Origin of the sequence: Streptomyces sp. NPDC058052, assembly GCF_042885515.1 — a bacterium.
GTDB lineage: Bacteria > Actinomycetota > Actinomycetes > Streptomycetales > Streptomycetaceae > Streptomyces.
This window is the reverse complement of the sequence record NZ_JBHVRX010000007.1, coordinates 184632-297185: the sequence shown is the minus strand read 5'-3', so window position 1 is coordinate 297185 and position 112554 is coordinate 184632. Positions and strand designations below refer to the sequence as shown.

Below are 112554 nucleotides of genomic sequence, written 5' to 3'. Positions count from 1 at the left end.
CGGGAGGAGCCCGTGCTCAGGGTCAGTACTGCGCCCTGAGGTGCTGCCAGAAGCCGTCGCGCAGCGCCCGGCGGAGGGCGCCGTGGCCGCGCAGGGAGCGGCTGAGCCGGGACTCGGCCTCGACGAGGAGGTCCTGGTCGACGGCGGCGGGCAGGTAGGGGTCGCCGGGCAGGAGTTCGGCGAGCCGGTCGCGGCCCCGTTCTCCCAGCCAGGTGGCGGCGATCTGGGCGCCGACGAAGCGGACCTCGTCGCGCGAGGGCGGCGGCTCGGCCTCGTTCTCGTACATCGTGACCGGCCGGCGCGTGACGTACGGCCGGCAGAAGTCGAGGTCGAAGGTGCGCTGGCTGTCGACCTCCCAGAGCAGGGCCTCGGCCTGGTTGGGGCCGTCGGCGGCCTCGATGCCCCAGAGGTGGACGCGGGCGCCGTAGCCCTGGGCGGCCTCGACGGCGGAGACCAGGTCCTCGTCGCCGCCGATGAGGGCGGCGTCGCTGATGGCGCGGTGGCGGGCGAGCGACTCCAGGTCGGTGCGGATGAGGGAGTCGACGCCCTTCTGCTGGTTGTTGGCGTTGAGGTTGCCGAGGCGGACCTTGACGTCGGGGAGCTCGGCGATGGTCTGCTGCTCGGGGGTGTGGATGCGGCGGCGGGCGCCGTCGTACCAGTACACGCGCAGCAGCCGGCTGTCGGCGAAGATCGTGCGCGCCGTGTCGATGAAGGCGTCGATCATGCCTTCGGCGTCGAGGTCGAAGTTGCGCCGGTCCTCGGTGCCCGCGACCAGCAACCCGGCCGAAGCATGGACGTAACCGGCGTCGACGAAGATGGCGTGGGTGGACGGAGTCTTGGCCACCTCGGCCAGCATCCGCCGCAGGAGCTCATTGGTGCGCTCCAGGCGGGCCTCCAGCGCGCCGAGGGCGCGCGCGGTGTCGTCGGCGGGTGGGGCGGGGTGCGTGGCGTCGTTCATCGGCCCTCATTGTCCGCCTCGGGCGGGCGGGCCGCCACACCCCCTACCCATCAGTAGTTAGCCATCCGAAAATTTTCTTTAGCGTAAGGAATGTTTCGGGTGGGGCGACCGTTAGACATCTATGTAACGCAGTTCTCCGCATGGAGGATCAACTCGGACGAAGGGAGAAGCCATGCGCTTCGAAATCCTGCGCCTGGACGACATCGACGGCACGCCCGTCGACTCGACCGTCGTGGACGCCGCCTCCGTCAACCGGATCGTGCAGCAGGCCGCCGCTGTCGGCCAGCGCATCTGGATCCGGCCCGCAGAGACCTCCGCCTCGTAACGGGGCAGGTCCACACCACGCACCGCGCCCCCGCGCGGACTCCGCTCGACGGAATCCGCACGGGGGCGCAGTGGTGTCCGGGGGAAGGCCCGGAACCTAGCTCCCCTGGACGACCTGGGTGACGCCGTTGATGATCTGCTGCACGGCGATCGCCGAGAGCATCATGCCCGCGAGCCGGGTCACGAGCACGACGCCGCCGTCCTTGATGACGCGGATGATCACCAGCGAGTAGCGCATGGTCAGCCAGAGCACGAGGTGCATGGCGGCGATGGCGGCCCAGACGGAGATCTGGGAGGAGACGGTGTCGGCGTGCTGCACGGCGAGGATCACCGAGACGATCGCGCCGGGCCCGGCGAGCAGCGGCATGCCGAGCGGGACGAGGGCGACGTTGACGTCCTTGGTCTGCTTCGGCTCGTCGGTCTTGCCGGTGAGCAGGTCGAGAGCGATGAGCAGCAGCAGCAGACCGCCCGCGATCATCAGGGCGGGGACGGAGACGTGCAGGTAGTCCAGGATCTGCTGGCCGAGGATGCCGAAGACGGTGATGACGCCGAAGGCCACGGCGACGGCCTGCCAGGCCATCCGGCGCTGGACCTTGGCGGGGCGGCCGGAGGTCAGCGCCAGGAAGATCGGCGTGATGCCCGGCGGGTCCATGATCACGAACAGGGTGAGGAAGAGCGAGCCGAAGACGGCGACGTCGAACACAGTGGGGTGCCTTGCGGGGTGAGGTCGAACGGTGGGGTGGGGGCCCGGACCGGAACGAGAGGTTCCGGTGCTGGGGCAGGAGTGCCCCGCCGCCGCGCGACGGATCGCGCGGGGCATCGGGGGCGGTACGGGGCGGGCGCGGCCGGACAGCACGGCGCCCCGCCGTCGCGCGACGGCGGGAGGGCGCCCGGCTCCGGAGGGCCGGAGGTGAGGGCCTAGGCTCCGCCGGCGCCCGGGACGGGGAAGGCGCCGGTGGCCCGGCGGGTGATCTCCCCGTAGATCTCCGGGTCGGTGGTGTACTCGCCGGGCCGGCAGGTCTTGCGGCTGCCGTGGTAGTCGCTGGAGCCGGTGACCAGCAGGCCCAGCTCCTTCGCGAGCCCGCGCAGCCGCGCGCGGGCCGGCTCGTCGTGGTCCATGTGGTCGACCTCGATGCCGTCGAGCCCGGCCGCGGCGAGGGCCGCTATCGCGGACTCGGGCACGACCTGGCCGCGCTTGACGGCGGCCGGGTGGGCGAAGACGGTGACGCCGCCGGCGGCCTTGACCAGCCGGACCGCCTCGACCGGGTCCAGCTCGTGCTTCTGCACGTGGGCACGGCCGCCGTCGGCGAGCCACTCGGCGGTGAAGGCCCCGGAGACGTCGGGGACGACGCCCAGCTCGACCAGGGCCTCGGCGACGTGCGGGCGGCCCACGGAGCCGTCGCCGGCGATCCGCGCGACCTGCTCCCAGGTGACGGGGACACCGAGCAGCCGGAGCTTGTCGACCATGGCCCGGGCGCGCGGCACCCGGTCGTCGCGGACCAGCTCGCGCTCGGCGAGCAGGGCGGGCTCCTCGGGGTCGAAGAGGTAGGCGAGCATGTGCAGGCCGATGCCGTCGAGGCGGCAGGAGAGCTCGGCGCCGGGGACGACGGTCAGCCCCTCGGGCGCGGCGGCGATCGCCTCGGCGTGCCCGCGGGTGGTGTCGTGGTCGGTGAGCGCGACGACGTCGAGCCCGGCCGCGGCGGCCTTGCGCACCAGCTCGGCGGGGGTGTCGGTGCCGTCGGAGGCCGTGGAGTGGGTGTGCAGGTCGATGCGCACGACGCGGTTCTCCAGGGGCTCGGCACGGACGAGTGACGCTTCAGCATAACGGGCGATCCACACACGGTTGTACGGAGCCGATGCCGGGGGCGCCCATTACGCACCCGATGGCGGCGGACGTGTCAGCCGAGCAGGCGCGGGGTGAGCGCCCCGCAGGGCAGCAGCTCGACCTCGGCGCCCGCGTCCCGGAGGTCGGTGAGGACGAGCTCGTCGTACATCAGCAGCCCGGACTGCTCGGGCCAGACGATCGCCCAGAGCCAGAGTCCACGGGCCTCCCCGGCGAAGACGGCCCGGTCGTGGGGGGCGTCGGTGACGTGCCAGAGCGGGGTGGGGCGGCCGGCGGCGAGGACCTTGGCCTGCGGCGGCTTGTCGATGGCCATGCCGGAGCCGGGGTCGGGGCCGTCGATGCCGGCGTACCGGGCGCCGAGGCCGACGCCCAGCTCCTCGGCGACGAGCAGCAGCTCGCCGATGCCGCCGAGCGGACCGGGACCGGAGCAGGCGACGGCGGTGGCGCGCCCGCCGCTGCGGTCGTCACCGGCGTAGGCGACCCCGGTGAAGAGCCAGCCGACGGGGAGCGGCCAGGGCATCCAGACAGGCACGTGGGACCGGTGCACCACGACACCGAGGGCTTCGACGCTCGGCGGGATCACGGGCTGCAGCGGGTACACGGCTCCGTGCACGTCACACTGCCACGAGTCGGCGAAGAGACCGGGCGCCCTGACGCGACCACCACACTTCGGACAACTGGGTTCGCCCCTCATAGGGCTCAACGGTCCTACCGCGCACGCCTCCCGTCAAGGACGGCCGCGCCCCGTCACCCGTCCGGCCCGCGCCCCGTCACCCGGACGCCCGGCCGCGGCGGCGGTCCCTCAGTCCAGGGCCACGGACCCCCGCAGCGGATCGCGCAGGTCCGTCCCCTTCGCGAGCCAGCGCTCCTCCAGGGCCTGCGCGCCGTGGACGCGCTTCCAGGCGGCCTCGTTCGGGGTCATCGGCAGCAGCGGCAGGAAGCGGACCGGGTCCATCGGCTCGTCCAGCTCCAGGTCCTCCACCAGCCCGCCGGACCCGGCGACCAGGACCGAGCTGAAGCCGGCCCCCGGCCAGAGCGGCCCGCCGATGTCCAGCGAGGCGCCGGGGGCCACGACGACCCCTTCCACCTGCGGGGTCGCGGCGAGCACCGCGAGCGGGCGCAGCACCTTGTCGGTGTCGGCGCGGCCGAGGCGGACGGTGAGGACCAGCTCGGCGCGCGGACCCTTCACCGGGTCGGCGAGGGCGGCGGTCGGGTCGGCCATCGGGGCGGCCGACATCCCGAGCGTGGCGTAGCGCACGAGGCCCGCCTCCGGGTCGACGAAGCGGAGCACCTCGATGCGGTCGGTGCCGAGGAACGTCACCGCGGCGCGCGCGTCCGGTTCGCCCAGGGCCGTACGGAGCCGGGCCTCGACCAGTGCAAGAACTTCTCCCATGTCGCGAGCATAGATCGCGTATGGAACGGGCAAAGTAAGGGATTGACCCTCGGTCGGCTGATAGTGTTGGCCACTGGTCGGGTTTCCCGACTGTGCGTCACACGTCGTCCCTCACGGGGGACCGGCCGGAGGAGGTGGGACTGCGATGGACCGAAGTCGATCGGGCAGTACCAGCCGCTCTTCCGCCGCACCGCACCCGAGCCCGGTGCGTTCCTGCCTGCGGTGATCCCGGGTCCCTGAACCGCGGACCCCCTTTCTCCGGCATCGCGTCCGACGGAAGAGCATCCCCTCTTTGCCTGTCCGTGTTGCGAACGCCGTCGCAGCGATCCGCCGGTGCCGCCCGCTTTGTGGACGAAGTCCTCTTCCCGTCCTCATTCCGGGTTGTGCCACGCTCGCCGACGGCCTGTCCGTGAAGGAGCACGCCCATGTCGATGATCCGTGACCTGCGCGCCGCCGTTCGGCCGAGCCTGCGTCAGAGCCTGCGCAAGACCCCGACCACGTACACGAACTACGACCCGACGCGCGACCACTCGGCCTCCAGCGCCATCGTCGACTGCGCCGTCTACCGCGACGGGCGGCGGATCGACGACCGCGCCTGCCTCACCCCGCGCGGCGCCATGTCGCAGGTGCGGGAATCCGGCGGCTTCGCGTGGATCGGCCTGCACGAGCCGACCGAGGCCGAATTCGCCGGTATCGCCGCCGAGTTCGGGCTCCACCCGCTCGCCGTCGAGGACGCCGTCCACGCCCACCAGCGACCCAAGCTGGAGCGGTACGACGACACCCTCTTCACCGTCTTCAAGACGATCCACTACGTCGAGCACGCCGAACTCACCGCCACCAGCGAGGTGGTGGAGACCGGCGAGGTGATGTGCTTCACCGGACCCGACTTCGTCATCACCGTCCGGCACGGCGGCCAGGGCTCGCTGCGCAATCTCCGCCACCGCCTCCAGGGCGAGCCGGAGCTCCTCGCCAAAGGCCCCTCCGCCGTCCTCCACGCCCTCGCCGACCACGTCGTCGACGGCTACATCGCGGTCGCCGACGCCGTCGAACTCGACATCGACCAGCTGGAGATCGACGTCTTCTCGCCGGCCGCGAAGGGCTCCACCCGCGGCACCGACACCGGCCGGATCTACCAGCTCAAGCGCGAGGTGCTGGAGTTCAAGCGGGCCGTCACCCCGCTGCTGCGCCCCATGCAGCTGCTGAGCGAGCGGCCCATGCGGCTGGTCGACCCCGACATCCAGAAGTACTTCCGGGACGTCGCCGACCATCTCGCCCGCGTCCAGGAGCAGGTCGTCGGCTTCGACGAACTGCTGAACTCGATCCTCCAGGCCAACCTGGCGCAGGCGACCGTCGCGCAGAACGAGGACATGCGCAAGATCACCTCGTGGGCGGCGATCGTCGCCGTCCCCACGGCGGTCTGCGGCGTCTACGGCATGAACTTCGACCACATGCCGGAGCTCCACTGGAAGTACGGCTACCCGATGGTGCTCGGCGGCATCGCCGTCATCTGCTTCGCCATCCACCGGACCCTGAAGCGGAACGGCTGGCTGTAGGGGCCTGCCGCTAGGCTTCGGGCCATGACAGAAGAGCTGTTCCTCGTCGAGGAGGCCACCAAGAAGTCCGGCCTCGTGTGGGTCCGGGGCACCGGGCCCGCCCGGGCGCTCTGGCACGTCTGGCACGACGGCGCCGCCCACGTGGTGGGCGACGGACCCGGCGAGCAGCCGCTGCCCGGCCTCGCCGACGGCGCCACCGCCGAGGTCACCGTCCGCAGCAAGGACAAGGGCGGCCGGATCGTCTCCTGGACGGCCGCCGTGCGCCAGCTCGTCCCCGGCACCGAGGAGTGGGACGCGGCCGTCGCCGAGCTGAAGGGCAAGCGGCTCAACGCGCCCGACGGCGAGGCCGTGCCCGGACGCTGGGCGCGCGAGTGCCGGGTGCTGCGGCTCGACCCGCGGGCCGCCACCACCGACCTGCCGGACGGCTCCCTCGCCGCCGTCCCCCTGCCGTCCCCGGCGACCACCCGCCGCCCGGTCCCGGCCGCCCTCCCGAAGCTCCTCTTCGGCAGGAAGCGCAAGCGCTAGGACGAGCCCGGCGGCATCCGGCGGACCCGCGTCAGGCGGGCAGTCCGCCGGGGCGGAGGCCGAAGGGGTTGTCGACGGCGTACCGCCACCGGCCGTCCGCGCCCCGCCGCGCCACGTCGGTGGCGGTGCCCTCGACCCGGACGGGCCGCCCGTCGCGGTCGGCGCCCTCGATGATCCAGTCCACCAGGAGCAGCGCCAGGTCGCCGGTGGCGTACACCTGCCGGGGCCGGACCGCGATCGGCACGCCCAGGGCCTGGAGCCGGGCGTTGGCCGCGTGGAGCGCGGCGCCGGAGAGCGCGGCGCCCTCCGGCCCGGCGGCCAGGACGGCGGTCTCCTCGTAGACCTCGGCGAGGGCCGCCGGGTCGCCGCTGTTGAAGCGCGCCGCGAAGACCGCGGGGACGTCCTCGGGCCGGGTCGCCAGTTCACAGGGGGTTGCGGGCATGGCGGACGGTCGTCCTTCCGTACGGGGAGAATCGGACGCCCGACACGTTAGGAGACGGCCTCGTGACTCACCGAACGGTTGGCCACCCGCCGGGGCTCCCGGACGGCGACCCCCGCGCCCGCGTCGACGCGCCCGCCCCCGACTGCCCGGTGGAGATCGCGCTGGCGGCCCTGCGCGGCCGCTGGACGACGCTGGTCGTGCGCGAACTGCTGGGCGGCGACCGCTCCTACAGCGAGCTGCGCGAGGCGCTGCCGAGGCTCTCGGAGAAGGTCCTGTCCGAGCGGCTGGCGCAGCTCGCCGGGGCGGGCGTGGTGACCCGGGAGCGGCGGGCCGGCTGGCCGGCGACGGTGCGGTACGGGCTCACGCCGCGCGGGCGGCGGCTCGGGCCGGTGCTCCAGGCCCTGTGGGACTGGGGCGCGGAGGAAGGCTGAGCGCCCGTTCAGGTCCGGGGCAGCTGGCGGCCGTAGTCGAGGGTCTCCTCGCGGCCCGGCTCGGTCAGCGGGAAGTCCTTGTCCCACTCCGAGAGCACCACCAGGCCCGCTCCCCCGCCCCGGGCGAACTGGAGCGGGTACGGGGAGCCCTCCAGGGCCACGTCGAGGGTGCCGCCCTCGCCGTCCGCGCCGCCCTTCACCTTCACCGTGCGGACGCCGCCGATCTGGTCCCGGTCGCCCTTGACGACGTCCCCGTGCAGCCCGATGAGGCCGCGCAGCAGCTGGTCCATGTCGGTGAAGCCGCGCAGCTGCTTGTACGAGGGGTCGTCGCGCGGCACCTTCACGTACATGTCGTCCAGCTTGTCCGCGGCCTCCGTGTCGGCCTCGGAGGGCTCGTCGTCGCCCTTCTCCTCGTGCGTCCAGAAGCCGGCGTCGGCCTTGAGGTAGAGCGCGTCGCCGACCCGCAGCAGCTCGAAGGTGCTGTTCTTCGTGGTGACCGAGCCGGCGCCGCCGTTCTGCTTCAGCCGCATGTTCAGCTTGAAGGTGCCGCCCTTGCTGACCAGGGTGCCGGAGAGCCGGACCGCCTTGGCCGTGTCCGCCGCCGTGCGGGCCTCGCGCTCGATCTCGGGCGCCGACAGCCTCCCGACCCCGTTCGTCCCCTCGTCCGGGTCGGCCCCGCAGGCCGTCAGACCCACCGTCAGCCCCGCGCACAGCACCAGCGGCACGGCCGCCCTGCGGAAGCGGGCGGAGGCCGCGGCGCGGGCGGGCGCCTGCGGTGCGGACGGGATACGCGATGACGGGGTGCGGACGGTCACCTGCGCTGCCTCTCGTTCTTCGGTGGGGGGAACGGCCCGTGGCCGTACAGACACGGCGGAAGGGGCCGCCGGGGTCGGCCGGTCGGGCCGGAGGGTGCCGGTGGGGGACGGCAGACCGCAGCGTACCCGGGCGCGCCCGGCGTCCCCGCAGGCAGCCGGACGGCGGCGCTGCCGGAGCGGGGTGGAACACCACGGGCTAGCCTGAACCATGCGAAGCCCGGCAAGGGCCCAGCAAAGGCCGCGAAGCCCCGCAGAGGCGGCGCGGCGACCCCGGATCGTGCGGCACCGAGGAGGCGCGAGGCATGGCGGCAGGCGCCCCCCGGATCTTCGTCTCCCACCTCGCCGGCGTGGCCGTCTTCGACCCGGTCGGCGACCAGGTGGGCCGGGTCAGCGACCTGGTCGCGATGCTCCGCGTCGGCCGCCGCCCGCCCCGCCTCCTCGGCATGGTCGTGGAGGTGCTCAGCCGGCGCCGGGTCTTCGTGCCGATGACCCGGATCACCGGCGTCGAGTCCGGCCAGGTCATCACCACCGGCGTGGTCAACATGCGCCGCTTCGAGCAGCGGCCGACCGAGCGGCTCGTCCTCGGCGAGCTCCTCGACCGGCGGGTGACCCTCGCCCAGACCGGCGAGGAGGTCACCGTCCTCGACGTCGCCATCCAGCAGCTGCCGGCCCGGCGCGACTGGGAGATCGACCGGGTCTTCGTCCGCCGCGGCAAGGGCGGGGCGCTGCGCCGCAAGGGGGAGACGCTGACCGTGGAGTGGTCGGCGGTCACCGGCTTCTCCCTGGAGGAGCACGGGCAGGGCGCCGAGAACCTGGTCGCCACCTTCGAGAAGCTCCGCCCCGCCGACCTCGCCAACGCGCTCCACCATCTCTCCCCCAAGCGGCGCGCCGAGGTCGCCGCCGCCCTCGACGACGACCGGCTCGCCGACGTCCTGGAGGAGCTTCCCGAGGACGACCAGGTGGAGATCCTCGGCAAGCTGAAGGAGGAGCGGGCCGCCGACGTCCTGGAGGCGATGGACCCGGACGACGCGGCCGACCTCCTCAACGAGCTGCCCGAGGACGAGAAGGAGCGGCTGCTCACCCTGATGCGGCCGGACGACGCCGCCGACGTGCGCCGGCTGATGTCGTACGAGGAGCGGACGGCGGGCGGTCTGATGACCACCGAGCCGATCGTGCTGCGCCCCGACGCCACCGTCGCCGACGCCCTGGCCCGGGTGCGCCAGCAGGACCTGTCGCCGGCGCTGGCGGCGCAGGTGTACGTGTGCCGGCCGCCGGACGAGACGCCGACCGGGAAGTACCTGGGCACGGTCCACTTCCAGCGGCTGCTGCGCGATCCGCCGTTCACCCTGGTCAGCTCGCTGGTCGACAGCGATCTGCCGCCGCTCGGCCCGGACACCCCGCTGCCGGCCGTGACCAGCTATTTCGCCGCGTACAACCTGGTGGCGGCGCCGGTGGTGGACGAGAGCGGTTCGCTGCTCGGCGCGGTCACCGTCGACGACGTGCTCGACCACCTGCTTCCGGACGACTGGCGGGAGACGGAGTTCCACGAGGAGGGGGTGCGCGGTGGCTGAGCGGTCGCAGGAACGGGAGCGGGACCGGGAGCGCGACCGGCCGCTCCCCCGCATCCGGCTGGACCAGCCCCGGATCCGCCGCTCCCGGCTGCTGCCGGAGTACGACCCCGAGGCGTTCGGCCGCATGTCGGAGCGGATCGCCCGGTTCCTCGGCACGGGCAGGTTCATCGTCTGGATGACGGTGATCATCATCGCCTGGGTGGTGTGGAACGTCTCCGCGCCGCAGAGCCTGCGCTTCGACACGTACCCCTTCATCTTCCTGACCCTGATGCTCTCCCTCCAGGCTTCGTACGCGGCGCCCCTGATCCTGCTCGCGCAGAACCGGCAGGACGACCGGGACCGGGTCAACCTGGAGCAGGACCGCAAGCAGAACGAGCGCTCGATCGCCGACACGGAGTACCTGACCAGGGAGATCGCGGCGCTGCGGATGGGTCTGGGCGAGGTCGCCACCCGGGACTGGATCCGCTCCGAACTCCAGGATCTGGTGAGGGAACTGGAGGAGCGCGGACAGGAACGCGATCTATTCCCGCCGGACGGCGAGCGGCGGAGTGACGTACCCGACCGTTGACGGCCCTTTCATAGCGACGTGGTCGTCGCCGTACCATCAGACCTATGGCTACGGAAGACGCGGTGCTCGAGGCACTGGCGACGGTGAACGACCCCGAGATCAATCGTCCGATCACTGAGCTCGGCATGGTCAAGTCGGTGGAGATCGGACCGGACGGCAAGGTCGCGGTGACGGTCTACCTGACGGTCTCCGGCTGCCCGATGCGCGACACCATCACGCAACGCGTCACCGAGGCCGTCTCCCGCGTCGAGGGCGTCACCGGCGTCGACGTGACGCTGGACGTGATGAGCGACGAGCAGCGCAAGGAGCTGGCGGCGGCGCTGCGCGGCACCACCGCCGAGCGCGAGGTGCCGTTCGCGAAGCCGGGCTCGCTGACCCGGGTGTACGCGGTCGCCTCCGGCAAGGGCGGCGTCGGCAAGTCCTCGGTGACGGTGAACCTGGCCGCGGCGATGGCCGCCGACGGTCTGAAGGTCGGCGTCGTCGACGCGGACATCTACGGCCACAGCGTGCCCCGCATGCTGGGCGCGGACGGGCGTCCGACCCAGGTCGAGAACATGATCATGCCGCCGTCGGCGAACGGTGTGAAGGTCATCTCGATCGGCATGTTCACCCCGGGCAACGCGCCGGTGGTGTGGCGCGGCCCGATGCTCCACCGCGCGCTCCAGCAGTTCCTGGCGGACGTGTACTGGGGCGACCTGGACGTCCTGCTCCTCGACCTGCCCCCGGGCACCGGCGACATCGCGATCTCCGTCGCGCAGCTGGTGCCGAACGCCGAGATCCTGGTCGTGACGACCCCCCAGCAGGCGGCGGCCGAGGTGGCCGAGCGGGCCGGTTCGATCGCGGTGCAGACCCACCAGAAGATCGTCGGCGTGGTCGAGAACATGGCGGGCCTGCCGTGCCCGCACTGCGACGAGATGGTCGACGTCTTCGGCACGGGCGGCGGCCAGCTGGTCGCGGACGGCCTGTCCCGCACCACGGGCACAACGGTCCCCGTCCTGGGCTCCATCCCGATCGACGTGCGGCTGCGCGAGGGCGGCGACGACGGCCGCCCGGTCGTGCTGTCGAACCCCGAGTCCCCGGCGGGCGCGGCGCTGCGCGCCATCGCCGGCAAGCTGGGCGGCCGCCAGCGCGGCCTCTCCGGCCTGAGCCTGGGCATCACCCCGCGCAACAAGTTCTGAGGTCCGGCCCGTACGGCGAAGGGCACCCCTGAGCGGGGTGCCCTTCGTCGTGTCCGGGTCCGGGCCGGCCAGGCAGTACGCCTGACCCAGGTCCGGGTCAGGCATACTGCCCGAGGTCCTTGATCTGCGCGAAGCCGAGCCCGTACGCGCTCATCCCGCGCCCGTACGCGCCGATGTGGGCGTCCCCGGCGGAGCCGGCCAGCACCCAGCCGAACTCGGACTCGCGGTAGTGGAAGGGCACGGGCACCCCGTCGACCGGCAGCGACAGCGAGGTCCACGGGGGGCCGTCGAGGTCGTCGGCGAGCTCGAAGGCCGTCTCGGTCTGCTGGTCGAGCCAGTGGTCCCGCAGCCCGTGGTCGAGGGAGGCGGGCCAGGTGTGGGCGAGCAGCCCGGAGCCGGCCAGCCAGGCGGCGGAGGAGACGGTGGTGGCGTCGAGGACGCCGGTGCCGTCGCCGGTGCGCCGTACGGGGTTCGCGGCGACCGTCACGACGACGGCGAACCGCTCCTTCTCCGCGCCGGCGGCCTCGGACTTTATCGACGGCTCGTCACCGTGGGCCACCGAGCCGTGCTGGACGGTGCCGTCCGCCGCCGTGCCGATCTGCATCAGCCGGCGGGGCCCGGTGAACGCCTCGTCGAGCCCGTACCAGGCGAAGGGTGCGCGCAGAAAGCCCTCGGCTTCCACCCGACTCGTCGTCTTCATCTCGGCCGCCTCCTCGTTCCGTCAACTCAAGGAGGATAGCGACCGGTCGGTGACCGCCCGTGTCAGGTCGCGTCGGAGTCGTACGGCGGCCGCTCGGGCTCGGCCGGCTTGTCCTGCTTCTTCAGCAGGTCGGGGGCGGAGCCGTTGACCGCCGCCGGGGCGGCCGCGGGGGCGCTCTCGCGGCCGTTCACGGCGTCGGCCACGTCGTTCATCTCCTTGCGGAGGTCGAACGTGGAGCGCAGATCCTTGAGCTCGCTGAGGTCCTCGTTGCCGTCCAGCTGCTTGCGGATGAAGGTCTTCGGGTTGAGGTCCTCGAACTCGAAGTCCTTGAAGTCCGGGCCGAGCTCGGTGCGGATGTCCTCCTTGGCGCTGTCGGAGAACTCCCTGATCTTCCGGATGAAGCGCGAGACGTCCTGGACGACCTTCGGCAGCTTGTCCGGCCCGAAAACGAGCACGGCGAGGACGATGAGCGTCACCAGCTCGAGTGCGCCTATGTCGCTGAACACCTAATAGCTCCTTCACGCCGGACCAGGGCGGCTCGGACCAAGGTACCCGCCCGGACTGCCGGACGGGTACCTTGCGATGTCCGCCACATGTACCTCAGGTGCCCTGTGCCGCGCCGAGCGTGACGGTCCTGGTCAGTTCCTTGCCGTCGCGGGTCAGGGTGAGGGCGAGTTCGTCGCCGGGGCGGTGGGCGCGGATCTTCACGATCAGCTCCTCGCCGTTGTGGACGCGCTGGCCGTCGACCTTGGTGATGACGTCGCCGGGGCGCAGGCCGGCCTTGGCGGCGGGGCCGTCGGGGGTGACGGAGGGCGTGCCGTCCTTGCCCTTGTCGCCGACGCGGGCGCCGTCGCCGTTGAACTGCATGTCGAGGCTGACGCCGATGACGGGGTGGGTGGCCTTGCCGGTGTTGATGAGCTCCTCGGCGACCCGCTTGCCCTGGTTGACCGGGATGGCGAAGCCGAGGCCGATGGAGCCGGCCTGGCCGCCGCTGCCGCCGTCCCCGTCGCCGGAGCCGCCGGCGGCGCGGATGGCGCTGTTGATGCCGATGACGCGGCCCCTGCCGTCGAGGAGGGGGCCGCCGGAGTTGCCCGGGTTGATGGGCGCGTCGGTCTGGAGGGCGTCGACGTAGGAGATGTCGCTGCCGTCGCCCTTCTCTCCGCCGGCGGTGATCGGGCGTTCCTTGGCGCTGATGATGCCGGAGGTGACCGTGTTGGAGAGGTCGAAGGGGGCGCCGATGGCGACGACGGGGTCGCCGACGCGGACGTCGTCGGAGTTGCCGAGCGGGAGCGGCTTGAGGCCGGTGACGCCGGTGACCTGGACGACGGCGAGGTCGTAGCCGGCGTCCTTGCCGATGAGCTTGGCGGAGGCGGTCTCGCCGCTGGAGAAGGTGACGGTGATGTCGCCGGAGGAGGCGGCGGCGTCGACGACGTGGTTGTTGGTGAGGATGTGGCCGCGGTTGTCGAGGACGAAGCCGGTGCCCGTGCCGGCGGAGCCGCCGCCGCTGACGTGCAGGGTGACGACGCCGGGCAGGGCGGCGGCCGCGATGCCGGCGACGCTCTCGGGGGCGCGGTCGGTGTTCCCGGCCTCGGCCTGCGGGAGCTCGACGGTGGTGAGGCCGCCGTTGCGCTCGACGTAGGCGCCGACGCCACCGCCGATGACACCGGTGAGCAGGGCGAAGGCGAGGGCGCCGGCGAGGGCGAGGCCACGCCGGGACTTCTTGCGGGCGGGCGGGGGCACGGCGGCGGCTCCGGCGCCCCAGGGGTCGTACTGGCCCCAGACGGGCGTCTGCGGCGGCACGGGCCCCTGCGGCGGCGGTACGGCCCCGTGCGGGGCCATGGCGGCCTGCGGGGGTACGGCGGGCTGCGGGGCCGGCACGGGCGCGGCGGGCCGCTGTACGGGCGGTGCGGGCGCCCAGGGACCGGGCTCGCCGTAGGGCGGCGTGCGGTACTCGTCGGGCTCGTGGAGCGGCTGCGGCGCGGCGGCGGCCGGGGCGGGCTCCGGAAGCTCCGGGGCGGCGGCCGGGACGGGAACCGGGTCGGGCTCCGGCGCCAGGGCGGGCTCCGGAAGCTCCGGCGCGGCGGCCGGGACGGGCTCCTTCGTCATGTCGACCTTCGGGGCGGCGGGCGCCTCCGCGGCCGGCTCCGGCGCGGCGGGCTCGCCCGGGTCAGGGGCCTGGAGGGGGAAGTCGTCCTCCTCCGCCGGGGGCGGCGTGGGTATCCGCGCCGCCTCCGGGGGCGTCGAAGGCCGGCTCCACCAGTTCGGCTTCCCGTCGTTCATGCTCTCCCCGCAACCGCTGACCCGTGAGCGTCCCAGTGCCGGACGCTCTGACCGAGGATTCAACCAGGTCGGGGGTCAGCGAGGGGAGCCCGGCGGGGTGCCGGGCGGGCTGGGGGCCGGGCTGGGCGCCGGCCCGAGGGCCAGCTGGAGCGCGGAGGCCGTCGGGCGGACGAAGGGCGAGAGGGCGAACAGGGACTGCGTCTGCGCGGCCCTGAGCCGTATCGCCGCGACCGGTCCGGCGCGGTCCACGTCCGCCGGGACGGCTCCCGAGGGGACGGTGCCGCCCGGGACCAGCGGGGCGCTGCCGATCGACTGGGCGCCGCCGGCGGAACGCTCGGAGCGGTCCGAACGGCCGGTCGCCGTGCCGACGGAGCCGGGTCCGGCGGAGGCGCCCGCGCGCAGCGGGGTGACCGCGCTGCCGGAGCCCTGGCCGCCGCGGGCGGTGGTGCTGACGGAGCTCTCGACGGGCAGGGTGCCGCCGAGGGCGATGGCCGCGAAGGAGACCGCGCCGGCGGCGGCGACGGCGAAGCGCCGGCCCCGTCCGGACGAGGTGACCGTGTGGACCCGGAAGCCGGTGCCGGTGTCGGGGGCGGCGGGCGGCGCCGTGGCGAAGCCGTCGCTCTTCACGCCGCCGGCTTCGAGGAGCTGCTCCAGCGGGGAGCGCCCGGGCTCCCCGGGACCGCCGGGAAGGCCCTGGAGGCGGGCGAGGAAGCCCTCGGAGGGCTGGGGGGCTCCGCTGGCCGCGAAGACGCTCTTCAGGGCGCGCTGCGCGTCGGCCTCGGCCTTGCAGCGGGCGCAGGTGGCGAGGTGGGCCAGGACCCGCTCGCGGGCGTCATGGCCGAGCTCGCCGTCGACGAGCGCGGCGAGCCGGTCCCCGAGGTGGTGCTCCGCGGGGCTCGGGGACGGAGGACGGGTGCCGCTCACGCTGTCCCGGCCTCCCATCCGACGGTGGCCAGGGCCCGCTCGGCGCGGGCCTCGGGCGACCGGTGCTTGAGCGCCTTGCGCAGGTGGGAGCGGCCGCGGTGGATGCGGCTGCGGACGGTGCCGAGCTTCACCCCGAGGGTCGCGGCGATCTCCTCGTACGACAGCCCCTCGATGTCGCAGAGGACGACGGCGGCGCGGAACTCGGGCGCCAGGGTGTCGAGGGCCTGCTGGACGTCGGCGTCGAAGTGGGTGTCGTTGAACACCTGCTGCGGGGAGGGCTCACGGCTGGGGAGCCGCTCGGCGGCGTCGTCGGCGAGCGCGTCGAAGCGGATGCGCTGCTTGCGGCGGACCATGTCGAGGAAGAGGTTGGTGGTGATGCGGTGCAGCCAGCCCTCGAAGGTGCCGGGGGTGTACGTCGACAGCGAGCGGAAGACGCGGACGAAGACCTCCTGGGTGAGGTCCTCGGCGTCGTGCTGGTTGCCGGTGAGGCGGTAGGCCAGGCGGTAGACGCGACCACTGTGCGTGCTGACGATCTCCTCCCAGGTGGGCGGAGTCCACGCCTGCGATTCCGCATCCGATGCGAAGGTCGCGGTGGTGGGTGCGGTGTCGGTGGTGTGGAGCTTGTCAGCGGTGTCGGTCACGGATTTCGGCTCACCCGCCGACCTGAGGAGGCGCCTGAACGCCCCTCTCCGATCCACAGGCGCAGCCGCACCTCCCCTATCGGCTCTGGTGGTGTCCAGTGGAGCCCCTACCATAGCCACCTCGCCCGTTAGCTCCGGATAAGAATCTTTACGCGCATTTGAATCGGGGTCGCCCGCCGGTCCGCGCGCGCGTCCTTCCCCTGGTGAACGCCCGGTCCCATCTGCGGGTTCCCGCTGACAGCGGATACAGTCACCGTTGCGCCAACTAAGGGGACAGGAGAGGGCCATTACCGCCAACCGGCAGACGAACTGGGCGTTCGCCGACGCCTTTGTCGCCGAGGACGAAGCGCTGCGCTGGGCCCGGGAGCGGGCCCGTGAGGCAGGGCTGCCCTCGGTGTCGCCGGGCACCGGTGCGGCGCTGCGTCTGCTGGCCGCGTCGGCGGACGCCAAGGCGGTGGCCGAGATCGGTACGGGCACGGGCGTGTCGGGCATCTACCTGCTGCTCGGGATGCGCCCGGACGGCACCCTGACCACGGTGGACGTGCAGCCGGAGCACCAGCAGTTCGCGAAGGCGGCGTTCCGGGCGGCGGGTTTCGCGGGCAACCGGGCGCGGTTCATCCCGGGGCGGGCGCTCGACGTGCTGCCGCGGCTCGCGGACGGCGGGTACGACCTCGTCTTCTGCGACGGCGACCGCGGGGAGTACCCGGACTATCTCGCTGAATCGTTGCGCCTGCTCCGACCTGGGGGTCTGGTCTGCTTCGAGGGCGTCTTCGCGGACGGCCGCACGGTCGACTCGGGCGCCCAGCCCGCCGAGGTGCAGCGGGTCCGCGAGCTGCTGCGCACGGTCCGGGAGAGCTCTCAGCTGCTCCCGACGCTGCTGCCGGTGGGCGACGGCCTGCTCTGCGCGGTCCGGCGCGGCTGACCCGCGGATCCGCCGGCCGCTCCCCCGCCGAACGCTCCCTCGCCCACTCGCCCGGACACACGGCTGCCCCGGACGGCGGGGCCGTACCGGGGCAGCGGTGAAGGAAAACGGGGAGGGTCAGCCGACGACCTTCTTCAGGGCATCACCGAGCGCCTCGGCCTCGTCCGGGGTCAGCTCGACCACGAGCCGACCGCCGCCTTCGAGCGGAACGCGCATGACGATGCCCCGCCCCTCCTTGGTCACCTCGAGCGGGCCGTCACCCGTCCGCGGCTTCATGGCCGCCATGCTCGTTCCCCTTCCTGAAACCAGCTCATCTCCAGCCGGGCAGCTCCGTACCGCGGAGCACGCGTCACCGGCTTCGAACACATTGCTTCCAGGTCATTATCCCGCATCGCAGGACCCGATGACCAACATCGATCGGCATCGCTTGCGCAACGCGCACCCGCAAAACCCCACATTTCGGCGTCGGGCCTGCGATACTTCGCCGCCGCGGGTCGCTCCGCGGGCCCCGATTCTTTGACGCAGCTCACATGGGCGGTACGGGTGATCTCCGTCATGCTGGGCGGATCAGCCGACGCACGAGACGAAGGGGTCCCGATGGCCGACACGGTCCTGTACGAAGTGAGCGACGGGCTCGCCACCATCACGCTCAACCGGCCGGAGGCCATGAACGCGCTGAACGTCGCCGCGAAGGTGGCGCTGCGGGACGCGGCCGAGGCGGCGGCCGCCGACCCGGCCGTCCGGGCGGTGCTGCTGACGGCGGCGGGCGACCGGGCGTTCTGCGTCGGGCAGGACCTGAAGGAGCACGTCGGGCTGCTCCTCCAGGACCAGGAGTCGGGCACGCGCGCGACGATGAACACGGTCCGGGACCACTACAACCCGATCGTCCGGGCGCTCGCCGGCATGAAGAAGCCCGTGATCGCCGCGGTCAACGGCGTCGCCGCCGGCGCCGGCTTCGGCTTCGCGCTCGCCGCGGACTACCGGATCGCCGCCGACACCGCCACGTTCAACACCTCGTTCGCGGGCGTGGCGCTCACCGCCGACTCGGGCATGTCGTGGACCCTGCCGCGGCTGATCGGCCCGAGCCGCGCCTCCGACCTGCTGCTCTTCCCGCGCTCGATCGGCGCCCAGGAGGCGTACGACCTGGGCATCGTGAACCGTCTCGTCCCGGCCGGCGAACTGGTCGCCGAGGCCGGGAAGCTGGCCCGCCGGCTCGCCGAGGGCCCCACGGTCGCCTACGCGGCCCTCAAGGCGTCCGTGGCGTACGGCGCCGACCACTCCCTCGACGAGGCGCTGGACAAGGAGGACGAGCTCCAGACCCTGGCCGGCGCCTCCGAGGACCACTCGATCGCGGTCCGCGCCTTCCTGGCGAAGGAGAAGCCGAAGTACCTCGGGAAGTAGCGCGGGACGGGGCGGTCGCCAGGTCCCGTCCGGGAAGGAGCGCCGCGCGCCGGGCGGGACCTTCCGGACGGGCCCTCAGCGGCCGCCCCGGGCCACGCACTCCTCCAGGTGGTCGTCGACCAGGCCGCACGCCTGCATCAGGGCGTAGGCCGTGGTCGGGCCGACGAAGCGGACGCCCCGCTTCTTCAGGGCCTTGGCCAGGGCCGTCGACTCGTCGGTGACGGCGGGGACGTCCGCGAGGGTGCGGGGGGCGGCGCGGCCGGGGCCGGGGGCGTGGGACCAGATCAGGGCGTCCAGCTCGCCGGGGGCCCAGCCGGCGAGCAGCTTCGCGTTGGCGAGCGTCGCGTCGATCTTGGCCCGGTTGCGGATGATGCCCTCGTCGGCGAGGAGCCGCTCGCGGTCGGCGTCACCGAAGCCGGCGACCGTCCCGATCCGGAAGTCCGCGAAGGCGCGGCGGAAGCCCTCCCGGCGGCGCAGGATCGTGAGCCAGGACAGGCCGGACTGGAACGCCTCCAGGCAGAGCCGTTCGAAGAGGGCGTCGTCGCCGTGGACCGGGCGGCCCCACTCCTCGTCGTGGTACGCGGTGTAGTCCTCGGTCGACAGGCCCCAGGGGCAGCGCGGCAGCCCGTCGGGGCCCGGGGCCGTACCGCCGCTCATCGCTCGTCGCCCTCCGCCGTCCCGCGGGCCGGCGCGCCCGCGAGGGCCGCCTCCAGCTCGGCGATCCGGGCGTCGCGCTCGGCGAGTTCCGCGGCGAGCCGGTCCAGGACGTCGTCGACGTCCTCCATCCGGTAGCCGCGGGCGGTGACCGGGAGACGCAGCGCCTCGACGTCCGAGCGGTCCACGGGGCGGCTCAGCGGCAGCGGGTCCACCAGCTGCTCGGGGGCCGCGTCGGGCAGCACCTCGCTGTCGCCGCCGCCGACCACGGCAAGGGTCACGGCCGCGACGACCACGACCATCGTGATGAGCAGAAACCAGAACACCAGCGCGCCTCTCCCGGAGTGGAAAACGTCCCGTGCCGATCGTGCCATGCGCCACCGGCGGTTAGGGTCACAGACGGCGCAGAGGACGCCGCCGAAGGGTCGCGAGGGAGGACATAAGGGATGCTGCGCTTGGGACGGCGTGAGTTCGGGCCGCACGAGCCGGTGATCATGGCGATCGTGAACCGGACCCCGGACTCCTTCTACGACCAGGGCGCGACCTTCCGCGACGAGCCGGCGCTCGCCCGCGTCGAGCGGGCGGTGGCGGAGGGCGCGGCGATCATCGACATCGGCGGGGTCAAGGCCGGCCCCGGCGAGGAGGTCACCGCCGAGGAGGAGGCCCGCCGCACGGTGGGCTTCGTCGCGGAGGTCCGGCGCCGCCACCCCGACGTGGTGATCAGCGTGGACACCTGGCGGGCGGACGTCGGCGAGGCGGTCTGCGAGGCCGGCGCGGACGTGCTCAACGACGCGTGGGGCGGGGTGGACCCGAAGCTCGCGGAGGTCGCCGCGAGGTACGGGGCGGGGCTGGTCTGCACCCACGCGGGCGGCGCCGAGCCGCGCACCCGGCCGCACCGCGTGGAGTACGACGACGTGATGGCCGACATCCTGCGGGTGACCGTGGGGCTGGCCGAGCGGGCCGTCTCGCTGGGCGTGCGGCGGGACGGGATCATGATCGACCCCGGTCACGACTTCGGGAAGAACACCCGGCACAGCCTGGAGGCGACCCGCCGCCTCGGCGAGATGGCCGACACCGGCTGGCCGGTGCTGGTGTCGCTCTCCAACAAGGACTTCGTCGGCGAGACCCTGGACCGGCCGGTGAAGGAACGCGTCCTCGGGACGCTGGCGACGACCGCCGTGTCGGCGTGGCTCGGCGCCCAGGTCTACCGGGTCCACGAGGTCGCCGAGACCCGGCAGGTGCTCGACATGGTGGCGTCGATCGCGGGCCACCGTGAGCCGGCGGTGGCCCGGCGCGGCCTGGCCTGACCCCTCCGCCGCCCCCGCCTTCCCGCCTGCCCCCGGCACCCCGCCTCCCCGCCTTCCCGCCTTCCCCCCCGCCTTCTCTCCGGAACGCCGCCCCCGGTCCCGTACGCCACGGGACCGGGGGCGGCTTTTCGTCGTGCCCCGCCGCGCCGTGCCAGGTCGGGCCGGGTCCGGGGCGGGGTGCCGGGGTGCCGGGGCGGGGCGGGGTGCCGGGGTGGTGGCGGGCGGGTGACGCGGCGGTGACGCGACGGGTTCTGTCACACCTCTTCCCGTGACCATGTGACGTGTGAAATTGTACGGTCGCTCCGGGAGCCCTTGACGGAGCGCTGTCAACCAATCCCCCACTGCGCCGGCCGTCGCACGGCCGCGCAAGGCCAGGAGGCCCAGGTGAAATCCGCCCGGATATCGGGACTGCCGTACCGCGTACGGCTTCTGACCGCCGCTCTGTCGTCCTGTCTCGCGCTCGGGGTGCTCGCCCCGGCCGGCCAGGCGGCCGCCGCACCCGCCCCCACGCCCGCCCCCGTCTCCGCGCCGTCCGCCGCGCCCGCCGCGCCGCAGGCCGCGAGCGACCCCGCCCCCGAGGACCAGGAGGCCGACCGCGCCGCCGGGCGGGTGCCGGCCGCCGGGCGGCCCCCGGTCCTCGCCGCCCAGGACCCGGCCGCCGCCGCGAAGCCCGCCGCCGCCTCCCGCTCCGCGGCCGCCGCCTGCAACGTCGCCGACTTCACCACCCGCACCGGCGGCGCCCTGGTCGAGCTGGTCAAGGCGTCCGACCCGAACTGCATCAACGACCTCTTCCTGCTCACCGGCGGCGACGCCCGCGGCGCCTTCCGCGAGGCGCAGATGGTGACCGTCGCCGACGCGCTGCGCGCGAACTCCGCCGCGTACCCCGGCGACAACAGCACCTCCACCTACCAGCTGGTGTACTTCCTCCGCGCCGGCTACTACGTCCAGTGGTACAACTCCTCGGACGTCGGCACCTACGGCCCCGCCCTCACCACCGCGATCCGGGGCGCCCTCGACGGCTTCTTCGGCAGCGCGCGCTCGCGGGACGTCACCACCGCCAACGCGGGCATCCTCGGCGAGTCGGTCACCCTGATCGACAGCGCCCAGGAGAACGTCCGGTACCTCCCGGTCGTCAAGCGGCTCCTGACCGACTACGACGCCGGCACGTACAACGCCGTCGCCGGCATGACCGCGGCCGTCAACAACGTCAACACCGTGCTCTTCCGCGGCCACCAGACCGACGGCTTCCTCGCCGCCGTCCAGGCCGACCCGAGCGTGCTCGACACCCTGGCCGCCTTCGCCGCCCGCAACAAGGCGCTCCTCGGCGGCACCCACGGCTACCTGCCGTACAACACCGCCCGTGAGCTCGGCCGCTTCCTCCAGCACCCGGCGCTGCGGACCAAGCTCCAGCCGCTGCTGCGCGGCCTCGCCGACCAGAGCGCCCCGAGCGGGAACACCGCCTACCTGTTCGCGGCGATCGCCGAGATGGTCGAGGCGTACGACGCCGGCCGCGCCGCCGACTACGGCACCCTCGACGCGGCGGCCCGGCTGCGCGCCGGCATCCTCGTCACCAGCCACGCGTGCAGCCCGTCCATCCGGGTGCTGGCCCAGCAGGTGACCCCGGCCAACCTGGCCGCCGCCTGCGACAGCCTGCTCAAGCAGGACGCGTTCTTCCACGCGGTGGCCCGCGACTCCGGCCCCGTCGCCGACGACCACAACACCACCATCGAGGTCGTCGTCTTCGACACGCGCTACGACTACCAGGTGTTCGCCGCCGCCATCTACGGCATCAACACCGACAACGGCGGCATGTACCTGGAGGGCGACCCGTCCGTCCCGGGCAACCTGCCCCGCTTCCTCGCCTACGAGGACACCCGCGTGCTGCCCGACTTCCAGGTGTGGAACCTGAACCACGAGTACACGCACTACCTCGACGGCCGCTTCAACATGTACGGCGGCTTCACCACCGGCGTCTCCACCCCCACCATCTGGTGGATCGAGGGCTTCGCCGAGTACGTCTCCTACTCCTACCGGAAGCTGCCCTACGACGCGGCGGCCGCGGCGGCCGGCCAGCACACCTACAGGCTGAGCACCCTCTTCGACACCACCTACGAGAACACGAACTCCGAGCGCACCTACCGCTGGGGCTACCTGGCCGTGCGGTACATGCTGGAGAAGCACCGCCCCGACGTGGACGCCGTGCTCGCGAAGTACCGGGCCGGCGACTGGAACGGCGCCCGCACCCTGCTGAAGACCACCATCGGCACCCGCTACGACGCCGACTTCGACGCCTGGCTCACGGCCTGCGCCGCCGGCGCCTGCGCCACCGTCCCGGACCCCGGCCCGGGCCCGTCCCTGCCCGAGTGCACCGACGCCGACGCCCGCAGGCTGGACCAGAACTGCGCCCGCAGCAACGTCTCCGCGACCACCGGCAACTACGGCTACCACTACCTGTACGTCCCGGCCGGCACCCCGCGGCTGACCATCACCACGACCGGCTCGAACGGCGACGCCGACCTGTACTACAACGCCCCCTCCTGGGCCACCACGAGCGCCTGGAGCGCCCGGTCCACGCAGGCCGGCAGCGCCGAGACCCTCACGGTGGACAACCCGCCCGCCGGGTACGTCTACATCAGCCTGCACGCCAAGCAGGGCTTCACCGGAGCGAGCGTCTCCGTCCGCTACTGACACCGGTGGCCGCCTCTCCCCCCAGGGGCGAGGCGGCCACCGCCGTGAACAGGACCTAGCGGCCGACCTCCTTGGTGACGAGCGCGACCGCCTCGTCCACGTCGTCCGTGACGTGGAAGAGGAGCAGGTCGCGCTCGGACGCCTTGCCGCCCGCGACGACCGTGTCCTTCAGCCAGTCGACGAGCCCCTTCCAGTACGCGCTGCCGAACAGCACGATCGGGAAGCGGGTCACCTTGCGCGTCTGCACCAGGGTCAGCGCCTCGAAGAGCTCGTCGAGGGTGCCGAGACCGCCGGGCAGGACGACGAAGCCCTGCGCGTACTTCACGAACATCGTCTTGCGGACGAAGAAGTACCGGAAGTTCACCCCGATGTCGACGTGCTGGTTGAGCCCCTGCTCGAAGGGGAGCTCGATGCCGAGGCCGACCGAGACGCCCTTCGCCTCACGGGCGCCCTTGTTGGCCGCCTCCATGGCGCCCGGACCGCCGCCCGTGATCACCGCGAAGCCCGCCTCGACGAGCGCCCGGCCGATCCGCACCCCCGCCTCGTACTCGGGCGAGTCCGGCTTCGTCCGGGCCGAGCCGAAGACGCTGATGGCGCTCGGCAGTTCGGCGAGCGCGCCGAACCCCTCGACGAACTCGGACTGGATCCGCATGACCCGCCAGGGGTCGGTGTGCACCCACTCCGAGTCGCCCTCGGTGTCGAGCAGCCGCTGGTCCGTGGTGCCCGGCTGGACCTGGTCCCTGCGCCTCAGCACCGGCCCCAGCCGCTGCTCCTCCGGCTTCGCCACTCCCTCGGGAATGCCCATGGCCTGCTCCCTCCGACGATCCACGATCTTTGCTGTCGGGTCAGCGTAGGACCAGAGAGGTGACGAAACGCGAAATTACGGGAGACGGGCGGTCAGCCAGTCGTGGAGCCGTGCCTCGCAGTGGTGGATCCGGTCCACGTGCACGTGCTCGTCCCGCTTGTGCGCGTAGATCGGGTCGCCGGGACCGTAGTTGACCGCGGGCACGCCCAGGGAGCTGAATCGGGACACGTCCGTCCAGCCGAACTTGGGCATCGCGGTGCCGCCGACGGCCTTCATGAACGCCTCGGCCGCCGGGTGGGAGAGGCCGGGCAGCGCGCCGGGGCTCTCGTCGTCGACGACGAACTCGGCGATGTCGCAGTCCGCGAAGACCTCGCGGACGTGCGCCAGCGCCTCGGCCGGGGAGCGGTCGGGGGCGTACCGGTAGTTGACCGTCACCGAGCAGGCGTCGGGGATCACGTTGGTGGCGACACCGCCCTGGACCGCGACCGCGTTGAGGCCCTCGTGGTACTCCAGGCCGTCGATGACCGGCTTGCGCGGCTCGTACGCGGCGAGGCGGGCCAGGATCGGCGCGGCGGTGTGGATGGCGTTGGACCCCATCCAGGAACGGGCGGAGTGGGCGCGCTCGCCGGCGGTGTGCAGGATGACCCGGAGGGTGCCCTGGCAGCCGCCCTCGACCTGCCCGTCGGAGGGCTCCAGGAGGACCGCGAAGTCTCCCTCCAGCCACTCCGGGTGGGCGGCGGCGATCTTCCCGAGGCCGTTGAGGTCGGCGGCGACCTCCTCGTTGTCGTAGAAGACGAAGGTGAGATCGCGGTTGGGCTCCGGGACGGTCGCGGCGATCCGCAGCTGGACGGCGACACCGGACTTCATGTCGGAGGTGCCGCAGCCCCACAGGACGCCGTCCTCGTCGAGCCGGGACGGCACGTTGTCGGCGATCGGCACGGTGTCGATGTGGCCGGCGAGGACGACCCGCTCGGCGCGGCCGAGGTTCGTCCGGGCGACGACGTTGTTGCCGTAGCGGTCGACGCTCAGGTGCGGCAGGGCGCGCAGGGCGCGCTCGATCGCGTCGGCGAGCGGCTTCTCGGTCCCGCTGACGGAGGCGAAATCGACGAGGGCGGCGGTGAGCGCGGCCCCGTCCCGGGTGAGGTCGAGCGGGGTCTCCTGAGCAGTCTCCTGCGGGGTGATGTCAGCCATATGCCGACCCTAACCCGGCCTCCAGTACGGTGGGCCCCGTGTCCGACTCCCCCCGCCCCGCCCGCCGCGGTCGTCTCGCCCGTTCGGCCGCCGCTCTCGCCGTCCTGTGCGGCCTCGCGTCGTACATCGCCGTCCACCAGGTGACCGGCAGCAAGGGCGCGCCCCGGTGCGCCGTGGGCAGCGGGGACAACCGGTACGAGTTCACCCCCGAGCAGGCGTCGAACGCGGCGACGATCGCGGCGGTCGGCACCTCGCGGGGGCTGCCCGAGCGGGCCGTCACCATCGCGCTCGCGACCGCGCTCCAGGAGTCGGCGCTGCGGAACATCGAGCACGGCGACCGGGACTCGCTCGGCCTCTTCCAGCAGCGGCCGTCCATGGGCTGGGGCACCCCGGAGCAGATCATGGACCCGGTGTACTCGGCCTCGAAGTTCTACGAGGGGCTGGAGAAGGTCCCCGGCTACTCGCGGATGCCGCTGACGGTCGCGGCGCAGAAGGTCCAGAAGAGCGGCTTCCCACAGGCGTACGCCAAGCACGAGCCGGACGCGACGCTGCTGTCCGCGGCGCTCACCGGGCGGTCCCCCGCGGCGCTCTCCTGCACCGCCGACCTCAAGGAGGGCCGGCCCGGGGACCCCGCCTTCGTCCGTACGGAGCTGGTCCGGGCCTTCGGCGAGTCCGCGGCGCCCACCTCCGTCTCCGGCGGGGCGAGCGCGGGGCGTTCCGCGGCGGAACCGGCCGTCCTCGTCGTCCCCGTCCCGGGCGGCACGGAGCGGCGCGGCTGGGAGCTGGCGCAGTGGGCGGTGGCGCGCGCGGAGTCCCTGCGGGTCGCGGAGGTCTCGTACGGCGGCAAGGTCTGGCGCGCGGACGACTCCGGCGGCGGCTGGGACACCGCCACGTCCCCCCGCACCCCCACCGTCCACCTCCGCCTCACCCGCTGACCCGCGGCCCCGGGAGGCGCGGCCCGCGGGGCGACCGTCCGCGACGGAACGGCGGCGCGGGCGCGTGGACTCGTGTGCGAGGGGTCGCTCGGGGCGGGGATCCGGAGGGACGCCGCGGGAGGGGTGGGGCGCAGGGGGCGCGGGAGGCGCGGGAGGCTTGGGGCGTCAAGGGAGAGACGGTTCAGCAGGGGGCGGGGCGGGGCCGCGTTCGTCCGCTTTCCTCCCCACCCGACAATACGACCCGTTGCCCAGCCTTTACCTTCGGCGCCCGCAACCTCCCCCGCCCCCGCCTCGGTTGTGCAGCCCGCAGACGCACACGTCCCCACCGTCTCTCCGCCGAAGGAGCACCATGTCCCTCCCCCTGACCCGTCGGATCGCCCGCGCAGCCCTGATCGTCGCGGCCGGCGCGGCCCCCGTGATCGGAGCGGCCGGCTCCGCCAGCGCCCTGGACCACGGCCTCGCGCCGGCCGGCGCGCTCGGCGGCCTGACCGCCCTCGACGCGGCCGACGCGGGCACGGCCGTCGACGGTGCCGCGCAGACCACCACCGGCGTCGCCGGCGCCGCCGGCGGCGAGGCCGTCGGCACGGCCGTCCCGGCGGCCGGCAAGGCGGTGGGCGCGGCGGGCAGGACGGCCACCCCCGCCGCCCAGAAGATCGCGGGCGACACCGCCGGCAGCGCGGGCCAGGCCGTGGGCCAGACCGCCGGCGCCGCCGCCGACAGCGCCGGCAACACCCCCGCGGGCGGCGCGCTGGGCGGCGCCCCGGCCGGCCAGATGCTGGGCGGCCTGCCCCTCGGCTGAGCCGCCGGCGGACACGCGGAAGGGCCCGGGCGCATGTGCGACCCGGGCCCTTCCGCGTACCGCCGCCAGGTCGTCAGCCGAGGCGCTTGACCGCCGCCGCGACGCGCTCGTCCGTCGCCGTGAAGGCCACCCGGACGAAGCGGGCGCCCGCCTCGCCGTAGAAGTCGCCCGGGGCGACCAGGACGCCCTTCTCGGCCAGGTGGGCGACCGTGTCCCAGCACGGCTCGTCGCGGGTCGCCCACAGGTAGAGGCTGGCCTCGGAGTGCTCGACGCGGAAGCCGTGGGCCTCCAGGGCGGCCTTCAGGGCGGCGCGCCGGGCCGCGTAGCGCTCGCGCTGCTCGGCGACGTGCGTGTCGTCGCCGAGGGCGGCGACGGTGGCGGCCTGGACGGGCGCCGCGGTCATCATGCCGCCGTGCTTGCGGATCTGGAGCAGCTCGCCGAGGACGGCCGCGTCGCCGGCGATGAACGCCGCCCGGTAGCCGGCCAGGTTGGAGCGCTTGGAGAGCGAGTGGACGGCGACGATCCCCTCGTACGAACCGCCGGAGACGTCCGGGTGCAGGACCGACACCGGGTCGGCCCCCCAGCCCAGTTCGAGGTAGCACTCGTCGGAGAAGACGAGGACCCCGTGCTCGCGGGCCCAGGCCACGATCCGGGTGAGCTCCTCCTGGGCGAGGACCTTGCCCGTCGGGTTGGACGGGGAGTTGAGCCAGAGCAGCTTCAGGCCGGCCGGGTCGAGCTCGGTGGGGTCGTCGTAGACGACGGGCTCCGCGCCGCAGAGCCGGGCGCCGACCTCGTACGTCGGGTAGGCGAGCCTCGGGTAGGCGACCTTGTCGCCGGGGCCGAGGCCCAGCTGGGTCGGCAGCCAGGCGACGAGCTCCTTGGAGCCGACGACCGGGAGCACGTTCTCGTGGGCGAACCCGGTCGCGCCGAGGCGCCGCTCGCACCAGCCGGTGAGCGCGTCCCGCAGCGCCGGCGTGCCCCAGACCGTGGGATAGCCCGGCGAGTCCGCCGCGGCCACCAATGCCTCCTGGATCAGCGCGGGGACCGGGTCGACCGGCGTGCCGACCGACAGGTCCACGATCCCGTCCGGGTGCGCCAGGGCCGTCTTCTTGTACGGCTCCAGCTTGTCCCACGGGAAGACGGGCAGGCGCGAAGAGACTGCGCTCACGGGTTGGCTCACTTCCTCAGTGCGTACGCGATACGCGTCGGTCCCGTACGGCGGCGGAGCCGTACGGGACCGAGAGCGGGTGCAACGAAAGATCAGCCGTTCTGCGGCGGCAGGGCGGCGATGAAGGGGTGGTCGCGCTCGATCTCGCCGAGCTTGGAGGCGCCACCGGGCGAACCCAGGTCGTCGAAGAACTCGACGTTCGCCTTGTAGTAGTCCTTCCACTCCTCCGGGGTGTCGTCCTCGTAGAAGATCGCCTCGACCGGGCAGACCGGCTCACAGGCTCCACAGTCGACGCACTCGTCCGGGTGGATGTAGAGAGATCGCTTGCCCTCGTAGATGCAGTCGACGGGGCACTCCTCGATGCAAGCCTTGTCCTTGACGTCGACACAAGGCTGCGCGATGACGTAGGTCACGCTGTCGTTCCTCCTCGGTAGGGCTGGTCTGCGCGGGAGCGCGGTGTCGTCGATGCCCGCACCTAGTATCTCCGTTCTTGGGGGCGATCCGAACAGGAGGGGCGGAGAAGCTGTGGAAATCACCGGCGGAGGGCGACTTGAGGTCCGTCTCACCAGCGCTGACGTGGGGAAACGTGTCTCCGTTCGGTACGTGACGGACTCCGCCGAGGCGGGTGGGCGGTTCACCGACGCGGTCGGGGTGCTCACATCCTGGGACGGCGGTGTGCTCACGATCACACGAAAGAGCGGCGAGACCGTCCGGATCGCGGAACTCCGCCTGGTCGCGGGCAAGATCGTGCCTCCCGCGCCGGCCCGCCGGCGGGGCCCCGCCGCCACCTTCGCCGAGCTCTCCCGGGCCTGCGCGCGCGCGTGGCGGCCGGTCGAGAGCGAGGCGCTCGGGGAGTGGACGCTCCGGGCCTCCGACGGCTTCACCCGGCGCGCCAACTCGGCGCTGCCCTCGGGCGATCCCGGACGGCCCGTCGCCGAGGCCCTGGACGCCGTCCGCGCCTGGTACGCGGACCGGAAGCTGCCCGCCTACGTGCAGACCGCGACCGGCGCCGAGGGCACCCAGGAGCTGCTCTGCGCCGAGCTGGAGCGGCTCGGCTGGCACCGCGAGGTCACCGCCGAACTCCGGATCGCCGCCCTCGCGCCGCTCGCCGACCGGGAGACCGGCCCCGCCGTCGTACGCCTCTCGCGGACGCTCGACGAGCCCTGGCTGCGCCGCTACCAGCGCTTCACCGGGGCGGGCCCGGCGGTGCGGCACGTGCTCGCCTCGGGCCCGAGTGTGTGGTTCGCGTCCGTGGCGGGCACGGGAGAGGTGCCGGCCGCCATCGGCCGCTGTGTCGTCGACGGGCGCTGGGCGGGCTTCATGGCCGTCGAGGTCGATCCGGCGCACCGGCGCCAGGGGCTGGCCACCGCGGTCATGGCCGCGCTCGCCCGGCAGGCCCTCGACGAGGGCGCTTCGGCGGCCTGGCTCCAGGTCGAGAGCGACAACGACGGCGCGCGGGCGCTGTACGAGGGGATGGGCTTCGCGGTGCACCACCACTACCACCACTACCGGCAGTCGGAGGCGTGAGCGCGGCGTGAGCGCGGAGGACCCCCTGGAGCCACAGGCCGACCGGCCTCCCGACCGGCGGCGGGAGTTCGCGGAGGAGGCCCGGGCCGAGCGGCCCGACCTCGCCCGGCTCTGCCTGCTGATCTGCGCCGTGGCCGACCCCACCGTGACCGAGCACGACCTGGTCGAGGCCGACGTCGAACTCGACCGGCTCGCCGGGCTCGTCCCGTACGGCACCCGCTTCACGGGCGCCTGGAAGGCGGAGCTGGCGGCGCTCCTCGGCGGCCGCGAGGGCTTCGAGGGCGTCCCCGCCGACTACCAGCGTCTGGAGTCCTCGCTCCTCCACGAGGTGCTGCGGAGGCGGCGCGGCCTGCCGATCCTGCTGTCCGTGGTGTGGATGGAGGTCGCCCGGCGGGCCGGTGCGCCCGTGTACGGGCTGGGGCTGCCGGGCCACTTCGTCGTCGGCTTCGGCGACCCGGCCGACCTCGACCTGGCCGACCCCTTCGCGGGCGGCCGTCCGATGACCGCCGAGGACGCCGAGCTGCTGGTGGCGAGCGCGACCGGCGAGGCCCTGGACCGCTCCATGCTGCGGCCGGCCGAACCGGGCGCCGTCGTGCTCCGGATCCTCGGCAACATCCGGGCCTGGGCGACCCCCCGGCCGGAGCACTCCGACGTGGCCCTGTGGGCGGTGGAGCTGGCGCTGCTGCTCCCCTCCCACCCGGCCCGCCTCCGCTACGAACGGGCGGAACTCCTCGTCCAGCGCGGCGACTTCCTCACCGGGGCGGCGGAGATGGAGGCGTACGCGCAGATCATGGACGCGGTCGACCCGGAATCCGCCGCCGCGATCCGCCACCGGGCGCAGGCGGCCCGGGCACGGCTCAACTGAACCGTTTCCTCCGGACCGCCGGCCCGTCAGGGCGCCTGGACCTGGGCCCTCCGCGCGCCGATCATCGCCATGAGGCGGGCGTGGGTGGCGGCGTCGGCGGCCGCGACGAGTCCGCGCGCGGGGCCCTCCCCCACGGGGACGCCGTCGATGCCGGTGACGACGCAGCCGGCCGCCCGGCAGAGGGCGATGCCGGCGGCGAAGTGGACGCTGCCGGAGAGGTCGCCGCCGTCCGTGACGTACGCGGCCCGCCTCCCGGCCGCGACCCAGGCGAGCGCGAGCGTCGTGGAGACCACGCGGGGGCGGAATCCGGCGACGAAGTCGGGGTGCGCGAGGAGGTCGACGGCGCGGAATCCGGGGGCGCCGGGGAACGGCGGGTCCAGGTTCACGTCGACGAGGCCGGTGGCGGCGGTGGGGGCGAGGGGCTTCCCGTCCGGTCCCCACGCACGCGTGCCGTCGGTGGTGAACACCTCGCCGTCCTCGCCGCCGAAGGGGTCCGCGACGGCCGCCGCCCCGCCGGGCAGGGCCACGTTGACGGCGACGAGCTTGTTCCCGACGGCGTAGTTGAGGGTGCCGCAGAGGGGGTCCACGAGCCACTGGCGGCGGGCGCCCGTCGCGCCCTGCCGGCCGCCCTCCTCGCCGAGGACGGCGTCGTCGGGCCGGGCGGCGCGCAGCACGCCGAGGACGGCCCGCTCGGCCTCCAGGTCGGCGGTGGTGGCGAAGTCGCCCGCCCCCTTGTCGATCCGGTCGAGTTCCCGGCCGTGGAGGCCGCGTACGACCTCGGCGCCGGCCCGGGCCGCCGTCGCGGCGACCTCGGCGTCGGTGAGCTCCTGGATGATCATGGGGCGAGGGTATGCGGGAAGCCCGGTGCGGGGCGGGTCCTCCCGGAGATCCGGTCGGTCACAGCGGGGTGGTCGCGTCGGGCACGAAGGGCGCGCCGTGTCCCGGGACGACGAGGTCCGCCGCGGCGAGCACCCGGAGCCGGGAGGCCCGCAGGCGCGCGCGGTCGGGGGCGACCGGGTCGTCGGCGGGGCCGGCCGCGTGCCACCACAGGTCGCCGGCGAAGGCGACGACGCCCTCGTCCGTCCCGGCCAGGAGGGTGATGTCCTCGGCGCTGTGCCCGGGGGTGCGGATCAGGCGCAGGGACGGGGTCAGCTCATGGCCCTCGGCGTCCCGGTTCGTCCACCCGTCGCCGGCGTACTCCACGCCGTGGTCGTGGACCCGGGCCCGGCGGAAGAGGCCGGCGTTGAGGGTGTTGTCGGGGTGGTGGTGGCTGAGCACGACGTCCGTGATGTCGTCGGGGCCGAGGCCGAGCGCGGCGAGCGGGTCCAGGATCGCGGCCACACCGGGCACCATGCCCGGGTCGAAGATCACGTGCCGGCCGCCGTCCGTGACGTACGAGACGGTGGCGGCGACGCCGGGGCCGGTGGAGCCCACGTAACCGGTGGTCAGGACGGTGAAGCGGGCGCTGCGGCCCAGCGGGGCGTCCGGGGTGACCGGCGTGACCGGCGCGGCTTCTGTGGTGACCGGCGCGGCTTCGGTGGCGGTGGTGGCCGGCGTGGCCGTGGCGTCCGTCGTGGCGGTGGTGTCCGTCGTCCTTGTCGTCATGCCGTCGATCCTTCCGGGCCCGCGCGGGGGCGACGAGTGGCACGGATGCCACTGATCGCGGGATTCGTGCCACCGCCCCTCCAGGCGCGGGGAACCGCGTGGCAGACTGCCCGCGTGCCCGCCTTCACGACCGTCGCCGCCTACGCGCCGCCCGGTGTCGGCATGCTCGCCGTCGGGGTCGTCGCGGAGGTGTTCGGGCCGCACGGCGAGGGGGTGCCGGGCTTCGACCTCGCCCTGTGCGCCGACCGGCCGGGCGCGGTCCGCTCGGACTGCGGGGTGCCGCTCTCCGTCCCGCACGGGCTCGACCGGCTCGCCTCGGCGGACCTGGTGATCGCCCTGCCGGGGGCGGGTTTCCGCACTCCGCCCGGGCCGGACGTGCTCGACGCCTTCCGGGCCGCCCACGCGCGGGGCGCGCTGGTCGCGGCGCACTGCGTCGGCGCGTTCGCGCTCGCCGCCGCCGGGCTGCTCGACGGGCGCCGGGCCACGACGCACTGGCGGTTCGCGGACCTCCTCGCCCGCCGCCACCCGGAGGTCACGGTCGACGCCGGCGCGCTGTACGTGGACGAGGGCCGGATCGCCACCGGCGCGGGCGCGGCGGCGGGCTTCGACCTCTGCCTCCACCTGCTGCGCCGGGAGCACGGCGCGGCCCTCGCCAACGCGGTCGCCCGGGACATGGTGCTGCCCTCGCACCGCGACGGGGGCCAGGCCCAGTACCTCGCCGCTCCCGCCCCCGGGGACGGCCGGGACGAGCACCTCGCCGAGGTCCTCGCCTGGGCGCGCGCGAACCTGCACGAGCCGCTGACCGTGACGGAGCTGGCCCGCAGGGCCATGATGAGCCGGCGCACCTTCGCCCGCCGCTTCACCGCGGCCACGGGCACCACCCCGCACGCCTGGCTGCGCGGCCTGCGGCTGAGCGGTGCGGAGGAGCTTCTGGAGACGACGGACCTGCCCGTCGAGGAGATCGCCCGCCGCGTCGGCTACGGCAGCGCGGCCGTGCTCCGGGAGCAGTTCGTGCGCCGCCGGGGGGTGCCGCCCCGGACCTACCGGCGGACGTTCACGACGTCGCCGTAGCGGGGGGGGGAAGAGGAGGGAGCGGGGCGACCGGATTCGAACCGGCGTCCTCCGAGATGCCATCGCGGCGCATTACCTCTGTGCTACGACCCCGCTCCCAGGCCGCCGAGTCTAGGCAGGGCGCGCCGAACGGGTCAAACGGGTTCCTCGGGACCGGTGATGACCTGCCGTCAGGGCGGGTTCAGCCGGCGACGAGCACGGCGGAGAGGGCGAGCGCGCCGGGGAGGGCCTGGGCGTAGAGGATGCGCCGGTTGGCGGTGGCGGCGCCGTAGAGGCCCGCGACGACGACGAACGACAGGAAGAAGACCTGCACCCGGAAGCCGGTGGGGTCGTCGGCGACGAGGCCCCAGACGAGACCCGCGGCGACGAAGCCGTTGTAGAGGCCCTGGTTGGCGGCCATGGCGGCGGTCTCGCGGGCGGTGCGGGCGTCGAATCCGGAGAAGCGGCGGCCGGTCTCCTTCTCCCACAGGAACATCTCCATCACGAGGATGTAGACGTGCAGGAGCGCGATGAGGGCGACGAGGATGTCGGCGGTCAGCGGCATGCGCCCATTGTGGGCGGGAGGGCGTCGCCGGGGCCGGTACGACGCGGGGGCACCCGCCGTCCCCCACCCCTCGCGCCCGAGCACCGCCCCCGCGTCGCGCCCGAGCACCGCCCCCGCCCCCGTCTCCTCGCTCCCGCGCGGTCGCCGGCCGGTTCCCGCCCCCCGAAGCGCGACACCCCCCGCCGGTCGGTGCCGGCGGGGGGTGTCGGGTCGGGCGGTGCGCCCGGCGGCGGGGGTCAGCCCTTGCCGGTGAGGTCGATCGTCGCGGTGCGCTCGGCCTTGCTCTTGCCGCGGAGGGCGTCGCGCATCACGAAGGCGACGTCGTCGGCGGAGACCTCGTGCTTCGAGCCGTCGCCCTTGGTGATCATGACGCCGTCGAAGGTGCCTTCGAGGAGGCGGGTGATCGCCTTCTTGTCGTACACCTCCACCAGGTGCCCGTCGACGGCCTTCATGGAGAGGATCTGCGGCAGCGAACGGGCCGGGCCGAAGTCGATCTCCTTGCCGCCGGCCCGGATGGTGATCCGGCCGGACATGGCGGGCCGGGCGAACTCCTTCATCGCCCGGTCCAGTTCGGCCTGGGTGACCGTGGGCTTGCGGACGCTGACCGGGAGCTCGACGACATTGCCCCGCCCGGTCTCGACCTGGGCGCGGAAGGCGTCCTTGACGGAGATCATCGAGCGCTGGACGTCGATGCCCTGACCGGGCTTGCCCTCGACGGCGGTGACCTTGTTCGGGGCGAAGAGGATCGTCGCCTCGGTCGCCGACGAGGAGGAGCCCGCGAGGTCCTGGAGGGCGACGGCGAGCTTCTCGTCGTCGACCGGGAAGACCGGCTTGGCGACGCGCTCGCCGCCGAAGAGGGAGCCGATCACCGAGACGGGGTTGTAGTCGCTGCCGGCCGCGTTGCGGACGGTCTCCTGGCTGTCCAGGGAGAGGCCGGCCTTGTCCGGGGCGAGCTGGACCTTCTTGCCGCCGACGGTGAGCTGGAGCGGGGCCGCGGCGCGCTTGCCGAGCGTCGTCTCCAGCTTGTCGACGGCCTCCTCCTTCGTCCCGCCGCCGATGTCCACGCCGAGCACCGTGGTGCCCTTGGGGACGTCGGAGTGGTTGAGGAGCAGTCCGGCGCCGTAGGCGACGCCGGCGACGGCCACGACCCCGACGGCGAGCAGGACCAGCTTGGAGCGGCCCTTCTTCGCCGGGGCGGGGGCGGGCTTCGGCGCGGGCCTGGGGGCCGGCGCGGGCTGCTGGGCCTCCTCCTGGCGGCCGGGCCGGGGCGCGGGCGCCGGGCGCCCGTCTCCGCCGGGGGCCGCGCCGGGCCGGCCGGCGGCCGGGGGCACCACGGGGATGCCGCTCGTCAGGGTGTCACCGGACACCTGGCCGCCGCCGGGACCGCCGGGGCCCGGACGCCCGGCGCCCGGCGTGGGCGCGGGCTGCTGCGGCGTCAGGATCGCGGTGTCGTCGGACATGCGCGGCGGGCCGCCGGCGCCGTACGGGCCGGGGCCGCCGGGCACCGGGCCGCCGGGCGCCGGAGGGCCGCCCATCGGGCCGCCGGCCGCGGGGGCACCCGGGCGGCGGGGCATGGCGGGACGGCGGGGCGCGCCGCCGCCGAGGTCGGCGATGCCGCTGGCCGGGCCCGTGGTCGGGCCGGTCGGCTGGCCGTCGTAGCGGGGCGTGCCGGCCGCCGGGGTGCCGTCGTACCGCGGCGTGCCGCCGGCCGGGGTCCCGTCGTACCGCGGCGTGCCGCCGGCCGGGGTCCCGTCGGGGGACGGCGTGCCGGGCTGGGGGCCGTCGTAGAGGGGGACGCCGGCGGCGGGGGTGCCGTCGTAGCCGGGAAGGGTGCCCGTGTCGTACAGCGGGTTGCTGACGGGGCGGCTGGAGGGCGCGCTGCCGACCGTGGGGACGCCGGCGGTCGCGGAGCCCGCGAAGCCGGTGCCGGAGGTCTGCGGGCCGCCGAGCGCCTTCGGCGCGGGGGCCGGCGCGGGCGTGGGCGCCGCCGCGGGGGCGCCCGCGGGGGCCGGGCCCGCGTTCTTGCGCGGCGCGAACCAGTCGCTGGTCTCCTTGGCCTTGGCGGCGTCGGGACCGGCCTGCGGCGGCTCCGGCGCGACCGGGGCGGGAGCCGGTTCCGGCTCGGGCTCCGGGGCCGGCGCGGGAGCGGGCCGCTCCGGCTCGGCCGCCGCGGCGACGTCGTCGGCGGAGGCGCCGGCGACGGGCTTGCGGACCACGACGGGCGGGATCGGCCGCGAACCCGGAATGTTGATGCGGATCCGGGTGGTCAGGGTGGTCTCGGTCTTCGGCTCCTCCGGCGGCGCCGCGGGCGCGGCGGAGGTCTCCTCCTGCGCGTCCTGCGTCGGATGGAGCGACGGATACTGGCGGGATCCGTACGGCTGGGTTCCCGACGGATAGGCGGCCCCGCCGCGCCCCTGGGCGCCGGAGGACGAACTGTCGGTCTCTCGACCAGTTTCACGACTCAAAGCAGGATCTCCCGGTTGGCTCCGCCGCCCGCTCTTGCTGATGCTCGTACTGTCCCGGGCGGTTCGGCGGCGCGCACCACCATACTGTCCGGCGCCGCCGGTTATCCGCTCGGTGCGCAGTCCGGCCGCTCACAGGTGGTCTACAGGATGGACTACGGGGTGCCCTGCGGCAGCCTGCTGACGGTGGCGCAGATCACAGCGGCTCCCATGCCGCCGAAGAGGAAGAGCAGCTCGCCGACGCCGCCGCCGAAGAGCCCGTCGCCCTCGGGACGGCCGAGACTGAGCACGATGACGGCGAGGAGCCAGCCGCCGCCGGCGGCGGCGAGTCCGACCTGGTTGCCGGTGGCCCGCATGCCGCCGTAGAAGAGGGCGGCGGTGGCGAGGAGGGCGAGGAGCAGGCCGAGGGGGAACCAGGCGGCCTGGACGAGGGCCCCGGCGATGCCGACGAGGGCACCGAGGAGGAGAAGTGCCAGGTAGGCGGCGTACCGGAGGGCGGGGGTGGTCATCGGGCCGCCACCTCCGCGGCGCCGTCGCCGGCGGGGAGCCCCGCGAAGAGGTCGGTCTCGCGCTCTCCGGCCGGGGCGCCGGAGGTGCCGCGGACGAGTTCGTAGTACTCGGTGGTGAAGAGCGGCTGGCCGAGGTCGTTGGAGAGGGCGAACCAGGGGCCGTCGACGGCGACCTGGGTGGCGTGGGCGGCCATGGCGGCGCTCTTGCGGGCCGCGTACGAGTCCCCGGCGGCGAGGTCGCCGCCGTCGATCTCGGCGGTGACGCGGTCCTCGGCGACGACGCCGGGGACGTCGTCGGGGGCGGCGTCCTTCGGGAAGGCGGAGCCCTCGGCGGCCAGGCGGGCGAAGCCGGCCTCGACGACGGAGCGGGGCACGCGGTTCCAGTAGATCTTGGCGATGGTGTGGGCCGGGCCCAGGTCGGCGCGGTGGCCGGGGTCCGCGGCGAGGTCCGCGGCGCGCATGGCGACCCGGTGGGCCTGGATGTGGTCGGGGTGGCCGTATCCGCCGTCGGGGTCGTAGGTGACGAGGACCTGGGGGCGGGTCTCGCGGATCACTCCGACGAGGGGGGCGGCGGCGGTGTCGACGTCCGTGTTCCAGAAGGCGTTCTCGCGCTCGTTCTGGGGGACGCCCATCATGCCGGAGTCGCGGAAGCGGCCCTCGCCGCCGAGGAAGCGGTGGTCGGTGACGCCGAGGGCGGCCATGGCGGCGGCGAGTTCGCCGACGCGGTGGGGGCCCAGCCGGTCCTCGCGGTCGGGGGCCAGATGGGCGAGCTCGGGCGGGATGACCTCGCCCTCCTCGCCCAGGGTGCAGGTGACCAGGGTGACAAGGGCGCCTTCGGCCGCGTACCGGGCCATGGTGGCGCCGTTGTTGATCGACTCGTCGTCGGGGTGCGCGTGCACGAGGAGCAGACGACGGGCGGGGAGATCGGTCATGGCCCCACCCTACGAGGCGGGGCCGCGGGCGGCCGCCCGGGTCAGAACTTGAGGCCGGCGATCATGCTCGCCACGTTGGTGGTGAGCGTGGTGATGGAGTCGGAGAGGGAGGAGCTGGCGAGGTAGAAGCCCAGGAGCGCGCAGACCACCGCATGACCGGCTTTGAGTCCGGATTTCCGGATCAGCAGGAAGACGACGATCGCCAGCAGCACCACCACGGAGATCGAGAGCGAGAGTGCCACGGCGGTTCACCTCCACCTTCGGTCGGGAATTCGAGCGGTTCGTGCGAGCGGTTCGTGCAAGTGGTGCGTGCGGGTGGTGCGGTCCCCGGGCATGTGCCCCGGGTCCCCCGCGTGTGCATACCCACGGAGGGCCACCCACCAAGCGCTACGGATCATAACTATCCGTACCCGCGCATTGATCGGCGTACAGGCGCGCGAGGGGGCGTACAGCGCTACTTTCAGCCGTATGACCTTGCCTCAGCAGTACTCGTCCGCCCCATCCGTGGGGCTCTCCTTCCCGCGTCTGCACGCCCGGACCCAGCGGTTCGGTCTGGGGGTGCCGCGCGGGTTCGCGGTCTCCCCGGACGGGCAGCGGGTCGCGTTCGTCCGCTCCGGTTCGGGCACGGACCGGGCGCACGCGCTGTGGGTGCTCGACCTGCCGGCGGGCGGCGGGGAGCCGGTGGAGCGGGTCGTCGCGGAGCCGTCGGCGCTGCTCGCCGGGGCCGAGGAGGAGCTGTCGGCGCAGGAGCGGGCGCGGCGGGAGCGGAGCCGCGAGGGATCGGCGGGGATCGTCGGGTACGCGGTGGACGCGGCGGTGGAGCTCGCGGCGTTCGCCCTGTCCGGACGGCTGTTCACGGCCGGGCTGCGGGCCGGGACGGCGCGGGAGCTGCCGGTGCCGGGGCCGGTGCTCGACCCGCGGCCCTCGCCGGACGGGCGGCGGGTGGCGTACGTGTCGGGGGGTGCGCTGCGGGTGGTCGGAGCGGACGGTTCCGGCGACACGGAACTGGCGGTTCCGGAGGACGCGCACACCACCTACGGATTGGCCGAATTCATCGCCTCGGAGGAGATGGGCCGGGACCGCGGATTCTGGTGGTCGCCGGCCTCGGACCGGCTCCTGGTGGCCCGGGCCGACGACCGGGAGGTGCGCCGCTGGTTCATCGCGGACCCGGCGCACCCGGAGCGCGAGCCGCAGCGGGTGGGGTACCCGGCGGCGGGCACGCCCAACGCGGAGGTGCGGCTCTTCCTGTACGGCCTCGACGGCTCCCGCACCGAAGTGGTGTGGGACCGGGAGCGGTTCCCCTACCTCGCGCGCGTGCACTGGTCCTCCGCGGGCGCCCCGCTGCTGCTGGTGCACGCGCGGGACCAGCGGAGCGGGCGGGTCCTCGCGGTGGACACGGCGGCGGGCACGACGGCGACCGTGCGGGAGGAGGAGGATCCGGCCTGGCTGGAGCTGCTGCCGGGGGTGCCGTGCTGGTCGGCGGACGGGCGGCTCGTACGGGTCGGCGACGAGGGCGGGGTGCGGGCGCTGGCCCTCGGCGAGGAGCGGCTGACGGACGCGTCGCTGCACGTGCGGGCGGTGCTCGACGTGGGCGCGGACGACGTGCTGGTGTCGGCGTCGGCGGGCGCGGCGGCGGCGGAGCCGGAGACCGGCGAGACGCATGTGTACCGGGTGTCGGAGCGGGGCGTGGAGCGGGTCTCCGAGGGCGTGGGCTGGCACGGGGCGGTGCGCTGCGGCGCGGTGACCGTGCTGGTGTCCTCGCGGCCGGACGCGCCGGGTCCGGTGGCGCGGGTGCTGCGCGACGGGAAGCGGGTGGCGGTGGTGGGCTCGTGCGCGGCCGAGCCGCCGCTGCGGGCCCGGCCGGTGTTCACCGAGGCGGGCGAGCGGCGGATCCCCTGCGCGGTGCTGCTGCCGTCCTGGTACGAGGAGGGGCACGGGCGGCTGCCGGTGCTGATGGATCCGTACGGCGGCCCGCACGGGCCCCGGGTGGTGGCCGCGCACAACGCGCACCTGACCTCGCAGTGGTTCGCCGAGCAGGGCTTCGCGGTGGTGGTGGCGGACGGCCGGGGGACGCCCTGGCGGTCGCCGGCCTGGGAGAAGGCGGTGCTGCGGGACCTCGCGGTGACGCTGGAGGACCAGGTGACGGCGGTGCGGGCGCTGGCGGAGCGCTTCCCTCTGGACCTGGACCGGGTGGCGGTGCGGGGCTGGTCGTTCGGCGGGTATCTGGCGGGGCTCGCCGTGCTGCGGCGCCCCGACGTCTTCCACGCGGCGGTGGTGGGGGCGCCGGTGACCGACTGGCGGCTGTACGACACCCACTACACCGAGCGGTACCTGGGCACCCCGGAGTCCGCTCCGGAGGTGTACGCGGCGCAGTCGCTGCTCACCGACGACGGTCTGTCGGCGCCGCGGGAGCCGGCCCGGCCGATGATGATCGTGCACGGTCTGGCGGACGACAACGTGGTGGTGGCGCACGCGCTGCGGCTGTCGTCGGCGCTGCTCGCGGCGGGCCGGCCGCACGAGGTGCTGCCGCTGTCGGGGGTGACGCACATGACCCCGCAGGAGCAGGTGGCCGAGAACCTGCTGCTGCTCCAGGTCGACTTCCTGAAGCGGTCGCTGGGCGGTTTCCCGGATCACCAGCCGGGCGGGCGCGGGTAGGGCGGCGGCGGGGTCGCCGCCGGGGGCCGGGGCGCGGGCGCGGCGTCGGGGGCGCCGCGCCCGGCGAGGAGGGCGAGGACGGCGGCGCCGGCCAGGGCCCCGCAGGCGGAGGCGGCGAGGGCGGGGAGGTCCGCGTCGGGCGCCACGACGTACCGGACGTCGTGGTCGAGGTGGAGGCGGACGGCCCGGGCGAGTTCGGCGAGACCGTTCGCGAGGAGGAAGCCGCCGGCGAGGAGGCCGAGGGGGCGGGTGTGCCGTGCGGCGGAGAAGGCGGAGACGGCGGCCGTCAGGTACAGGGCGACGAGGACGGCGGCGAGCCAGCCGGGCGGCACGCCGAGGGCGGCGCCGAGGACGGACCGGCCGCCGGTGAAGCGGTCGACGACGAGCCGGGGGTCGATCCGCGCGGCGTGGTGGACCTCCCGGCCGAGGAGCAGCAGTCCGCCGGCGGTGAGCAGGAGGCCGGCGGCGACGGCGGGTCCGGGGCGCGGGCGGGTGGGGGCCGGCTCGTCCGGGCCGCCGGCCGGGCGGCGGCCCGCGAGGGCGGTGACGAGGAGGCCGGCGGCGAGGGCGAGTTCGGTGAGGGCGGTGACGAGGGGGCCCGTGCCGTGGGTCCAGAGGCCGGGGAGGCGCAGGGCGAAGGTGACGGCTCCGGTGGAGGCGAGCGCGGCGGCGGCGTGCCGGGAGCGGAGGGCCGCGAGGGCGGTGCCGGCGGCGGCGAGGCAGAGGACCGGGTCGAGCAGGGTGGTGGCCGACCGGGCGCGGGAGAGCCGGAACACGTCGCCCGCCCAGTACCGGAACAGGTCCTCGGGCGAGCCGAGGGCGGCGAGGTCGCGCAGGATCCAGACGAAGGGGACGAGGGCGAGTCCGGCGGCGAGCGCCGCTCCGGTGAGACGTGCCGGTCGTGTCACAGTCACGCGGCCGATACTCACGGTCAGGGGCGGCCGAAACAAGCGGTTCCGGGGAACGGCCGGCGCGGAGGTGACGGAGTAACGGCCGGCGGAGGCCCTGGGGCCCCCGCCGGCCGACGGCACCCGCACGGCCGCACGTTCAGCAGGATCCGGTATCCGTATATCGGAGCCGATTCCCGCGCGTTGCCGAGGCGTTACAGCGTCTTCGGCCCTCCCGGCTCCTCCGGCGGCTCCTCGGTCCTCCCCTCGTCCCGCTCCTCCGCGTCCGCCTCGGACTCCGCCCGCGCCACCGCCGCTTCGTCGGCCTCCGCCACCGCCACCGCCTCGGCCTCCGCCGCCGCCTCGGACTCCGCCTCCAGGGCCGCCTCCACCGGGGCGGGGCCCTCCTCCAGCGGCACCGGGTGGGGCAGCGAGTCCTCCGGCGGGACGACCTGCTTCTCCTCCGCGAAGTGGCAGGCGGAGTCGTGCTTGGCGGGGCTGTCGGTGAGGCGGAAGACGGCCGGGACGGCGAGCAGCGGGACCTCCAGCTCGCACCGCTCCTGCGCCTTCCAGCAGCGCGTGCGGAAGCGGCAGCCGGAGGGCACGTTGGCCGGGGAGGGCACGTCGCCGGTGAGGATGATCCGCTCGCGGTGGGCGCGGGCCTCGGGGTCCGGCACGGGCACGGCGGAGAGCAGCGCCTGGGTGTAGGGGTGGGTGGGGTGGTCGTAGATCTGGGCGTCGGTGCCGATCTCCACGATCCGGCCGAGGTACATGACGCCGACCCGGTCCGAGATGTGCCGCACGATCGAGAGGTCGTGGGCGATGAAGACGTACGAGAGGGAGAACTCGGACTGGAGGCGGTCGAGCAGGTTGACGACCTGGGCCTGGACGGAGACGTCGAGGGCGGAGACCGGTTCGTCGGCGACGATGATCTCGGGCTGGAGCGCGAGGCCGCGGGCGATGCCGATGCGCTGGCGCTGACCGCCGGAGAACTGGTGGGGGTACCGGTTGATGTACTCCGGGTTCAGGCCGACGACGTCGAGGAGGTCCTGCACCTTGCGGCGGCGGTCGCCCTTGGGCGCGACCTCGGGGTGGATCTCGTACGGCTCGCCGATGATGTCGCCGACCGTCATGCGCGGGTTGAGCGAGGTGTACGGGTCCTGGAAGACCATCTGGATGTTCCGGCGGACCGCCTTGAGAGCGCGTGGGGACAGCCTGGTGAGGTCCTCGCCCTTGTACTTGATCGAGCCGGAGGTGGGCTTCTCCAGGTTGACCAGCATCTTCGCCACGGTCGACTTGCCGCAGCCGGACTCGCCGACGATGCCGAGGGTCTCGCCGGCGGCGAGGTCGAAGTCGACGCCGTCGACCGCCTTGACCGCGCCGACCTGCTTCTTGAAGAGGATGCCCTGGGTCAGGGGGTAGTGCTTGTGCAGGTCCCGGACCTCGAGAATCGCCTCAGCCATGGAGGCACTCCTTCCAGAAGTGGCAGGCGCTCGTGCGCGGGACGGGCGACTCGGTGACCTCGTACAGCGGGGGCACGTCGGTGCGGCAGACGTCCTGGGCCATCGGGCAGCGCGGGTTGAAGGAGCAGCCGGGCGGGATGGCGAGCAGGTTGGGCGGGAGGCCCTTGATCGCGTAGAGCTCCTGGCCCTTCTGGTCCAGGCGCGGGATCGAGTCGAGCAGGCCGCGGGTGTAGGGGTGGGCGGGCGCCTTGTAGATCTCGTGGACGGGGGCGTGCTCGACGATCCGGCCGGCGTACATGACGGCGATCTTGTCGGCGACGTCGGCGACGACGCCGAGGTCGTGGGTGATGAGGATCAGGCCCATGTTGTACTCGCGCTGGAGCTCGGCGAGCAGATCCATGACCTGGGCCTGGACGGTGACGTCGAGGGCGGTGGTGGGCTCGTCGGCGATGATCAGCTCGGGTTCGAGGGCGAGCGCCATGGCGATCATGATGCGCTGGCGCATGCCGCCGGAGAACTGGTGCGGGTACTGGCCGACGCGCTCCTTGGCGGCGGGGATGCGGACCCGGTCCATCAGCTCGACCGCCTGGGCGCGGGCGTCCTTCTTGCTCATCCCCTTGTGGACGACGAACATCTCGCCGAGCTGTTCGCCGACGCTGAGGACGGGGTTGAGGGAGGACAGGGCGTCCTGGAAGATCATCGCCATCTTGGCGCCGCGGACCTTCCTGCGCTCCTCCTCCTTGAGCGTGAGCAGGTCCTGCCCCTGGAAGAGGATCTCCCCCTGCGGGATCCTGCCCGGGGGCATGTCGAGGATGCCCATGACGGCCTGGGCGGTGACGGACTTGCCGGAGCCGGACTCGCCGAGGACGGCGAGGGTCTCGCCGGCGTCCACCGAGTAGTTGACGCCGTTGACCGCCTTCGCCACCCCCTCGCGGGTGTGGAACTCCACGTGCAGGTCGCGCACTTCGAGCAGCATGGGTCCCTACCTCAGCTTCGGGTCGAGGGCGTCGCGGACGGCGTCGCCGAGCATGATGAAGGCCAGCACGGTGATCGCCAGCGCGCCGGAGGGCCAGAGCAGCATGTGCGGGGCGTTGCGGACGTACGGCGAGGCCGAGGAGATGTCGATGCCCCAGGAGACGGTGGGCGGCTTCAGGCCGACGCCGAGGAAGGAGAGCGTCGCCTCCAGGGCGATGTAGGTGCCGAGCGCGATGGTGGCGACGACGATGACCGGCGCGACGGCGTTGGGCGTGATGTGCCGGAGCAGCATCCGGGAGTTGGAGGCGCCGAGCGCGCGGGCGGCCTGCACGTAGTCGTTCTGTTTCGCCGTGATCACCGAGCCGCGGGCGATGCGGGAGATCTGCGGCCAGCCGAGCAGCACCATGAAGCCGATGACGGGCCAGACGGTGTTGTTGCTGACGACGGAGAGGAGGACGAGGCCGCCGAGGATGACGGGGATGGCGAAGAAGATGTCGGTGACGCGGGAGAGGAGGCCGTCCCAGGCGCCGCCGAAGAAGCCGGCGAGGCCGCCGAGGACGGAGCCGAGGAGCGTCACGCCGAGGGTGGCGAAGAGGCCGACCTGGATGGAGGCCCTGGCGCCGTAGACGGTGCGGGTGTAGACGTCGCAGCCCTGTCCGTTGAAGCCGAAGGGGTGGCCCGGCTGGGAGCCCTCCTGCGCCTTGGAGAGGTCGCAGTCGAGGGGGTCGCCGGAGGCGATCAGGGACGGCCAGATGGCGATGACCACCAGGAAGAGGATGACCAGGCCCGAGATGATGAAGACCGGGTTGCGGCGCAGGTCGTGCCAGGCGTCGGACCAGAGGGAGCGGGGCTTCTTCTCGGGTCCCGTGCCCCGGGGGCCGCCCGGGGTCTTCTCCAGGCTCTCGCCCTCCTCCATGGCGAGGTCGGTCGCTCCCCCGGCACCGGTCGCGGCGATGGCGCGGCCCTCTTCGAACGGCTCGGTCGGCTCAGGCATAGCGAATCCTCGGGTCAAGGACGGCGTACAGGAGGTCCACCAGGAGGTTGGCCAGCAGGAAGATCAGGACGAGAATCGTCACGAAACCGACCACGGTCTGGGTGTTCTGCCGGACGATGCCCTGGTAGAGCTGGTAGCCCACCCCGTGGATGTTGAAGATCCGTTCGGTCACGATGGCGCCGCCCATGAGCGCTCCGATGTCGGCGCCGATGAAGGTGACCACCGGGATGAGGCTGTTGCGCAGCAGGTGGCGGCTGATGACCCGGCGGCGCGGGAGTCCCTTGGCGACGGCGGTGCGGACGTAGTCGGCGCGCTTGTTCTCGGCGATCGAGGTGCGGGTGAGCCGGGTGACGTAGGCGAGAGAGACCGAGGCGAGGACGAGGCCGGGGACGATCAGCTCGTCGAAGGTGGCCTCGGGCGAGACGGCCGGCTCGATCCAGCCCCACTTCACGCCGAGCAGCAGCTGGGCGAGGAGGGCGGTGACGAAGGTGGGGATGGAGAGGACGACCAGGGTCAGCAGCAGGACGCCGGTGTCGACGGGGCGGCCGCGCTTGAGGCCGGTGAGGACGCCGAGGCTGATGCCGATGACGATCTCGAAGAGGATGGCGACGATGGTGAGCCGGATGGTGACCGGGAAGGCGCTGGCCATCAGTTCGGTGACGGGCTGGCCGTTGAAGGCGGTGCCGAAGTCTCCGGTGAAGACGTTGCCCATGTAGGTCAGGTATTGCTGCCAGACGGGCTTGTCGAGGCCGAACTCCTTCCTCAGCTGGGCGGCGGTCGCCGGGTCGCAGGCGCGGTCGCCGCACAGTCCGGCGATGGGATCGCCCATCACGTTCACCATCAGGAAGATCAACAGCGTGGCGCCGAAGAAGACCGGGATCATCTGCAGCAGCCGCCGGATCACGTATCGACCCATGGGAGGCTCCGGGGGTTGGCTCCGGGAAAGAGCGGGGGAAGGCGTACGGCCCGGCGCGGGAGGTCCGCGGGCCGGGCCGTACGGCGCCGATCTGCTACGGCCTGCTAGGCGGTCACTTGACCGTGATCTGGTGGTAGACCGGGACGCTGAAGGGGTTCAGGGTGACGTTCTCGACCCGCTCGGAGTAGCCGGCGCTGCCGTTCTGGTACCAGAGCGGGATGGCGCCCATGTCGTCGCGGAGGACCTCCTCCGCCTGCTGGAAGAGGCCGACGGCCTTCGGGATGTCGGACTCGGCGTTGGCCTGGTCCACCAGCTTGTCGAACTCCTCGCTGCTGTACTTGCCGTCGTTGGAGGAGGCGTTGGTGTAGTACAGCGGCTGGAGGAAGTTCTGGATCAGCGGGTAGTCCATCTGCCAGCCGGCCCGGAACGGTCCGTCGAACTTCTGGGTGGTGACCTGGTTGCGGAAGTCGGCGAAGGTGCCGACGGGGTTGCCGACGCAGGCCGTGTTGTTGCCGAGCGCCCGGTTGATGGAGTTGCAGACGGCGTCCACCCACTCCTTGTGGGAGCCGGTGTCGGCGTTGTACGAGATCTTCATCGTGCCGCCGGGGATGCCGCCGCCCTCGGCGACGAGCTTCTTCGCCTCGGCGGCGTCGTACGTGCAGAAGTCGCCGCAGATGTCCTTGAAGCCGCCCTCCTCGCCCAGGACCGGGGAGGTCCAGTCGACGGCCGGGGTGCGGGTCTTCTGGAAGATCGTCTCGGTGATCTGGTTCCGGTCGATCGCCATCGACAGGCCCTGGCGGAGCTTCTCCTGGCCGGGCTTGTTCCACGCGGGGTCGTAGAACGGGAAGGAGAGGGTCTGGATGATGCCGGCCGGGGTGTTGATGTAGCGGTCGCCGAGGTCGGCGGAGACGTTCTTGAGCTGGGCGGCCGGGACGTCGTCGACGAGGTCGAGGTTGCCGGCGATCAGGTCGGTGTACGCGGTGTTGTTGTCCGTGTAGACCTTGAGGGTGATGCCGCCGTTCTGGGCCTTGTCGTCGCCGGGGTAGTCGTCCCAGCGCGTGAGCTGCATCTGGGAGCCCTTGGAGTACGAGTCGATGGTGTACGGGCCGTTGCCGACGGGCTTCGCCAGCCAGGCGTCGTGGTCGTCGAAGAACGACTGCGGGAGCGGGGCGTAGGCCGCGTAGCCGAGGGTGTCGGGAAAGGTCGAGAACTTCTGGGTGAGCTTGACCGTGAAGGTCTGCGGCCCGGTGACCTTGAGGCCGGACATGGTGTCGGCGGTGGCCTCGCCCTCCTCGGGGTGGACCTTGTCGTAGCCCTCGATGTAGCTGAAGAAGTAGGCGTTCTTCTGGTTGTTCTTCAGGCTGGCGCCGTAGTTCCAGGCGTCGACGAAGGACTCGGCGGTGACCTTCTCGCCGTTGGAGAAGGTCCAGCCGTCCTTGACGGTGACGGTGAAGTTGATCGAGTCCGTCGTCTCGATCTTCTCGGCGAGCATGTCCTTGGCCTCGCCGGTCTTCGGGTCGTACTCCTTGAGGCCGCGGAAGATCATCGACAGGACCTTGCCGCCCTGGACCTCGTTGGTGTTCGCCGGCTCCAGCGGGTTCTGGGGGTCTCCCCAGGAGGAGCTCACCACACCGTCGGCCCCTCCGCCGCCGCTGTCGTCACCGCCGCCGCAGGCGGTCGCCGCGAGGGCGACGGCGGTGGCCAGTGCGGCCCACTTGGCGTGCGTGGCTCCGCGCATGGAGTGCCTCCCGATTGTCCTAAGCGTGACTTAGGGCCCAATATCACCCGATATTGACGGTGGTGCACTTTTACGGCGTCCGAGGGAGTACGCGGGCGGACGGGCGCGGAGCGGGCGGGCGCGGGGGGTACGCGGGCGGGCGCGGGGACGCGGAAAGGGCCCCCCGCACCCGGCGGGGGTGCGAGGGGCCCTGGTCCTTCAGGCTGTCACGGTCGGTCAGCCCGCGTGGATGACGTCCCGCTCCTCGGCGAAGTGGCACGCCGACTCGTGGGCCGCGAGGGTGTCCTGGCCGCGGAAGCGCTCCGGGATCGCGAGCACCGGCTGCTCCGTGGAGCACTTCTCCTGGGCCTTCCAGCACCGGGTGCGGAAGCGGCAGCCCGACGGCGGGTTCGCCGGCGAGGGCACGTCGCCCGTCAGGATGATGCGGTCGCGGTGGGCACGGGCCTGCGGGTCCGGCACCGGCACGGCGGAGAGCAGCGCCTGGGTGTACGGGTGCGTGGGGTGGTCGTAGATCTCCGCGTCCGTACCGATCTCGGCGAGCTTGCCGAGGTACATGACGCCCACGCGGTCCGAGATGTGCCGGACGATCGACAGGTCGTGCGCGATGAAGATGTAGGACAGGTTGAACTCGTCCTGCAGCTTCTCCATCAGGTTGATCACCTGCGCCTGGACGGAGACGTCCAGGGCCGAGACGGGCTCGTCGCAGATGATGATCTCCGGGTTGAGCGCGAGGCCGCGGGCGATGCCGATGCGCTGGCGCTGACCGCCGGAGAACTGGTGGGGGTACCGGTTGATGTACTCCGGGTTCAGACCGACGACGTCGAGGAGCTCCTGCACCTTGCGGCGCCGGTCGCTCTTCGGGGCCACCTCGGGGTGGATGTCGAAGGTCTCCCCGATGATGTCGCCGACCGTCATGCGCGGGTTCAGCGAGGTGTACGGGTCCTGGAACACCATCTGGATGTTGCGGCGGACGGCCTTCAGCGCGCGGCCGGACAGCTTGGTGATGTCCTGGCCCTTGTAGAAGACCTCGCCCGCGGTGGCCCGCTCCAGGTTCATGAGGAGCTTGGCGACCGTGGACTTGCCACAGCCGGACTCGCCCACGATGCCGAGGGTCTCGCCCTGGTAGAGGTCGAAGGAGACCCCGTCCACGGCCTTGACCGCGCCGACCTGCTTCTTGAAGAGGACGCCCTGCGTCAGCGGGAAGTGCTTCTGCAGGTTGCGCACCTGGAGGATCGGCTCCCCCCGCTGGACGGGAACGTCCAGGGCGGCGGCCACGGCCTCGTCGTTCTTGCTGAGGTCAGCCATGGATCGTCTCCTTCCAGAAGTGGCAGGCGCTCTTGCGGCCCGGCAGATCGGCGCCGTCCTGCTCGGTGACCGGCGCCAGGGCCGGGATCTCCGTACGGCAGAGGTCGGTGGCCTTGGGGCAGCGCGGGTTGAAGGCGCAGCCCGTCGGGACCTTGAGCAGGTTGGGCGGGAGGCCCTTGATCGCGTAGAGCTCCTGGCCCTTCTGGTCCAGGCGCGGGATCGAGTCGAGCAGACCGCGGGTGTACGGGTGCGCCGGGCGGGCGTACAGCTCGTGCACGGGCGCCTGCTCGACGATCCGGCCGGCGTACATGACGGCGATCTTGTCCGCGACGTCGGCGACGACGCCGAGGTCGTGGGTGATCAGGATCAGGCCCATGTTGTACTCGCGCTGGAGCTCCGCGAGGAGGTCCATGACCTGGGCCTGGACCGTCACGTCGAGAGCCGTGGTCGGCTCGTCGGCGATGATCAGGTCGGGCTCCAGGGCGAGCGCCATGGCGATCATGATGCGCTGGCGCATACCGCCCGAGAACATGTGGGGGTAGTCGCCGACCCGCGCCTTGGCGGCGGGGATCTTGACCTTGTCCATCAGCTCGATGGCCCGGAGCTTGGCGTCCTTCTTGGACAGGCCCTGGTGGACGCGGAACATCTCGCCGAGCTGGTAGCCGACGGAGAGGACCGGGTTCAGCGAGGAGAGCGCGTCCTGGAAGATCATCGCGATCTTGCGGCCGCGGACCTTCCGGCGCTCCTCGTCGGACATCTTGAGCATGTCCTCGCCGCGGAACAGGATCTCGCCCTGCGGGATCTTGCCGGGCGGCATGTCGAGGATGCCCATGATGGCCTGGGCGGTGACGGACTTGCCGGAGCCGGACTCGCCGAGGACGGCGAGGGTCTCGCCGGCGTCCACCGAGTAGTTGACGCCGTTGACCGCCTTGGCCACACCGTCACGGGTGTGGAACTCGACGTGCAGGTTCTTGACTTCGAGCAGCGGTCCGTTGTGGGTGCCGCTCTCGCGCGGCGCCGGGACGGTCGCGTTCTTGTTGATGGTGCTCACGTTTTACGCCCTCCTCAGCGCAGCTTGGGGTCGAGGGCGTTGCGAACGGCTTCGCCGAGCATGATGAACGCCAGGACGGTGATGCTCAGCATGATCGACGGCCAGAGCAGCACATGCGGGGCAACGCGGATCTGGTCGACCGCGGTGGAGATGTCGACACCCCACGAGACGGTCGGGGAGGCGAGACCCAGGCCCAGGTAGGACAGGGTGGCCTCGGCCGAGATGTAGCCGCCGAGCGCGATGGTCGCGACGACGATCACCGGGGCCATGGCGTTCGGCAGGATGTGCCGGAACAGGATCCGGCTGGTGCCGGCGCCGAGCGCCTTCGCGGCGTGCACGTAGTCCGCCTGCTTGATGGTGATCACGGCACCGCGCATGACGCGGGCCATCTGGGTCCAGCCGAGGAAGGCCAGGGCGCCGACGACGACCCAGACCGTGCGCTCGGTGAAGGACTGCAGGACGACCATGGCACCGAGCAGGAACGGGATGCCGAAGAAGATGTCGGTGATCCGGGAGAGGACCGCGTCCCAGGCGCCGCCGAAGTAACCGGCGATCATGCCCATCAGGCCGCCGACGACCGTGACGATCGCGGTGACCGCGATGCCGACGATGACCGAGGCACGGGTGCCGTGGATCAGTCGGGCGTAGACGGAGCGTCCCTGGCCGTCGTAGCCGAACCAGCCCTCGGAACCGATCTTGCCGAGCTCCGGCTTGCCGAGGAAGTGGTTCACCAGGTCACCGCGGGTGGGCGAGGCGCTGGAGAAGAGGGTCGGCCAGGCGGAGATCAGCAGCAGGAAGGCGATCAGCACCATGGACACGAGGAAGTACGGGTTGCGGCGAAGGTCGGCCCAGGCGTCGCCCCAGAGGGAGCGGGCCTTGTCCGGCTTGTGCGTGCCCTTCGGTTCCGTCGCCGAGGGGGGTGCGACGGTGTCTTCGACGGCGGTGGCGGTCTTGGTCACGTCAGGCATACCGGATCCTCGGGTCCAGGACCGCGTACAGCAGGTCGATGAGCAGGCTGGTGACGAGGTAGACGATCACCAGGATGGTGACGAGCCCGACCAGGGTCGCGCCCTCTCGCCGCGTGATCGACTCGGCGATGAGACCGCCGACGCCCTTCACGTTGAAGATGCGCTCGGTGACGATCGCGCCGCCCATGAGGGCGCCGATGTCGGTGCCGAGGAAGGTGACGACCGGGATCATCGAGTTGCGCATGAGGTGGACGCCGATGACGCGGCGCTTCGGCAGGCCCTTGGCGACCGCGGTGCGCATGTAGTCGGCGCGCAGGTTCTCCGCCATCGAGGTCCGGGTGAGCCGGGCCACATAGGCGAGCGAGAGACCACCGAGCACAATGGCGGGAGCGATCATCTCGGACCACAACTGGTCGTTGCTGACGACCGGTTCGATCCAGCCCAGGTTGAAGGCGAAGACCATCTTGACGAGGAAGCCGAGCACGAAGACCGGGATCGAGATGATCAGCAGCGTGAAGATGAGGATGGCGTTGTCGGCCAGGCGGCCGGCGCGGAGACCGGCGATGATGCCGAGCCCGATGCCGAAGATCAGCTCGAACACGAAGGCCAGTGCGGCCAGCTGGAGCGTGACGGGGAACGCTTCGCCCAGCACTTCGGTGATCGGGCGATCGTTGCGGATCTGCGTCCCGAAGTCGAAGTGAAGGATGATGCCGGTCATGTAGTCCCAGTACTGCTTCCACAGTGGCTGGTCGAGACCGAGCTTGTGCCTGATCGCCTCGATGGTCGCAGGGCTCGCGCCCTTGTCGCCGAACAGTCCGGCCACGGGGTCGCCGGGCAGGCTGTAGACCATGAGGAAGATCAGCAGGGTTGTCCCGAAGAAGACCGGGATCATCTGGAGCAGTCGTCGTGCGACATAGCGCCCCATCATGCCTCCGTTGAGATGTGACGGCCGCAGCCGACGGGCCCTCCCGCGACATGGCTGCCCGGATTCGGACAGCGTGATGCCGTGGAAGGGCCCCCCAGCCGCTGCGTAAGGCACCGTGACGGGACTGACGATCCGTCAGTCCCGTGACGGCATGCGGACTACGCTCGGGTGATTACTTCTGCTTGACCTCGACGCCGGTCAGGATCGGGTCGCCGTCCTGGCCGTACGCCACACCGGAGACGTTCTCCGAGTAGCCCGCGTTGACCTTGTAGTACCAGAGCGGGATGGACGGCATGTAGTTCACCAGGTCCTTCTCGATCGCCTGGTACTCCTTGACGGACTCCTCAAGGGTCTTGGCGGAGTCGGCCTTGGCGATCTTGGCGTCCAGCTCCTTGTTGGAGAAGTCGCCCTGGTTGCCGCCCGCACCCGTGCGGAACAGGTCCGAGATGAAGTTGGCGTTCACCGGGTAGTCGAGCACCCAGCCGGAGCGGTACAGGGACTTGACCTGCTTCGTCTTACGAGCGTTCAGGTCGGCCTGGAAGTCCGGCTTGCTGTCGCCGACGCACTCGACGGAGGTCGCCTGGGTGATGGAGTTGCAGACCGCCTCCACCCACTCCTTGTGACCACCATCGGCGTTGAACTGGATGGAGATCTTGTTGTTCGGGACGCCGCCGCCGGCCTTGATGAGCTCCTTGGCCTTGGCGGGGTCGAACTTGGTGACCTCGACCGCGTCCGGCTGGTAGCCGAGCACGCCCTTGGCGACCCAGCCGGTGGCGGGCTCGCGGGTGCCGTTGAGCACCGTCTTGGTGATGGTGGCGCGGTCGATCGCCATCGACAGACCCTGGACGACGCGCGGGTCGATCGCCTTCGGCTTCTTCCACTGGTCGGCGTAGAAGGCGACGGCGATGGTCTGGATCGCGGAGTACGCCTGGTCGACGGCGCGGTCGCCGAGGTCCTGGCGGTACAGCGGAAGGTCCTTCGGCGCGATCTGACGCAGGACGTCGACGTTGCCGGCCTTCAGGTCCTCGTAGGCGGTCTCGAGGGTGGTGTAGTTCTTGAAGACCACACCGCCGTTCTTCGCCTTGTTCGGACCCTTGTAGTCGTCGTAGCGGACGACCTCGATCTTCTTCTTGTGGTCCCAGCTCTTGAACTTGTAGGGACCGTTGCCGACCGGCTTCTGGCCGCCGGCCTCGGGGTCCTTGAAGAAGGACTCCGGGAGCGGGGCGAAGACGATGTAGGCGAGCTTGTGGGCGAAGTACGGAACCGGCTTCGCGAGCTCGATGGTGAGGGTGCTCTCGTCGACGACCTTCAGGCCGTCGAGGGTCTTCGAGGTGGGCTTGGCGCCCTCGGCCTCGGGGTGGACCTTCTCGAAGCCCTTGATGTCGGCGAACCAGGAGGCGAGGCCCTGGGCGTTCTCGACGTTGGCGTTCCAGTTCCACGCGTCCACGAAGGACTTGGCGGTCACCGGGGTGCCGTCGTGGAAGGTCCAGCCCTTCTTGAGCTTGACGGTCCACAGCTTCGAGTCCGTCGTGGTGACCGACTCGGCGTTGATCATCTCGAGCGAGCCGTCGGCCTTGTAGTCGACGAGGGTCGAGAACAGGCCGGCCATGACGGCGGAGCCGTTGGACTCCATCGTGTCACCGGTGAGCAGCGGCTTCTCCGGCTCGCCCAGCTCGACGGAGAAGATGCCGTTCGGGTCGACCTTGCCCTTGGCGTCGCTGCCGCCCTCGCTCTTGCCCCCGCCACAGGCGGTCGCAGCCAGGGCGACGATGATCGCGCCCGTTACCCACTTGGCGCTCTTGGCACCGCGCATGGGTTTCCTCCTCATGAGTCCACTTGTCATCAAGAAGGGCACTTCGAGACCTGCCGACACCCCTGACGGCGCTGATCCCCCGGTACCCCGAGTGTGCTCGTGAGTCGGCACTCCCCACAGTGCGTGACCCATTGACCCGAGCTCAATGGAGCCAACTATTAAGTACGCCCGGGCTGTAAACCACACTTAAGTGGTCTCGTTTTGACAACATCACCAAGGCCCCGGATACCGAAATCCGGACAAACTGAGCACAGACAGACACCCCCGAAACGGACCGTTAACACACGTACCGGAGAGCGATGACCGGAATCCGGACACCTGGCCGGGGCAATGCGTTTGACGAAAAGGGCCTGGCCACTCGCACATTGTGCGAGTGGCCAGGCCCTTCATGTGAGATGCGGCTCAGCCGTTCTGCCGGCGGTCGCCGGCCCCTCGTCAGGCGTTCTTGGCGCGCGAGGCGGAGCGGCTGCGCTCCTTCTGGTCCAGGACGACCTTGCGGATGCGGACGGCCTCCGGGGTCACCTCGACGCACTCGTCGTCGCGGCAGAACTCCAGGGACTGCTCCAGGGAGAGCTTGCGCGGCGGGACGATCGCCTCGAACGAGTCGGCCGACGAGGACCGCATGTTCGTGAGCTTCTTCTCCTTGGTGATGTTCACGTCCATGTCGTCGGAGCGCGAGTTCTCGCCGACGATCATGCCCTCGTACACCTCGGTGCCGGGGTCGGTGAACAGGACGCCGCGCTCCTGGAGGTTGGTCATCGCGAAGGCGGTGACGGCACCCGCGCGGTCGGCGACCAGCGAACCGTTGTTACGGGTCTGGAGCTGGCCGAACCACGGCTCGTGGCCCTCGTGGATGGAGTGGGCGATGCCGGTGCCGCGGGTGTTGGTGAGGAACTCCGTGCGGAAGCCGATCAGGCCGCGGGACGGGACGACGAACTCCATGCGGACCCAGCCGGAGCCGTGGTTCGACATGTTGTCCATGCGGCCCTTGCGGACGCCCATGAGCTGGGTGACGGCGCCCATGTGCTCCTCGGGCACGTCGACCGTGAGGCGCTCGACGGGCTCGTGGACCTTGCCGTCGACCTCCTTGGTGACGACCTGCGGCTTGCCGATGGTGAGCTCGAAGCCCTCGCGGCGCATCTGCTCGACCAGGATGGCGAGCGCGAGCTCACCACGGCCCTGGACCTCCCAGGCGTCGGGACGCTCGGTCTCCAGGACGCGGAGCGAGACGTTGCCGATGAGCTCGCGGTCGAGGCGGTCCTTCACCTGGCGGGCGGTGACCTTGCGGTCCTTGACCGCGGACTTGGCCTCGGCGCCCTTGCCGCTGCCGCCGCGGCCGACGAGCGGCGAGGTGTTGGTGCCGATGGTCATGGAGATGGCCGGCTGGTCGACCGTGATCAGCGGCAGCGCGATCGGGTTCTCCGGGTCGGCCAGGGTCTCGCCGATCATGATGTCGGGGATACCGGCGACGGCGCAGATGTCACCGGGGCCGGCGACCTCGGCCGGCTTGCGGGTGAGGGCCTCGGTCATCATCAGCTCGGTGATGCGGACGTTGGAGATCGTGCCGTCCCGCTTGATCCACGCGACCGTCTGGCCCTTGCGCAGCTCGCCCTGCTCGACGCGGAGCAGCGCGATGCGGCCGAGGAAGTTGTCGGCGTCCAGGTTGGTGACGTGGGCCTGGAGGGGGGCCTCCTCGTCGTACGACGGGGCCGGGACGTGCTCCAGGATCGTGGAGAAGAAGGGCTCCAGGTTCTCGGAGTCCTGCGGGACCGTGCCGTCCTCCGGCTTGGTCAGCGAGGCGATGCCGTCACGGCCGCAGGCGTAGACGATCGGGAACTCGATCTGGTCCTCGTCGGCGTCCAGGTCGAGGAAGAGGTCGTAGGTCTCGTTGACGACCTCGTCGATCCGGGAGTCCGGGCGGTCCGTCTTGTTGATGCAGAGGATGACGGGCTTGCGCTGCTGGAGGGCCTTGCGCAGCACGAAGCGGGTCTGCGGGAGCGGACCCTCGGAGGCGTCCACCAGGAGGACGACGGCGTCGACCATCGACAGACCGCGCTCGACCTCGCCGCCGAAGTCGGCGTGGCCGGGGGTGTCGATGATGTTGATCGTGATCGGGGCCCCGCCGTCCTTGGGGTGGTACTTCACCGCCGTGTTCTTGGCGAGGATCGTGATGCCCTTCTCACGCTCCAGGTCGTTCGAGTCCATCATGCGGTCGTCGAGCTGCTGGTGGGCGGCGAAGGCACCGGCCTGCTTGAGCATGGCGTCGACGATGGTCGTCTTGCCGTGGTCGACGTGGGCGACGATGGCGACGTTACGGATGTCGTGGCGCGTGGGCATGGGTGGCTTGCGCTTCTCTCGGATCGTGGGAATCGGCGTCAGTTCCTCTTACGCCCGCCGGGCGGACGCGCCACGGCTATGTCCTATGGTACGGGGCTGCCGTGCAAGGGGCTTCCCCGGATCGATCCGAGAGGGTCTACTGGGACGTTTCAGGGTGGGTCACAGGGTGTGGGGAAAGTCATGCGGTCCGGGTCAAGGGGCCGACGCGATCCTGCCCGCCGGGGTCACCGGCGGGCAAGGAACTTGAGCTGCTTCTGAGGTTGTGACCTGTGATTTCAGCGGTTCGACGGGCTACCCTTGGTCGTTTCGCTCTTCTTGAAACCGATGTCCTGGTACTGGGGGGCGGCGAAGCCCCAGGCGCCGGCGTTCACCACGTTCTCCCGGGCGGCCACCAGCTGGGGGCGCTGGTAGAGCGGAATGGAACCGGCCGCGGCCCAGATCCGGGCGTCGGCCTGGCGGATCAGATCGCCCGCCTCCTCCTCGTCGAGGGTGCCGGCCGCCTGGTCGAAGAGCTGGTCGATCCGGTCCGTGCCGACCCGTGAGTAGTTCTGCTCGACCAGCAGGGAGCCGTCCGAGGCGGGCTCGGGCTTGGCGAAGATCGGCCGGGCGTCGGTCGCCGGGAAGGCGGACGCCGGCCAGGAGTAGAGGGCCAGGTCGTAGTCGCCCGAGGCGATGTGGTCCTTGAAGAAGCTCTCGTCGGAGACCTTGGTGACCTCGGTGCGGATCCCGACCGCGTCGAGCATCCGGACGATCTTGTCGCCGACCGCCCGGAGCGTCTCCGAGCCGGGACCCGAGGGCAGGACGAAGCGGAGGCTGAGGGCCTTGCCGTCCTTGCCGAGGGCCTGGGAGGCGGCGGGGACGGCGGCCGGGGCGGCCGGGGCTGCGCTGCCCAGGGGGGCGTAGGCGCCGGCGACGCCCTGGTCCGGCTTGGTGTTGCCGGGCCGGCCGGCGGACCGGGCGCCGGTGTCGAGGGCCTCGGCGCGGGCGAGGAGGGCGGCGCTCTCCCGGGCGGCGGCCGGGGCGGGGGCGAGCACCTGGGTGCCGCTCTCGGGGCCGCCGGGTCCGATCCCGGGGGCGGCGCGGAGCTCGCCGGGCTTGTCGTCGCCGACGATGTACAGGCCCTCGTCGGACGCCTTGTCCTCGGTGGCCCCGGCCTTCTTCGCGGGGTCGGCCTTCTTCTCGGCCGCCGCCTCCCCGGGCTTCTCCGTCCCGGCCTCGGAACCGGCCTTCTTCTTCTCGGCCTCGGAACCGGCCTCGGTGCCGGCCGGCTTCTTCTGGGCGCCGCCGGGGACCCAGCCGGCGTCGGCGAGGAGGGCGCGGGCCTCCTTGGTGTCCTGGTCGCCGAGGGCGTCGCTGCTGTCGGCGTAGGCGGCCTGGCCGGCCAGGGCGAGGTGGCTGCCGGGCGGTTCGGCCGGGAGCCCGAGCGGCTTGAGCACGGATTCGGCCAGTTCCCTGCGGTCGATGGCGCGGGCGACCGCGCGCCGGACCCGCTCGTCGGCGAGCGGCCCGGACTCGCCGTTGAGGGAGAGCTGGGTGTAGGCGGGCTCCAGGGACTTGCGGACGACGTATCCGGCGAGGGTGTCCTGGGCCCGGGCGTAGCGGTCGACGGCGGCCTTGTTCTCGGCGCGGGCGGCCGTGACCTCCGCGGCCACCTCCTCGTCCTCGCCGTGGGCGAGCGCCCAGGACCTGAGGGCCTTGCCGGGGGTGATCGAGGAGCCGGGGCCGTGCAGCCGGGCGGCCTGGGCGCCGCTGCGGCCGGCGCCGGCGTCCTTGAGGGCGAGGGCGATCCGCTCGGCGGTGGAGCGGTCGATCTCGGCCAGGTCGAGCTTCCCTCCGGCCAGGGCGGCCTCGCGTCCGGCCCGGGGGACGGCCCGCAGGACGAGGCTGTCGAGCTTGGCGGGCCGTCCCCACCAGCGGGGGTTGCGGGTGAGGGTGAGGTCGCCGGTCTTCCGGTCCGCCTTGCCGAGGAGGAACGGTCCCGCGGTGGCCTTGAGGGTGGTGCGCGCCCCGTCGTTGAAGGAGTTCGGGGAGCCCATCACCTGCTTCGGGTACAGCGGGGTGAAGAGCGACCGCCAGTCGGCGTAGGGCTTGGCGAAGGTGACCCGGACCTCCAGGTCGTTCTTGCCCTTCTCGATCTTCTCGATCCGCTCGTACCCGGCGTTCCTGGCCGTCCAGTAGGCGGTGTCGCGGCCGCTGAGGGCCCGCCACTGGGCGACGAAGTCGGCGGCGCCGATCTCGCGCCCGTCGCTCCACACGGCCTGCTGGTTGAGCTTGTAGAGGACGACCTGCCGGGGCTCGGTCTCGACGACCTCGGCGGTCTCCAGGTAGTCGGGGTTGAGCCGGGGACGGCCGCGCTCGTCCACGGTGTGCAGGGCGGGCAGGACGGCGCCCGCGACGCGGTGGGTGGTGGCGTCGGCGTCGGCCTGGAAGGCGTTGAAGGTGGACGGCAGGGCGTCCACCGCCCAGCGCAGGGTGCCGCCGTCGTCGACCATGGCGCGCGCGGTGGGCGCGTTGTCCTGGGCGGCGGCCGGGCCGGCGTCGGCCTCGTCGTCGGAACTGCATCCGGCGAGGACGGTGACGGCGAGGACCACGCTGGTGAGGGTGGCGACGGAGCGGAGTGTCCGGGAGCGGGGACTCCCGGACGGACCGGCCCATGTCCTCCCCCGGGGGGCGCCGACCTGGGACATGACTTTTACCCCTTCGTCCGGTTTCATGCCATTTGGAGATGATCAGACCTATTGCTCATCCCACTGAACGGCACCCCGCGGACCCGGCCCCGCCGACACGGCGACGGGACCGGCAAACCCACTCGTGCGGCCCAACAGACCCGCGCCGGAACGGTCTTGCGCGGCCCGGCCCGCCCAGGCCGGGGCGGGTCGGGCGGGCCGGGGCGCGGGCCGTCCGCGGAAGCTCCGGGCCGCGCCGCCGGGCGTCAGCCGGCGCGGGACCAGCCGGCGCGGTAGGCGGCCCAGTCGCCCGGCTCCTCCGCGAAGTCCACGTAGAGGGCGACGCCGAAGCGCTCGCGGCCCGGGTCGGTGCGCCCGAGGCCGAGGCGGACGCCCCGGACGCCGGCGGCGACGGTCTCGGCGTTCTCGTGGTGGCCCAGGTCGTCCTCGTGGAAGAAGGGCAGCCCCATGAGCAGGTCGGTGGAGGCCGGGGTGGCCTCCAGGGCGAGCGCGGTCTGCTGGGCGACGTAGCCGCCGTACAGGCTCTCCAGCGGCATCCAGGTGTCGTACGACATCACCGCGATCTGGTCGACCCGGCGGGCCACCTCGCCGAAGTACTCCTGCGACCACCACTTGCCGTTGTCCCCGAAGAGACCGAGCGCGGAGTGGGCGCCCGGCAGCGGGTCGATCTGGTGGGCGGCGACGGAGAGCAGCGCCTCGCGGGCCTTCGTCGTCCTCCCCAGGTCGTCGAGGAGCGTCAGGTAGTCGGCGTCGCCGGACTGGAGCGGCTCCAGGTCGAAGTGGACCCCGTCGAAGCCCGCGTCGAGGACCTGGCGGGCGGAGGCCGTGACCGCCGCGCGCGAGGCGGCGTCGGAGAGCCGCAGGCCCACCGGGCCGTCGTTGGCGAGCACGTCGCCGAGCCACGCCTGGACCCGTATCCCGGGCAGCGCCTCGTGGATGCCGTCCGTCAGCCACCGCGCGCGCGGGTGCCGGGCGGCGGGCAGCGTGCCGTCGTGTTCGAGCGGACCCGCGTGCACGTACAGGTCCTTGATCCCGGTGCCCTTCAGCCGCTCGGCGAGGGCCGTCAGGTCGGCGTCCTTCTTCCTGCCGTCCACCCAGGCGTGCCCGATCCAGTACGCGTCCCGGCCGCGCGTGCGGGCGTCGTCGCGGAGGTCGCCCGCGTAGCTGACGCGCAGGGCGAGCGCGCCGAAGAGCGGCGGCACCACGAGCAGCAGCACCAGCCCCAGGACCCACCAGCGCCCCTTGCGCCACACCCGCTTCAGCCGTCCGTCCACCCGTACCCCCGAGAGTCGCGGGTCCCCGCGCCCGCCGGAGACCACCGTAGAGATGTGCACCGACAGGGACGCCCGGCCGGTGCGGTCGGTTTCCGGCGGCTGTCCGTCCGGTCGCGGGCCCGCATGACCGTACATAACCTCCCTTTTGTGACCCGAACAGCCATCCGGACCCTGCTCGCGACACTGGTGGCGGCGTGGTGGCTGGTCGCGCCCGCCGCGGCCGGCGCCCGCGCCGACGACCCCGTCGTCCTCCCCTCCGACGGGCAGATCCTCGACCGGGTGGGCGCCCTGCGCGACCGGCGCCCCGAGGTCGTGGAGGCCCTCGACCGGCTCTACGACGACCGGCGCGTGCAGCTCTTCGTGGTCTACGTACGGGACTTCTCCGGCCGCTCCGGCCAGGACTGGGCGGACGCGACCGCCGAGCGCAACGGCCTCGGCACCGACGACGTGCTGCTCGCCGTCGCCACCCACGACCGGCGGTACGGCTACTCCGCCGCCCCCGACGCGCGTCTCACCCAGGACCAGCTCGACGACGTGGCCAGGACCGCGATCGAGCCGGCGCTCCGGCAGAACGACTGGGCGGGCGCGGCGATCGGCGCGGCCGACGGGTACGCCGCCGTCCTCGCCGGCCGGCCCGTCCCCGTCCCGTCGATCACCCCGGGCCCGGCCGACCCCGGTGGCTCCGGCGCCGCCTCCGGAACCGATCTGATCCTCCCGCTGGCACTCGCCGGCGGCGCCGGGGCGGTGGCGGTGTACGCGTACGCCCGCCGGCGCCGGCGGGCCACGACCCGCACCACGCCCGGCGGCGGCCAGGGCTGGGGCGGGCCCGCGCAGGCCCCGGGTCCGTCCCTGGAGGAGCTGGACGGCGAGGCGCGGCGGACACTGGTCGCCACCGACGACGCCGTCCGCACCAGCCAGGAGGAACTGGGCTTCGCCACCGCCCAGTTCGGCGAGGAGGCCACCCGCCCCTTCGAGGAGGCGGTGGCCTTCGCCGAGGAGCAGCTGACCGCCTCGTTCCGGCTGCGGCAGAAGCTCGACGACGCCTTCCCCGAGGACGACGCCGCCCGGCGTGCGATGCTCGACGAGATCCTGCGCCGCTGCGCCGAGGCCGACGCCCGGCTCGACGCGGAGACCGAGGACTTCGACCGGCTGCGGGCCCTGGAGCGGACCGCGCCCGCGGCGCTGGCCGCGGTGGAGACCGCCTTCCGCGAGCAGACCGGCCGGGTCTCCGGGGCGGAGGCGGCGCTGGCGGCGATGCGCGAGCGGTACCCCGGGTCGGCGGCCTCGCCGGTCGCCGGCGACGTCGAACAGGCCAAGGACCGGCTGGTCTTCGCCACCACCCACATCAACCAGGCCCGCCAGTCCGTCGACGACGGGGACACCGGCTCGGCGGCCGTGCACGTGCGGGCCGCCGAGGGCGCGGTGGACCAGGCGGCCCGGCTGATCGAGGCGGTGGACCGGCGGGCCCAGGAGCTGGCCGAGGCGGAGGGCCGGCTGCCGGGCGTGCTCACCGAGACCGACGCCGATCTGGCCGAGGCCCGCGGCCTCCTCGAAGGGGCCGCCGAGGGCGCCTCGACCGGGGAGCTGCGCGGCCGGATCGCCCGCGCGGAGGCGGTGGCGGCGGAGGTCCGCCGGGCCGTGGAGGCGGGGCGGTACGACCCCCTGGACGCGCTGCGCCGGATCGAGGAGGCGGACACGGCGCTCGACGCGGCGCTGGCGGGCGCCCAGGAGCGCGAGTCCGGCGACCGGCGCGCCCGGACGCTCCTCGACCAGGCGCTGCTGACGGCCCGTTCGGAGCTGGGGGCGGCCTCGGACTACGTCCAGACCCACCGGGGCGCGGTGGGCAGCGAGGCCAGGACCCGGCTGGCGGAGGCCCAGCGGCGGCTGGAGAAGGCGCGGGCGCTGGCCGCGGACGATCCGCAGGCGGCGCTCGCCGAGGCGCGGCGGGCCGACGCGCTCGCCCGGCGGGCGCAGGAGCTCGCGGAGCAGGACGTGCGCCACTACGGGAACCCGAACGGGCTGGGCGGCGCGACGGGCGTGGGCGGGAGCGGGGGCGGTGGCCTCGGCGGCGCGGTGCTCGGCGGCATCGTCCTCGGCGGGCTGTTCGGCGGGGGTCCCGGACGTGGCGGAGGCGGGCGCGGGGGCGGCTTCGGGGGCGGCTTCGGGGGCGGAGGTTTCGGCGGCGGGCCGGGCAGCTTCGGCGGCAGCGGCACGCGCGGCCGGCGGGGCGGCGGCGGCCGTTTCTGAGTTCCACGTCCACGACACCCTTCAAGGAGCAGTGCCATGAGCAAGCAGACCGTCCTCGGCCGGGTCACCCAGCTGGCGAAGGCGAACATCAACGCCCTCCTCGACCAGGCGGAGGATCCGCAGAAGATGCTGGACCAGCTGATCCGCGACTACTCGGGCAACATCGCGGAGGCCGAGGAGGCGGTGGCGGCGACCATCGGCCATCTGCGGCTGATGGAGCGGGACCACGCGGAGGACGTGGCGGCGGCGGCCGAGTGGGGCGGGAAGGCGCTGGCGGCCAGCCGGAAGGCGGACGAGCTGCGGACCGGCGGGCAGCCGGCGGAGGCGGACCGCTTCGACAACCTCGCCAAGGTCGCGCTGGGCCGCCAGCTCCAGTCGGAGAAGGAGGCGAGGACCGCCGAGCCGGCGATCGCCGCGCAGACCGGGGTGGTGGCCGAGCTGACCTCGGGCCTGGACCGGATGAGGGCGAAGCTGGTCGAGCTCCAGGCCAAGCGGGACGAACTGCTCGCCCGCTCCCGGTCGGCGCAGGCGCAGAACACGATGATGGACGCGGTGAAGAACATCGACGTGCTGGACCCGACGAGCGAGCTGAGCCGCTTCGAGGACAAGGTGCGCCGGGAGGAGGCGCGGGCGCTGGGCAAGCAGGAGCTGGCCGCGTCCTCGCTGGACGCCCAGTTCGAGCAGCTCGACGCGCTCGGGGACGAGGCGGAGATCGCGGCCCGGCTGGCCGCCCTCAAGGCGGCCTGAGGCGCCGCCCGGCCCCCGGACCCGCGCCCGGCCCGGCCCGGCCCGGCTAGAACATGCTGAGCAGCTGGTCCACGGTGGGTTCCGCCGTGGGCCCGCCGTCGGGCAGGGCCAGTTCGAACCAGACGGTCTTGCCGCGCGGGGTGCGGCGCGAGCCCCAGGACGCGGAGAGCAGCCCGACGAGCTGGAGGCCGCGGCCGCCCTCGTCGGTGTCCTTGGCGCGGCGGCGGCGCGGCTGGACCAGGCCCGCGTCCCAGACCTCGCAGACGAGGGTCCGGTCGCGGAGCAGCCGGAGCCGTATCTCGCCCTCGCCGTACCGCAGCGCGTTGGTGACGAGTTCGCTGACGAGGAGTTCGACGGTGTCGACGAGGGCCTCCAGGCCCCAGGCGGTGAGCTGGGTGCGGGCGAGCTCGCGGGCCCGGCCGACGGAGCGGGGCTCGCGGGGCAGCCGCCAGTCCCCCACCGCCTCGGCGGGCAGTCCCTGGATACGGGCCATCAGGAGGGCGATGTCGTCCTCGCCGTGACCGGTGTCGAGGGTGGTGAGGACCCGGTCGCAGACGTCCTCCAGGGGTCGGGCCCGGTCGGCGAGGGCCCGCTTGAAGGCGCTGAGCCCCTCGTCGAGGGGGTGGTCGCGGGACTCGACGAGTCCGTCGGTGTACAGGGCGAGGAGGGAGCCCTCGGGGAGTTCGACCTCGACCTCCTCGAAGGGTTCGCCGCCCACGCCGAGCGGCATCCCGGGGGGCACGTCGAGGAGCAGGGCGTCCTCGCCCGGTTCGACGAGGACCGGCGGGAGGTGGCCGGCGTTGGCGAAGGTGCAGCGCCGGGTCACCGGGTCGTAGACGGCGTAGACGCAGGTGGCGAGGTAGACCTCGGAGAGTTCGGGGCCGCGGCTCTTGTGCGCGCGGGACTGCTGGGCGCCGATGGGCGCGCCGAGGCCGCGGGCGATCTCGTCGAGGTGGGAGAGGACCTCGGCGGGTTCGAGGTCGAGCTGGGCGAGGGTGCGGACGGCGGTGCGCAGTTCGCCCATGGCGACGGCGGCGCGCAGCCCGCGGCCCATGACGTCGCCGATGACGAGGGCGGTGCGGTGGCCGGGGAGCTCGATGACGTCGAACCAGTCGCCGCCGACCTCGGTGGCGTCCGTGCCGGGGAGGTAGCGGCAGGCGATGTCGAGTCCGGCGGCCTCGGGGTCGCCGGGCGGCAGCAGGCTGCGCTGGAGGATGAGGGCCCGCTCGTGCTCGCGCCGGTAGAGGCGGGCGTTGTCGATGCAGACGGCGGCGCGGGCGGCGAGTTCCACGGCGAGGGCCCGGTCGCGGTCGCCGAAGGGCTCGCTGCCCTTGGTGCGGGAGAACTGGGCGAGGCCGACGACGGTGTCGTGGGCGACCATCGGGACGACCAGGGTGGAGTGGACGAGGTCGCCCTCGCCGCCGGGCACGGTCCGGACGCGGCCGGTGCGCAGCGCCCCGGCGCAGGGCGAGTTGAAGGGGTAGCGGTGGACGGCGCCGACCTCGATGGGGACGGGTCCGCCGTCGTCCCCGGCGGGTCCGTGGCCCTCGTCGGTCCGGTGGGGGGTGTCGGAGACGGCGCTGGCGAAGGCGACCCGGCGCAGTTCGGCGCTGCCCGCGCCGTAGCCGACGTCGTGGGAGCTGCCCCAGCGGCCGGGCGGGGCCTCGTCGCCGGTGAGGAGTCCCTGGTAGAGGTCGACGGAGGCGAGGTCGCAGAAGCCGGGGACGGCGACGTCGAGGAGTTCGCGGGCGGTGGCCTCCAGGTCGAGGGAGTTCCCTATGCGGGCTCCGGCCTCGTTGAGGAGGGCGAGGTTGCGGCGGGCGCTGGCGGCCTCGCGCGCCGCGTTCTCCCGGCGGGTGACGTCGATGCCGAGGCCGGCGACGCCGACCGGGCGGCCGGAGCCGCTGTGCACCCGGTAGAGGTTGATGGACCAGTGGCGGCGGATCCGGGTGCCGGGGGCGGCGCCGGTGATCCGCAGGTCGGTGACGGACTCGCCGGTCTCCAGGACGCGGCGGAGGGCGGCGGTCATCCGGTCGGCCTCGGGCTTGGCGAGGTAGTCGTGGACGTTCCGGCCGCGGTGGTCGTCGGCCTCGCCGCCGAAGACGGCGGCGAAGCGCTGGTTGGCGCGCTTGACGGTGAGGTCGGTGCCGAAGAGGAGGAAGCCGAAGGGTGATTGGCCGAAAATGGCCTGGGAAGCGGCGAGGTCGGTCTCGATCCGGCGCAGCGCGCGGACGTCCACCACGATGCACAGCGCGGACCGCTCGCCGGTGTCGGTCTCGCTCGGCATCACGTACATCTCGGCGATGCCGTACGGCCGGCCCGGCCCGGGCGCGCCGGCGGGGCCGGGGACGCCGGGGATACGGAAGGGGACGAGGCCGGTCCATTCGCGTCCGTCGAGGATCTCCTTGACCCGCTGGTGGCCACGATCGCGCAGCTCGGCGGGCATGAACGCCTCGACGGGGTCCTTGCCGCGGGCCTCCTGGGCGGGCACTCCGAAGAGCTCCTCCGCCCTGCGGCTCCACTGGTCGACGCGTCCGTCGGGCCCGAGGGAGAAGGAGGCGACCCGGATGTAGTCGTAGATCGAACCGGGCGGGCTGCTCTGCCACACGACGCCGCCCGTCGTCTCTGATATCTCGCTCACGCGACCGTCCCCTCCAGCTCACCGCACCGGACCGGCCATGCCCGCAGTATTCAGCACGGCGGGCACCGGCGGCACGACGTCCACGATCACAGGGTGGTCTCGGTCGGCTCGTGACCCGCTCCGGTGATCGTCGTCCCTCTCTCTTTACTCACCCGGGAGAGCCAGCTCGAACCATACGGTTTTCCCGGTGCTGCCCTGCCGGGTCCCCCAGCGGCGTGCGGAACAGGCCACGAGACCGAGCCCGCGGCCCCCCTCGTCGTCGGGTCCCGCGGGCCGCTCGGTGGGCGGATCCGGAAGCGGATCGGAGACCTCCACGAGGAGCGCGGAGCGCCGGGGAGGGTCGGTGGCGGCGCCCTCGGCCCGCAGGATCCGCACGCCGATGGGCCCGGAGGCGTACCGGAGCGAGTTGGTGACCAGCTCGCTGACCAGCAGGACGGCCACGTCCCCCACGGCCGCGTCGACCTCCCAGGAGCGGAGCGTCTCGCGGACGGCGTGGCGGGCGGTGCGCACGGCGTCGGCCTCCGCCGGGAAGTTCCACTCGGCGCGGACGCCGTCGGTGTCGATCACACGCGATCACTTCCCCAACCGTGGTGCAGCAGGAAGAGGATCACCCTCTCCCGAGGGACCAATGGGGACATACCCGGAATTCGGTACGAAATATCCCTCTGGGAGCGGCTGCGGGCGCACGGTGGCACGAACGGCGTAGGCACCGGGCCGCGCGCCCGGATCAGGGGCGCGCGCCGGGGAGTCTGAGCGCCGCCTCCGCCACCGCGGGGCGGTCCTGGTCGAGCCAGTCCACGGTGTCGAGTTCGTGGCGCGCGAGCCACCGGAGCTCGTCGTGGTCCTCCAGCGGCCGGGGGTCGCCGGCGAGGAGGCGGGCGGTCCACACCCAAAGGACGTAACCGGGCTTGAGGGGCCATTCGCCGGGGATCCGCTCGCCGGGCTCGGCCTCGACGCCGAGTTCCTCGCGCAGTTCGCGGACGAGGGCGTCCTCCGGGCGCTCGCCGGGCTCGACCTTGCCGCCGGGCAGTTCCCAGCGGCCGGCGAGGTCGGCGGGGGCGCTGCGGCGGGCGGCGAGCAGCCGGCCGCGGTCGAGCAGGGCGGCCGCGACGACGACCACGGCACCGGTCCCGTGCTCGGGTCCGGTGCCGTGGTGCGGGGTGCTGTCGGTCATGCCCGCGAGCGTAGCCGGGGCGTCAGGGGGTGGGCGCGACGCGCTCGACCCAGTAGATCTGCTTGTGGCCGCGGGAGTCGAGCGAGTCCGCGATCTTCTGGGCTTCGTCCTGGGTGGCGTACCGCCCCACCCGGTAGCGGTTGCCGTTGTCGTCCTGCCGTATGACGAGCCACGGTTGGACGGCGCCGCTGTCGGTCATCAGGCTTCTCCCTCCGCCGGGCCAGGCGTCACCAAGGATCGCCGGGAAACCTCGATCCGCATATGCCTGAGCTTACGCCTGACCTTCACACAGCGGATACGGGTTTTCACCAAGAGGCACGGATCGGCCGGGAACCGATGGAAGGAGGCCGAAGGTCACATGCCGGGCGCCGCCCCGGGGACGGTGGGCACCGGCATGAGGACGGGCCCGGCGGAGAGGGCGGGTTCCTTGCGGCAGGCGTCGCCGCAGTCGGCGTCGAGCGAGCAGCACAGGGAGCAGACGGGGCCGGAGCGGACCGGGCAGTCGGCGATGTCGGGCAGCTCGTACGCCGTCTCGCACTCGGCGCAGGTGTGGGTGGCCCGCTCGTCGGCGACGTCGGCCCCGGGGCCGTTCACCGTGTTCGGGCGGGCCAGGTAGTAACGGCCCCGGGTGGCCCAGGCGATCAGCGGGCAGAGGACCAGGGCGAGGCCGGCGGCGATGAAGGTGGAGAACGCCTCCGCGTAGCGCCCGAAGAGGCCGAAGAAGGCGAGGATCGAGACGACGGAGGCGACGACCATGGCGCCGAAGCCGGCCGGGTTCACCGCGTACAGGTAGGCCCGCTTGAACTCGATGTACGGCGGGGACCAGCCGGCCCGCTTGTTGATGACGAGGTCGGCGGCGACGGCGGTGATCCAGGCGATGCCGACGTTGGAGTAGAAGCCGAGGAGCTTGCCCAGCGCCGCGAACATGTTCATCTCCATCAGCGTCAGCGCGATGACGAGGTTGAGGAAGATGTACCAAACGCGGCCGGGGTGGCGGTGGGTCACGCGGGAGAAGAAGTTCGACCAGGACAGCGAGCCGCTGTAGGCGTTGGTGACGTTGATCTTGATCTGGGAGACGATCACGAAGAGCGCCGCGGCGGGCAGCGCGAGACCGCCGAGCCAGGGCTTCAACGCCTCGATCTGCGGGGCGATCGGCTCCAGCGCGTGGGTCTTCCCCACCGCCTCCAGGGCGACGAAGGCGAGGAAGGCGCCGCCGAGCTGCTTGGCCGCGCCGATGATCACCCAGCCGGGTCCGGCGGCGAGCACGGCGAGGTTCCAGCGGCGCCGGTTCGCCACGGTCTTCTCCGGCATGAAGCGCAGGTAGTCGGCCTGTTCGCCGATCTGGGCGATGAGGGAGAGCGCCACGCCGGTGCCGAGCCCGAAGCCGATCCAGGAGAAGCCGGAGCCGGCGCCCTCGGTGCCCCCGAAGGAGGCGAAGGCGCCCCAGGCGTCCGGGGCCTCGAAGGCGAGGACGACGAAGGGCAGCACCATGCCCACGATCCAGACCGGCTGCGTCCACGCCTGCACCTTGGCGAGCGCGCCCATCCCGCGGAAGACGATCGGGATGACGATCAGGGTGGTGACGAGGTAGCCGATCTCCAGCGGCAGCCCGACGGCCTGGTGCATGGCCTGGGCCATGATCGACCCTTCGAGCGCGAAGAAGATGAAGGTGAAGGAGGCGTAGATGAGCGAGGTGAGGGTGGAGCCGAAGTAGCCGAAGCCCGCGCCCCGGGTGACGAGGTCCATGTCGAGGCCGAAGCGCGCGCAGGCCCGGGCGATGGGGATGCCGGTGAGGAAGATGACCGCGGCGGCGGTGAGGATCGAGGCGAGACCGCTGGTGAAGCCGTAGGCGAAGACGATCGAGGCGCCGATGGCGAAGTCGGCGAGGTAGGCGATGCCGCCGAGCGCGGTGCCGGCGACGGTCCCGGGCGACCAGCGCCGGAAGGAGTGCGGGGCGTAGCGGAGCGAGTAGTCCTCGCGGCTCTCGTCGGCGGCGAGCTTCGCGTAGCTGCGGCGGGGGCCGGAGGGCGGGGGCGGCGCGCCCGCCTCCGCCGGGACCGCCGGCTCCGGTTCCGAGGTGGGCGTGGTGACGGTCTCCGTCATGGAGGGCTCCTGTCGTCCGGCCGGGTCGCGGGTACGGAGCAGGAAGCTAGGAGCCGCTCGTGACGACCCCTCACCGCCCGGCGTTGCCGGGCGGTAACACCGTCCGACGTGCCGTTAACTCCCGGTCACGAGCCCCGGACGCCCGTCCCCGGTCCGCGGACGGCCGGGAGCACCGGCAGGACCTACCGGACGGGAAGGTGGTACGAGAGGCGGTAGCGGTCGGCGGGGACGACGACGTCGGCCGTCTCGACGGCGAGGCCCGAGGCGTAGAAGGTGCGCTCGACGACCATCACCACGTGGCCGGGCACGCCGCCGAGGACGAGCAGCTCCTCGGCGAGGCCGGGGCGGGCGCCGACCTCCTCCACCACGTTGTCCACGACGACGTCGATCGCGGCCATCCGCTCGACCACGCCGCAGCCGCCGAGCGGTCCCTCCTCGGGGAGCATGACGGGGGTGCGGCCGGTGACGGCGAGCGGCTCCCAGGAGGTGACGACCATCATGGCCTCGCCGCCGTCCCGGTAGACGTACCGCGTGCGCATGACCCGGTCCCCGGGCTCGATGCCCAGCCGGGCCGCGGTCTCCCGGCCCGCCTCCTCCTGCTCGCTCCTCGCGTCCCAGGTGCCGCGCGCGCCGTCGGCGGCCTGCTCCTGCCGGAAGGGGGTGGCTCCGGAGGCGGGGCGGTAGCCGGAGCGGGCGACGCGGCGGGGCACCGGCCGTGCCCGCACGTACGTCCCCGAGCCGGAGCGGCCCTCGACGAGCCCCTCGGCCATGAGCACCTTGCGGGCCTCCAGCGCGACGGTGTCCGACACCCCGTACTCCTCGCGGATGCGTGCCTGCGAGGGGAGGCGGGTATGCGGGGGGAGCGAGCCGTTCGCGATCTTCTCCCGCAGATCGCTCGCCACGCGCAGATAGGCGGGCTGCTCACCGAACGTCACTGGACACTCCCCTCAGGTTGACGGACAGCTACAGCCTGACAACCGAATGTGGCCATCCGCAAGCATGGGCCAGAGTTTCACTCGATGTGATGAAGAACGAAGGGACCCGAGTCCGTCCCGCACGACCCCTTGACCCGCATTGGTCTGGACCAATAGCTTCCTGCTGCGCACCGCCTCACGGCGCCCCGAGCACTCCCCTCGCACGCTCCATCCCGCCTCGCACAGGAACGAGCCCATGCGTCCCAGAGTCCTGACCAAGCTGACCCTCGGCACGGCCGCGGCCGCCGCCCTCGGCCTCCTCGCCACCCTGGCCCCCGCCGCCGACGCCCACCCCCGCCCCACACCCCGGCCGCCCGCCGCCGAGCACTCCCTCAAGCGCGTCGGCTACTTCACCCAATGGGGCATCTACGGGCGGAACTTCCAGGTCAAGGACCTGGACACGAGCGGCTCCGCGGCCAAGCTCAGCCACATCAACTACGCCTTCGGCATCGTCGACAAGGCCGGCAAGTGCGTCATCGGCCCCGTCCCCGGCTCCGACCCCTGGGCCGACTACGTGCGCCCGGTGGACGCGGCCACCTCGGTGGACGGCACGGCCGACACCGCCGAGCAGCCGCTCGCCGGCAACTTCAACCAGCTGCGCGAGCTGAAGGCGAAGCACCCGAACCTCAAGGTCATGATCTCGCTGGGCGGCTGGAGCGGATCGGCGTACTTCTCCGACGCCGTGCGCACCCCGGCCTCCCGCAAGGCCCTGGTCTCCTCCTGCATCGACCTCTACGTCAAGGGCAACCTGCCCCAGGACGGCGCCCGGGGCGGCGCCGGAGCGGCGGCCGGCCTCTTCGACGGCATCGACCTCGACTGGGAGTGGCCCGGCTCCGAGGGCAACCCCGGCAACATCATCCGACCCGAGGACAAGGTCAACTTCACCGCCCTCGTACGGGAGTTCCGCACCCAGCTGGACGCCTACGGGCGCTCGCTCCCGAAGCGGAAGCACTACGAGCTCAGCGCGTACGTGCCCACCGCCCCCGCCAAGATCGACGCCGGCTTCGAAGTCGCCAAGATCATGCGGGACTTCGACTTCGTGAACCTCCAGGGCTACGACTTCCACGTCTCCGGCGAGGCGACCGCCGGCCAGCAGTCCGCGCTCTTCGCGAAGAACGACTGGAGCGTCGAGGGGACCGTGAAGTCCTGGCTGCGGCGCGGCGCCCCGGCGCACAAGCTGGTGGTCGGCATGCCGTTCTACGGCCAGGGCTGGACCGGCGTGACCGGCGGCGGCGACGGCCTCGGCCAGCCCGCCGCGGGCCCCGCCCCGGCGACCTGGGCGCCCGGATCCGAGGACTACAAGAACCTCAAGAAGCTGGCGGAGTCGGGGACGTACACGCTCCACCGGGGCCACCGGAACGGGCACGCCTGGCTCTTCGACGGCACCACCCTGTGGACCTACGACGACCCCACCGTGCTGCGCACCAAGGCGAACTGGGTCCGCACCCACGGGCTCGCCGGCGCGATGATCTGGTCGCTGGACGGCGACACCGCCGACGGCGAGCTGATCGGCGCCATCGACCGCGGCCTCACCCGCCGCTGAACCACCCCCGCTCCCCCGGGACCGCCCCTCGGCGGCTCCCGCGGGGCCGCGGGCCGGACCGCGGCGACCGCGGGTCCGGGGCACGGGACGGCGGCTGGTCACGGGCCGCCGTCCCCGCCCCGGAGCCGCCTCCCGGCACCGGCACCGGTCCGCCCACGACGGGGCCGGGTCTCTCGCGCGGAGACCCGGCCCCGTCCGCGTGCGCCAGGCCCCCCGCGCACGCGCACGCGTGCACCCGGGCCCGTCCGCGTGCGCCAGGCCGCCCGCGCACGCGCGCGTGGCGGGCGCCGATCAGGCGGAGCCGTGGTCGCCCGGGGCCGCCGGGGGCGTGTCCGTCAGGCCCAGGGCCTCGCGGACCTCGGCGCTGCCGTTCTCCGGCAGCAGCTCCCAGGCGCGGTCGTACTGCTCCCAGAACGTGTCCGCGTCCTTCGCCCGGGCCAGCTTCTCCCACTGCTTCGAGGCCGAGTCCAGGCTCGCCAGGTAGGCACCCATGGGGGCCCGCACGGGCTGCGCCCAGGTCCGGGCCTTCAGCCCGGCGCGCGCCAGGTCGATCGCCCCGCGCACGTCGGCGGCCCAGGCGCGGTTCGTCTCGATCTCGTCCTCGGGGCCGGTCTCCGGCTCCTCGAAGACCGCGTCCTCGATCGGGTTCGTGTGGGTGAGGAAGGCGATCTGGTCGGAGGTGAGCGTGGTGCGGTCGGAGCGCAGGGAGCCCTTGGTCCGCTCCTCGCCGCCGAGGCCGCAGGCGATGCGGCGCTCGCCCTCGCGCCACGACTGGCGGTCGGGGAAGTAGTAGAGGCTCCACGCCTCCGCCCCCAGCGTCCAGGTGTCGAGGGCGTACGCGCTCGCCAGGGCGTCGCAGCGCTCCTCGCCGAGCTTCTCCAGCTCCTTCTCGCCGGGCCAGCGGTCGAAGCCGGTGACCTCGAAGCGGCCGGTGATCTCGCCGTCGTGGGGGACGGAGCAGTCGACGACCTTCACGCCGAGGGTGTACTCGCCCTGCTCGGCGTCGTCGAGGAAGCACTCCCCGGTGCGCAGGTCCATCGGCGAGCGGGCGGACGCGGCCTCCCGCACCCCCTCCCGGAACCCCTTGACGGCCTCCTGGAGCTGCCCGGTGAGCAGGCCGAGGACGACGAGCAGGGTGCTGAGCGAGGAGAGCGCGATGCCGGCGACCGCGAGCCCCTTGCCGCCCTGCTCCCGCTTCTTGATCTGCCGCAGCGCGAAGATCCCGAGGACGAGCCCGAGCGGCGGCAGGCAGCAGACGATGCCGCTGACCAGCGAGCCGATGGCGAGACCGTTGGTGGTCGCGGGCGGCCGCCCGTACGGCCCGTAGGGCCCGGGGAGACCCGCGTAGGGCATGCCCGGCGAGGTGTACGGGCCGGGGGCCGCGTACGGGCCGGTGGCGGGGTACGCGGCGGGAGCGGGCGGGCCGGCCGGCCCGGCGGGGGCGGCGGGCGTCACCGGCTCGGGCGGCTGGGACGGCGGGGTCGGCTCCACGGGCACGGGCTCCTGTTGGGGCGGGGCGAACAGACGATCGGGCGCGCGCATCGTACGTGGTCGGGGTGGAGGGGAGGCGACGCGGGGGCACGGCGAAGGGGCGGCCACCGGGTGGTGGCCGCCCCTCGGACGGTCAGGCGCGGGCTCGGGTCAGAACTGGAGCGCCCAGGAGTCGATCTTGCCGGTGTCGGCGTTGGCGTTGTCCGTCACGCGGAGCTTCCAGGTGCCGTTGGCGACCTCGGACGAGGCGTTCACGGTGTAGGTGGTGTTGATGTTGTCCGCGCTGCCGCCGGTGCCGAACGCCTTCAGCGTGTAGGCCGTGCCGTCGGGGGCGATCAGCTGGACCTGGAGGTCACCGATGTAGGTGTGGACGATGTTCACCGGGACCTGGAGGGCCGAGGGAGCGTTGCCGGCGACGCCGCTGACGGTGACCGGGGACTCGACGGTCGCGTTGTCGGCGATGGCGAAGTCGGCGGTGTTCTCGAACTTCGGCCCGGGCGGCGGGGTGGTGCCGCCGCCTCCGACGAAGAGGAGCTTGTTCGGGGAGCCGGTGCCGGGGCTGGTGACCACGTTCGGGGTCGCGGCCGTGGTGAGGGCCGTGGAGACCTGCGCCGGGGTCGCCGTCGGGTTGTCCGCGAGGTAGACGGCGGCGGCGCCGGCCACGTGCGGGGTGGCCATCGAGGTGCCGGAGATGGTGTTGGTGGCGGTGTCGTTGGTGTTCCAGGCCGACTTGATGGAGGAGCCCGGGGCGAAGATGTCCAGGACGGTGCCGTAGTTGGAGAAGCTGGAGCGGGCGTCGGTGCTGGTCGTGGAGCCGACCGTGATCGCCTCGGTGACGCGCGCCGGGGAGTAGTTGGAGGCGTTGGAGCTGTCGTTGCCGGCCGCGACCGCGTAGGTGATGCCGGCCGCGATGGAGTTGCGGACGGCCTGGTCGAGGACGGTGTCGACGCCGCCGCCGAGGCTCATGTTGGCGACGGCCGGCTTGACGGCGTTGCGCGTCACCCAGTCGATGCCGGCGACGACCTGGTCGGTGGTGCCGGAGCCGCTGTTGTCGAGGACGCGGACGCCGACGATCTTCGCCTTCTTGGCGACGCCGTGGGCCGTGCCCGCGACCGTGCCGGCGACGTGGGTGCCGTGGCCGTGCCCGTCCTGGGCGGTGTTGTCGTTGTCGATGGCGTCGTAGCCGTTGGAGGCGCGGCCGCCGAAGTCGCTGTGGCTGATGCGGACGCCGGTGTCGATGATGTACGCCGTGACGCCCTGGCCCGCGCTGTCCGGGTACGTGTAGCTCTGGTTCAGCGGCAGGGCCTTCTGGTCGATCCGGTCCAGGCCCCAGGACGGCGGGGAGGGCTGGGTGGCGTCGACGGTGAAGACGCGGTTCTGGACGACGGACTTCACGGCGGGGTCGGCGGCGAGCTTCTTCGCCTGCGCCTCGGAGAGCTCGATCGCGTAGCCGTTCACCGCGGAGGTGTACGTCCGCTTGATCGTGGCGCCGAACTTGCCGGGGATCGCCCGGCCCTTGGCGGTCTCGGCCTGGGCGGACTCGTCGAGGGTGACGATGTAGCTGCCCGGGATGGTGCCTTCGGCGCCGGCGTTCCCGATGACGCCCTCCGCGGCCGCCGGGGCGGCGGTGGCGGGAAGGGCGGAGAGGGTGCCGAGGGCGAGCGCCGTGACGGCTATGGCCGCGGCGGTGGAGATCCGGCGACGCGATGCGCGCATCACTGCCATGTGAGGTGTCCTCCTCGTGGGGGGGTGCTCCTGTGGGGGTGGAGCCCGAGTGACCGTCACTCACGACAGGGTCATGACAAGAATGCACGGGACCCGACACGGAACCCCGCGGCTTCCGGCCGCCCTGCCGTCGACCGAAAGATTGACCGATCCATAGGAATCACACAAGGGCATCCGCACGACGGCAACACCGGAGCCACAGAGCGGACATGATTGATCGTCAGCTTCTGGAGGCGCGCCCCGCCGCGCTCACCTGCGGGGTTCCGCACCGGGCGCACCGCCCACGACTCCCGCCCGGTGCCCGCGAATTCACAGCGACGAAACGCGCCGGCGGGCCCGTCCCCGATCCCCCGGGAGACGGACCCGCCGGCGCGGCGGCGGCACCGCGAGGTGCCGCGTCGGCTCAGAACTCGTCCGCGCCGTTGCGGAGTTCGGGCGTCCAGTACCCCGTCTTCGCGGCGGCCTCGTCGACCGCGACGCCACCCGCCGGAGCGGAGACCACGACACTGCCCTCGGCCGGACCGTCGGCCGCGAAGAGGTTCACGTTGAACTCCTTCACGACCTTGTTGTCCTCGTGGACGCCGCCGAGCGAGACCCGCACGTTGGCGTACGCCGGGGCGCCCGGGTCCAGGACCACCGGCGCCGCCGGCTTGCTCTTGGCGACGGGCGGCACGTCCTTCGCCGTCTGGATCTCGCCGAAGGCGATCAGCGGGTGGCCGAGGAGACGGCAGGCGCGGCCGGAGGTGTTGGTGGCGGTGAGCACGATGTGCTCGGTGGGCACCTCGTCGGCCTTCGCCGCGGTGATCTTCACGTCGCCGTAGGCGCAGACCGGCGCCTTGGCGTCGGCGACGGTGCCGCCCGTGCCCTTCGCCGCGGCCGGGGCGGCGGACGCGGTCGTGTCCCCGGACCCGCCGGTGGTGCCGGACCCGCCGGTGGTGCCGGTCGTGCCGGTCGTGCCGGTGGCGCTCTCCCCGGAGCCGGCCGTGGCCGAGGCGGCGGGAGCGGCGGACGTGGTCTGCGGCGCCGCCGGCTGCGTGGTCTTCGCGCTGCCGGCGTCCTGCGCGCCCGCGTCCCCTCCCCCGCAGGCCGTCAGCGAGAGCGAGGCCGCCGCGAGGGCGGCGACGAGAAGGGTGGTCCTGGTCGAGCGGTGAATCGTACGCATGCGGTGTTTCCCCCGTGAAGCGCGAAGCGGTCGGTCGTTGCCGAGTACAGACTCCGCCCCGGCACTGCCGTCCCGCTTGCGTATCGCTAACGCCCCGCCGCCAGCCGCGCGAGCCGCTCCGCCGCCCGCGCCGAACCCTCCGTGAATCCGGCCGCCTCGGCGTCGGCGGCGGCCCGTTCCAGCTGGTGGGCCGCCTCCTCGACCCGCCCGATGCCGGCCAGCGCCTCACCCCGCACGATCCGCAGCTGGGCCTGGACGACGACGGCGTCGGGGGCGACGAGTTCCCCCGCGCGAAGGACGTGCGCCAGGGCCTGCTCGTACTCCCCCGCGCCCAGGCAGTGCGCGGCCAGGTGCTGGAGGGTCAGCACCTGCGTGGACGGGTGCCCGATCCGGTCCGCGAGCGCGACCGCCTCCCCCATCAGCGCCCGGGCCCGGGCGCACTCCCCGGTGGCGTCGAGGACGGCGGCGTGGTTGACGACGGCGATGGCCTCGCTGATCGGGTCCCCGGCCAGCGCGGCGAGCCCCGGCGCCAGCTCCAGGTGGACGAGCGCCTCCGCGTGCCGCCCCTCCTCGTGCAGGATCCAGCCGAGCAGCGCCCGCGTCCGGGACTGCGCGTCGGGGTCCCCGGCCGCCTCCGCCGAGGCCAGGCCCGCCTCCAGGAGCGGGGTCCAGCCGTCCTGGAGCCGCATCAGCATCAGCGGCCAGGCCATCAGGGCGATCCGCCAGGCCCGGTCGTGCAGCCCGAGGGCGGCGGAGGCGGCCACCGCCCCCTCCAGGGCGGGGCGTTCGGCCGCGTACCAGTCGAGCGCGGCCTGACGCCCCTCGAACTCCGGGATGGCGGCGGGCCGGCGGGCGTCGGCGGGCAGCCCGTAGCAGGGCTGCGAGCCGGGCTCGGCCGCCGCGTCGGCCGCGAGCCCGGTGTACAGGTAGTGGTCGAGGAGCCGGCGCAGCCCCTCCGGGTCGGCCTGCGGGGCGAGCCCGCGGGCGTAGAGGCGTACGAGGTCGTGCGGGGTCCAGCGGCCCGGCACCGCCTCCGTCAGCAGGTGCGCGGCGGCGAGGCGCTCCAGGTCCGCCGTGGCCCGCGCCGGAGTGGTGCCGGTGAGCGCGGCGGCGGCGAAGTGGTCCAGGTCGGAGCCGGTGTGCAGGCCGAGCGCGCGGAAGGCGCGGGCGGCGGACTCCGGCAGCTGCTGCACGGTGAGCCGCAGCGCGGCGGAGACGCCGACGTCCTCCACGTCGAGGAGGGCCAGCCTGCCCTGCTCGTCGGCGAGTTCGCCGACCATCGCGCCCAGCGACCGCCCCGGCCGCTCGGCGAGCCGGGCGGCCGTCACCCGCAGCGCGAGCGGCAGCCCGTCGCAGAGCCCCGCGAGCCGGGCCGCCGCGTCGGGCTCGGCGGCGACGCGCGCCTCCCCGAGCACGGTCGCCAGGAGCTCCGTCGCGGCGTCCGGCGGCAGCTGGCCGAGCGGCACCGGGCGGGCCGCGTCGGAGGCGATCAGCCCGCCGAGCCGGTCCCGGCTGGTCACCACGGTCACGCACTCCTCGCCGCCCGGCAGCAGCGGCCTGACCTGCTCCGAGGAGCGGGCGTTGTCGAGGACGACGAGCATCCGGCGGCCGGCGGTCAGGCTGCGGAAGAGCGCCCCGCGCCCCACGGCGCTCTCCGGCACCCGCTGCTGCGGCACACCCAGCGCGAGCAGGAACTCCCGCAGCACGACCCCCGTCTCGGGCGCCGGGGTGTCGCTGAAACCGCGCAGGTCGGCGAAGAGCCGCCCGTCAGGGAAGCCGGCCCGGCGCCGGTGCGCCCAGTGCACGGCGAACGCCGTCTTGCCCACGCCGGCCGGACCGGTCACCAGACAGACGGGCCCCTCGCCCCCGCCGGCCGCGCGGTCGAGCAGCCCGGCCTCGGCCTCCCGCCCGGTGAACCCGCGCGGCGCGCGCGGCAGCAGCTCGGGGACGACGGCGGGCTCGGGCACCGGCGCCTCGGGCGCGTCCGGCACCGGAGCCGGCGCCGGTACCGGGGCGAGGACCGCCCCCTGGTCCCGCAGCAGCCCCGCGTACGTCTCGCTCAGCGCCCCGCCCGGGTCCACGCCCAGCTCCTCGGCGAGCAGCCGGCGGGTGCGGTGGTACCAGTCGAGCGCGTCCGACCGGCGCCCGGCCCGGGCCAGCGCCGTCATGAGCGCGGCGGCCAGCGACTCGCGCAGCGGATGCGCGACGGCCTCGGTCCGCAGCACGGCGGCGGCCCGCCCGTGCTCGCCCAGCTTCCCGTACGCCTCCGCCAGCGCCTCCACCGAGGAGAGCCGCAGCTCCTCCAGGGCCGTGGCGGCCGCCTCCAGCGGCCCGCTCGGCACGGTGCCGGTGAGCGCGGGCCCCTGCCAGTACGACAGCGCCTCGCGCAGCATCCGTACGCTGTCGGCGGCGTGCCGCTGGGTGCCCGCGAGGCCCACCAGCTCCTCGAACCGGTGCGCGTCGACCAGCGATTCCGGCATCCGCAGCAGGTACGCCGAACCCTGCGTGGTGAGCTCGACCCCGTACGCCTCCGCCCCGTGCACGGCGAGCAGCGCCCGCAGCCGCGAGACGTGCCCCTGGAGCACCGTCTTGGCGTGCGTCGGGGGCTCGTCCTCCCACAGCGCGTCCATCAGCCCCGTCACGTGCACGGCCGTGTTGGGGCGCAGCAGCAGCGCGGCCAGCAGACTGGTCCGCTTCGCCGGCCCCGTGGCGACGTCGCCGCCCTCCGTCACGACCGCGACGGACCCGAGCAGCCGGAACTCCACCCGTACCTCCGCGTCTCTCCCCCGCCGCTCCCCCGGCAGCAGAGAATACGCGGCGCTCCCACCCCCACCTGCACCGATCCCGCCGCGCGCCCCCGATTAGGCCGAAACCGACGCTCGGACACGAACCCGGAACGCCCGCACCACCCCCCAGGGCGGTACGGGCGCCGGGCGCGGACGCGGGTCAGACGTTGAAGCGGAACTCCACCACGTCGCCGTCCTGCATGACGTACTCCTTGCCCTCCATGCGGGCCTTGCCGGCGGCGCGGGCGTCGGCGACGGAGCCGGTCTCGACGAGGTCGGCGAAGGAGATGACCTCGGCCTTGATGAAGCCCTTCTGGAAGTCGGTGTGGATGACACCGGCCGCCTCGGGGGCCGTGGCGCCCTTCTTGATCGTCCAGGCGCGGGACTCCTTCGGGCCTGCCGTGAGGTAGGTCTGGAGGCCGAGGGTGTCGAAGCCGACGCGGGCGAGGATGGCGAGGCCGGGCTCCTCGGCGCCGACGGACTGGAGGAGCTCCATGGCGTCCTCCTCGTCCAGTTCGGTGAGGTCCTGCTCCAGCTTGGCGTTGAGGAAGATCGCCTCGGCCGGGGCGACGAGGGCGCTCTGCTCGGCCTTGAAGGCGTCGTCGGTGAGCTCGTCCTCGTCGACGTTGAAGACGTAGAGGAAGGGCTTGGTGGTGAGGAGGTGGAGGTCGTGGAGGAGCTCCGCCTTCTCCGAGCCCTGGACGATGCCCTGGGAGAAGAGGGTGTCGCCCTTCTCCAGGATCGCCTGGGCGGCCTCGACGGCGGCGACCTTGGGCGCCGTGTCCTTCTTGATCCGCATCTCCTTCTGGAGGCGCGGGAGGACCTTCTCGATGGTCTGGAGGTCGGCGAGGATCAGCTCGGTGTTGATCGTCTCGATGTCGTCCTTCGGCGAGACCTTGCCGTCGACGTGGACGACGTTCTCGTCCTTGAAGGCACGGATGACCTGGCAGATCGCGTCGGACTCGCGGATGTTCGCCAGGAACTTGTTGCCCAGGCCCTCGCCCTCGCTCGCGCCGCGCACGATGCCGGCGATGTCGACGAAGTCGACGGTGGCCGGAAGGATGCGCTGCGAGCCGAAGATCTCGGCGAGCTTGGTCAGGCGGGCGTCGGGGACACCGACGACGCCGACGTTGGGCTCGATCGTGGCGAACGGGTAGTTGGCCGCCAGCACGTCGTTCTTGGTCAGGGCGTTGAACAGGGTCGACTTGCCGACATTCGGCAGACCGACGATTCCGATCGTGAGCGACACGGTGGCGACTTCCCTAGATACGGATGATGGGTCGATCCCCCAGTTTACGGGGGGCCCGGCGCGGCCCTCACCGGCCGTCGGCGGCGGCGGGCGGCGTCCTCCGGTCGAACTGCGGCCCGAGGTCACCCAAAGGGCGTGTCCCGGGCACGTCCCGCCGCCTCCCGACCTACGTTGGTGAGGTGGAGCAGCACAGGACAAGCCAGCCGCCAGGCCGCCGACGGCCGCAGACCCCTCTCACGCCGCCCGGCGCACTCGTCGAGGTGGAGGGGGGTGCGACCGGGGCGGCCACCGTCTACCGGGTCGGCACCCCGGCGGCCGCGCGGCGGCCCGCACCGGTCGTGCAGGCCCTGCGGCGGCTGCCCGCGCCCCGGCTGACCGGGCTCGGCGCGGGGCTGTTCGCCTCGGCCGCGATGCTCGTCGTCGGGTTCCTGGACCGGCTCGTCCTGGACGGTTCGCCGCTGGCGTTCGGGCTGCTGTTCCTGCCGGTGAGCGCGCTGACCGCGCTCTGGGTCCGGACCGCCGACCTGGTGACCGCGCCGATCGCCGTGCCGATCGCCTTCGCCGTCGGTGTCGTGCCGATCGCGGGCGGCACCGGGGGCTTCGGCGGCCAGGCCATGGCCGTGGTCACCGCCCTCGCCGTGCACGCCGGCTGGCTGTACGGAGGCACGCTGATCGCCGGGGTCATCGCGAGCGTGCGGAAGGCGCGGGACATGGGCCGGCGCCGCCGCCGCCCGCCGGCCGCCCCCTCGGGGGCGCCGCGCGGCCGGACCGGGGACGGTCCCGCGCGCCGCGACCGGCCCCCCGCGCGGAGCCGGCGGACCACCCCGTAGTCGCGGCCCCGTAGCCGTACGGGTCCCGGGGCCCCGTCCCGATCCGCCGGACGTTCCCCGGGCGTGCCCCCTCCGCAGTGCCCCCTACGAAGGGGGCGAGGTGCTCGCCTCGGCGCTCGCGGCCATCGCGGCGCCGACGATGCCCGCGTCGTTCCTCAGCTCCGCCGGGACGATCTCGGCGCGGATGCCGTCGAGGTAGGGCAGGAACTTGTCGGCCTTGCGGCTGACTCCCCCGCCGAGGATGAACAGCTCGGGCGAGAAGAGCATCTCGACGTGGGCGAGGTACTTGCGGAGGCGCTTGGTGGCCCAGTGCTCCCAGGTCAGCTCCTCGTCCTCGCGGGCCTTGGAGGAGGCGCGCTTCTCGGCGTCGTGGCCCTTGAGCTCCAGGTGGCCGAGCTCCGTGTTGGGGACCAGGCGGCCGCCGGTGAAGACGGCGGAGCCGATGCCGGTGCCGAGGGTCAGCAGGATCACCGTGCCGGTGCGGCCCCGGCCGGCGCCGAAGGTCATCTCGGCGACGCCGGCCGCGTCGGCGTCGTTGAGGACGGTGACCGGGAGCCCGCCGACGGCCTCGCCGATGAGGGCGCCGGCGTCGGTGCCGATCCAGGACGCGTCGACGTTGGCGGCGGTACGGACCGTGCTGCCGGTGACGACGCCGGGGAAGGTGACGCCAATGGGGCCGGTCCAGCCGAAGTGCGCCACGACCTCCGCGACGCGGCCCGCGACATCGCTCGGTGTCGCGGGCCGCGGGGTGAGGACCTTGTGCCGCTCCTCGGCGAGGGCGCCGCGCCCGAGGTCCACGGGGGCGCCCTTGATGCCCGAGCCGCCGATGTCCACTCCGAAGACGTTCATGGACTCACGTTACGGGCATCCGCCGGCGACTACTCCTTGACGAGCTCGGCGGCCTCGGCGCGCAGGTCGCGGCGGAGCTCCTTGGGGAGCGAGAAGGTGAGGGTCTCGTCGGCCGTCTTGACCAGCTCCACGTCGGCGTAGCCGCGCTGCGCCAGCCACTCCAGGACCTCCTGGACCAGCACGTCGGGGACGGAGGCGCCGGAGGAGAGGCCGACCGAGGTCACGCCCTCCAGCCACGCCTCGTCGATCTCGCTCGCGAAGTCGACCAGGTACGCGGCGGGGACGCCGGCCTGCTTGGCGACCTCGACCATGCGGATCGAGTTCGAGGAGTTCCTGGAGCCGACGACGATGACGAGCTCGGCCTGGCCGGCCAGCTCCTTGATCGCGATCTGGCGGTTCTGCGTGGCGTAGCAGATGTCGTCCGACGGCGGGGAGATCAGCTGCGGGAACTTGTCCTTGAGGGCGTCGACCGTCTCCATGGTCTCGTCGACCGAGAGGGTGGTCTGGGAGAGCCAGACGACCCGGGAGGGGTCGCGGACCTCGACCTTGGCGACGTCCTCGGGGCCGTCGACGAGCTGGATGTGGTCGGGGGCCTCGCCGGAGGTGCCGATGACCTCCTCATGGCCCTCGTGGCCGATGAGGAGGATGTCGAAGTCCTCCTTGGCGTAGCGGATGGCCTCCTTGTGGACCTTGGTGACCAGCGGGCAGGTCGCGTCGATCGTCGCGAGCCGGCCCTGGCGGGCCTCCTCGTGGACGGTCGGGGCGACGCCGTGCGCGGAGAACATCACGATGTTGCCCGGCGGGACCTCGGTGGCCTGGTCGACGAAGATCGCGCCCTTCCGCTCCAGCGTCTGGACCACGTACTTGTTGTGCACGATCTCGTGGCGGACGTAGACGGGGGCCCCGTACTGCTCCAGGGCCTTCTCCACGGCGATCACGGCACGGTCCACGCCCGCGCAGTAGCCGCGGGGAGCGGCGAGCAGGACACGCTTCGGGCGGTCGGTCGCGGGGGCGGACTCGGGCGTCGGCGCGGGCGTTGCAGTCATGCGCCCCATCGTAAGGCCGCGTCGGTCAGCGGTGGGAGCACGACCGTGGCCGAAACTGGCGCCATGGCTGAGAACGCGCAGGTGAACGGCGGGACGGCGGGGCAGCCGGACCATGAGGGGCTCCGCCGGACTCTCGGATTCCGGGACCTCGTGGTGTACGGACTGCTGTTCATCGCCCCCATGGCCCCGGTCGGCGTCTTCGGCACCCTCGACGCGAAGTCCGGCGGCGCGGTCGCACTGGTGTACGTCGTGGCGACGGTGGCCATGGCGTTCACGGCCTTCAGCTACGCGCAGATGGTCCGGGTCGCCCCGCTGGCCGGGTCGGTCTTCGCGTACGCCCGCAAGGGGCTCGGCGAGGGGCCCGGCTTCATCGCCGGCTGGATGGCGATGCTCGACTACCTGCTCATCCCCGCCGTCGCCTATCTCTTCGCGGGGATCGCGATGGAGGCACTGGTGCCCGAGGTGCACCGGTGGGTGTGGACGGGGCTCGCGGTGGTGCTGACCACCCTGCTCAACCTGTGGGGGGTGCGGGCCGCGGCCCGGGTCGGCTTCGCGGTGCTGGCGATGGAGATCGTGGTGCTGCTGGTCTTCGTGGTGTCGGCGGTGGTGGTGCTGGCGCGGGACGGGGCGCGGCGCGACTGGTGGTCGCCGCTCACCGGCGACGGGACCTTCTCGCTCGCGGCGGTGATCGGCGCGGTGTCGGTGGCGGTCCTGTCGTACCTCGGCTTCGACGCGATCGCCACCTTCGCGGAGGAGGTCACCGGGGGCTCGGCGAAGGTGGCGCGGGCGCTGCTCTTCTGCCTGGTCCTGGCCGGTGTCCTCTTCATCGCCCAGACCTGGCTGGTGGCGCTGCTGGAGCCGGTCTCGTCGGCGGAGCTCGCGGCCGACCCCGGGAAGCAGGGGTCCGCCTTCTACGACGCGGTGGACAGCTCGGTCGGCGGGTGGCTGCACGACCTGGTCGCCGTGTCGAAGGCGATCGGCGCGGCCTTCGCGGCGCTGGCCGGGCAGGCGGCGGGCGGGCGGCTGCTCTTCGCGATGGGCCGTGAGGGCCGGCTGCCGCACGCGCTGGCGCGGACCGACTCGGGCGTGCCCCGGGTGGCGCTGCTGGTGTCGGCGACGGTGACGATGGCCGCGGCGGTGTGGGCGGCCCGCCGCGACGACGGCCTGGACCACCTGGTGTCGGTGGTGGACGTCGGCGCGCTGACGGCCTTCGTCCTGCTGCACGCGAGCGTGGTCGGCTGGTTCGTGGTGCAGCGGGCGGAGGGCGAGCCGCACTGGCTGCGGCACGTGGTCCTGCCGATGGTGGGCACGGCGATCCTGGTCGCGGTGATCGTGGAGGCGTCCCCGGCGGCCCAGCTGGTGGGCGTGATCTGGCTGGGCGTGGGCCTGGTCGTGCTGGCGGTGCAGGGGGCGGGGCGGGGTCCGGCCGGGCGCTGAGCCCCCGCCGGGGATCCCCCTCCGCGGGCGCCGCCGGAGGCGGGGGCAGAGGCGCCGGAGGCGGGGGCAGAGACGCCGGAGGCCGCGGCTTCCGCCATCCCGCGCGGCGCCGGCGTCGCCGGAGGGCACGGCTCCCCCCTCCCGCGCGGCGCCGGCGTCGTCCGGGACCGCGCGTTCCCCTCCCGCGCGGCGCTGACGTTGTCGGAGGGCGCGGTTACGCTCGGTGCATGGGTCTGACTACGTCCGCCGAAGCGCCGCTGCCCGTGGGTGAGGTCTCCCGGATGATCGGGGGATGGATCGACCGCCTGGGGGCGATCTGGGTCGAGGGGCAGATCACGCAGCTCTCGCGCCGCCCCGGCGCCGGGGTCGTCTTCCTGACGCTGCGGGATCCCTCGTACGACATCTCCATCGGGGTGACCTGCTACCGGCAGGTCTTCGACGCGGTGGCCGACGTCGTCTCGGAGGGCGCCCGGGTCGTCGTGCACGCCAAGCCGGAGTGGTACGCGCCGCGCGGGCAGCTGTCGCTGCGGGCGGTGGAGATCAAGCCGGTCGGGATCGGCGAGCTGCTGGCCCGGCTGGAGCAGCTGAAGCGGGGGCTGGCGGCCGAGGGGCTGTTCGCGCTCGACCGGAAGAAGCCGCTGCCGTTCCTGCCGGGGCTGATCGGCCTGGTCTGCGGCCGGGCGTCGGCGGCCGAGCGGGACGTCCTGGAGAACGCCCGGCGCCGATGGCCCGCCGTCCGCTTCGAGGTGCGGAACGTGCCGGTGCAGGGCGTGAAGGCCGTGCCGCAGGTGATCCAGGCGGTCCGGGAGCTCGACGCGCACGAGGACGTGGACGTGATCGTGGTGGCCCGGGGCGGCGGCAGCGTCGAGGACCTGCTGCCCTTCTCGGACGAGCAGCTGATCCGCGCGGTGGCCGCGTGCCGGACGCCGGTGGTGTCCGCGATCGGGCACGAGCCGGACTCCCCGCTGCTCGACCTCGTGGCGGACCTGCGGGCCTCCACGCCGACCGACGCGGCCAAGAAGGTCGTGCCGGACGTGGGCGAGGAGCTGGAGCGGGTGCGCGGGCTCCGCGACCGGGCGCTGCGGACGGTCCGGGGGCTGCTGGACCGGGAGGAGCGGGGTCTCGCGCACGCGCTGGCCCGGCCGGTGATGGAGCACCCGCGGCGGATGGTGGAGGTCCGGGAGGACGAGCTGGACGCGCTCCTGGCGCGCAGCCGGCGGGTCCTGGGGCATCTGCTGGACCGGGCGGACTCGGAGCTGGCGCACACCCGGGCGCGGGTGCGGGCGCTCTCCCCGGCGGCGACGCTGGAGCGCGGGTACGCGGTGCTCCAGCGGACGGACGGGGCGGTGGTCCGCGCGGCGGAGGAGGTCGCGGAGGGCGAGGAGCTGCGGGCCCGGGTGGCCGACGGCGAGTTCACGGTGCGCCGCACGTAGCCGGGTCGGGGGCGGGCACGGGCGCGGGCCGGGCGCGGGCCGGGCGCGGGCGCGGGATACACGAGGGTCGAGTTGAGTCACGGAGACGGAGAAGACATGGCAGGCGGTACGGAGACGGCGGCGGCGCTCGGCTACGAGGAGGCCCGCGACGAGCTGATCGAGGTCGTCCGGCGACTGGAGGCGGGCGGCACGACGCTGGAGGAGTCGCTGGCGCTCTGGGAGCGCGGCGAGGAGCTGGCGAAGGTCTGCCGGCACTGGCTGGAGGGGGCCCGCGCCCGGCTCGACGCCTCGCTGGCCGCCGAGCGGGCGGAGGAGGAGTCCGGGGCCGGGGACGAGTGACGGACGGCGCGCAGGAGTCCGGGCATGAGTGACGGAAGTCCGGGGCACGAGTGACAGGCGACGCAGGGGTCCGGGGACGAGCGACGGGAGTGCGGGGACGAGCGACGGGCGGCGGAGGGATCGGCCCCGGTGCGGGGGCCGGCGGGGCGGGGATCCGGTGCCGTTAGACTGGCGCGAGTGAAGCGGATCACTATCCGGATCGGATAGTTGAATTTTCACCAATCCTGGGCGTACTGTCGAGACATCGCCCGGGATTCCCCGCCGGGCGGTCCCCTTGCAGTCCGGAAGGTACGCAGCATGTCCCTCGTTCTCGACCCCGCCGCCCAGGACCTCCTCTTCCGCGAGGCCCGCACCGCCAACACGTTCACCGACGAGCCGGTGACCGACGAGCAGGTCCAGGCGATCTACGACCTGGTGAAGTACGGCCCCACCGCCTTCAACCAGACCCCGCTGCGCATCACCCTGGTCCGCTCCCCCGAGGCCCGCGAGCGCCTGGTCGCGCACATGTCCGAGGGCAACCAGGCCAAGACCGCCGCCGCCCCGCTGGTCGCGATCCTCTCGGCCGACAACGAGTTCCACGAGGAGCTCCCGGCCCTGCTCCCGCACTTCCCGCAGGCCAAGGACATGTTCTTCGCCGAGCGCCCGGTCCGCGAGGGCTCCGCGCTGCTGAACGCCGCCCTCCAGGCCGCGTACTTCATCGTGGGCGTCCGCGCCGCCGGCCTGGCCGCCGGCCCGATGACCGGCCTGGACTTCGCCGGCCTCCAGAAGGAGTTCCTGGACGCCGACCACACCCCGCTGATGGTCGTCAACATAGGCAAGCCGGGCGAGGACGCCTGGTTCCCGCGCTCCCCGCGCCTGTCCTACGACGACGTCATCACGACCGTCTGAGCCCGACCGGCCCATGAGAGAGCCCCCCGGCGCCCTGCGCCGGGGGGCTCTCTCATGCCCTGGGGGACCGGACGCCCCCAGGGGCATCAGACCTGCTTCGACCGGAGCGCGCCCGCCATCTCCGCGAGCGTCTCGAAGGACGCCGTACCGGTCACGACCGTGGTCGCCCCGCCGTCGGTCCGCACCAGCGCGTCGTACTTGGGACCCTCCCAGCGCTGCCACACCTGACCGGCCACCGTCTGCGTCTTCCCGGTGTTCTTCGCCTCGTGCGTGACCTTCGGCACGTACTTCTTCGCCTCGGCGGTCGACTGGTTCACCGAGACGTACTGGGTGTCCGGCGAGAGGAAGCCGAGCTGCCAGGCGTTCGCCTGCTCGCGCTTGTACGAGACCACCGTCGCCTTCCATCCGTCGCCGAGGCCCTCGGGGGCCATGACCGGATAGGGCGCCGCACGCTGGGCCGTGATCAGCTCGACCCGGTAGTCCTTGGCCTTCACCGGCTCCGCGTCCTCGTCGTGCGGGATGAAGAGATACATGACCCCCGCGGCGACCATGATCACCCCGAGGGACTGGAACATCCCGCGTACCGTCTGCCTGCCTCGCTTAGCTGCCACGCCCCATATGGTCGCATCACGGTCCCGCGCTCATACGTGGACCCCTCTGCTCAATTTGTCGACCTGGCGATAGAGTCGCAGCACCCTCCTTTTTCCGGCCGTCGTCGTACAGAAAGGTGCGCTCCGATGACCGAGCACCACCTCCCCCCCGAGCTTGAGGTCTCTCCCGAGGCCCCCGACCGCAACCTCGCCCTCGAACTGGTCCGGGTCACCGAGGCCGCCGCGATGGCCGCCGGCCGCTGGGTCGGCCGCGGCGACAAGATCGGCGCGGACGGCGCCGCGGTCAACGCGATGCGGACCCTCATCTCGACCGTCTCGATGAACGGCGTCGTCGTCATCGGCGAGGGCGAGAAGGACGAGGCGCCGATGCTCTTCAACGGCGAGCGGGTCGGCGACGGCACCGGCGCCGAGGTCGACATCGCCGTGGACCCGATCGACGGCACCACCCTGAACGCCAAGGGCATGCCGAACGCCATCGCCGTGCTCGCCGCCGCCGACCGCGGCTCCATGTTCGACCCGTCCGCGGTCTTCTACATGGACAAGCTGGTCACCGGCCCCGAGGCCGCCGACTTCGTCGACATCAACGCGCCCGTCTCGGTCAACATCCGCCGGGTCGCCAAGGCCAAGGGCATGCAGGCCGAGGACGTCACCGTGGTCATCCTCGACCGCCCCCGCCACGAGGGCATCGTCAAGGAGATCCGCGAGACCGGCGCCCGGATCAAGTTCATCTCCGACGGCGACGTGGCCGGCTCCATCATGGCCGCCCGCGAGGGCACCGGCGTCGACCTGCTCATGGGCATCGGCGGCACGCCCGAGGGCATCATCTCGGCCTGCGCCATCAAGTGCCTGGGCGGTGTGATCCAGGGCAAGCTGTGGCCGAAGGACGACGCCGAGCGGCAGAAGGCCCTCGACGCCGGCCACGACCTGGACCGGGTCCTCACCACGACCGACCTCGTCCGCGGCGACAACGTGTTCTTCGTCGCCACCGGCATCACCGACGGCGAGCTGCTGCGCGGGGTGCGCTACCGCTCCGAGACGGCGACCACCCAGTCCCTGGTCATGCGCTCGAAGTCCGGCACGATCCGCCAGATCGACTCCACGCACCGGCTCTCGAAGCTGCGCGCGTACAGCGAGATCGACTTCGACCGGGCGAACTGACACCGGTCCGACGACGGCAGCGAGAAGGGGCGCCCCCTGTGCGGTGGGGGCGCCCCTTCCCGTACGGAACGGGTGCGGCCCGTCAGCCGGCCTGGGCGATCCGCTCCGAGGCGGCCGCCTTGCGCAGCTCCACGTCGCGGCGCCGGCGCCGGGCCAGGACCACGCGGCGCTCGGCCGCGGTGAGTCCGCCCCACACGCCGTACGGCTCCGGCTGGAGCAGCGCGTGCTCCCGGCAGTCGACCATCACCGGGCAGCGGGCGCAGACGCGCTTGGCCGCCTCCTCGCGGGCCAGCCGCGCGGCGGTCGGCTCCTTGGAGGGAGCGAAGAAGAGTCCGGCCTCGTCCCGGCGGCACACCGCCTCCGCGTGCCAGGGGCCGTCCGCGTCCTCCCGCGCGGGAGCACGCTGGGGCGGCACGGCGGCTACCGGGAAGGGCTGATGCGGCGGATGCAGCACGGTCTACTCCTGACGACGGCTTCGCGAGCGAGCAGCGATGCACCAGCCCTACCCGCTGTGCGCGCGCCTATGCACTGCGTGCGGCTCCCATCCGGAGTCCGGACCCCCGGCGGCGAATTCCGGTCACCTCCTGGCCGATACGCGTGGGGCGCTCAGTGGCCCAGGTGCTTGCGGATCTTGCTCTGGAGATCGACGACCCACTTGCCCCGCTTCGGTCTCGCCTCCACGTTCCCGCACACCGCGTAGCCGTTGACCACCACCAGCGGCGCCTGCGGGTCGACCCCCTCCAGGGTCGTGACCTCGAAGTTCCCGAGGATGCCGGTGCCGGAGCCGCGCAGGCTGATGTTCTCGGGGACGCGGATCTCCACGTTCCCGAAGATCGAGGTGGCGTTGATGGTGGTGAGCGGCTGGGCGAAGATCGCCTCGGTCAGGTCGATCTCGATGTTCCCGAAGATCGCGAAGGCGTTGGTGCGGCGGGCGACCCGCCAGCGGCCCTTGCGGGTGGTGCTGGAGAAGACCGCGAGCAGCTGGTCCGCGTTCCCCTCCGCGTCCTCCGGGCCGTACGCCGCCGGGGCCGGCTCCGGGCGGGGCGCGGACGGGCCCCGGTCCGCGGCCGGCAGGTCCCGCACGATCGGCTCCAGCTCGCCCACGGTCTTCGCCCGGTAGACCGCGTCGACCCGCTCCGTGTGCTCCTCCGTGTCCAGCCGTCCCTCCGCCAGCGCCTGCGCCAGGATGTCCGCGATCCGGTCCCGGTCGGCGTCCGAGGCCCGGAGCGCGCCCTGCGGGTCGGCGTAGGCCGGAGCGGCGGGGCGCGCGGGGGCGACGGGAGCGGTGGGGGGCGTGGGGAGTGTGGAGGCGGCGGGAGGTGCCGGCGCCTCGGGCGGCGCCGGTGCCTCGGGCGCAGCCGGCGCCTCGGGCGGGGTCGGGGCGGGCTGCTGCGCGGGGTCGGGCTGCTTTTCGAGGTCCACGTATCCACCCTGACACACGCGATAGATCGCGACCAGGGCTTCGGTCCCCCATCTCTCCCCTAGGGGACGCGGCCGGCCTGCGGCGGCGGGCCTCCCGGGGGTCGATGGCGGGTTGCGTCGCGGCGGGAACCCGCCGTTCCGCAACGCTCCACCGCGGCACCGCCTCCGCCAGGATGGCGGGCGGACCGGCGGGGGCGGGCGACGGGAGGGGTGACGGACGTGACGCGCATGACGGAAGTTCAGAACGGTTGCCGGCAGGGCCCCGACGCGTTCGAGGGGCTCGTCCTCCAGCGCCTCGACGAGATCCGGCGGGCCCTGCGGGTCGCCGAGACCGGTCCCCCGCCGCCGGGCGTCCCCGCCGGGTCGGACGTCGAGGTCGTCACCGGGGCGCGGGCGATCGCCGAGCGGTACCAGGCGCTGCAGCGCTCGGCCCGCCGCGAGATCCTGGCGCTCTCCGCCGGACCCGTCGTCGCGGTGCCCGCCGCGGCCAACTCCGGGCAGCGGGAGGCGATGCGGGCCGGCGTGCGGTACCGGGTGGTCTACGAGCGGGACGCGCTCGCCCTCACGGACTCCGACACCCCGCCGCTCCTCGAACACTGGGCGTCGCTGGGCGAGGAGATGCGGGTCGCCTTCGGACTGCCGCTGAAACTGGTGCTCGTGGACCGGGTGCGGGCCCTCGTCGTCCCCCTCGCGGACGCCACGGACGGCACGGGCGGCGGCGCAGTCGGCACGGGCGGCACTGACGGCACGGGCGGCGCGGGCGAGGGCGGCGAGCCGACCGCGACGGTGCTGCGGTCGCGGCCGCTGCTCGACGCGCTCGGCTGGATCTTCGACCGCGTCTGGGACAGCGCGCTGCCGGTGCCGGTGGCGCTCGCGGCGGCCGTCGACGGGCCCCTGACCACGGAGGACCGGCGGCTGCTCACCCTGCTCCTGAACGGCTACACGGACCAGGCGATCGGATCCCAGCTGGGCGTCTCGGAGCGCACCGTGCAGCGGCGGGTGCGCAGGCTGCTGGCCCTCGCCGGCGTCCGCAGCCGCCTCCAGCTCGGCTGGCACGCCGCCCGCCACCACTGGCTCTGACCGCGGGCGCGGGCCCCTCGGAGAGGCCGGGCGCGGGGGTGTCGGCTTTACGACACGGCGGTAAGCCGACAGCGGCGAGGGCCTGTTGGGCGACCGGGGGCGTGGCAACGTGTCCGGCGTTCGCACACCAGGACGCCGCCGGAAGGACATCCATGTCCCGTCGCAGATCCACCGCGATATCCACCGCCCTCGCACTGGCCGCCGCCTCCCTCGCCCTCACCGTGGGCCCCGCCGCGGCCGGCACCGACCCCGGGTCCGCGCCCGCGGTCGACAAGCTGGGCGCCCACGACCGCGCCCTGCTCGGTCAGTACGAGCGGCGGCACGCCACCGCCCGGAGCTCGGCCACCGCGCCCGGCTTCGCGACCCTGATCGTCGCCGTCGCCGACGGCCGTACCGCCGAGGCGGAGGCCGCCCTCGCCGGGCTGGGCGTCGGGACGATCCGTACCGACGAGTCCGTCGGCTACCTCAAGGCCAACGTCCCCTTCGACCTCGTCGAGCGGGTCGCCGCCCTCGACTCCGTCGCCGCCGTCGACCTCGACGAGCTGCTGGAGATCGAGGACACCCGCGTGGACGGCGGCGCGGCCGCCCCCGCCGGCAAGCCCGGCGGCACGCTGCCGGCCGCCCCGTCCGCCGCCACGCCGGACGCCAACCCGTACATGCCGACCCGCGAGACGGGGTCGACGGAGTTCAAGGAGGCCCACCCGGCCTTCGACGGGCGCGGGGTGACCATCGGCATCATGGACACCGGCGTCGACCCGACGCACCCGGCGCTCGCGCGGACGACGACCGGCGAGCACAAGCTGGTCGAGACGGTGACGGGCACGGACCCGAACAACTTCATCGACCTGCTCTTCGACTCCAGCTGGTTCCTGATGGGCAAGCAGCAGGAGGGTCCGGTCGTCGTCACCCCCGACGGCCAGGCGTGGACCGCCCCGGCCGGCCCCGGCCTGCGGGTGCAGAACCGCGCGGTGACGATGCCCGGCGGCAAGCAGCAGAAGCTGGGCGTCCTCTTCCGCGACGCCGACGGCGCGATCTGGGTCGACACGGACGGCGACTTCGACTTCACCGACGAGGAGGCGATGCGGCAGTTCGGCGTGGACCGCCAGATCGGCCGGCTCGGCACGGACGACCCGGCGACGCCGCTCAACGAGCGCGTGCCGTTCACCGTGCAGTCGAAGAAGATCAACGCCACCACCATGGGCGTGAACGTCAACGTCATCACCGAGGCGCACGGCACCCACGTCGCCGGCATCACCGCCGCGCACGGCATGTACGGCGGGGCCATGGACGGGCAGGCGCCCGGCGCCCGGCTGGTCTCGATGAAGGCGTGCCACTCCCTCGGCTGCTCCTCGGCCGCGCTCACCGACGGCATGATCGACCTGGCCACGAAGTACGGCGTCGACGTGATCAACATGTCGATCGGTTCGAGCCCCGAGTTCAACGACGGACAGAGCGCCCGCGCGCTCGTCTACAACCGCCTGATCGACAGCACCGGCGTCCAGCTCTTCATCTCGGGCGGCAACTCCGGCGCCGGGACGAACACGGTCGGCGACCCGACGGGCGGCGACAAGGTGGTCAGCGTCGGCGCGGCCGTCTCGGACGACACCTGGTGGGCGAACTACGGCTCGCAGGTGAAGGACGCCCGGGCGATGTTCCCGTTCTCCTCCCGCGGCCCGCGCGAGGACGGCGGCTTCAAGCCGGACATCACGGCGCCGGGCGCGGCGGTCTCCACCACCCCGGACTGGATCGCCCCCGCCTCCGTGGCCGAGACCGGCTACCAGCTGCCGCCCGGCTACTCGATGATGAACGGCACCTCGATGTCGTCCCCGCAGGCCGCCGGCGCCGGTGCCCTGCTGCTCTCCGCCGCGCGGCAGACCGGGGTCTCCGCCTCCCCCGCCGAGCTGCGGTCGGCGATCTACTCGACCGCCCGCTGGAACGGCAGGGCCGACGCGGTCGCCCAGGGCCGCGGCCAGTTCGACGTGCCGAAGGCGTGGTCCGTGCTCGGCAAGGGCAAGGCGGCCACCGCCGACGCCGTCACCGTCTCGGCGCCCGTCTGCACCCCGCTCTCCGACAAGCTCGTCACCCCGCACCGCGGCGGCGGCCTCTTCAACAGCTGCGCCCCGGGCGCGGGCGGCCAGGCCGTCGGCGAGGAGCGCACCTACGAGCTCACCGTGACCCGCACGGCCGGCGCGGCCGGGCCCGTCGCGTACGAGGTGGGGCTGAAGGGCGGCGGCGGGACCTTCTCCGTGCCGTCCTCCGTGGTCCTCGCCAAGGGCGTGCCGACCGCCCTGAAGGTCACGGCGAAGCCGGGCACCCAGGGCGTCCACTCGGCGGTCCTCACCCTCGACGACCCGAGGACCCGGGCGACCGAGCAGCACACGATGCTCGCCGTCGAGGCCGCGGTCCCGCTGGCGGCCGGCACCCCGCTGACCGTCACCGGCGTCTCGCACCGGAACGACACGATCCACTACACCGTGGCCGTGCCCGCCGGGGCGAACGCGCTGACCGTCTCCCTGGACGGCCTGGACGAGGGCAGCCAGACCCGCTGGTGGGCCTTCAGGCCGACCGGCGTCTCCGGTGAGTCCTCCGCCGCCGGCACGATCTACTGCTACAACAACTACCTCGACGGCTACGGCTGCGACCCGGGGACCCGGACCTACGCGAAGCCCGCCGCGGGGGTGTGGGAGCTGGTCGTGGAGTCCCGGCGCACCTCCCCGCTCTGGGCGAACCCGTACGCCCTGCACGTCTCCGTCTCCTGACGGAACACGCCACATCGGCGCGGTCCCGGTCCCTGGTGAGCCTTACCTCACAGGATCGGGGCCGCGCGCTCGTTCTACGCTGGAGGGCGCGCCCGCCAACGGAGGCGGCGCGCTGCTGTCTGCCGAGTGAGGAATGGCTGCCGTCATGCCAGAGTTTGCGTACTCCGATCTGCTCCCCGTGGGAGAGGACACCACGCCCTACCGCCTGGTGACCGCCGAGGGCGTCTCCACCTTCGAGGCCGACGGCCGTACGTTCCTCAAGGTCGAGCCGGAGGCGCTGCGCAAGCTGGCCGCCGAGGCCATCCACGACATCCAGCACTACCTGCGCCCGGCCCACCTGGGCCAGCTGCGGAAGATCATCGACGACCCGGAGGCGTCGGGCAACGACAAGTTCGTCGCGCTCGACCTGCTGAAGAACGCGAACATCGCCGCGGCCGGCGTGCTCCCGATGTGCCAGGACACCGGCACCGCGATCGTCATGGGCAAGCGCGGCCAGAACGTGCTGACCTCCGGCCGTGACGAGGAGGCCCTGTCCAAGGGCATCTACGACGCCTACACCAAGCTGAACCTGCGCTACTCGCAGATGGCCCCGCTCACCATGTGGGAGGAGAAGAACACCGGCTCGAACCTGCCCGCGCAGATCGAGCTGTACGCGACCGACGGCGGCGCGTACAAGTTCCTCTTCATGGCCAAGGGCGGCGGCTCGGCCAACAAGTCCTTCCTCTACCAGGAGACGAAGGCCGTCCTCAACGAGGCGAGCATGATGAAGTTCCTGGAGGAGAAGATCCGCTCGCTCGGCACGGCCGCCTGCCCGCCGTACCACCTGGCGATCGTCGTCGGCGGCACCTCCGCCGAGTTCGCGCTGAAGACCGCGAAGTACGCCTCCGCGCACTACCTGGACGAGCTGCCCACCGAGGGCGACGCCGCCACCGGCCACGGCTTCCGGGACAAGGAGCTGGAGGAGAAGGTCTTCGAGCTGACGCAGAGGATCGGCATCGGCGCGCAGTTCGGCGGCAAGTACTTCTGCCACGACGTCCGCGTCGTCCGCCTCCCCCGCCACGGTGCCTCGCTGCCCGTCGCGATCGCCGTCTCCTGCTCGGCCGACCGCCAGGCCGTCGCGAAGATCACCGCCGAGGGCGTCTTCCTGGAGCAGCTGGAGACCGACCCGGCGCGCTTCCTGCCGGAGACGGAGGACGCCCACCTGGACGCGGGCGACGTCGTGCGGATCGACCTGAACCAGCCGATGGACCAGGTCCTGGCCGAGCTGACCAAGTACCCGGTCAAGACCCGGCTCTCGCTGACCGGTCCACTGGTCGTCGCCCGTGACATCGCGCACGCCAGGATCAAGGCGCGGCTCGACGCCGGCGAGTCCATGCCGCAGTACATGAAGGACCACCCGGTCTACTACGCGGGCCCGGCGAAGACCCCCGAGGGGTACGCCTCCGGTTCCTTCGGCCCGACGACGGCCGGCCGGATGGACTCGTACGTGGAGCAGTTCCAGGCGGCGGGCGGCTCGATGGTGATGCTGGCGAAGGGCAACCGCTCGCAGCAGGTCACCGACGCGTGCGGCACGCACGGCGGCTTCTACCTCGGCTCCATCGGCGGCCCGGCGGCCCGCCTCGCCCAGGACTGCATCAAGAAGATCGAGGTCCTGGACAACGAGGAGGACGGCATGGAGGCCGTCTGGAAGATCGAGGTCGAGGACTTCCCGGCGTTCGTCGTCGTCGACGACAAGGGCAACGACTTCTTCCAGAACCCGGCGCCGGAGCCGACCTTCACCCACATCCCGGTGCGCCAGGGCTCCCAGCTGTCGTAACCCGCGGTAGCCGTCCACCCGCCCCCCCGGTCCCCCGCGGACCGGGGGGGCGGTGTCGTCTCCCGCTCGGAAAGTCGCTACCGACCGGTAGCCAGCCGGACACTTACTGGTCAGTATGGGACGCGAGCATGTCAACCACTGAGACGGTCGACCCCTCGGGAGCCCCCCATGCCCTCCGCCAAGTCCGCAGCCACCGCCACCGGCCTCCTCGGCCTCACGGCGCTCCTCGTCGTCGGACCCGCGCCCGCCGCCTCCGCGGCCGACCCGGACACCCACCTCACCTCCGCCGCGGCAGTCGAAGGGGTCGACTACACGACCTGGCGCCGTGACGTGGCCGCCGTCGTCGCCGAGGCCCGCCCGTACATCGAGGAGCGCGCCGAGGACGCCGGCACCGAGAAGCAGGCGATCGTCCTCGACATCGACAACAGCTCGCTGGAGACGGACTTCCACCCCTTCTGGGAGCTGCCGACCCCGGCCATCCCCGAGATCCACGCCCTGGTCCGGGACGCGCACGCGCGCGGGGTGAAGGTCTTCTTCGTGACCGCCCGCCCCGGGATCATCCACTCGCTCACCGACTGGAACCTGAAGAAGGTCGGCTACCCGGTGGACGGGCTGTACGTGCGCTCGCTGCCCGACCTGTTCGCCGAGGTCAGCGCCTACAAGACGGAGAAGCGCGCCGAGATCGAGGCCAAGGGCTACACGATCATCGCGAACATCGGGAACAACACGACCGACATCGTCGGCGGTCACGCCGAGCGCGCCTTCAAGCTGCCGGACTACGGCAAGCTCTCGTGACCCCGGTCGGAGGGACCCGGTCACCGTGGCCCCGGTCAGCGGGTGAGGTGGAACTCCAGCCGTGAGTAGTCGCCGTCGGGGGTCGAGCGGATATAGCCGCGGACGTCCTTGAAGTCGCCGGTGCCGCCGGTGACGGCGATGTCGAACGCGGCCGGGGCGTCGTCCGTGGGGTCGACCGAGAGCATCGTCTGCCCGGCGATCTGGCCTCCCGGGCCCCCGTTCAGGACGAAGTTGCCGACGCAGAGGAGGTCGGCCGGGTTTCCGGCGCGCACCACGGTGCAGCCGACGCCGTCCCGGCCGACCGACTCGCCGCCCTTGGTGCGGGAGAGGTCGTCGGCGAAGGCGAAGGAGTCGCCGACCGCGGGTGCCTGGTCGGTCTCCCCGCTGTCGTCCGCCGGGACCTCCTTGGCGTACAGGGTGAACTCGAACCCGTCGGCCGCGGGCGCGGCGGCGACCGGCGCGACGGCCGTGAAGGCGACGGCGGCGGCCGTCGCGGCGCCCAGTGCGCCGATCCTCCTGAAGCTCCGGTTCATGGACTGCCTCCCTGGCGGGGTGTGGATCTCCCCCCTGCGGGCCGTCCTCACATTGTGCGGCCGCCGTCCGGGTGACGCACCCCCGTCAGGAATGATGGGGCCATGCCAGTAAGAGCCCCCCTTCTCGGTCCCGCCCTGCTCGCGGCGGCCCTGCTGACCGCCTGCGGCACGACTCCGGAGCCGGACGCCCGGGCGTCCGCGGCGCCGTCGCCCACCCCCACGCCGACGGCGTCCCCCGCCCCGAGGACGGCCTCCCTCGGCGGCCCCGGCACCGCCTGCGACCTCCCCGTCTCGTTCTCCCTCACGGAGGACTGGGAGCCGACCGAGGTGGAGCCGCCGGCCGACCCCGACTTCGCCGAGCTGATACGGCAGGGCCCGGCCACCATCGTGTGCGAGGCGAAGGCGGAGGGGAGCTCGGACATCGGCTTCCTGCGGGTGTGGACCGCGCCGAAGGGGCCGGCCCGGGCCACGCTGGACGCCTTCGTTAAGGCCGACAAGAGCAAGGGCACCACCCTGACGGACCTGAAGGTGGGCGGCGTGCCCGCCGTGGAGGCCCGCTACTCCGTGTACAGCGAGCTCATGGAGGAGTGGCGGGACGGGCGGTCCTTCGCGCTGGTGACCGCCGGGGGCGTGGTCGTGGTGGAGCTCGGCGGCCTCGACTCCGGGGAGGACGAGATGGTCGCCGCGTACGAGCGGGTGAAGTCGACCCTGAAGGTGTCCTGAGGCCCGGGCGGGAAGGTCCGCGCCGCTCCCGTGACAGGGCCGTGGCCCCCCGCCCCGCACCGGACGGAGGGCCCACGGCGTTCTCGGTCCCGCCGGCTAGGCGAACTTCTGGTTCGCCGAGCCGTTGCAGGTCTGGAGCCGGACCGGCTCCTTCGCGGCCCCCTGCGTCAGGCAGAGGCCGGTCGCGGCGGCGGGCCGGATCGTGGCGCCGTCGCGGACGAACCTCTGGTTGGCGGCGCCGCCGCAGTTCCAGACGATGAGCGCCTTGCCGGCCTGGTAGGCGGCTCCGGGCACGTCCAGGCAGCGGTCCTGGGTGAGTTCGGTGTGGACGGTCTTCCGGGCGGAGTCGTACCACCAGCCCTGGTTGCGGCCGCCGTGGCAGTCCCAGCCGAGGACGGCGGTGCCGTTGGCGGATTCCGAGGCGTTCACGTCGAGGCAGTTGCCGGTCGCCTCGTTCCGCAGCGGCTCGAAGACGTCGTCCCAGGCGACCGGGAAGAGCGTCGGGGTGCCGGAGGAGTTGACGTCGGCACAGCTCGCCTCGCGCAGGCCCGAGGCGTAGAGCTGGGTCAGACAGGAGGCGAAGGCGGCGTGACCGCTCTTGTTGGGGTGGAAGGACTGGCGGGTGGAGTTCTCGTCGATGCCGCCGGGCTTGGAGAGGTCGATGTAGAGACCCCGGGCCCAGGTGTCCTCCATGCAGACCTCGTGGCCGTGGAAGAGCCGCGAGTTGTCGAGGTAGACGGCGCCGGTGGAGGCGGCGACCTTCCGCATGCCGCGCTCGAAGGCCGGGACGGCGGTGTTGCGGCCCCACTTGGTGTCGGAGTCGTAGCCCATGCCGCCGCAGACCAGCTTGCCGGGGAAGCCCGGGTTGTCGTAGAAGTCCGGGCCGATCGGGCTGGGGTAGCCCATGACGACGAGCTTGTAGTCGCCGTCGGCGTACCCGGCGTCCCGCATGACCGTCTTCAGGTCGCGGACGGTCTGCTCGACCTTGGGGACGAGGGCGTCGACGCGGGCCTGCCAGCCGGGGGCGTACTTGGGCTCGCAGGTGCCCTGGCTGAGCACGTACCGGGTGACGCAGTCGGTCATGACGGGGCCGAACTGGAGGTCGTCGTTGGCCCCGGCGACCAGCAGCACCATCTTGATCCGGGTGTTGCGGGCCTTGATGGCGAGGTTGTCGCTCTGGACCAGCTCGTCGGCGTACTGCTTGCCGCCGCCGATCCGGATGTTCCCGGTGTAGGCGCCGGAGCAGGACACGTTGAAGGTGAGGTCGGCGGCGATCCCGGTGCGGTGGATGGCGGCGTCGGGAGAGCGGTGGCACCAGTTGGTGGGGCCGTTGGTGGGGGCCTCGTAGCTGCCGACGCCCTCGCCGGAGATCTCGCTGTCGCCGAGCGAGATCAGGCCGGTCTTCCGCTGGTCGAGGGGGCGTTCCTCGGGGCTGCCGTAGATCCTGGTGGCCTCGGCGGCCCGGATCGTCTCGAGGGCGGGCGGGAGGGGTACGGAGGCGACGGCGGCCTTCGTACCGGTGTCGGCCGCTCCGGCGGGGGCGGCGGCGGTGAGGGAACCGAGTGCGGCGGCGGCTGCCGCGACGGCGGCGATGGGCCACCGGAGTCTGTACCTGGTGCGCGTCATTGCGCCTCCTGGAAGTGGGGTTACCCACGGTTTTTACTGGCCGGTACACGCCTTGGGAATACATCGAACAAGACAAGTGCTCATCTTTTTGAGGATGTTGGGGAAGCTGAGCACGCCCGGGAGGACGAAGGACCATGAACGACACCGAGGGCTACCGCGTCGAGCACGACTCGATGGGCGAGGTCAGGGTCCCCGCACACGCCAAGTGGCGGGCCCAGACCCAGCGGGCCGTGGAGAACTTCCCGGTCTCCGGGCAGCGCCTGGAACGCGCCCACATCGCGGCGCTGGCCCGGATCAAGGCCGCCGCCGCCACGGTCAACGCCGAGCTCGGCGTGATCGACCGGGACCGGGCGGAGGCGATCGCGGCCGCCGCCGAGGAGGTCGCGGAGGGCCGCTGGGACGACCAGTTCCCGGTCGACGTCTTCCAGACCGGCTCCGGCACCTCCTCCAACATGAACGCCAACGAGGTCCTGGCCACCCTCGCCGGGGAGCGGCTGCCGGCCGACCGGGCCGTCCACCCCAACGACCACGTCAACGCCTCGCAGTCGTCCAACGACGTCTTCCCCTCCTCCATCCACATCGCCGCCACCGCCGCCGTCACCCACGACCTCATCCCCGCGCTCGACCACCTGGCCGCCGCGCTGGAGCGAAAATCGGCCGAATTCGCGATGGTCGTGAAGTCCGGCCGCACGCATCTGATGGACGCCACCCCGGTCACCCTCGGCCAGGAGTTCGGCGGCTACGCGGCCCAGGTCAGGTACGGGATCGAACGGCTCCGCGCCTCCCTCCCCCGGCTCGCCGAGCTGCCCCTCGGCGGCACCGCGGTGGGCACCGGGATCAACACCCCGCCCGGCTTCTCGGCCGCCGTCATCGCCGAGGTCGCCCGCACCACCGGCCTGCCCCTCACCGAGGCCCGCGACCACTTCGAGGCCCAGGGTGCCCGGGACGGCCTGGTGGAGACCTCCGGCCAGCTCAGGACCGTCGCCGTCTCCCTCACCAAGATCGCCAACGATCTGCGCTGGATGGCGAGCGGCCCCCGCACGGGACTGGCCGAGATCAACCTCCCCGACCTCCAGCCCGGCTCGTCGATCATGCCCGGCAAGGTCAACCCTGTGGTCCCCGAGGCGGTCCTCATGGTCGCCGCCCAGGTCACCGGCAACGACACCACGGTCGCGGTGGCCGGCGCGGCCGGGAACTTCGAGCTCAACGTGATGCTCCCGGTGATGGCCAAGAACCTGCTGGAGTCCGTACGGCTCCTCGCCAACGCCTCCCGGCTCCTCGCCGACCGCACGGTGGACGGGATCACCGCCAACGCCGAGCGCGCCCGCGAGTACGCCGAGTCCTCCCCCTCCGTCGTCACCCCGCTGAACAAGTACATCGGCTACGAGGAGGCCGCCAAGGTCGCCAAGAGGTCCCTCGCCGAGCGGAGGACCATCCGCGAGGTCGTCCTGGACTCCGGGTACGTGGACCGCGGCGACCTCACCCTCGAACAGCTCGACGAGGCCCTCGACGTGCTGCGCATGACCCGGCCGTGACCCCCGGACGGCCCCGGCGTGAACCGCGGCCGTCCCGCGCGTGACTCAAGCGTGACGCGTACCGCAGCGCGGGTGGGAGCGCGCCCCTAAGATCTGCGCATGACAGGATCGGACGGTTCGGGCGACATCCAGCACTGGGCGCCGGGGGAGCACATCCTCTGGCGCTACCGCGGCAACGGCACCGCCGACGTGCACATCTGCCGGCCGGTGACCGTCGTCCGCGACACCCCCGACCTGCTCGCCGTCTGGATGGCGCCCGGCACCGAGTGCGTCCGGCCGGTGCTCGCCGACGGCACCTCCGTCCACGACGAGCCGCTCGCCACCCGCTACACCGCGCCCCGGACCACCGAACGCGCCCACTGGTCCGGCAGCGGCGTGCTCAAGCTCGCCCGGCCCGGCGACCCCTGGTCGGTCTGGCTGTTCTGGGAGCGCGGCTGGCGCTTCCGCAGCTGGTACGTCAACCTGGAGGAGCCGCGCCGCCGCTGGGCCGGCGGCGTCGACTCCGAGGACCACTTCCTCGACATCTCCGTCTACCCCGACCGCAGCTGGCTCTGGCGGGACGAGGACGAGTTCGCCCAGGCCCAGCGGGCCGGGCTGATGGGCGCCGAGCAGGCCGACCGGGTACGGGCCGCGGGCGCCGCCGCCGTGGAGCTGGTCGAGAGCTGGGGCGCCCCCTTCCGGGACGGCTGGGAGGAGTGGCGGCCCGATCCCGCCTGGACCGTCCCCGCCCTTCCCGCGGACTGGGATCGCACTCCGGCGCACACGGCGCCATGAGACCCTTGATGCGCCCCCGGGGTCGAAACGTAGGATCGTCCTCCGCACGGCCGACACCGGGCGGACACGACGTCACCGACCGAACGCGGCACAGCAACTGACCACACGTCACCGCACGTCATCGATGAGGGGGAGAGCAGTGCCGGAGCTGTGCCCGGGTGGCGCGCCCCCCGCCCCTGCCGCCGTCCGCGGATCGTCCGTATCCACCGCGAACACCGCCTCCGAGGGGTTTATCCCCGGCGAAGGCGCGGCATCGGCGAGAAGAGCGAGTGCATCGCACCACCGGCCCGGACGGACGGAATCCCACGCGTGACGGAGCATCCCACCTCCCACGAAGGCCGGCAGCCCCTGGCCGACCGGCCCCAGGAACAGACGCGGCCCCGCCAGGAGGCCGCGCCCGCCGGCCTGCCCTCCGACATCCCCGCGCAGCCCTCGGCGCAGGCCACGGAGCCGCCCGCGCCGGCCGGACCGCCCGCGCCCCAGCCACCGCCGGCGCCGCAGCCGCCCGGGCCGTCCGCGCCCGCGGTCGCCGTCGCCGTCTCCCCCAAGCCTCCGGGCGGGGAGGGCGGAGCCCCGCCGGCCGGACGGCGCGAGGGCGACCGGCTGCGGTTCGTCGGCGCCGCGACCCGGCGGATCGCCCGCGGCCTCGACCTGGACGAGATCGTGCTCGGACTGTGCCGCGCCACCGTGCCGGCCTTCTCCGACGAGATCCTGGTCTACCTCCGCGACCCGCTGCCGGTGGGCGACGAGCGGCCGGTGGCGCCCTTCGTGCTGCGCCTGCGCCGCACGGACCGGCTGCGGTTAACGCCCGACCTGGAGGGCGACGAGCTCGTCCTCGTACCCGATCCCGACCCGACCCCGGCCGCCGAGCTGTGCGAGGTGCGCTCCGGCAGCGCCCTCTCCGAGGTGCTCCGCGGCGTCCGGCCGGTCTTCGGCGACTCCGCCGCCGCCCGGGCCGCCCTCGGCGAGCTCCTCGGCCCCGACCATCCGCTCCCCCGCGGCCTGCGGGCCATACTGGCGCCGCTGCGCGGCCGCCGCCGGGTGATCGGCGCCACCGTCCTGCTGCGCCGCCCCGAACAGCCGGCCTTCGAACCGGACGACCTGCTCGTCGCCGCCCAGCTGGCCACCCACACGGCGCTCGGCATCGACAAGGCGGTGCTGTACGGCCGGGAGGCGTACATCGCCGACGAGCTCCAGCGCACGATGCTGCCGGACTCGCTGCCGCAGCCGACCGGGGTCAAGCTCGCCTCCCGCTATCTCCCGGCGGCCGAGACGGCCCGGGTGGGCGGCGACTGGTACGACGCGATCCCGCTGCCCGGCAGCCGGGTCGCCCTCGTCGTCGGCGACGTCATGGGCCACTCCATGACCTCGGCGGCGATCATGGGCCAGCTGCGCACCACCGCGCAGACCCTGGCCGGGCTCGACCTGCCGCCGCAGGAGGTGCTGCACCACCTCGACGAGCAGGCCCAGCGGCTCGGCCAGGACCGGATGGCGACCTGCATGTACGCGGTCTACGACCCGGTCTCGCACCGGATCACGGTCGCCAACGCGGGCCATCCGCCGCCCATACTGCTCCACCTGGACGGCCGGGCCGAGGTGCTGCGGGTCCCGGCGGGCGCCCCGATCGGCGTCGGCGGCGTGGACTTCGAGGCGGTCGAGCTGGACGCCCCGGCGGGCGCGACGCTGCTGCTGTACACGGACGGTCTGGTGGAGTCCCGGCTGCGGGACGTGTGGACCGGGATCGAGCAGCTGCGGGAGCGGCTCGCGGCCGCGGCCCAGTTGACCGGCCCGGACCACGCGCCGCCGCTCGAGGCGCTCTGCGACGACGTGCTCGACATGCTGGGCCCGGGCGACCGGGACGACGACATCGCGCTGCTCGCGGCCCGCTTCGACGGGATCGCGCCGAGCGACGTGGCGTACTGGTTCCTGGAACCGGAGGACGCGGCCCCGGGCCGGGCCCGCCGGCTGGCCCGGCGGGCGCTGGCCCGCTGGGACCTGGAGGAGCTCACGGACTCGGTCGAGCTGCTGATCAGCGAGGTGGTGACCAACGCGGTGCGGTACGCGGAGCGGCCGGTGACGCTGCGGCTGCTCAAGACCGACGTGCTGCGCTGCGAGGTCGGCGACGACTCCCCGCAGCTGCCGCGGCAGCGGCGGGCGCGCGAGACCGACGAGGGCGGGCGCGGTCTGTTCCTGGTGAACCGGCTGGCGCGGCGCTGGGGGGCGACCCGGCTGTCGGGCGGCAAGGTCGTCTGGTTCGAGCTGGCGACCCGCGGCTGACCGCCGGAGCGTCCCGGCCCCGCTGCCCCGTCCCGCCGCGTTCCGTACGTGCCGAAGGCCGGCCCCTCCTGGGGGCCGGCCTTCGGCGTGCGCGCGGGTGGGTCAGCGGGGCTGCTGGGTGGAGAGGCCGGGCGTGGCGCCGCCGCCGTCGCCTCCGCCGCCACCGGGGATCTCGGTGTCGGGCGGCTGGACCGTCGCCGTGTTGGTGGGCTCCCGGGTCGGTTCCTCGGTCTGCCGCGGCGGGGTGGTGGTGGGGTTCCCGGTGGACGTCGGCGGGGGCGGGGTCGTCATGCCGGTCGTCGGCGGCGGGGGCGTGGTCGCGGTGGTGGCCGGCGGGGTCGTCGGCTCCTCCGTCGGCTCCTCGCTGGGCTCCTCGGTGGGGGCGGTCGGGCTGATCGTCCACGTCGGCTCGCCGTAGCCGCCGGTGTTGTCCTCGGTCTCCAGCTCGAAGACGGCGTCCGAGCCGCCGTTCAGCGCGCGCTCGGTGTACTCGCCCCAGATCAGGGCGGGGAAGAGGCCGCCGCTGGCGCGGCCGGGCTCGATGGAGTCGGTGAGGGTGACCTGCTGGGCGATCTTGCCGGAGGTGTCCTCGCCGAACAGGGCGACGGCGGTGACCAGTTCGGGGGTGTAGCCGACGAACCAGGCGGACCGGTTGTTCTCGGAGGTGCCGGTCTTGCCGGCCGCGTCGTAGTCGCCGGCGGCGCGGAATCCGGAGCCGTTCCGCACGACGCCGGCCATGGCCTGGGTGGCGGTGTCGGCGGCCTTGCGGCTGATGACCTGCTCGCCGGTCTGCTTGACGGGTTCGACCTTGCGGTCGTGGTGCTGGGCGCTCTTGACCAGGGCGGGGGTGACCTTCTTGCCGTGGTTGTCGAGCGTGGCGTAGACGCCGGCCATGTCGAGGGTGGAGGCGCCCATGGTGCCGAGCGACATGGCGGGGGACTCGCCGAAGTCCGGGCCGTCCTTCATGCCGAGGGCGAGGGCGGTCTTCTTGGTCTCGGCGAAGCCGACGTCGACGATCATCTGGGCGTAGACCGAGTTGATCGAGCTGTTGGTGGCCTTCTGGACGGTGACGGGACCGTACGAGCGGTCGCCCTCGTTCTGGGGGGCGAAGGGGATCGGGGAGTCGACGACCTTCCGCTTGCTGGTGCCGTCGTAGATCGTGCCCAGGCCGATCCGGCGTCCGTCCTGGGTGGTCGACCGGTTCTCGACGGCGGAGGCGAGGACGATCGGCTTGAAGGTGGAGGCGGGCTGGAAGTCGCGCCGGGTGGCGTTGGACATCCAGTGCTCGGTGGCGCCGACGCCGCCGTACATCGCGACGACGCCGCCGGTCCGCGGGTCGACGGAGGTCGCGCCGGCCTGGACGGTGGCGGCCTTCTTGTCGCCCTTGCGGTCGATCTTGTCTTCCAGCTGCTTGTCGACGGCGGCGACGAGGTCCTTCTGCTTCTGCTCGTCGATGGTGAGGGTGACGGTCCAGCCGCCGGCCTTGATGTCCTCCTCGCTGACGCCCTGGCGCATCAGCTCCTGGTTGGCGGCCTCGACGATGTAGCCGGTCTGGCCCTCCATGCCGGGGAGCGGCTTGGGCGCCCGCGGGGCGGGGAACTTCAGTCCGGCGCGCTCGGCCTCGGGCAGCCAGCCCATCTCGACCATGTTGTCGAGGACGTAGTTCCAGCGCTCCTCGACGAGCTTGCGGCCGGTGGTGCTGGCCGAGGTCCAGTCGTACTGGTTGGGGGCCTGGAGCAGCGAGGCGAGGTAGGCGCCCTGGGCGGTGGTGAGCCTGGAGGCGTCGGTGCCGTAGTACGAGCGGGCGGCGGCCTGGATGCCGTAGGCGGAGCGGCCGTAGTAGCTGGTGTTGATGTACCCGGCGAGGATCTCGCTCTTGGTCATCTCCTGGTCGACCTTGACGGCGATGACCATTTCCTTGAGCTTGCGGGTCGCCGTCTGGTCCTGGCTCAGGTAGAAGTTCTTGACGTACTGCTGGGTGATCGTGGAGCCGCCCTGCTTGGCCTGGCCGGTGAGGGTGTTCCAGGCGGCGCGGGTGGTGCCCTTGATGTCGACGCCGTTGTCCTTGTAGAAGGTCTTGTTCTCGGCGGCGACGAAGGCCCGCTGGACGGGGAGCGGGATCTTGTCGAGGCCCACGATCTCGCGGTTGATCTCGCCGGTGCGGGCGAGGATCGTGCCGTTGGAGTACTTGTAGATGTTGCTCTGCATGGTGGCCTCGGCGTTGGCCGTGGGCACGGGGACCAGCAGGTAGACGGTGTAGAGGCCGCCGATACCGATCAGGCAGAGCAGGAGGAAGGTGCCGAGCATCTTCTTCCAGGTGAAGAGGCGGCGTATGCCCCGTTTCTTCGCCTTCTTGTCCGGTCGGCCCATGTGTCGCGTCGCTCCGCTCGTCGTGTGTCCCGTCGCCCGTGGCCCGGCGAGCCGCCGGATCAGCTCAGCAAGCTAACACCGGCAGTGCGGACATAGGGCAACCGATCACGCCTTTTCAGGACGTGAGAATCAGCACCCACCCCCAGGGGAACCGACGCCCGGACGGACGTGATGGTTGCGTGAAGGACCCGCTCCGTTTTCGTGCGCGCCGGCATCCGGTCCCGCCCCACCTGGCTATACAACGTGCGTATACACCCCGTGTACAGTGACACTCATGTCCATCGGTCACACCCTTCTCGGACTCCTCGAGACCGGCCCGCGCCACGGTTACGACCTCAAGCGCGCCTTCGACGAGCGGTTCGGCCACGACCGGCCGCTCCACTACGGCCAGGTCTACTCGACGATGTCCCGCCTCCTGAAGAACGGCCTCGTCGTCGTCGACGGCGTCGAACCCGGCGGCGGCCCCGAGCGCAAGCGGTACGCGATCACCGACGCCGGCATCACCGATGTCGCCGCGTGGCTCGCGACCCCCGAGAAGCCGGAGCCGTACCTCCAGTCCACGCTCTACACCAAGGTCGTCCTCGCCCTGATGACCGGCCGCGGGGCCGCCGAACTGCTCGACACCCAGCGCGCCGAGCACCTGCGCCTGATGCGCGAGCTCACCCGCCGCAAGAAGGACGGCGACCTCGCCGACCAGCTCATCTGCGACCACGCCCTCTTCCACCTGGAGGCGGACCTGCGCTGGCTCGAACTGACCGCCGCCCGGCTGGACCGGCTCGCCGAGGAGGTCCGCCGATGACCACCGCCCCCCTCCTCCGCGCCACCGGACTGTCCAAGGCGTACGGCCCCACCCCCGCGCTCTCCGGCGCGGACTTCGCCCTCCGCGCGGGCGAGGTCGTCGCCGTCATGGGCCCCTCCGGCTCCGGCAAGTCCACCCTGCTGCACTGCCTCGCCGGCATCGTCCGCCCCGACGCGGGCACCCTCACCTACGACGGGCGCGACCTCACCGCCCTCTCCGACACCGCCCGCAGCGCCCTGCGCCGTACCGACTTCGGCTTCGTCTTCCAGTTCGGCCAGCTCGTCCCCGAACTGACCTGCGCCGAGAACGTGGCGCTGCCGCTCCGGCTGAACGGCGAGAAGCGGAAGGCCGCCGAGGCCCGGGCCGTCGAATGGCTCGCCCGCCTGGAGGTCGACGACACCGCGGGCAAGCGCCCCGGCGAGATATCCGGCGGCCAGGGGCAGCGGGTCGCCGTGGCCCGCGCCCTCGTCACCGCCCCGCGCGTGATCTTCGCCGACGAACCGACCGGCGCCCTCGACTCCCTCAACGGCGAACGGGTCATGCGCCTGCTCACCGAAGCCTCCCGGGACACCGGCGCCGCCGTCGTCCTCGTCACCCACGAGGCCCGCGTCGCCGCCTGGTCCGACCGCGAGGTCGTCGTCCGCGACGGCTCGGTCCGGGACACGGAGTGGGCGGCGTGAGCCCGGGCACCTGGGGCCGCGACCTGACCCTCGGCGCCCGCTTCGCCGTCACCGGCGGCCGCTCCGGCCTGCTGCGCACGCTGCTCACCGCGGCCGGCGTCGGCTTCGGCGTGGCCCTGCTGCTGCTCGCCTCCTCGCTGCCGAGCATGCTCTTCCAGCGGGAGGTCCGGGAGGCGGCCCGCGCCGCCGACGCCTCACACGAGGTCACGAGCCCCCGCCCCGACACCTTCCTCCACTACACCCAGCACAGCTCCTTCCGGGGCGCCGGCCTCACCGGCCTGCTGCTGAAGCCGGAGGGCCCGAAGGCCCCGGCGCCGCCGGGGACCACGGGCGTGCCCGCCGAGGGCGAGATGCTCGTCTCCCCCGCCCTGGGCGAACTGCTCGACTCCCCCGAGGGCGCCCTGCTCAAGGAGCGGCTCCCCTACAAGGCCGTCGGGACCATCGGCGAGGCCGGGCTCATCGGCCCCAACGAACTGCGGTACGTCGCCCACGCCGGCTTCCTCACCACCGACAACTACGACGGGCGCGCGGAGCGCTACGGCTGGTCGGTGCCCGAGGAGCCGATGAACGCCTTCCTGCTGCTCCTCGTCGTCATCGCGTACGTGGTGCTGCTGCTGCCGGTCCTGGTCTTCATCGCGACCGCCGCCCGCTTCGGCGGCGAGCAGCGCGACCGCCGCCTCGCCGCGCTCCGCCTCGTCGGCGCGGACAACGGCACCACCCGGCGGATCGCGGCCGGCGAATCGCTCGCCGGGGCGCTGCTCGGCCTGGCCGTGGGCGCCGGACTCTTCCTGGTCGCCCGGCAGTTCGCCGGGGCCGTCGAGATCTGGGACGTCAACGCCTTCCCGTCCGACGTCGTCCCGCACACCGCGCTGGCCCTGCTGGTCCTCGCCGTGGTGCCGGTCGCCTCGGTCGTGGTCACCCTCTTCGCCCTGCGCGGCGTGGCGATCGAGCCGCTGGGCGTGGTCCGCACCGCCACCCCGCGCCGCCGCCGGCTGTGGTGGCGCCTGCTCATCCTCGCCGCGGGGGCGGCGCTGCTCGCGCCGACGATCGGCGGCATCCGGATGGACGACGACGCCATCGACACCGTCACCATCGGCGGCGGCACCGTCCTCGTCCTGATCGGCCTCACCGGTCTGCTCCCGTGGCTCGTCGAGTCCGCGGTGAAGCGGCTGAGCGGCGGCCCGGTCTCCTGGCAGCTCGCGGTGCGCCGGCTCCAGCTGTCCAGCGGCACCGCCGCCCGCGCGGTCAGCGGGATCGTGGTCGCGGCGGCCGGGGCGATCGCCCTCCAGATGCTCTTCCAGGCGATGGAGCGCGACTTCACCTCGTCCACCGGCCACGACACCACCCGGGCCCAGCTGGAGACCTCGCTGGACGCCCGGACCGGCGACGAGGCCCGGCGGACCATCGACCGGCTCGCGGCCGTCGACGGCGTCACCGGGACGATCGGCACGACCACGTCGCACGTCTTCCGGCCCGGCCCGCTGGAGCCGGGAGAGGACTTCGCGCCGATCACCCCGCTCGCCGTCGGCGACTGCGCCTCGCTGCGCGAGTTCGCCACGCTGCCCTCCTGCGCCGACGGCGACGCCTTCGTGGTGCTGCCGCCGAAGGGCGCCACCGACGCCCCCGACGCCGGCTGGGTCCGGAAGACCGCCCGGGCCGGCGCGCAGGTCGCGCTCCGCGACCCCGAGGAGCACGAGGGCGCCATGCCGCTGTGGCGGGTCCCCGCCGACGCCCGGACCGTGACCTCCCGCACCGACCCGGCCGGCCTGCACTTCTACGGCCTCCTCACCACCCCGGGGGCGATCGACGCGGCCCGCCTCGACGCCCCGCAGGCCGAGGTGATGGTCCGGTTCGACCCGGCCGTCCCCGACGCCCCCGAGCTGGTGCGGAACGCGGCCCTGGCGATCGACCCGACGGCCACCGTCCGCGGGCTGAGCGACACCGAGCAGAGCTCCCGCTTCCTCAGCGTCCGCACCGGCATCCTCGTCGGCTCGACGCTCACGATGCTGCTCGTGGCGGCCTCGCTGCTGGTCGCGACCCTGGAGCAGCTGCGGGACCGCAAGCGGCTGCTCTCCTCGCTGGTCGCCTTCGGCACCCGCCGCTCCACGCTGAGCTGTTCGGTGCTGTGGCAGACGGCGGTGCCGATCGCCGTCGGACTCGCCCTCGCGGTGGCGGGCGGGATCGGCCTCGGCTCGGTCCTGCTGGCGATGACGGACCAGCGGGTGCACGACTGGTGGGTCTTCCTGCCCGTCGTCGGCATCGGCGTCGCGCTGATCGCGGCGGTGACGCTGCTCAGCCTGCCGCTGCTGTGGCGGCTGATGCGCGCGGACGGGCTGCGTACCGAGTAACCCGTCGGACGGATGTACGAGACGGGGGGCGCGGGTTCCCGGCACCGGGGGGTGTCGGGAGCCCGCGCCTCCGCATGTCACGCGTCCGCTCCCGGGCGGTCCGGGGTCAGGAATCCGCGCCCAGCACCCGTACCGGCAGCGCCGCCAGCTCCTCGCGCAGCGCCTCGGCCAGCTCCTCGAACTCGGACTGACGGGCCGCGCCGGCGCGCATCGCGAGGGCGATCCGCCGGGTGGGCGCGGGCTCGGCGAAGACGCCGGTCCACAGGGCGGTGTTGCGGGCGGTCTCGACGGTGACGGCGGTGCGCGGGAGCAGCGTCACGCCGAGCCCGCCGGCCACCAGCTGCACCAGGGTAGCGAGCCCGGCGGCGGTGGTGGTGACCTCGGGCCCGTCGGCGCGGCCGGCCTCGCGGCAGATGTCGAGGGCCTGGTCGCGCAGGCAGTGGCCCTCGTCGAGGAGGAGCAGCCGCTGCTCCTTGAGGACCTCGCGCGGGATGTCGCCGCGGCCGGCCAGCGGATGCCCCTCGGGGGTGACGAGCACGAAGTCCTCGTCGAAGAGCGGGAGCTCGGTGACGCCGGGGACGCCGAGGGGGACGGCGAGGAGGAGCAGGTCGAGCCGGCCGGCGGCGAGCCCCTCCAGGAGGGTGGCGGTCTGTTCCTCGTGGACCTGGAGGTCGAGGTCGGGGTAGCGGCGGTGGACGAGCCGGAGCACGTCGGGGAGGAGGTAGGGGGCGACGGTGGGGATGACCCCGAGGCGCAGCACGCCGGTGAAGGGCGCCTGGGCGCCCTCGGCCTCCTCCATCAGCTCGGCGACGGCGTCGAGGACGGCCCGGGCGCGGACCGCGAGCCGTTCGCCGGCGGGCGAGAGCAGCACCTTGCGGGTGGTCCGCTCCAGGAGCTGGACACCGAGTGCCTCTTCGAGTGCCGAAACCGCGCCCGAGAGCGCGGGCTGGCTCATGCCGATGGCGGCCGCCGCGTCGCGGAAGTGCAGGTGCTCGGCGACCGCCGCGAAGGCTCTGAGCTGGGAGAGGCTCGGCTGCTTGGCCCGCTGGGGTCCGTGCTGGGGAGCGTACGGGGATGCCACTGATAACCACCTTCGATCAACACGACCCACTCTAGCTATTTCCCTGATCAATGCACTGCGTGCCATGCTGTGATCCGTCCAACCCCTCATGGAAGCCCCCAAAAGGGATCCTTCCGACTTGCAAGGAGAGCGCGTGCTCACTGTCGGTGACCAGTTCCCCACCTACGACCTGACCGCCTGCGTGTCGCTGGAGAGCGGCAAGGAGTTCGCGCAGATCGACCACAAGTCCTACGAGGGCAAGTGGCGCGTGGTGTTCTTCTGGCCGAAGGACTTCACCTTCGTCTGCCCGACCGAGATCGCCGCGTTCGGCAAGCTGAACGACGAGTTCGCCGACCGCGACGCCCAGATCCTCGGTGTCTCCGGCGACTCCGAGTTCGTCCACCACGCCTGGCGCAAGGACCACGCCGACCTGCGCGACCTGCCCTTCCCGATGCTCGCCGACTCGAAGCACGAGCTCATGAGCGACTGCGGCGTCCGCGGCGAGGACGGCTTCGCCCAGCGTGCCGTCTTCATCGTGGACCCCAACAACGAGATCCAGTTCACCATGGTGACCGCCGGTTCCGTGGGCCGTAACCCCAAGGAGGTCCTGCGGGTCCTCGACGCCCTGCAGACCGACGAGCTCTGCCCCTGCAACTGGAACAAGGGCGAGGACACCCTGGACGCCGGCAAGCTCCTGGCCGGTGAGTGAGCATGGCCCTCGATGAGCTGAAGGCCGCCGTACCGGACTTCGCCAAGGACCTGAAGCTGAACCTCGGCTCGGTCATCGGCAACAGCGAGCTCCCGCAGCAGCAGCTGTGGGGCACCGTGCTGGCCTGCGCGATCGCCTCGCGCTCGCCGAAGGTGCTGAAGGAGCTGGAGCCCGAGGCCCAGTCGAACCTGAAGCCCGAGGCGTACCAGGCCGCCAAGTCCGCCGCCGCCGTCATGGCGATGAACAACGTCTTCTACCGGACCCGGCACCTGCTGTCGGACCCCGAGTACGGGACGATGCGGGCCGGTCTGCGGATGAACGTCATCGGCAACCCGGGCGTCGAGAAGGTGGACTTCGAGCTCTGGTCGCTCGCCGTCTCCGCGATCAACGGCTGCGGCCAGTGCCTGGACTCGCACGAGCAGGTCCTGCGCAAGGCCGGCGTCGACCGCGAGACGATCCAGGAGGCGTTCAAGATCGCCGCGGTGATCCAGGCGGTCGCCGTCACCCTGGACGCGGAGGCCGTCCTCGCCGAGTAGCCGGCGGAGCCGTACGGAGGAAGGGCCCCGGAGCGATGCGCTCCGGGGCCCTTCCCCGTGTCCCCGCTACTTCTTGAGCGCCGCGATGAGGGCGAGCGCGTCCTGGCTCATCGGCACGTCGATCCCGGACAGGTCGAGCGCCGGGCCCGTCCCGATCGGATTCCCGTGCTCGTCGAAGGACTGCTGGCGGTAGATCTCGATCCTCAGCTCCGCCTGCCCGTCGAGGATCCACATCCTGCCGCCCTCCTCCCCCTGGTCCTCGAAGAACGCCTGCTCGCCCACGCCCTCGATCTCGCCCAGATAGCCGTGCTGCTCGGCGCGCGCCGCGAACTCGGGTCCGGGGTCGGTGACCTTGTGCAGGGTGTAGCTGATGTCGACGGACTGGCCGGTGGCCTCCGGGCCGAACCCCACCGAGCAGGACGCCTCGCTCAGCACCGGCGTGTCCAGGACGGGCCCCGTGCCGCCCCCGGACCGCTTGCCGAGCACCGCGCCGAGCGCCTTCAGCTCGGCCAGGTCGCAGGGCGCGTCCACCGGCTTGTACCCGCCCAGGTCCGGTCCCGGATCCGCCTTCCGCTCGTACGCGTACAGTCCCGCGCCCCACACCGCCGAGGCGAGGACCGCGCCGGCGAGTCCCCACAGCCAGGGCCGGCGGCCCTGCGGCAGGCGCGGCGGGCGCTCCTCCGTCAGCACCTCGGCCGTCTCGAAGGGGGCACCGCCCTCCAGTTCCGGTTCGGAGATCACGCCTTGCCCTTCCGTTCCG

Annotated in this window: 102 protein-coding genes and 1 tRNA gene (2 of these 103 running past the window's edge); 40 read left to right on the top strand and 63 right to left on the bottom strand. The window is 73.0% G+C overall.

Annotated features, from left to right (window positions below; translation table 11 throughout):
* A protein-coding gene (locus ACFVU3_RS13350) for an alpha/beta fold hydrolase (RefSeq protein WP_390066001.1) crosses the window boundary here: on the top strand, positions 1-39 show its final stretch. The gene continues 873 nt to the left of window position 1, outside the view; 39 of the gene's 912 nt are visible here — the last part of the coding sequence; its start codon lies off the left edge, out of view; it ends in the stop codon at positions 37-39.
* Here ACFVU3_RS13350 and ACFVU3_RS13345 read toward each other — a convergent pair.
* Positions 23-958, bottom strand: a complete 936-nt coding sequence (locus ACFVU3_RS13345) for an NYN domain-containing protein (RefSeq protein WP_390066000.1) — start codon at positions 956-958, stop codon at positions 23-25. The genes ACFVU3_RS13350 and ACFVU3_RS13345 overlap by 17 nt on opposite strands.
* Before the next feature lie 172 nt (positions 959-1130).
* Here ACFVU3_RS13345 and ACFVU3_RS13340 point away from each other — a divergent pair, with 172 nt between their 5' ends.
* On the top strand, positions 1131-1283 hold the full coding sequence (locus ACFVU3_RS13340; protein ID WP_376435415.1) for a hypothetical protein: 153 nt from the start codon (positions 1131-1133) through the stop codon (positions 1281-1283).
* 96 nt (positions 1284-1379) lie between these two features.
* Here the strand turns inward: ACFVU3_RS13340 and ACFVU3_RS13335 are convergent, their stop codons facing one another.
* From ACFVU3_RS13335 to ACFVU3_RS13320, 4 genes are all read right to left on the bottom strand, one after another.
* Positions 1380-1985 (bottom strand): MarC family protein, encoded by a 606-nt coding sequence (locus tag ACFVU3_RS13335; RefSeq protein ID WP_390065999.1) that lies wholly within the window; start codon positions 1983-1985, stop codon positions 1380-1382.
* Between the two features lie 215 nt (positions 1986-2200).
* Positions 2201-3058, bottom strand: a complete 858-nt coding sequence (locus ACFVU3_RS13330) for a PHP domain-containing protein (protein ID WP_390065998.1) — start codon at positions 3056-3058, stop codon at positions 2201-2203.
* A 122-nt stretch (positions 3059-3180) separates the two neighbouring features.
* Positions 3181-3819 (bottom strand): DUF6758 family protein, encoded by a 639-nt coding sequence (locus ACFVU3_RS13325; RefSeq protein WP_390065997.1) that lies wholly within the window; start codon positions 3817-3819, stop codon positions 3181-3183.
* Between the two features lie 108 nt (positions 3820-3927).
* The gene (locus ACFVU3_RS13320; RefSeq protein WP_390065996.1) at positions 3928-4518 is read right to left on the bottom strand and encodes a suppressor of fused domain protein; all 591 of its coding nucleotides are present in this window, start codon (positions 4516-4518) and stop codon (positions 3928-3930) included.
* A gap of 425 nt (positions 4519-4943) precedes the next feature.
* Here ACFVU3_RS13320 and ACFVU3_RS13315 point away from each other — a divergent pair, with 425 nt between their 5' ends.
* Positions 4944-6071 carry a magnesium and cobalt transport protein CorA gene (locus tag ACFVU3_RS13315; RefSeq protein WP_390065995.1) on the top strand — a complete coding sequence of 376 codons (1128 nt, stop codon included), beginning with the start codon at positions 4944-4946 and terminating at the stop codon, positions 6069-6071.
* Positions 6072-6095: 24 nt separating this feature from the next.
* The gene (locus ACFVU3_RS13310) at positions 6096-6596 is read left to right on the top strand and encodes a hypothetical protein (protein WP_390065994.1); all 501 of its coding nucleotides are present in this window, start codon (positions 6096-6098) and stop codon (positions 6594-6596) included.
* A gap of 31 nt (positions 6597-6627) precedes the next feature.
* Here ACFVU3_RS13310 and ACFVU3_RS13305 read toward each other — a convergent pair whose 3' ends face one another.
* On the bottom strand, positions 6628-7038 hold the full coding sequence (locus tag ACFVU3_RS13305) for a YybH family protein (RefSeq protein ID WP_390065993.1): 411 nt from the start codon (positions 7036-7038) through the stop codon (positions 6628-6630).
* A 62-nt stretch (positions 7039-7100) separates the two neighbouring features.
* Between ACFVU3_RS13305 and ACFVU3_RS13300 the strand changes: the two genes are divergently transcribed.
* Positions 7101-7469, top strand: coding sequence for a winged helix-turn-helix transcriptional regulator (locus tag ACFVU3_RS13300; protein WP_390065992.1), 369 nt, complete (start codon positions 7101-7103; stop codon positions 7467-7469).
* Positions 7470-7477: 8 nt separating this feature from the next.
* Here the strand turns inward: ACFVU3_RS13300 and ACFVU3_RS13295 are convergent, their stop codons facing one another.
* Positions 7478-8284 carry a hypothetical protein gene (locus tag ACFVU3_RS13295; RefSeq protein WP_390065991.1) on the bottom strand — a complete coding sequence of 269 codons (807 nt, stop codon included), beginning with the start codon at positions 8282-8284 and terminating at the stop codon, positions 7478-7480.
* A 302-nt stretch (positions 8285-8586) separates the two neighbouring features.
* Between ACFVU3_RS13295 and ACFVU3_RS13290 the strand changes: the two genes are divergently transcribed.
* Genes ACFVU3_RS13290 through ACFVU3_RS13280 form a run of 3 tightly spaced genes read left to right on the top strand, consistent with a single transcriptional unit; the run spans position 8587 to position 11601 of the window.
* On the top strand, positions 8587-9855 hold the full coding sequence (locus ACFVU3_RS13290) for a magnesium transporter MgtE N-terminal domain-containing protein (protein WP_390065990.1): 1269 nt from the start codon (positions 8587-8589) through the stop codon (positions 9853-9855).
* Positions 9848-10423 (top strand): DUF1003 domain-containing protein, encoded by a 576-nt coding sequence (locus tag ACFVU3_RS13285; protein ID WP_390065989.1) that lies wholly within the window; start codon positions 9848-9850, stop codon positions 10421-10423. The genes ACFVU3_RS13290 and ACFVU3_RS13285 overlap by 8 nt, the downstream gene beginning before the upstream one ends.
* 44 nt (positions 10424-10467) lie before the next feature.
* The gene (locus ACFVU3_RS13280; protein ID WP_390065988.1) at positions 10468-11601 is read left to right on the top strand and encodes an Mrp/NBP35 family ATP-binding protein; all 1134 of its coding nucleotides are present in this window, start codon (positions 10468-10470) and stop codon (positions 11599-11601) included.
* Between the two features lie 97 nt (positions 11602-11698).
* Here the strand turns inward: ACFVU3_RS13280 and ACFVU3_RS13275 are convergent, their stop codons facing one another.
* From ACFVU3_RS13275 to sigE, 5 genes are all read right to left on the bottom strand, one after another.
* On the bottom strand, positions 11699-12301 hold the full coding sequence (locus tag ACFVU3_RS13275; RefSeq protein WP_390065987.1) for a hypothetical protein: 603 nt from the start codon (positions 12299-12301) through the stop codon (positions 11699-11701).
* Positions 12302-12363: 62 nt separating this feature from the next.
* Positions 12364-12807, bottom strand: coding sequence for a sec-independent translocase (locus ACFVU3_RS13270; RefSeq protein WP_390065986.1), 444 nt, complete (start codon positions 12805-12807; stop codon positions 12364-12366).
* 94 nt (positions 12808-12901) lie between these two features.
* Positions 12902-14581 carry a S1C family serine protease gene (locus ACFVU3_RS13265; RefSeq protein WP_390065985.1) on the bottom strand — a complete coding sequence of 560 codons (1680 nt, stop codon included), beginning with the start codon at positions 14579-14581 and terminating at the stop codon, positions 12902-12904.
* A 75-nt stretch (positions 14582-14656) separates the two neighbouring features.
* On the bottom strand, positions 14657-15505 hold the full coding sequence (locus ACFVU3_RS13260; protein ID WP_390065984.1) for an anti-sigma factor family protein: 849 nt from the start codon (positions 15503-15505) through the stop codon (positions 14657-14659).
* Complete coding sequence (sigE, locus tag ACFVU3_RS13255) at positions 15502-16260, bottom strand: RNA polymerase sigma factor SigE (RefSeq protein ID WP_390065983.1); 759 nt, start codon at positions 16258-16260, stop codon at positions 15502-15504. Before sigE ends, ACFVU3_RS13260 begins: the two co-directional genes overlap by 4 nt.
* A gap of 142 nt (positions 16261-16402) precedes the next feature.
* Here sigE and ACFVU3_RS13250 point away from each other — a divergent pair, with 142 nt between their 5' ends.
* Positions 16403-17068 (top strand): O-methyltransferase, encoded by a 666-nt coding sequence (locus ACFVU3_RS13250; RefSeq protein ID WP_189851570.1) that lies wholly within the window; start codon positions 16403-16405, stop codon positions 17066-17068.
* A 117-nt stretch (positions 17069-17185) separates the two neighbouring features.
* Here the strand turns inward: ACFVU3_RS13250 and ACFVU3_RS13245 are convergent, their stop codons facing one another.
* The gene (locus ACFVU3_RS13245; RefSeq protein WP_009997451.1) at positions 17186-17353 is read right to left on the bottom strand and encodes a DUF3117 domain-containing protein; all 168 of its coding nucleotides are present in this window, start codon (positions 17351-17353) and stop codon (positions 17186-17188) included.
* A 312-nt stretch (positions 17354-17665) separates the two neighbouring features.
* Here ACFVU3_RS13245 and ACFVU3_RS13240 point away from each other — a divergent pair, with 312 nt between their 5' ends.
* The gene (locus ACFVU3_RS13240; protein ID WP_390065982.1) at positions 17666-18469 is read left to right on the top strand and encodes an enoyl-CoA hydratase/isomerase family protein; all 804 of its coding nucleotides are present in this window, start codon (positions 17666-17668) and stop codon (positions 18467-18469) included.
* 75 nt (positions 18470-18544) lie between these two features.
* Here the strand turns inward: ACFVU3_RS13240 and ACFVU3_RS13235 are convergent, their stop codons facing one another.
* Together ACFVU3_RS13235 and ACFVU3_RS13230 are read right to left on the bottom strand one after the other, a co-directional pair.
* On the bottom strand, positions 18545-19126 hold the full coding sequence (locus ACFVU3_RS13235) for a DNA-3-methyladenine glycosylase I (RefSeq protein ID WP_390065981.1): 582 nt from the start codon (positions 19124-19126) through the stop codon (positions 18545-18547).
* Positions 19123-19449 (bottom strand): DivIVA domain-containing protein, encoded by a 327-nt coding sequence (locus tag ACFVU3_RS13230; RefSeq protein WP_390065980.1) that lies wholly within the window; start codon positions 19447-19449, stop codon positions 19123-19125. The genes ACFVU3_RS13235 and ACFVU3_RS13230 overlap by 4 nt, the downstream gene beginning before the upstream one ends.
* Positions 19450-19569: 120 nt before the next feature.
* Between ACFVU3_RS13230 and folP the strand changes: the two genes are divergently transcribed.
* Positions 19570-20430 carry a dihydropteroate synthase gene (folP, locus tag ACFVU3_RS13225; RefSeq protein ID WP_390065979.1) on the top strand — a complete coding sequence of 287 codons (861 nt, stop codon included), beginning with the start codon at positions 19570-19572 and terminating at the stop codon, positions 20428-20430.
* Between the two features lie 384 nt (positions 20431-20814).
* The gene (locus ACFVU3_RS13220) at positions 20815-23118 is read left to right on the top strand and encodes a M9 family metallopeptidase (RefSeq protein WP_390065978.1); all 2304 of its coding nucleotides are present in this window, start codon (positions 20815-20817) and stop codon (positions 23116-23118) included.
* A 55-nt stretch (positions 23119-23173) separates the two neighbouring features.
* Here ACFVU3_RS13220 and ACFVU3_RS13215 read toward each other — a convergent pair whose 3' ends face one another.
* A complete protein-coding gene (locus ACFVU3_RS13215) occupies positions 23174-23923 on the bottom strand; it encodes a TIGR00730 family Rossman fold protein (RefSeq protein ID WP_390065977.1) in 750 nt (249 codons plus the stop codon).
* 75 nt (positions 23924-23998) lie between these two features.
* Entirely contained in the window at positions 23999-25114 is a 1116-nt protein-coding gene (dapE, locus tag ACFVU3_RS13210) for a succinyl-diaminopimelate desuccinylase (protein WP_390065976.1), read from the bottom strand.
* Positions 25115-25143: 29 nt separating this feature from the next.
* Here dapE and ACFVU3_RS13205 point away from each other — a divergent pair, with 29 nt between their 5' ends.
* Complete coding sequence (locus ACFVU3_RS13205) at positions 25144-26049, top strand: hypothetical protein (RefSeq protein ID WP_390065975.1); 906 nt, start codon at positions 25144-25146, stop codon at positions 26047-26049.
* A 349-nt stretch (positions 26050-26398) separates the two neighbouring features.
* Entirely contained in the window at positions 26399-26848 is a 450-nt protein-coding gene (locus tag ACFVU3_RS13200; RefSeq protein ID WP_390065974.1) for an ATP-binding protein, read from the top strand.
* 73 nt (positions 26849-26921) lie between these two features.
* On the opposite strand, the gene ACFVU3_RS13195 is transcribed toward ACFVU3_RS13200, so the two are convergent.
* Positions 26922-28016 carry a bifunctional succinyldiaminopimelate transaminase/glutamate-prephenate aminotransferase gene (locus ACFVU3_RS13195; protein ID WP_390065973.1) on the bottom strand — a complete coding sequence of 365 codons (1095 nt, stop codon included), beginning with the start codon at positions 28014-28016 and terminating at the stop codon, positions 26922-26924.
* A 92-nt stretch (positions 28017-28108) separates the two neighbouring features.
* On the bottom strand, positions 28109-28429 hold the full coding sequence (fdxA, locus tag ACFVU3_RS13190) for a ferredoxin (protein WP_030207635.1): 321 nt from the start codon (positions 28427-28429) through the stop codon (positions 28109-28111).
* Positions 28430-28541: 112 nt separating this feature from the next.
* Between fdxA and ACFVU3_RS13185 the strand changes: the two genes are divergently transcribed.
* Together ACFVU3_RS13185 and ACFVU3_RS13180 are read left to right on the top strand one after the other, a co-directional pair.
* A complete protein-coding gene (locus ACFVU3_RS13185) occupies positions 28542-29543 on the top strand; it encodes a GNAT family N-acetyltransferase (RefSeq protein WP_390065972.1) in 1002 nt (333 codons plus the stop codon).
* A 7-nt stretch (positions 29544-29550) separates the two neighbouring features.
* The gene (locus tag ACFVU3_RS13180) at positions 29551-30408 is read left to right on the top strand and encodes a tetratricopeptide repeat protein (protein ID WP_390065971.1); all 858 of its coding nucleotides are present in this window, start codon (positions 29551-29553) and stop codon (positions 30406-30408) included.
* A 26-nt stretch (positions 30409-30434) separates the two neighbouring features.
* Here ACFVU3_RS13180 and ACFVU3_RS13175 read toward each other — a convergent pair whose 3' ends face one another.
* Positions 30435-31247, bottom strand: a complete 813-nt coding sequence (locus tag ACFVU3_RS13175; RefSeq protein WP_390065970.1) for an inositol monophosphatase family protein — start codon at positions 31245-31247, stop codon at positions 30435-30437.
* Between the two features lie 58 nt (positions 31248-31305).
* Positions 31306-32013 (bottom strand): MBL fold metallo-hydrolase, encoded by a 708-nt coding sequence (locus ACFVU3_RS13170; RefSeq protein ID WP_390065969.1) that lies wholly within the window; start codon positions 32011-32013, stop codon positions 31306-31308.
* A 162-nt stretch (positions 32014-32175) separates the two neighbouring features.
* Here ACFVU3_RS13170 and ACFVU3_RS13165 point away from each other — a divergent pair, with 162 nt between their 5' ends.
* Positions 32176-33084 (top strand): GlxA family transcriptional regulator, encoded by a 909-nt coding sequence (locus ACFVU3_RS13165; protein ID WP_390066010.1) that lies wholly within the window; start codon positions 32176-32178, stop codon positions 33082-33084.
* 20 nt (positions 33085-33104) lie between these two features.
* Here the strand turns inward: ACFVU3_RS13165 and ACFVU3_RS13160 are convergent.
* The 6 genes from ACFVU3_RS13160 to ACFVU3_RS13135 all read right to left on the bottom strand — a co-directional run bounded on the left by ACFVU3_RS13160 (position 33105) and on the right by ACFVU3_RS13135 (position 37773).
* A tRNA-Ala gene (locus ACFVU3_RS13160) sits at positions 33105-33179 on the bottom strand.
* Positions 33180-33265: 86 nt separating this feature from the next.
* Positions 33266-33628, bottom strand: coding sequence for a DUF1304 domain-containing protein (locus ACFVU3_RS13155; protein ID WP_390065968.1), 363 nt, complete (start codon positions 33626-33628; stop codon positions 33266-33268).
* A 236-nt stretch (positions 33629-33864) separates the two neighbouring features.
* Positions 33865-36093: a hypothetical protein gene (locus tag ACFVU3_RS13150; RefSeq protein ID WP_390065967.1), complete on the bottom strand. Its 2229-nt coding sequence runs from the start codon at positions 36091-36093 to the stop codon at positions 33865-33867.
* A 152-nt stretch (positions 36094-36245) separates the two neighbouring features.
* Entirely contained in the window at positions 36246-36599 is a 354-nt protein-coding gene (locus ACFVU3_RS13145; RefSeq protein ID WP_390065966.1) for a DUF6113 family protein, read from the bottom strand.
* A complete protein-coding gene (gene mshB, locus ACFVU3_RS13140) occupies positions 36596-37531 on the bottom strand; it encodes an N-acetyl-1-D-myo-inositol-2-amino-2-deoxy-alpha-D-glucopyranoside deacetylase (RefSeq protein ID WP_390065965.1) in 936 nt (311 codons plus the stop codon). The genes ACFVU3_RS13145 and mshB overlap by 4 nt, the downstream gene beginning before the upstream one ends.
* Before the next feature lie 41 nt (positions 37532-37572).
* A complete protein-coding gene (locus tag ACFVU3_RS13135) occupies positions 37573-37773 on the bottom strand; it encodes a hypothetical protein (protein ID WP_169087190.1) in 201 nt (66 codons plus the stop codon).
* A 226-nt stretch (positions 37774-37999) separates the two neighbouring features.
* On the opposite strand from ACFVU3_RS13135, the gene ACFVU3_RS13130 reads away from it, so the two are divergent.
* Positions 38000-40186: a prolyl oligopeptidase family serine peptidase gene (locus tag ACFVU3_RS13130; protein WP_390065964.1), complete on the top strand. Its 2187-nt coding sequence runs from the start codon at positions 38000-38002 to the stop codon at positions 40184-40186.
* Here ACFVU3_RS13130 and ACFVU3_RS13125 read toward each other — a convergent pair.
* From ACFVU3_RS13125 to ACFVU3_RS13060, 14 genes are all read right to left on the bottom strand, one after another.
* Positions 40162-41100 carry a hypothetical protein gene (locus ACFVU3_RS13125; RefSeq protein WP_390065963.1) on the bottom strand — a complete coding sequence of 313 codons (939 nt, stop codon included), beginning with the start codon at positions 41098-41100 and terminating at the stop codon, positions 40162-40164. The genes ACFVU3_RS13130 and ACFVU3_RS13125 overlap by 25 nt on opposite strands.
* Before the next feature lie 188 nt (positions 41101-41288).
* The gene (locus ACFVU3_RS13120; protein WP_390065962.1) at positions 41289-42536 is read right to left on the bottom strand and encodes an ABC transporter ATP-binding protein; all 1248 of its coding nucleotides are present in this window, start codon (positions 42534-42536) and stop codon (positions 41289-41291) included.
* Positions 42529-43512, bottom strand: coding sequence for an ABC transporter ATP-binding protein (locus ACFVU3_RS13115; RefSeq protein WP_390065961.1), 984 nt, complete (start codon positions 43510-43512; stop codon positions 42529-42531). The genes ACFVU3_RS13120 and ACFVU3_RS13115 overlap by 8 nt, the downstream gene beginning before the upstream one ends.
* A gap of 6 nt (positions 43513-43518) precedes the next feature.
* Complete coding sequence (locus ACFVU3_RS13110) at positions 43519-44505, bottom strand: ABC transporter permease (RefSeq protein ID WP_390065960.1); 987 nt, start codon at positions 44503-44505, stop codon at positions 43519-43521.
* Positions 44498-45421, bottom strand: coding sequence for an ABC transporter permease (locus ACFVU3_RS13105; protein WP_390065959.1), 924 nt, complete (start codon positions 45419-45421; stop codon positions 44498-44500). The genes ACFVU3_RS13110 and ACFVU3_RS13105 overlap by 8 nt, the downstream gene beginning before the upstream one ends.
* Before the next feature lie 112 nt (positions 45422-45533).
* A complete protein-coding gene (locus tag ACFVU3_RS13100; RefSeq protein WP_390065958.1) occupies positions 45534-47159 on the bottom strand; it encodes an ABC transporter substrate-binding protein in 1626 nt (541 codons plus the stop codon).
* A gap of 216 nt (positions 47160-47375) precedes the next feature.
* Positions 47376-48464 carry an ABC transporter ATP-binding protein gene (locus ACFVU3_RS13095; RefSeq protein WP_390065957.1) on the bottom strand — a complete coding sequence of 363 codons (1089 nt, stop codon included), beginning with the start codon at positions 48462-48464 and terminating at the stop codon, positions 47376-47378.
* Positions 48457-49515 (bottom strand): ABC transporter ATP-binding protein, encoded by a 1059-nt coding sequence (locus ACFVU3_RS13090; RefSeq protein ID WP_390065956.1) that lies wholly within the window; start codon positions 49513-49515, stop codon positions 48457-48459. Before ACFVU3_RS13090 ends, ACFVU3_RS13095 begins: the two co-directional genes overlap by 8 nt.
* A 14-nt stretch (positions 49516-49529) precedes the next feature.
* Positions 49530-50483, bottom strand: a complete 954-nt coding sequence (locus ACFVU3_RS13085; RefSeq protein ID WP_390065955.1) for an ABC transporter permease — start codon at positions 50481-50483, stop codon at positions 49530-49532.
* Positions 50476-51408: an ABC transporter permease gene (locus ACFVU3_RS13080; RefSeq protein ID WP_390066009.1), complete on the bottom strand. Its 933-nt coding sequence runs from the start codon at positions 51406-51408 to the stop codon at positions 50476-50478. The genes ACFVU3_RS13085 and ACFVU3_RS13080 overlap by 8 nt, the downstream gene beginning before the upstream one ends.
* Before the next feature lie 172 nt (positions 51409-51580).
* A complete protein-coding gene (locus tag ACFVU3_RS13075) occupies positions 51581-53221 on the bottom strand; it encodes an ABC transporter substrate-binding protein (protein WP_390065954.1) in 1641 nt (546 codons plus the stop codon).
* A gap of 435 nt (positions 53222-53656) precedes the next feature.
* The gene (gene typA / locus ACFVU3_RS13070; protein WP_390065953.1) at positions 53657-55558 is read right to left on the bottom strand and encodes a translational GTPase TypA; all 1902 of its coding nucleotides are present in this window, start codon (positions 55556-55558) and stop codon (positions 53657-53659) included.
* A gap of 275 nt (positions 55559-55833) precedes the next feature.
* Positions 55834-58245: an ABC transporter family substrate-binding protein gene (locus ACFVU3_RS13065; RefSeq protein WP_390065952.1), complete on the bottom strand. Its 2412-nt coding sequence runs from the start codon at positions 58243-58245 to the stop codon at positions 55834-55836.
* A 245-nt stretch (positions 58246-58490) separates the two neighbouring features.
* Positions 58491-59654: a hypothetical protein gene (locus tag ACFVU3_RS13060; protein WP_390065951.1), complete on the bottom strand. Its 1164-nt coding sequence runs from the start codon at positions 59652-59654 to the stop codon at positions 58491-58493.
* 12 nt (positions 59655-59666) lie between these two features.
* Between ACFVU3_RS13060 and ACFVU3_RS13055 the strand changes: the two genes are divergently transcribed.
* Together ACFVU3_RS13055 and ACFVU3_RS13050 are read left to right on the top strand one after the other, a co-directional pair.
* On the top strand, positions 59667-61766 hold the full coding sequence (locus ACFVU3_RS13055; protein ID WP_390065950.1) for a TPM domain-containing protein: 2100 nt from the start codon (positions 59667-59669) through the stop codon (positions 61764-61766).
* A gap of 36 nt (positions 61767-61802) precedes the next feature.
* A complete protein-coding gene (locus ACFVU3_RS13050; RefSeq protein ID WP_390065949.1) occupies positions 61803-62513 on the top strand; it encodes a PspA/IM30 family protein in 711 nt (236 codons plus the stop codon).
* Between the two features lie 46 nt (positions 62514-62559).
* Here the strand turns inward: ACFVU3_RS13050 and ACFVU3_RS13045 are convergent, their stop codons facing one another.
* The 6 genes from ACFVU3_RS13045 to ACFVU3_RS13020 form a co-directional block, all read right to left on the bottom strand.
* Positions 62560-65154: a SpoIIE family protein phosphatase gene (locus tag ACFVU3_RS13045; protein WP_390065948.1), complete on the bottom strand. Its 2595-nt coding sequence runs from the start codon at positions 65152-65154 to the stop codon at positions 62560-62562.
* Between the two features lie 144 nt (positions 65155-65298).
* On the bottom strand, positions 65299-65721 hold the full coding sequence (locus ACFVU3_RS13040) for an ATP-binding protein (protein ID WP_390065947.1): 423 nt from the start codon (positions 65719-65721) through the stop codon (positions 65299-65301).
* 160 nt (positions 65722-65881) lie between these two features.
* The gene (locus ACFVU3_RS13035) at positions 65882-66328 is read right to left on the bottom strand and encodes a (deoxy)nucleoside triphosphate pyrophosphohydrolase (protein WP_390065946.1); all 447 of its coding nucleotides are present in this window, start codon (positions 66326-66328) and stop codon (positions 65882-65884) included.
* A 22-nt stretch (positions 66329-66350) separates the two neighbouring features.
* Positions 66351-66527 (bottom strand): SPOR domain-containing protein, encoded by a 177-nt coding sequence (locus ACFVU3_RS13030; RefSeq protein ID WP_390065945.1) that lies wholly within the window; start codon positions 66525-66527, stop codon positions 66351-66353.
* A 155-nt stretch (positions 66528-66682) separates the two neighbouring features.
* On the bottom strand, positions 66683-68431 hold the full coding sequence (locus ACFVU3_RS13025) for a purine-cytosine permease family protein (protein ID WP_390065944.1): 1749 nt from the start codon (positions 68429-68431) through the stop codon (positions 66683-66685).
* A gap of 182 nt (positions 68432-68613) precedes the next feature.
* Positions 68614-69366, bottom strand: a complete 753-nt coding sequence (locus ACFVU3_RS13020; RefSeq protein WP_390065943.1) for a GntR family transcriptional regulator — start codon at positions 69364-69366, stop codon at positions 68614-68616.
* Positions 69367-69601: 235 nt separating this feature from the next.
* On the opposite strand from ACFVU3_RS13020, the gene ACFVU3_RS13015 reads away from it, so the two are divergent.
* A complete protein-coding gene (locus tag ACFVU3_RS13015) occupies positions 69602-70948 on the top strand; it encodes a glycoside hydrolase family 18 protein (protein ID WP_390065942.1) in 1347 nt (448 codons plus the stop codon).
* Between the two features lie 291 nt (positions 70949-71239).
* Here the strand turns inward: ACFVU3_RS13015 and ACFVU3_RS13010 are convergent, their stop codons facing one another.
* The 5 genes from ACFVU3_RS13010 to ychF form a co-directional block, all read right to left on the bottom strand.
* Positions 71240-72439, bottom strand: a complete 1200-nt coding sequence (locus tag ACFVU3_RS13010) for a DUF4190 domain-containing protein (protein ID WP_390065941.1) — start codon at positions 72437-72439, stop codon at positions 71240-71242.
* Between the two features lie 150 nt (positions 72440-72589).
* Complete coding sequence (locus ACFVU3_RS13005; protein ID WP_390065940.1) at positions 72590-74164, bottom strand: S8 family peptidase; 1575 nt, start codon at positions 74162-74164, stop codon at positions 72590-72592.
* Between the two features lie 403 nt (positions 74165-74567).
* Positions 74568-75326, bottom strand: a complete 759-nt coding sequence (locus ACFVU3_RS13000) for a DUF4232 domain-containing protein (protein ID WP_390065939.1) — start codon at positions 75324-75326, stop codon at positions 74568-74570.
* Positions 75327-75412: 86 nt separating this feature from the next.
* The gene (locus tag ACFVU3_RS12995; protein WP_390065938.1) at positions 75413-78091 is read right to left on the bottom strand and encodes a BTAD domain-containing putative transcriptional regulator; all 2679 of its coding nucleotides are present in this window, start codon (positions 78089-78091) and stop codon (positions 75413-75415) included.
* Between the two features lie 181 nt (positions 78092-78272).
* Entirely contained in the window at positions 78273-79361 is a 1089-nt protein-coding gene (gene ychF / locus ACFVU3_RS12990; RefSeq protein ID WP_390065937.1) for a redox-regulated ATPase YchF, read from the bottom strand.
* A gap of 260 nt (positions 79362-79621) precedes the next feature.
* Between ychF and ACFVU3_RS12985 the strand changes: the two genes are divergently transcribed.
* Positions 79622-80191, top strand: coding sequence for a DUF6542 domain-containing protein (locus ACFVU3_RS12985; protein ID WP_390065936.1), 570 nt, complete (start codon positions 79622-79624; stop codon positions 80189-80191).
* A gap of 84 nt (positions 80192-80275) precedes the next feature.
* Here ACFVU3_RS12985 and ppgK read toward each other — a convergent pair whose 3' ends face one another.
* On the bottom strand, positions 80276-81040 hold the full coding sequence (gene ppgK, locus ACFVU3_RS12980) for a polyphosphate--glucose phosphotransferase (RefSeq protein ID WP_390065935.1): 765 nt from the start codon (positions 81038-81040) through the stop codon (positions 80276-80278).
* Between the two features lie 29 nt (positions 81041-81069).
* Positions 81070-82095, bottom strand: coding sequence for a 4-hydroxy-3-methylbut-2-enyl diphosphate reductase (locus ACFVU3_RS12975; RefSeq protein ID WP_390065934.1), 1026 nt, complete (start codon positions 82093-82095; stop codon positions 81070-81072).
* Between the two features lie 54 nt (positions 82096-82149).
* On the opposite strand from ACFVU3_RS12975, the gene ACFVU3_RS12970 reads away from it, so the two are divergent.
* From ACFVU3_RS12970 to ACFVU3_RS12955, 4 genes are all read left to right on the top strand, one after another.
* Positions 82150-83523, top strand: a complete 1374-nt coding sequence (locus ACFVU3_RS12970) for an APC family permease (protein ID WP_390065933.1) — start codon at positions 82150-82152, stop codon at positions 83521-83523.
* Between the two features lie 227 nt (positions 83524-83750).
* Positions 83751-84956 (top strand): exodeoxyribonuclease VII large subunit, encoded by a 1206-nt coding sequence (gene xseA / locus ACFVU3_RS12965; RefSeq protein WP_390065932.1) that lies wholly within the window; start codon positions 83751-83753, stop codon positions 84954-84956.
* A gap of 96 nt (positions 84957-85052) precedes the next feature.
* A complete protein-coding gene (locus ACFVU3_RS12960) occupies positions 85053-85295 on the top strand; it encodes an exodeoxyribonuclease VII small subunit (RefSeq protein WP_390065931.1) in 243 nt (80 codons plus the stop codon).
* 297 nt (positions 85296-85592) lie between these two features.
* Positions 85593-86183 (top strand): malonic semialdehyde reductase, encoded by a 591-nt coding sequence (locus tag ACFVU3_RS12955; RefSeq protein ID WP_390065930.1) that lies wholly within the window; start codon positions 85593-85595, stop codon positions 86181-86183.
* 86 nt (positions 86184-86269) lie between these two features.
* Here ACFVU3_RS12955 and ACFVU3_RS12950 read toward each other — a convergent pair whose 3' ends face one another.
* On the bottom strand, positions 86270-86794 hold the full coding sequence (locus tag ACFVU3_RS12950; RefSeq protein ID WP_390065929.1) for a DUF4245 domain-containing protein: 525 nt from the start codon (positions 86792-86794) through the stop codon (positions 86270-86272).
* Between the two features lie 126 nt (positions 86795-86920).
* On the opposite strand from ACFVU3_RS12950, the gene glpX reads away from it, so the two are divergent.
* On the top strand, positions 86921-87952 hold the full coding sequence (gene glpX, locus ACFVU3_RS12945) for a class II fructose-bisphosphatase (RefSeq protein ID WP_376597429.1): 1032 nt from the start codon (positions 86921-86923) through the stop codon (positions 87950-87952).
* An 82-nt stretch (positions 87953-88034) separates the two neighbouring features.
* Here the strand turns inward: glpX and ACFVU3_RS12940 are convergent, their stop codons facing one another.
* On the bottom strand, positions 88035-88406 hold the full coding sequence (locus ACFVU3_RS12940; RefSeq protein ID WP_390065928.1) for a WhiB family transcriptional regulator: 372 nt from the start codon (positions 88404-88406) through the stop codon (positions 88035-88037).
* Positions 88407-88558: 152 nt separating this feature from the next.
* Positions 88559-89374: a DUF1707 domain-containing protein gene (locus ACFVU3_RS12935; RefSeq protein ID WP_390065927.1), complete on the bottom strand. Its 816-nt coding sequence runs from the start codon at positions 89372-89374 to the stop codon at positions 88559-88561.
* Positions 89375-89602: 228 nt separating this feature from the next.
* Here ACFVU3_RS12935 and ACFVU3_RS12930 point away from each other — a divergent pair, with 228 nt between their 5' ends.
* The 4 genes from ACFVU3_RS12930 to ACFVU3_RS12915 all read left to right on the top strand — a co-directional run bounded on the left by ACFVU3_RS12930 (position 89603) and on the right by ACFVU3_RS12915 (position 95824).
* Positions 89603-90454, top strand: a complete 852-nt coding sequence (locus ACFVU3_RS12930; RefSeq protein ID WP_390065926.1) for a LuxR C-terminal-related transcriptional regulator — start codon at positions 89603-89605, stop codon at positions 90452-90454.
* Between the two features lie 152 nt (positions 90455-90606).
* A complete protein-coding gene (locus tag ACFVU3_RS12925; protein ID WP_390065925.1) occupies positions 90607-93213 on the top strand; it encodes a S8 family serine peptidase in 2607 nt (868 codons plus the stop codon).
* A 145-nt stretch (positions 93214-93358) separates the two neighbouring features.
* Positions 93359-95029: a fumarate hydratase gene (locus ACFVU3_RS12920; protein WP_390065924.1), complete on the top strand. Its 1671-nt coding sequence runs from the start codon at positions 93359-93361 to the stop codon at positions 95027-95029.
* Between the two features lie 168 nt (positions 95030-95197).
* Positions 95198-95824, top strand: a complete 627-nt coding sequence (locus ACFVU3_RS12915) for an HAD family acid phosphatase (protein WP_390065923.1) — start codon at positions 95198-95200, stop codon at positions 95822-95824.
* Between the two features lie 35 nt (positions 95825-95859).
* Here ACFVU3_RS12915 and ACFVU3_RS12910 read toward each other — a convergent pair whose 3' ends face one another.
* Complete coding sequence (locus ACFVU3_RS12910; protein ID WP_390065922.1) at positions 95860-96357, bottom strand: hypothetical protein; 498 nt, start codon at positions 96355-96357, stop codon at positions 95860-95862.
* Positions 96358-96459: 102 nt separating this feature from the next.
* Between ACFVU3_RS12910 and ACFVU3_RS12905 the strand changes: the two genes are divergently transcribed.
* Complete coding sequence (locus ACFVU3_RS12905) at positions 96460-97080, top strand: lipoprotein (protein ID WP_390065921.1); 621 nt, start codon at positions 96460-96462, stop codon at positions 97078-97080.
* A 96-nt stretch (positions 97081-97176) separates the two neighbouring features.
* Here the strand turns inward: ACFVU3_RS12905 and ACFVU3_RS12900 are convergent, their stop codons facing one another.
* Positions 97177-98706 (bottom strand): ricin-type beta-trefoil lectin domain protein, encoded by a 1530-nt coding sequence (locus tag ACFVU3_RS12900; RefSeq protein WP_390065920.1) that lies wholly within the window; start codon positions 98704-98706, stop codon positions 97177-97179.
* A 134-nt stretch (positions 98707-98840) separates the two neighbouring features.
* On the opposite strand from ACFVU3_RS12900, the gene ACFVU3_RS12895 reads away from it, so the two are divergent.
* The 3 genes from ACFVU3_RS12895 (at position 98841) to ACFVU3_RS12885 (ending at position 103292) form a co-directional block, all read left to right on the top strand.
* The gene (locus ACFVU3_RS12895; protein WP_390065919.1) at positions 98841-100241 is read left to right on the top strand and encodes a class II fumarate hydratase; all 1401 of its coding nucleotides are present in this window, start codon (positions 98841-98843) and stop codon (positions 100239-100241) included.
* 99 nt (positions 100242-100340) lie between these two features.
* Entirely contained in the window at positions 100341-101015 is a 675-nt protein-coding gene (locus tag ACFVU3_RS12890; protein WP_390065918.1) for a DUF402 domain-containing protein, read from the top strand.
* Positions 101016-101324: 309 nt separating this feature from the next.
* The gene (locus ACFVU3_RS12885) at positions 101325-103292 is read left to right on the top strand and encodes a SpoIIE family protein phosphatase (protein ID WP_390065917.1); all 1968 of its coding nucleotides are present in this window, start codon (positions 101325-101327) and stop codon (positions 103290-103292) included.
* A 102-nt stretch (positions 103293-103394) separates the two neighbouring features.
* Here the strand turns inward: ACFVU3_RS12885 and ACFVU3_RS12880 are convergent, their stop codons facing one another.
* Positions 103395-105662, bottom strand: coding sequence for a transglycosylase domain-containing protein (locus ACFVU3_RS12880; RefSeq protein ID WP_390065916.1), 2268 nt, complete (start codon positions 105660-105662; stop codon positions 103395-103397).
* Between the two features lie 274 nt (positions 105663-105936).
* On the opposite strand from ACFVU3_RS12880, the gene ACFVU3_RS12875 reads away from it, so the two are divergent.
* The 3 genes from ACFVU3_RS12875 to ACFVU3_RS12865 are packed head-to-tail and all read left to right on the top strand — an operon-like array spanning position 105937 to position 109489.
* Complete coding sequence (locus ACFVU3_RS12875; protein ID WP_390065915.1) at positions 105937-106461, top strand: PadR family transcriptional regulator; 525 nt, start codon at positions 105937-105939, stop codon at positions 106459-106461.
* Complete coding sequence (locus tag ACFVU3_RS12870) at positions 106458-107141, top strand: ABC transporter ATP-binding protein (protein ID WP_390065914.1); 684 nt, start codon at positions 106458-106460, stop codon at positions 107139-107141. The genes ACFVU3_RS12875 and ACFVU3_RS12870 overlap by 4 nt, the downstream gene beginning before the upstream one ends.
* Positions 107129-109489 (top strand): FtsX-like permease family protein, encoded by a 2361-nt coding sequence (locus ACFVU3_RS12865; protein ID WP_390065913.1) that lies wholly within the window; start codon positions 107129-107131, stop codon positions 109487-109489. Before ACFVU3_RS12870 ends, ACFVU3_RS12865 begins: the two co-directional genes overlap by 13 nt.
* Before the next feature lie 106 nt (positions 109490-109595).
* Here ACFVU3_RS12865 and ACFVU3_RS12860 read toward each other — a convergent pair whose 3' ends face one another.
* A complete protein-coding gene (locus ACFVU3_RS12860; protein ID WP_390065912.1) occupies positions 109596-110570 on the bottom strand; it encodes a hydrogen peroxide-inducible genes activator in 975 nt (324 codons plus the stop codon).
* Between the two features lie 133 nt (positions 110571-110703).
* On the opposite strand from ACFVU3_RS12860, the gene ACFVU3_RS12855 reads away from it, so the two are divergent.
* Both ACFVU3_RS12855 and ACFVU3_RS12850 read left to right on the top strand, forming a co-directional pair.
* Positions 110704-111258 (top strand): peroxiredoxin, encoded by a 555-nt coding sequence (locus tag ACFVU3_RS12855; protein WP_360318015.1) that lies wholly within the window; start codon positions 110704-110706, stop codon positions 111256-111258.
* A gap of 2 nt (positions 111259-111260) precedes the next feature.
* Positions 111261-111794: an alkyl hydroperoxide reductase gene (locus tag ACFVU3_RS12850; protein ID WP_390065911.1), complete on the top strand. Its 534-nt coding sequence runs from the start codon at positions 111261-111263 to the stop codon at positions 111792-111794.
* Positions 111795-111860: 66 nt separating this feature from the next.
* Here ACFVU3_RS12850 and ACFVU3_RS12845 read toward each other — a convergent pair whose 3' ends face one another.
* Together ACFVU3_RS12845 and ACFVU3_RS12840 are read right to left on the bottom strand one after the other, a co-directional pair.
* Positions 111861-112535, bottom strand: coding sequence for a hypothetical protein (locus ACFVU3_RS12845; protein ID WP_390065910.1), 675 nt, complete (start codon positions 112533-112535; stop codon positions 111861-111863).
* Positions 112532-112554: the end of an AI-2E family transporter gene (locus tag ACFVU3_RS12840; protein WP_390065909.1), read on the bottom strand. Its footprint extends 1414 nt past the window's final position; 23 of the gene's 1437 nt are visible here — the last part of the coding sequence; its start codon lies off the right edge, out of view; its stop codon occupies positions 112532-112534. Before ACFVU3_RS12840 ends, ACFVU3_RS12845 begins: the two co-directional genes overlap by 4 nt.

What these genes read in the sequence shown, in the direction of transcription:
- ACFVU3_RS13345 (WP_390066000.1), bottom strand. Translation starts at nt 958, where the DNA reads ATGAACGACGCCACGCACCCCGCCCCACCCGCCGACGACACCGCGCGC.
- ACFVU3_RS13340 (WP_376435415.1), top strand. Translation starts at nt 1,131, where the DNA reads ATGCGCTTCGAAATCCTGCGCCTGGACGACATCGACGGCACGCCCGTC.
- ACFVU3_RS13325 (WP_390065997.1), bottom strand. Translation starts at nt 3,819, where the DNA reads ATGAGGGGCGAACCCAGTTGTCCGAAGTGTGGTGGTCGCGTCAGGGCG.
- ACFVU3_RS13320 (WP_390065996.1), bottom strand. Translation starts at nt 4,518, where the DNA reads ATGGGAGAAGTTCTTGCACTGGTCGAGGCCCGGCTCCGTACGGCCCTG.
- ACFVU3_RS13315 (WP_390065995.1), top strand. Translation starts at nt 4,944, where the DNA reads ATGTCGATGATCCGTGACCTGCGCGCCGCCGTTCGGCCGAGCCTGCGT.
- ACFVU3_RS13310 (WP_390065994.1), top strand. Translation starts at nt 6,096, where the DNA reads ATGACAGAAGAGCTGTTCCTCGTCGAGGAGGCCACCAAGAAGTCCGGC.
- ACFVU3_RS13305 (WP_390065993.1), bottom strand. Translation starts at nt 7,038, where the DNA reads ATGCCCGCAACCCCCTGTGAACTGGCGACCCGGCCCGAGGACGTCCCC.
- ACFVU3_RS13290 (WP_390065990.1), top strand. Translation starts at nt 8,587, where the DNA reads ATGGCGGCAGGCGCCCCCCGGATCTTCGTCTCCCACCTCGCCGGCGTG.
- ACFVU3_RS13280 (WP_390065988.1), top strand. Translation starts at nt 10,468, where the DNA reads ATGGCTACGGAAGACGCGGTGCTCGAGGCACTGGCGACGGTGAACGAC.
- ACFVU3_RS13275 (WP_390065987.1), bottom strand. Translation starts at nt 12,301, where the DNA reads ATGAAGACGACGAGTCGGGTGGAAGCCGAGGGCTTTCTGCGCGCACCC.
- ACFVU3_RS13265 (WP_390065985.1), bottom strand. Translation starts at nt 14,581, where the DNA reads ATGAACGACGGGAAGCCGAACTGGTGGAGCCGGCCTTCGACGCCCCCG.
- sigE (WP_390065983.1), bottom strand. Translation starts at nt 16,260, where the DNA reads ATGGTAGGGGCTCCACTGGACACCACCAGAGCCGATAGGGGAGGTGCG.
- ACFVU3_RS13245 (WP_009997451.1), bottom strand. Translation starts at nt 17,353, where the DNA reads ATGGCGGCCATGAAGCCGCGGACGGGTGACGGCCCGCTCGAGGTGACC.
- ACFVU3_RS13240 (WP_390065982.1), top strand. Translation starts at nt 17,666, where the DNA reads ATGGCCGACACGGTCCTGTACGAAGTGAGCGACGGGCTCGCCACCATC.
- ACFVU3_RS13235 (WP_390065981.1), bottom strand. Translation starts at nt 19,126, where the DNA reads ATGAGCGGCGGTACGGCCCCGGGCCCCGACGGGCTGCCGCGCTGCCCC.
- folP (WP_390065979.1), top strand. Translation starts at nt 19,570, where the DNA reads ATGCTGCGCTTGGGACGGCGTGAGTTCGGGCCGCACGAGCCGGTGATC.
- ACFVU3_RS13215 (WP_390065977.1), bottom strand. Translation starts at nt 23,923, where the DNA reads ATGGGCATTCCCGAGGGAGTGGCGAAGCCGGAGGAGCAGCGGCTGGGG.
- dapE (WP_390065976.1), bottom strand. Translation starts at nt 25,114, where the DNA reads ATGGCTGACATCACCCCGCAGGAGACTGCTCAGGAGACCCCGCTCGAC.
- ACFVU3_RS13200 (WP_390065974.1), top strand. Translation starts at nt 26,399, where the DNA reads ATGTCCCTCCCCCTGACCCGTCGGATCGCCCGCGCAGCCCTGATCGTC.
- ACFVU3_RS13175 (WP_390065970.1), bottom strand. Translation starts at nt 31,247, where the DNA reads ATGATCATCCAGGAGCTCACCGACGCCGAGGTCGCCGCGACGGCGGCC.
- ACFVU3_RS13170 (WP_390065969.1), bottom strand. Translation starts at nt 32,013, where the DNA reads ATGACGACAAGGACGACGGACACCACCGCCACGACGGACGCCACGGCC.
- ACFVU3_RS13165 (WP_390066010.1), top strand. Translation starts at nt 32,176, where the DNA reads ATGCTCGCCGTCGGGGTCGTCGCGGAGGTGTTCGGGCCGCACGGCGAG.
- ACFVU3_RS13155 (WP_390065968.1), bottom strand. Translation starts at nt 33,628, where the DNA reads ATGCCGCTGACCGCCGACATCCTCGTCGCCCTCATCGCGCTCCTGCAC.
- ACFVU3_RS13145 (WP_390065966.1), bottom strand. Translation starts at nt 36,599, where the DNA reads ATGACCACCCCCGCCCTCCGGTACGCCGCCTACCTGGCACTTCTCCTC.
- mshB (WP_390065965.1), bottom strand. Translation starts at nt 37,531, where the DNA reads ATGACCGATCTCCCCGCCCGTCGTCTGCTCCTCGTGCACGCGCACCCC.
- ACFVU3_RS13130 (WP_390065964.1), top strand. Translation starts at nt 38,000, where the DNA reads ATGACCTTGCCTCAGCAGTACTCGTCCGCCCCATCCGTGGGGCTCTCC.
- ACFVU3_RS13120 (WP_390065962.1), bottom strand. Translation starts at nt 42,536, where the DNA reads ATGGCTGAGGCGATTCTCGAGGTCCGGGACCTGCACAAGCACTACCCC.
- ACFVU3_RS13115 (WP_390065961.1), bottom strand. Translation starts at nt 43,512, where the DNA reads ATGCTGCTCGAAGTGCGCGACCTGCACGTGGAGTTCCACACCCGCGAG.
- ACFVU3_RS13110 (WP_390065960.1), bottom strand. Translation starts at nt 44,505, where the DNA reads ATGCCTGAGCCGACCGAGCCGTTCGAAGAGGGCCGCGCCATCGCCGCG.
- ACFVU3_RS13105 (WP_390065959.1), bottom strand. Translation starts at nt 45,421, where the DNA reads ATGGGTCGATACGTGATCCGGCGGCTGCTGCAGATGATCCCGGTCTTC.
- ACFVU3_RS13100 (WP_390065958.1), bottom strand. Translation starts at nt 47,159, where the DNA reads ATGCGCGGAGCCACGCACGCCAAGTGGGCCGCACTGGCCACCGCCGTC.
- ACFVU3_RS13095 (WP_390065957.1), bottom strand. Translation starts at nt 48,464, where the DNA reads ATGGCTGACCTCAGCAAGAACGACGAGGCCGTGGCCGCCGCCCTGGAC.
- ACFVU3_RS13085 (WP_390065955.1), bottom strand. Translation starts at nt 50,483, where the DNA reads ATGCCTGACGTGACCAAGACCGCCACCGCCGTCGAAGACACCGTCGCA.
- ACFVU3_RS13080 (WP_390066009.1), bottom strand. Translation starts at nt 51,408, where the DNA reads ATGGGGCGCTATGTCGCACGACGACTGCTCCAGATGATCCCGGTCTTC.
- ACFVU3_RS13075 (WP_390065954.1), bottom strand. Translation starts at nt 53,221, where the DNA reads ATGCGCGGTGCCAAGAGCGCCAAGTGGGTAACGGGCGCGATCATCGTC.
- typA (WP_390065953.1), bottom strand. Translation starts at nt 55,558, where the DNA reads ATGCCCACGCGCCACGACATCCGTAACGTCGCCATCGTCGCCCACGTC.
- ACFVU3_RS13065 (WP_390065952.1), bottom strand. Translation starts at nt 58,245, where the DNA reads ATGTCCCAGGTCGGCGCCCCCCGGGGGAGGACATGGGCCGGTCCGTCC.
- ACFVU3_RS13060 (WP_390065951.1), bottom strand. Translation starts at nt 59,654, where the DNA reads ATGTACGGTCATGCGGGCCCGCGACCGGACGGACAGCCGCCGGAAACC.
- ACFVU3_RS13050 (WP_390065949.1), top strand. Translation starts at nt 61,803, where the DNA reads ATGAGCAAGCAGACCGTCCTCGGCCGGGTCACCCAGCTGGCGAAGGCG.
- ACFVU3_RS13035 (WP_390065946.1), bottom strand. Translation starts at nt 66,328, where the DNA reads ATGACCGACAGCACCCCGCACCACGGCACCGGACCCGAGCACGGGACC.
- ACFVU3_RS13030 (WP_390065945.1), bottom strand. Translation starts at nt 66,527, where the DNA reads ATGACCGACAGCGGCGCCGTCCAACCGTGGCTCGTCATACGGCAGGAC.
- ACFVU3_RS13025 (WP_390065944.1), bottom strand. Translation starts at nt 68,431, where the DNA reads ATGACGGAGACCGTCACCACGCCCACCTCGGAACCGGAGCCGGCGGTC.
- ACFVU3_RS13015 (WP_390065942.1), top strand. Translation starts at nt 69,602, where the DNA reads ATGCGTCCCAGAGTCCTGACCAAGCTGACCCTCGGCACGGCCGCGGCC.
- ACFVU3_RS13005 (WP_390065940.1), bottom strand. Translation starts at nt 74,164, where the DNA reads ATGGCAGTGATGCGCGCATCGCGTCGCCGGATCTCCACCGCCGCGGCC.
- ACFVU3_RS13000 (WP_390065939.1), bottom strand. Translation starts at nt 75,326, where the DNA reads ATGCGTACGATTCACCGCTCGACCAGGACCACCCTTCTCGTCGCCGCC.
- ppgK (WP_390065935.1), bottom strand. Translation starts at nt 81,040, where the DNA reads ATGAACGTCTTCGGAGTGGACATCGGCGGCTCGGGCATCAAGGGCGCC.
- ACFVU3_RS12975 (WP_390065934.1), bottom strand. Translation starts at nt 82,095, where the DNA reads ATGGGGCGCATGACTGCAACGCCCGCGCCGACGCCCGAGTCCGCCCCC.
- ACFVU3_RS12970 (WP_390065933.1), top strand. Translation starts at nt 82,150, where the DNA reads ATGGCTGAGAACGCGCAGGTGAACGGCGGGACGGCGGGGCAGCCGGAC.
- xseA (WP_390065932.1), top strand. Translation starts at nt 83,751, where the DNA reads ATGGGTCTGACTACGTCCGCCGAAGCGCCGCTGCCCGTGGGTGAGGTC.
- ACFVU3_RS12960 (WP_390065931.1), top strand. Translation starts at nt 85,053, where the DNA reads ATGGCAGGCGGTACGGAGACGGCGGCGGCGCTCGGCTACGAGGAGGCC.
- ACFVU3_RS12955 (WP_390065930.1), top strand. Translation starts at nt 85,593, where the DNA reads ATGTCCCTCGTTCTCGACCCCGCCGCCCAGGACCTCCTCTTCCGCGAG.
- glpX (WP_376597429.1), top strand. Translation starts at nt 86,921, where the DNA reads ATGACCGAGCACCACCTCCCCCCCGAGCTTGAGGTCTCTCCCGAGGCC.
- ACFVU3_RS12930 (WP_390065926.1), top strand. Translation starts at nt 89,603, where the DNA reads ATGACGGAAGTTCAGAACGGTTGCCGGCAGGGCCCCGACGCGTTCGAG.
- ACFVU3_RS12925 (WP_390065925.1), top strand. Translation starts at nt 90,607, where the DNA reads ATGTCCCGTCGCAGATCCACCGCGATATCCACCGCCCTCGCACTGGCC.
- ACFVU3_RS12920 (WP_390065924.1), top strand. Translation starts at nt 93,359, where the DNA reads ATGCCAGAGTTTGCGTACTCCGATCTGCTCCCCGTGGGAGAGGACACC.
- ACFVU3_RS12915 (WP_390065923.1), top strand. Translation starts at nt 95,198, where the DNA reads ATGCCCTCCGCCAAGTCCGCAGCCACCGCCACCGGCCTCCTCGGCCTC.
- ACFVU3_RS12910 (WP_390065922.1), bottom strand. Translation starts at nt 96,357, where the DNA reads ATGAACCGGAGCTTCAGGAGGATCGGCGCACTGGGCGCCGCGACGGCC.
- ACFVU3_RS12905 (WP_390065921.1), top strand. Translation starts at nt 96,460, where the DNA reads ATGCCAGTAAGAGCCCCCCTTCTCGGTCCCGCCCTGCTCGCGGCGGCC.
- ACFVU3_RS12900 (WP_390065920.1), bottom strand. Translation starts at nt 98,706, where the DNA reads ATGACGCGCACCAGGTACAGACTCCGGTGGCCCATCGCCGCCGTCGCG.
- ACFVU3_RS12895 (WP_390065919.1), top strand. Translation starts at nt 98,841, where the DNA reads ATGAACGACACCGAGGGCTACCGCGTCGAGCACGACTCGATGGGCGAG.
- ACFVU3_RS12890 (WP_390065918.1), top strand. Translation starts at nt 100,341, where the DNA reads ATGACAGGATCGGACGGTTCGGGCGACATCCAGCACTGGGCGCCGGGG.
- ACFVU3_RS12880 (WP_390065916.1), bottom strand. Translation starts at nt 105,662, where the DNA reads ATGGGCCGACCGGACAAGAAGGCGAAGAAACGGGGCATACGCCGCCTC.
- ACFVU3_RS12875 (WP_390065915.1), top strand. Translation starts at nt 105,937, where the DNA reads ATGTCCATCGGTCACACCCTTCTCGGACTCCTCGAGACCGGCCCGCGC.
- ACFVU3_RS12870 (WP_390065914.1), top strand. Translation starts at nt 106,458, where the DNA reads ATGACCACCGCCCCCCTCCTCCGCGCCACCGGACTGTCCAAGGCGTAC.
- ACFVU3_RS12850 (WP_390065911.1), top strand. Translation starts at nt 111,261, where the DNA reads ATGGCCCTCGATGAGCTGAAGGCCGCCGTACCGGACTTCGCCAAGGAC.